A 104,715-nucleotide genomic window follows, 5' to 3' on the forward strand; every position below is an offset into this window, starting at 1 on the left:
GACACGAAGGCCTCCTGGTTGATGAAGCGGTTCCTAGACAGCTCCACTTCACAACCGGAGGCCTTCTCTGTCACACAGGCTCACCGATACGAATCGGGACAACCTCCCTGGACATCACACCTAGAAGGGGCTGCTGTTGGACTGCCACTTCGCCGACTCCGGCCGCGGGCCGAAACGGGCGGCGTAGTCGTCGTGGAGGCGGGCATCCTTGCGGCGCCTGATGGCGTCGACCAAGGTGGGGTCCAGATCGTGCTGGACCAGACGGTGGCGACGCCACACCTTGTTCAGCGCCAGCGACATCAGGACGGCCCAGATGTAGATGGGCGCCGTCATCTCCAGGTGGACGTAGAGAGACGCGGGCAGCAACCACAGCGGAGCGAGCACCAGCAGCGGCGGGATGGCCATGCGAATCATGTGCCTGCGGACCGCACCTTCGCCCGCGAGGTCCTCGGCGACCCAGTTGCGCATCGACGCCGGCAGGCGCCGCCCGTAGGAATAGGCGACGTACTGCCATGGCGTGGGTCGTTCGGCGGTCATGGTGACTCCCATCGTTGGGTTCGAGCGTCGAGCGCGCCGGCCGCCAATGCGGCGGCGTTGATTCGCGTCAGGACGCGGTGGAGTTCTTCGAGTTCGGGGAGGTCGACCCCGAGACGGTCGACGACGGCAGGCGGGATCTCCAGGGCCTTCGCCCTCAGGGCGGTGCCTGCCGGTGTCAGTTCGACGTCGGTGGCCCGCTCATCGGTGGCGCTCTTCGTGCGGCTCAGCAGGCCGAGCGCCTCGAGGCGCTTGAGCATGGGCGACAAGGTGGCCGAATCCAGTTGCAGCGCCGTGGCTATTTGCTTGACCGACAGCGCGGAGGCGTCGTGCGTCGCCGACTTCTGGTGGTCCCAGAGCGCCAGCATGACGAGGTACTGGGGGTGGGTCAGGCCAAGCGGTTCCAGGAGCGGCCGGTAGACCGCGAGCACGGCCCGATTGGTGACGGCCAACGCAAAGCACACCTGGCGTTCGAGCGCCAAGGGGTCGGTGTCGGCGACGGCCGAAGGGGTCATGCTTGAATCGTACGCTAATAGTTAGGGCACGAACTATGTGACGTCAGGCACTGCGCCCGGCGGGTTCGGCGAGGGCCGATCCGGTCCGGTCGAGGTGCGCCAAGGCCACGCGAAGACGCTGCCTGCCGCGCGACACCCGCGACATCACGGTGCCAATCGGGACGTCGAGCAGCGCGGCAGTCTCCGCGTAGGTGTACCCCGCCACCCCGGCGTAGTACATCACCATCCGCGTACCTTCCGGCAGGTTCGCCAGAGCCGCACGGACGTCGTTGTCCGACAACGACTCCAGCACCTCGTCCTCGGGCGACGGCCGTCCCGACGACAGCCGGGCCACTTCTCCGGCCAGTTCGCGGTCGCCGACGCGTTCCACGGCGACCTCGGCCGGGCGACGCTGCCGGTGGCGATGCGTGCTGATCCAGCGGTGGTACTGAATCCGGAACAGCCACGCCTTGAGGTTCGATCCCCGCTCGAACGAGCGAAACCCACGGTAGGCGTGCAGGAGTGTGTCCTGCAGTAGATCCTCGGCGTCGGCGTCGTTGACGGCCAAGCGCCGCGCGCGTCGACTCAGGGCGTCGAGGAGCGGGTCCACGTCGCGGGCGAAGCGCGCGGCCATGTCGACGTCGGATTCGACGGTTGCGGTGGTCATCGACGGGTGTCCCCTCCTGGGGTCTCGCTGAACGTGTCGTCTCAGAATCGAGGCTGAACACGGGATGCGAGCCCTTGGTGCTCCGTAGTCGACGGTGGACTACGGGCGAGGACGCCCGGGGACTAGCTGGCCCACGAGATGGTGCGCAGTTGCCGCCGTGAGGTGATGTCGAGCTTGACGAAGACCTTGCGCAGGTGCCACTCCACGGTGTGGGTGCTGATGAACAACTGCGCGCCGATCTCCTGGTTGGTCATCCCGTCGCCGGCCAGCCGCGCAATCTGCGTCTCCTGCGCCGTCAGCTCGCCGGTGGCGCCCCGATCGGCGCCGGGGGTGCGTTTGCGCACCTTCTCCCCCGTGGCGACCAGCTCGCGACGGGCACGTTCGGCGAAGGCCGCCGCGCCCATCCGGGTGAACTCCTCGTGCGCGGCGTTGAGCTGCTTGCGGGCGTCGACGCGGCGATTCACCCGCCGCAGCCACTCGCCATAGGACAGCCGCGCCCGCGCCCCGTGCAGAGCGGCGCCAGCCCGGTCCAGCCGCTCGACGGCCTCGTCGAACATGGGCTCGGCCGCGTCGCTCGGCTCCAGGAGGGCTCGGGCGGCGGCGGTCACCCCAAGACCCCAGTCCGTCCCACTCCCGGCGGCCCTGCGCTCCAGCAGGACCAGGGCCGACGCACCCGTCGCCGGATCGCCCAGATGTGCTGCCGCTTCGACCAATTCGAAGAGACACCAGGCGAAGACGCCCAAGTCCTCGTAATCGCAGCACTCGCGGGCGGCGGTCAACGCCTCCTCATAACGGCCGAGGCCGTTGAAGAGAACCGCCGATGCAAACCTGGCGACTCCGATCAGCCGGCCCTCTCCCCGCTCGACGCCCTCTGCCGCGGCGGCCGAGATGATCCGCAGGGCGGCATCGGGGTCGCCCCGCCAGACCGCGAGGTTCAGCGAGTGGTACCTCACCGGCGTGTGACCCGTCGCCGCCGTGATCGCGTTGGCCTCCTCGATGAGGGTGTGGGCCATGCCGAATTCACCGGAGAACACGTGCACCCCTGCCCGGTAGACCAGGGCAGGCGCCAGCACGGCCAGCGAGCCGGTGTCGCGGGCGCGCCGCACGGTGTCGGTCGCAATCTGCTGCAGGACCGCGTCGTCCCACAACTCGTGGGCGGCCGACTCCTGGGCGATCGGGAACGGCGGTTGCACGGCCCGTCCATCATCGTTCTCGCCGTGCACCTTCCACAGTTCCAGGGCCGACCGCATGTGGTCCGCGCCGGCACCGGGACCGTCGAGGATGCGGCTGGTCATTCCGCTGAGCAGGAGGTCGACGGGGCGTTGCAACCGTCCGGCGCGCTCGACGGCGGCACGTCCGGCACCGGCCACCGCCGCCAGCAGGCCGGGCTCGCCAAGGCGGCCCGCGTACATGGCTGCGGTCAGCGCCTCGAAGTAGGTGTCGCGCGCCGCGTCGTCGTCGATCCCGTCGAGACCCCTTGCGGCACGCAGTAAGTGGGAGGCGCAGGTCGCCGCGGTCGGCGCACCCGGTTCACCGGAGCGACTGCGAACGAATTCCATCTGCGCGCGCATCCGGGCGATCTGGGCTCGCTGCAGATCTGACAGCGGCCCCAGCTCGGCGATCGCGAGCAACTCGTAGGCAGCCTCGGGCGCCGCCGCCTCGCGCTTGGCCTGCGCGGCGGCGATGGCTCTGGCGCCCCTCAGCACCGGATCAGACGTCAGCACCGCGGCGCGTTCGAGGAACGTGGCCGCCGCGGACATGCCGCCGCGACTCTGAGCCCGTCCCGCCGAGGTCTCCAGGTCGGCAGCCACGGCGTCGTCGGGACCAGACGCGGCGTTCGCCGCGTGCCACGCCCGTCTGTCGGGAGCGGCGTCCGGATCCGTCGCATCGGCCAGCGCCCGGTGGACCTCCCGGCGCTCGGTGAGATCGGCCGCACGATAGGCAGCCGAGCGCATCAGCGGGTGATGGAACCGCATCCGCTTACCAAATTCGATGACACCCGCCGCCTCGGCCGGGGCGAGGGCGTCGACCGGAATGCCCAGTAGCGCCGCCGCGCGGAGGAACAGCGCCGCGTCACCCACCGGCTCGGCGGCCGCGACCAGCAGCAGCCGTCGCGTCGACTCGGGCAACGCCTCGATGCGACGCAGGAATCCGTCCTCGATCTGAGTCGCCGAGGTGCGTCGCACCGTCGACCCGAAGCCGCCGGCCAAGTCGGCGGCGGTCACGTTTCGGGGCACCTCGAGCAACGCGAGCGGAATGCCGCGCGTCTCGGCGACGATGCGATCGCGCACCCGCGCGTCGATCTTGCCGACGACCACCGAGTCGAGCAGCTCCCTGGCCTCGGCGTCGGACAGCCCACCGATCCGCAACTCGGGCTGCCCCTCCAAGACCGGCGCGACGCCGTCGCGTACCGCGAAGATCATCGCGATCGGTTCGGCCATCAACCGGCGGGCCACGAAGCCGAGGGTCTGCACCGACACCTGGTCGAGCCACTGGGCGTCGTCGACGATGCACAGCAGTGGCCGGTCCGCCGCGGCGGCGGCCATCAGGCTCAGTACTGCCAACCCGACCAGGAACCGATCGGGCGCGGGGCCGACGCCTCGTCCGAACGCCACCGACAAGGCCTCGCGTTGCGGCTCCGGGACGTCCTCGACTCGGTCCATCAACGGGGCGCACAGCTGCTGCAGGCCGGCATAGGCCAGCTCCATGTCGGACTCGACACCGGAAACCTGTACCAGCGCAAAGTCGTTGGCCTCGTCGACGACGTAGTCGAGCAGCGCCGACTTGCCGACGCCTGCCTCGCCGCGCAGCACCAGCACCCGGCTCTCGTCGGTTCCGACGCGGGTCAACAGCTCCCGCAAGGCCGCGCACTCCCCGGCGCGCCCGTGAAGAACCTTGGCCATCGTCACCGCGTCTTGTCGAAATGAACCTTCTTGCCCGCCGATCGTAGCGACGGGGCGTGGCGTGGCTAACCCCTGGCCGCCGTTTCGATGATCCAGTGATACGTGCCACCATTCGACGGTGACCGACCTCCCGACCGGCGTGCGCCGCCAGCTCGACGAGTGGGACCTCACCCCGGACGGGCCGCCGATCCAGGGGTCGACCTCGGTGGTGACCGACGTGCGTACCCCCGACGGCATCCCGGCCGTGCTGAAGATCGCGGGCGCCGACGGGTCAGAGCAGGAGCACCTGGCGCTGAGGCGCTGGAACGGGGTGGGTGCGGTCCGCCTGCTACGCGCCGACCCGCACCGCCGGGCCCTGCTGCTGGAGAGGGCGGGCTCGCAGAATCTCGACCTGCTGTGGGACGTCGAAGCCTGCGAGGTGGTGGCCGACTCCTACCGGCGCCTCCACGTGCCGCCACTACCCCAATTGCGTTCGCTGACAACCGAAGTCGAGCGTTGGGTCGAGGAGTTCGAACGGCTGCCGCGCAGCGCACCGGTCCCGCGCCGACTGGTCGAGCAGGCCGTCTCCGCGGGTCGCGACCTCTCCTCGCACCACGACCACACCGTTCTTCTCCACGGCGACCTGCACTACCGGAAGATGCTCAGCGGCGAGCGAGAGCCCTGGTTGGTCATCGGCCCCAAGCCCGTCAACGGGGATCCACACGCCGAGATCGCCCCGATGCTGTGGCATCGGTGGGACGAGCTCGAGGGCAACGTCCGCGCCGGGGTACGCACCCGCTTCTACGCACTCGTCGACGCGGCCGGCTTGGACGAGGCCCGCGCCCGTGCGTGGACGACGATTCGTGTGGTGCACCGCGCGGTGCGGACTCTCGCCGGCGCGGCCGCCAACTCCGAGGCACTGACCAAGTACGTGGCGATCGCGAAGGCCGTCCAGGACTAGACGTCAGAAGTTCTTCGACACGACCCCGTGTAGCTGCGGCCACGGTGGCCTGCGCACCATCGTGGCGCCGACGAGGATCGTCGCCACCAGTCCGACGAGGATGCCGGCGAGCGCGACCCGCGTGTCGTCGTTCGCCGCCGCCCACCGGGGCACGCCATCCTTGACGACGAAGACGCCAACGGGTTTCGCCACGGGGATCACCGTGGCGCCGTCCGGAGTCTGATACGGCTGGCCGAACAGTTCGTCGCCTACGTCCATGGCGTCCTGCCTACCTGGCGTGACGGTTGTCACGCAAGGCCTTTCGCGTAGACCCGTAGCCGGATCAGCCAGGAAGGCCCTGCTCTTCGGGCGGGAGAGCCGCTGGACCGGTGATCTGGGGCGCCACGGACAGCTGCGTCGGCGCGGTGGAGGTCTGGGTCATGGTCACGCCGGTCTCCATGTCACCTGCCATCGATCCGGTACTGGCGGGGCCTTGCAGGACCGCGACCCCTATGGCAGCGGCGGTGACGGCGGCACTTCCTCCGATGACGGCGAACAGCTTCATCTGTGACATCTCCTAGAGTCGGCGAGCAACAGTTCGTTACCCTAGGTAAGCAGGTTCCACGGTCGCGACGATCTCAAACATCTGACCGGAGCGGAAGTGTCGGGCCGGCCTCAGTACAGGGTGTAGCCACCGTCGATGACGACGACCGAGCCCGTCATGAACGACGAGGCGTCCGACGCCATGTACACCACCGTCGGCGCGATCTCCTCCGGCAGCGCGTACCGCTTCATCGGGGCGTCCTCGATCCAGTGCTGCCGGAACTCGGGCTTGTCGACCGGTGCCATCTCGGTCTTGACGTATCCCGGGGCGATGGCGTTGACCCTGATGCCATAGGGCGCCCACTCCGCGGCCAACGACTTGGTCAGTTGGTGCACCGCGGCCTTGGACGCGTTGTAGGACGGCTGCATTTGCGGCCGGTTCACGATCAGCGAGCTGATCGAGCCCACGTTGAGGATGTTGCCGCCGCCGTGATCCTTCATGTGGGCCGCCGCGCGCTGGCTCAGCCGCCACAACGACCTCGTGTTCACGTCGAAGACCAGGTCCCATTCCTCGTCGGTGATCTCCAAGGCCGGCTTGTGGATGGCCAGGCCTGCGTTGTTGAGCAACAGGTCCAGTCCGCCGAGCCGTTCGACGGCGCCCTGGATCGCCGCGTCCGGGCCGTCGTGCGCGGTGACGTCGACCTCGAAGGCCGACACCGTCAGGCCGTCGTCGGCCAAGGCTGCGACGGCCGCGGCGTTGCGGTCCCCGTCGCGCGAGACGAAGACGACGTCGGCGCCTGCCTCGGCCAGTCCGCGCACGAAGGCCAATCCGAGTCCCCGGTTGCCGCCAGTGACCAGCGCGCGCTTGCCGGTCAACGAGAACGCGTCGAGAACGGTCATGTGTTCTTCTCCATCTGTCGGGCGGGTCAGTCGCCGCCGCGGAATCGTCGTGTCGTCAGACCGTTCAGCAATGCGGCCAGGATGAGCACGACGCCGAGGGCGAGCAACTGAAACTGCGTGCCGGTGTTGCCCTCGAAGTACAGGATGATGCCCGCGTTGAGCCACACGACGAGCAGCGTCGCCAGCAACACTCCCGCCAGGCGCCCGACGCCACCGGTGATCGCCACGCCACCGAGGACGGCGATGGTGATCGCGGGCAACGCCAGACCGTTGCCCGCGGTACCCGAATCCGGTCGCGCCGAGGCGAATTCGGCGGTGATGTAGACCGCGACCAGGCCGGACAGCACACCGGCGGTGACGTAGGCCCGCATCCGGGTGCCCGGCACGTCGACCCCGGCCCACCGGGCGGCGACGTCGTTGGTGCCGACGCCGTAGAGCCGGCGCCCGAACGTGCCGCGACCCAGCGCCAGCCACAGCACCACGAGCACCGGAACCAGGAACGTGAAGACCCCCAGCGGCACGTCGGGTACGTAGTCACCGATGATGGGGACGCTCACCGACCCGGTGAGGGTGTACAGGTCCTGGATCTGCGGGCTGTTGATCGGCTTCTGGTCGTTGATCACCAGCGCTATCGACTTGTAGGCGTAGTACGTCGCCAGCGTCGCGATCAGCGCCGGAAACCCGATGCGCGCGACGAGAAACCCGTTGATCGCCCCCAGCAGCCCGCCGACCACCACCGCCAGCAGGACGGCGGCCAGCAGCGGCCAGCCCCACTTGCCGTAGGCGAAGCCGAAGATCATGCCCACCAACGACACCATCGCTCCGACCGACAGGTCGATGCCGCCGCGACCGGACACGATGACGACCAGTTCGGCGAAACCCAACAGCGCCAACGGAACTGCGTCGATCAGGGTTGCCGACATGTAGTCGAAGTCGTAGTCGCCAGAGAGGTACCCGTTGGCGCTGAGGTAGGACAACCACCCGACCACGACGACGATCAGGACGGCCAGCAACACGATGCGCTGCGTCAGCACCGCCTCTAGAAGTCGGTCCGTGCGGCGGCGGGAGGTGGGCTCCTCGGCGACGGGTGCGGGTGTCTCCACGCTCATGGGTCCCTCCTGGCACGCCGGCGGACGAGATCGGTTCCCACCGCGACGACGATGAAGATGCCGACGAACAAGTCGGAGAGCTGCGACGGCCAGCCCAGCTGCGTGACACCGGATTTCACGGTTTGAACCAGCAGGGCACCCAGAACCGTCCCGAGCACCGAGCCGCGACCACCCATGATGGACGTGCCGCCGATGACGACGGCGGCGATCACCGCGAGTTCCTGACCCGAGCCGACCGACTGGTCGAGGTTCGAGGTGCCCTTGGCCAAGGTGAAGATCGACGCCAGACCGACCAGCAGGCCGGTGATCACGTAGGCGACGAGGATGCGCCGCTGCACTCTGATGCCGGCCAGCCGGGCTGCCACCGGGTCCCCGCCGACGCCGAAGAAGTGCCTACCGCCCGGCGTGTGCCGCAGATACCACCAGGCGATCGCCGCCAAGACGACCGTGATGGCGAAGCTGTGTGGGATGGCGAACGTTCGACCGTCGGCGCCGCGGCCGAACCAGGACAGGGTGTTCGGCATGCCCGAGATGGGTTGGGAGTTGAAGATCTGCAACCCGATGAAGAGGAACAGGTTCGCCGTACCGAAGGTGATGATGATGGCGTGCACGCGGCCGTAGGCGATGAGCGCGCCGTTGACCAGGCCCAGCACCGCACCCGTGCCGATGGCCACGACCAGGCACCACCACACCGGTAATCCGTGGTCGCGCATCAGCTTTCCGGTGATCACCGAGCAGACCATGATGGCGCCGCCGACCGAGACGTCGATTCCACCGGTGATGATGATGAAGGTCATGCCGATGCCGATCAGGGCGACCGGCGACATCTCGACGAGCAACGGGACGATCGACCCCGCGCTGAGGAACGCCGGTGTCGCGAAGGCCAGGGCGATCCACAGCACGACGATGACGGCGACCAGCGCGATCTCCGCCGACGTCACCGGTGGGGGCAGCACCCGCCCACGGGTCGTGACGGCCGCCGCGGTCGGATCGGCATGCGGGTCGGTCGAGGTGGTCATGCCGTGGCCGTCCCTTCACGATCGCCGGCAGCCGCGGCCAGCACGTCGACCTGCTTGGCGTCGGGTCCGAACTCCGCGGTGATGGCGCCCGCGCGGATCACCAACAGTCGGTCGGCGATGCGCAGCGCCTCCTGCAGATCGGAGGTGACGACGAGCACGGCGGTGCCGTTGTCGGCGAGATCGGTAATGATGCGGTGAATCTCCTCCTTGGCACCGACGTCGACGCCCTGGGTGGGTTCGGCCAACAGCAGCAGGGTAGGCCGTTCGACGAGTTGCCGTGCCAGCATGACCTTTTGGGCGTTGCCACCGGAGAGGTCGCCAACGTTTTGATTCTCGTCCGACGCGCGCACCGCGAGACGCTTCATCAGGTCCTTGACGGTGGAGCGCTCTCGGCGCCGGTCGACGAACGCCCGGCCCCACGAGAGTCGGCGAAGGTGCCCGATCGACACGTTGAAGGCGATGGACTGAAAGGAGAACATGCCCTCGGTCTTGCGATTGGCGGGCAACAGCGCGATGCCCGCCTCGGCGGCCTCCCGGGGACTGCGGGGCGCCACCGACCGGCCCTCGATCACGATGTCGCCCGCGCTGGCCTTGTCGAGTCCGTAGATGCACGCGGCGATCTCCGCGACACCCGAGCCGACCAGTCCGTAGAGGCCGAGGATCTCCCCAGCCTTCAGCTGCAGGCTGACGTCGCGGAACGAGCCGGTTCGCGCGAGCGCCTTCAGTTCCAGCACCGGTTCGCCCTCGGGGACCGTCCGTGGTCCGGTGTGATCCGAAAGCGCTTCTCCCACCATCAGTTCGGCGATGCGGCGCACCGAGAGGTCTTCGATGGGGTGCGTTCCGATGGTGGCGCCGTCGCGCATCACGGTCACGCGGTCGGCGATCTTGACGATCTCGTCGAGTCGGTGGGAGATGTAGATGATCGCCACGCCGTCGTCGGCGAGGCGGCGGATGATCTGGAACAGCACCTCGATCTCGGCGTCGGTCAGGATCGCCGACGGCTCGTCGAGGATGAGCACCCCGCACTTGCCCGCCAGCGCCTTGGCGATGGACACCTGCTGCTGGGTGGCCACCGAGAGGTTTCCCACCACCGCGGTCGACAGCGCGGCGGGCAACCCGAGTGCCTCGAGTAGGTCGACGACCTTCTCGTTCTGCGCTGCCCAGTCGACCCGGCCGCGGGTGACCATCTCTCGGCCCATGAACACGTTCTCGGCGACGGTGAGTTCGCTGAACAGTTGCGGCTCTTGGTACACCGTGGCGATGCCGAGGGCGATGGCGTCGTTGGTCGAGCCGATGGTCACCGGTTCGCCGTCGTAGGTGACGCTGCCGGCGTCGGGTGCGGTGGCGCCGGCAACGATCTTGATCAGCGTCGACTTCCCCGCGCCGTTCTCGCCCACGAGTGCATGGATCTCCCCGGCACGGACCTCGAAGTCGGCGTGCCGGATCGCCTTGACGGCCCCGTAGCTCTTGACCACCCCGGTGAGGCTCAGTCGCGACGGTCGGGCCATCGACGACTCCCGTGGGCGAGGGTCGACCGCGTCAGTAATCGAACTGACCGACGTTCTGGGTGGTGATCAGCAGCGGCTCACCGAGCACGAGGGTCTTGCTGGCCTCGTTCCACTTGACGTCGCTCATCTCGTCGTTGACCTTGTTGTCGGCCTCGAAGGTCTTGCCGCTGGCCAGTTGTTGTCCTGCCCAGGCGGTCAGGTAACCGAGATTGGCGACGTTCCACAGGATCGAGCCGGACGACGATCCGTCGGCGAGGTAGGGCGCCATCGACTTCGGCGTGCCGATGCCGACGGAGTAGACCTGTCCGATCTTGCCGGCGTCCTTGACGGCTTGCGCGACGCCGACGGCCGAGGTGGTGCACTGACCAAGCAGACCCTTGAGGTCGGGGTGGGCGCTCATCAGGTCGGTCGCCATCTGCGTGCCCTTGGCCTGATCCTCGCCCGAGTACACGACGTCGACCAGTTCGGCTTCGGGGTACTTGGCCGACACGTAGGCCTTCTCGGCGGCGATCCAGGAGTTCAGGTTCTCGGCCGTCTCGCCGCAGGACACGATGGCCCACTTGCCCTTTCCGCCCATCGCGGTCATCAGCGTCTCGGCGGTCTTGTTGCCGATGCCCTCGGCGGTGGCCTGGTTGACGAAGGCCTCGCGCACCGAGTTGGGCGCGTCGGTGTCGGCGGTCATCACCTTGATGCCGGCGTCCTGCGCCTGCTTCATCAGCGGTGCCATCGAGTCCGGGTCATTCGGCGCGACGACGAGGACGTCGACCTTCTGCTGGATGAAGGACCGGACGATCTGCGCCTGCGCGGCGGCGTCGGCCGAGGTGGGCCCCTGGTAGAGCCAGTCGACATTGCCCAGGTCGGCCGCCGCCTTCTTGGCGCCGGTGTCCATGGCCTCGAAGTACGGCGATCCCTGCAGCTTCGGAACGAAGGCGATCTTGACCTTCTCGCCGGAGGCAGCCTGCGACGAGCCACCGCTGCCGGTCGACGGTGCGGGCTCGTCGTTCTTCTTCGTACAGCCACCGGTGACCATGGCGACGGCCAAGGCCACGCTGATCACTCCGACGAAACGCTGGGAAATCGGCATCGACTCATCCTTTGGCCAGAGCTGGGAAACCTCGCCCGAGACCTACCCGGGCAGTTGGACACCCGGCGCCTGCGTTTCATATATCGAACTCAGCGTCGAGTGATGAAACACACAGTAGGCAGCCCGTTGTGGCGTTGTCAACAACCGTCGCGGCGTTCTCTCACCCATCGATTCGTGGTCTTCCGCAGTGCCACATCACTTATGGTGAGTCGATGGCGGAGCAAGCACGTGTGCCCGCACTGCGTCGTGCGGCCCTCGTCCTTCGACGCCTGAGCGACTCGGACCGGCCCATGACACTCGCCGAGCTAACTCAGCAGACCGGTCTTCCCAAGAGCAGCGTGATGGGCATCTGCCACGCGATGACCGACGAGGGCCTGCTCGCTCGCGGCGTCGACGGCACCTACGCACTTGGCTCGCGTCTCTACGAACTTGCCTCCGCGTCGCGGGCGCACGGCCTGGCAATCGGCGAGATCGGTTTCAGCTACCCGGTGGGCGAGAGTTTCTTCGTCGCCGAGATGGACGCCCTCCATGCCGAGGCCGAGCGACTCGGGGCACGGCTGCACGTGCAGGAGGCCAAGGAGAACCGCCGCACCCAGTCGCGGCAAATCGAGGACTTCGTCGCAGCCGGGGTCGACTTGATCCTCGTCGAGCCGGTCGCGACCGACGGGCTCGAAGATGCGTGCGCCAAGGCTCGCGCTGCTCGCATCCCCGTGGTGGCGATCGGATCGGCGCTCAGCGGTGCGGACGCCGTGGTCGCGACGGACAACACGAAGGCCGGCTTCCTGGCCGGCTCGGCCTTGGTGGCCGCGCTCGGCGGGCAAGGGCGCGTCGCGGTGGTCGGCGGCATCCCGATCACGGCCAACTCCGATCGCATCGCGGGCTTCCTCGCCGCGATCGGCCCGCACCCGCACGTCGAGGTGGTCGCGACCAGCCACGGCGAACTCGACGCGAAGTCCGGTCGCCGCGCCGCGGCGGAGATCCTCACCGCCAACGCGGCCGTCGACGGCTTCTTCGCCGCGAACGATCAGATCGCCATTGGCATTTCGCGCGTGCTGCGCAGCCGCAAGCTCGCCGTCCCCATCGTCGGCGTCGACGGTGCCAGGAACGCCGTCGAGGAGATTCGCTCCGGCGGTCCCATCGTCGCGACGGCGACGCAGGATCCGGCGGCACTGGTCCGCGCGGCGATGGACATCGGCATCGTCCTGCACGGCGGCGGACACGTGCCGCGTCCGTCGAGATATCTCACGCCCACGCTGATCGACGCACGCAACGCCGCGGACTACCAGCCATGGGGATAGGCGATTCCCGCACCCCGGCGGTACACCGCGGCGCCCGCATCCTCGACGCCGTGTCCTCCGGCGCAGCCACCACCCCGGCGGCACTCATGGGGTTGCTGGGGCTGCCCAAGAGCTCGATCGCCGACCTGCTCACCACCCTGGAGGACGTCGGGTTCCTGACTCGGCGGCCCGACGGCACGCTGCACACCGGTTCGCGACTGGCGGAGCTCTCCGATCCCGAGTCCTTGGTGCACAGGCTCTTTCGCGCCTGCGCGACGCCCGAACTCGACGGGCACACCCTGTCGCTGGTCCGGCTGTTCGGGGACCAGATCCTGGTCGTCGACGTCCATCCCGGCACGCTGCCGCTGCCTTTGACGCCGCGGCCGGGACAGCGTGCCGACGCCGCCGAATGCGCCGGCGCGGCGGCGATCCTGTCGGCCCTGACCGTCGCCGACGCGGCCGAGTCCGTCGCGACCGCAGCGGAGCACCTGGGGCTCACCGCCGACGCAGTCGCGCGCTGTCTGGCGCTGCGGCACCGGCGGCAACGCAAGATCTACGAGTCGCGATCGTCGTCGGTCGGCCGCCAACTCGCCTGTGCCGTTCCGAACACCCGCTACGCCCTGACGCTGCACGTGCCAGACCGGTGGCCCGAGCCCGCGATCGCCAAGGCCGCACGCGCGCTGAGCGCCGCCGTCCGGGACTACTGATCCAACCCGCAGTCCAACGGCGGAGTCGGCGTCGACCCGGTGACCACGCGAGCCACCACCCATAGGAACAACGCGGCCCCCATGGCACCGGGGTCGGGCTCGCCCTTGGCGCGCTCCCCGAGGTAACTGGCGCGACCCATACGGGCCCGCAGGTCGGCGGTTCGGCGGGCACCGTCGGCCGCCGCGTCGGCGGCTGCGACGAAATCCTCGGTGCGGGTGAGTGTCTCGACCGCGGGCGCGAGCGCGTCGACCATGGTGCGATCGCCGACCTGGGCCTCGCCGACCCGGGTGACGGCGGCCAATCCTGCCGCCAGTCCGGTGGCCCATCGCCCAGCGGACCCAGGATCGTCCGCCACCGCCACGGCCGCCTCGGTGAACAGCAGGCCGAGCAGGGGTCCCGACGTCCCGCCGACCTCGTCGAGGAACACCGAGCCCAGCACCGTCAGCGGGGACTCCGCATCCGGCCCGGCGGCGGTCGACGTGCGCTCGACGGCAATCCGCACTCCCCCGCGCAGGTTGTCACCGAAGTCGCCGTCGCCGCTGTGCTGGTCGAGCCGCGTCAGCACGTCGTAGGCCTTCTCGACCGCGTCGGCGAAGCCCGTCACGACGGCTCGCTCGAGTTCGGTTGCCGCAGAACCGTTCGCGCTCATCCTCGGGCTCCTTCCGACGAGGTGGTGCGGTTGGGGAATGCCGGGGTGAACGCCGGCGCATCCCACAGCGACGTCAGCTCGGCGTCGACTCTGGCGACGGTCACCGAGAAGCCGCGCATGTCCAGGGCCGGCACCAAAGTTCCGACCAGGCTGCCCGTCACCCGGCCACCTCGGGCTTCCACCGCCGTGGCCGCGTATTCGAAGATCAGGTTGAGCTCGAGCAGCGTCGCCGAGCCCAGCCCGTTGACGATCAGGATCGCGTCGGTGCCCGTGGGCAACGCGTCGAGCACCTGATCGGTCATACGCCGCACCAGCTCCGGAGTGGACGGACGAGGCACCGACTCCACGGCGCGCTCACCGTGGATGCCGACCCCGTACTCCAGCTCACCGGGCGCGATCGTGAACGCGGGCGATCCGTCGTGCATCGTGGTCTGCGCCCTGGAAGCCACGGCGATGCTCCTGGTGGCCGCTGCCACCCGCGCGCCGAGATCGCTCAACTCGTCGAGGTCGGCGCCGTCGTCGGCCGCGGCGCCCAGGATCTTCTCGACCACGACGGTACCCGCGGTGCCGCGCCGTCCGGTGGCGGTGTCCGCGCTTTCCGTGGCCAGGTCGTCGTCGACGAGGACGCGCCGCACCTCGATTCCGTCGAGCCGCAGGCGCTCGGCGGCGATGCCGAAATTGATGCGGTCCCCGGTGTAGTTCTTCACGACGTGCACGACGCCGCCGTCTCCGGCCGCGTGTCGGCTGGCTTCGAGGACCTGCCGATTGTGGGGCGAGGCAAACACCTTGCCCGGTGCGACCGCGTCGAGCATCCCCTCGCCAAGGAAGCCGCCGTGCAACGGCTCGTGTCCCGACCCGCCGCCGGAGACGAGCCCGACGGCGCGGCGGGCGTGGCGATGCCGGGCCGTCAGGAAGGTCGGCGATTCGTGGAGTTCGACGAATGCGGCGTTGGCGCGGGCGAACCCGCGCAGCGCCGGCGGAACCGGGTCACCGTCGTCGGGGTGGAAGTGACCCGTTGGCGCTGGCGTCTCCGCTGACATCGCAGTCCGTTCTCCTTCTCCCCCGGCGTCGGTCGACCGACGTCCAGTGTGCGCCTCGGCGGTCCGCATCCGACGCTCGCAGCGTCGTGACGCACAATCGAGCGATGCAACAGGTGGCCGTCGGTGGGGCCATCAGGACGTTGCTCGTCGACTCCGACCCCGGTCGGCTGCGTCTGCGGAGCGCCGCCACGGTCACGCTGGCCCTGATCCTGGCCCTGTCGGCGTCCTACGGTTTCATCACCGTCGCCGGTCAGCCCCTCACGGTGGCCATGCTCGGCACCGTCGTGGCAATGCAGTCCGCGGCCTCGGTCAAGGACCGGCAGCAACACAGCCGCGTCGTCACCACCGTTCTGCTGTTCTTTCCGGCGCTGGCCGCGGTGTCACTGGCCGCAGTGCTGTCCCACTTCGGCAAGGTGGCCGACGTCGGCTTCATCGCCGTGCTCTTCTGCGCGGTGTGGGTCCGGCGATTCGGGCCCCGCGGCAACGCCCTGGGGATGGTCGCGTTCATCTGCTACTTCTTCGCATTGTTCCTACGCGCCACCCCAAGCCAAATCCCCGTGCTCGCCGTCGCGATCGTCATCGGATTGGGCGCCACCCTGCTGGTGCGCACCCTGATCCTTCCCGACCGGCCTGCGGTGGAGGTACGCCGGTTGGTCCGCGCGTTGCGGACGGCGTCCACGGCGGTGCTGGACGTCGCCATCAACTGCGACGAGTTCGACCTGGCCGTGCTGCGACGGCGACTGGATCGCCTTGGCGAGACCGCGCTCATGATCGACGACTGGCTCGACCGCCACGACGCGGCCCGATCGCTGAACATCACCAGTGACGACCTCGCGCTGCGGGTGTTCGACGCCCAGGTCGCCATGGAGCAGCTCGCCAGCATGCTGTGGTCATTGGGACCGGTCACCACGTGGCCGCGGGGTCTGCGGGACGCGGTGGCCGCCGTGCGCGTCTGCCTCGAGCACCATCCGACCGACGACGAACTGAGGGTCGCCCGCAAATGTGCGGCCGCCGCGTCGGATCGGGCCGACCTGAGTGAGACCGAGGGCCTGGCGACGGTCCTGGCCTTCCGGGCCATGCAGGCGCACTTGGCGATCCACCACATCACCACCAATGCTCTGGCCGCGTCGGACGAGGCCGAGCCCTTGCCGGAGTCGACGGCCGAGGAAGACACCGCGACGGACGGCCTCGATCCCAGCACCAAGGCGGCGATCCAGGTGGCGGTGGCCACCAGCACGGCCACGATTCTGGGTGACATGATCTCCCCGGACCGGTGGTACTGGGCAGTGTTGACCGCGTTCCTGGTCTTTACCGGCGTCTCGACGCGCGGAGAGATCCTGACCCGCGTCGGGCATCGCATCGTGGGCACCATCGCCGGCGTCGTGGCAGGGGTTCTGCTGGCGACCCTGGTGGGGCACCACCCGCTGGTGCAGATGATCCTGCTGGTGGCGTGCGTGTTCTGCGCCTTCTATCTGGTGACCGTCGCGTACGCGTGGTTGACGTTCTTCGTCACCGTGCTGCTGGCGATGCTGTACGGCCTGCTCGGCGACTTCAGCATCGAGGTGCTCGAGGTGCGCATCGCCGAGACGGCGGTCGGCGGCGTGGTCGGCATCGCGTCGGCCTACTTCATCTTCTCCACCGGCACCCGCGCCACGTTCGTGGCGAAGGTCGACGAGTACTTGCAGCACTTGACCGATCTCGTCGACGCGGCCATCGAGTCCACGGTGACCCCGGGCGGTCAGACCGACTTGGTGGCCGAGACGCGTCGGCTCGACAACGCCCTGCAGGCGGTCGTGACGGCAGGCAAACCTCTGCAGATGGGACCCGCAGTGCGTAGCCGCCGCGGCGTGCAGCGCCTACTGCGCGGCCTGCAGGTCGCCAACCGGTCGGCGCACGCCCTGGCCAGGGCCGGGGTGAACGCGGCTCGCGCCGACGTGGACACCGCTCCGCCCGAGCCGACGGCGGCCGCGCTGCGCGACGCCGCGACCCACGTCGGCGGCACCATCGAGGCCGTCAAGAAGGTCGTCGACGGGGACGCGGTCGACCCACCGGAGAAGACGCCCAACTCGGTGATCCTGAGCGTCGCCGGCACGTCGGACATACCGCCAGGTCCGGTGCGGGCGGCCATCCGCGCGTTGAGCAACCTCGACCGCGCGCTGCTCGAGGTGACCGCACGGGTGTGAGGGAAACGTCCGTCCCCGCGTCGCGACGTTTGGTTGACTCACGCCATGCGATCGAGGCGACGCACGGCGTGGACGACGGTGTTGGTGGTGGCGGCGATGTCGGTGCTGCCCATGGCTCCGGCTCGAGCCGATGCACCGGACTGGTCGGGGTTGGACGCACGCTTGTTCGCCGACGCAATTCCCCCGCACGGGACCACCATTGCGTCGGTGCCCCTGGATCCCGCGCTGTCGCTGACCGGCGCTGGCCCCGCCTTCCGCGTGCTGTACTCCTCCGTCGACCAGCACGATCAACCCGCCGTCAGCACCGGGGCAGTGTTCTTGCCGCCGGGCCCGGCACCGCAGGGCGGATTCCCGGTCATCGCGTGGGCGCACGGAACCGTGGGCCTCGGCGACGACTGCACTCCCTCGGCGTTGCCGCGCACGGCACGTGACGACGAGTACCTGTCCCATTGGCTGCACGAGGGCTATGCCGTCGTCGCCAGCGACTACGCCGGCCTGGGCACCCCCGGGCTGATGAGCTATCTCAACAGCGTGACCACCGCCCACGGCGTCATCGACTCCGTGATCGCCGCCCACGACATGGGTCTGCCGCTCTCACCCGAATGGGCCATCGTCGGCCAGTCCCAGGGCGGCGCCGCGGCCATCAGCAGTGCCCGTTGGGCCACCGAGTTCAGCCAGGGCACCGGGCTGGACTATCGCGGTGTGGTGGCCACCGGCACCCCTGCCAACATCGACCAGCTCGTCTACCAGACCGGCCCGAACGTCGAACTGCCCGACTTGGGTCCGATCGCCAACGCCTACACCGCCTACATCTTGGCCGCGCTGCGCGAAGCCCGACCCGACCTCGACGTCGACCGCGTGCTCAGCCCCGCGGGTCTCGACGCTGCCCACCGCGCCGAGACAGTGTGCACGCTCGCACTGTCGGAGGAACTGACGGACCTGACACCTGCGGCCTTCCTCACCGCGCCGTTGAGTTCGATTCCCGGCATGGCCGACGCTCTGTATGCGTTCATGGGCACCCCGTCCACGGGGTTCGACCGCCCCATCTTCCTCGGCGTCGGTCTACTGGACCGCGACGTGCCTCCCGAGTCGACCCTGGGGTTCTACCGCCAACTTGTCGCCAACAATCAGGACGTCACACTGCACGTGTATCCCGAAGAGGACCACAGCGGCACCGTGCTCGCCTCCCTCGCCGACTCCACGCCGTTTCTACGGAAGGCGTTCGCGGCCAACTGAGGCGGCGCCGGAACGGCTGATCAGGGCGGATCCTGCGGCGACGATCGTGGCACCGAGGAACATCCCACCGACGACGTCGCCAAAGAGATGTGCGCGGACGTACAGCGCCAGGGCGGCGACGAACAGCACGGCGAGTACGACGACGGCCGCCCACGTCGTCCTCACACGTCGCGACCGTCCTACGGAGGCGCACACCGCAATCGTGCCGAGCAACGTCGCGGCGCCGGTGACGTGGCCCGACGGGTACGAGTGGGCGAATTCGGCGACCCTCGCCATGTCGAACGGCGAGCCCTCGCCCAGCTTGGCGAGGTTGTCGGGTGACCGCGTCACCACCGCCTTGAGTATCTGTTCGACGATCGCGCCGATGCCGACCGCCCCGATCACGACGACGGCCCGCAACGGGGATCGCGCCCGCCACGCCAGCAGCGTTCCGCTCACCACCCCGGCGATCGCCACGTGAAATGGCTTGCCGATGAAGTTGAACGTATGTCCGGCCAGTTCGCGCAGTCCTCGGCTCCCCCGGTGCGCGTCGACCCAGTTCCACACCCACGTGTCGAGATCGGTCAGCCATACTGAGTTGATTTGCAGCGCCAGCACCATCAGGACGCTGAGGTGACCCGCGGAGAGCATCATCCTTCCGGCCGGGCCCCCACGTCGAAGGGCGGCCGCAAACAGAACTGCGGCCGCGACGACTAGTGCGGTCTCGACGATGACGTTGATGGCGATCATTGTGCACGACGCCATGACGGGGCTTCGACACGAGAAAGGCCCCCCATTTCTGGGGGGCCTTTCCCGCGGTTTCCGGTGGAGCTGCCGGGAATCGAACCCGTAGATTCTGGCATAAATAGTGCTGTTTACCAGCGCTTTTGCCTTGCACGGTCGACCTCACGCGACCTGGTCCGACCTCGAAAAACCTAACCCCTGGTTGAAAAATTCAACGCGCCAGCCAGGCAGCGGAAGGCCTTACGTTGGTTCCGTGAGAACTGTCGAGACCATCGACCAGGAGCTGCGGTTGCTGGCCGCGGTGTGGACGACCATTCGTGAGGAGGGCGGCGGTCTTCCCGGCACAAAACAAGTCGACGAGCTACTTGACGAGCGGTCAGCGATCACCAGGGCGTCGGCGGGATCGGAGAGGGTCGAAGCTCTGGAAGGTCGCCACTGATCCGGACGGCGGCAGGCCCCGCCAGGACGGTGCAGTGCTTGGCAAGCGCGGGCCCGTACGTGGTGTGATCGCATTCTCGGCAGTGCCAGGTGGTGTGCCCTCCCCCGCCGTGACCCATGCAGGCGACGTGCCCGACGAGGACGCGCTGCGAGCCGAAGCGATGCCCGTTGCCGCAGTGCGTCGGCGGTTCGGTGATCCACCTGCCGCGCCAAGGGATCAGGTCGCCGACAGCCATGGTTCGAGACTAAGCCGTATTGGAGACGAAACCGCCCCCACTCAGAGAGTGAGGGCGGTGCAGAAGTGGTCCCGATTGGATCAGGCAGATACAGGCATGCTGGTGACCAGCGTCTTAATCTTCACGTCTCCAATGGAGACTGGTTCCGGCCAGCCGTGTGTCTGTGCACCCAGTTCGTGTGCCGCAGCGCGGACTGTGCCCACGACCTTCGGTACTACCTGTTCAATCGGCTCGTCGCTCTCGGCCGACATGGCCAAATTCAGAATTCGGCTCTTACGCGAGTAGGTGTAGACGACCTGTCCGTCGTGGCAGTCATCGAGCGCTTCAGCGAAGTCGCTGACAAACGACGGCTCGATCGAGGTGTCGCTGGACACCTCGAGAGTCATCTCCACCCAATAGGTAGACGTCATCATGATCCCCACTCTAGACATGTTGTTGACTCGATCATCCGGATGTTGTTCTCAAGAACACCCGACACGCAGGGCCACAATATAACGCGGCCCTCGTGTTCTTCTGTGCAACCGCAGAGAACGTAGGCGTACTCACCCTTGCGGTGATCAAACGTCCAACCTGCATTTTCGAGGCGTTTTAAGAACTTGTCGGAGTCCGGGGAACAGTTGCCGACACCGGTCCACCCCGCCATTCTGCAACCGTAATGGGTCCCCCTCGTTCTCTCGGCGCAACTCAGCAGGTGTGTCCTACTGCACATCAGATAGCCACAGTATCGTCCCGGCAAACACCACACCCCTCACGAGTGCCCAATCGACTGGTCAAGGGGTGGCTCGACTGGCGGGGCGCAGCTAACGCCGGAGACGTCCGATGTAGTCGCGGAAGTGCATCGCGGCGAAGTCCACGAACGTCGGGCCGCCCGGCCACGCCTCGTCGAACTCATACCTGATGTGCGGGCCCGTCCCGGCGAACAGGAACTCGAGGCCGAGCGTGGCGGCCTTCGCCGCGGCGGCTGGCCCGGTGAGCGACTCGACCGGCTGGCCCGTGGGGATCAGCCCACCCATCGACTGAAGCAGAAGAGGCAGTGCGAACCCGATGACACCCACGGGTCCGCCCGCGAGTGACGCCAACGCGCCCGGGATGCTGATGCCGGCCTTCGCCGCGACCGCGGGGACGGTCTGCACCATCCGGATGGTCACCTGGACGATGTCGGTGAACGCGAAGCGCGACACCTCGGCGTAGACGTCGTCCATGATGTCGCCGACCATCCCGCCGGGGATTTGGGCGTACATGTCCTTCTCATGGGTGAGCCACGCGTGGCGGTAGTCCTTCGGGTCGCCCATGGCGAAGTCCGCGATGCCGTCGCCCCACGGAGCTGGGCGCCCGTAGAACCCGCCACCGACGGGGCGGGTGGGGTCACCGAACGATGCTGACGCAACGTAGTTCTCGGGGAAGTTCTCCAACACCCATTGCTTGAATAGCGCCGCCAGGACGGCTCCGGCGGAGTAGCCCTGGATGATGATCTTCACGCCGGGGTTGACCGCGCGCCGGGCCAGGAACTCGTTCTGTGCGGCGACGAGACCGGCTTGGATGCCGGACCACATCGACGGGTCCCCGATCCCGCCGGACGCGCCGACGGGGATGCCGCCCATGGTGGCGGCCCACGGGGTGTTGATTTCCTCGACGAGCCCACCGAGGCGCTGGCACACCCGCGACACGGGGTCCAGGCCGACGATGCCGCCGGTGCCGCGGAAGCAGAACGCGGGGATCCTCGGCTCCCACGGCTTCGGCGGCGCAGGTGGGGCCAGCAGCTGCATCTGCGTCTTGATCGCCCAGTCGAAGACACCAGTGGTGTTGACGTCCGGGGCGGCCCGCTTGCCCTTCAGGACGTCCGCGTGGACGTTGATCCCGTACTGGGTCAGCGCGGCCCCGAACGCCTCGGTGTAGGTGGTGGACCGATCGGTGCCGATCGCCTTGCCGTACGAGTTTCCGGCGAGCTTCTGCTTCGCCTTGGGAATGAGGGGGTCAGTGTCTCCGGGTCGGGACGCGGGTGCCCAGGCCATTGCCGTTTCCTTCCAACAGGATTGATGCGACGGCCAGGAAGATCCCCAGCACGACGCCTGCGCCTACGCCGATCACGACGTAGGCGATGGTCATGGCTTCAGCGCTGCCGCGGTCATGGGGCCGACGATGCCGTCGGAGACGAGCCCGGAGCGGCGCTGGAACTCCGCGACGGCCGCCTTGGTCAACGGCCCGTACACGCCGTCGGGTGCGAGGTGTCCGCCGTAGGAGGCGTAGGCGTCGCGGAGTCGGCGTTGCACCGCGCGGACCCGGTCGGGGTCGTTGCGCGGGTTGCCTTGGTAGAGCATCCAATCGGCGTACCGATCCGGGCTGGTGCCAGGGACACCGACCGGCGGGGGTGGTGCGATGACGACCGGGGTGGTGTTGGTGAGCAGCGCGGCAATCCGGGCGATGAACACGTTCTTCGGGAAGTTGACGCCCGGGTCGGTGTGGCCGCCGCCCCAGGCGCCGAAGTCGACGTGCCCGCAGATGCCGTTCAAGCCCCACGGTGGGCGGGGGCCGTCACCGATCCACACGTTCGGGATCGGTCGGCCGGCTGCGATTGACTTGCTGATCCAGTAGGCGACGACTCGGGCCCCGTTGGTGAGGGCGGCGTCCTCGTTGAGGTAGCCGTCGTCGGTGGGGTCGAGCCACTGATCGCGCGACCAGCCGGCGAAGCTGTTAGAGAAGCAGAAGTGGTAGGCGTACTTGTTCGCCCCCACGGCAGCCCAGGGGGCATCCGAGTCGGCGACGGCAGTGACGATGTCCTGGCCGTCCCCCACCTTGTTGTACGCCACCTCATGGGCGTCGCAGTACTTCACCAAGTCCAAAGCGCGGGAACGGGATTCGCTGGTGTGGATACCGATCCACATGGGTGACGGGAGCCCGCGGGGCCGGTAGCTGTTCGGGATGATCAGCGTCTGCGTCGTCGGGTCGGCGAGGGACACGCGCGGTGTCGGCGGGATGACGGGCGGTGCTTGCGTCGGTGCGACCGGCGGCGGGGCGGCGGCCGGGGCTACCGCGGCGTACGCGTACCCCTTCCACCGATCAGTGTTGGCGATTAGGCCGGCGCACTGCTCCATCGTGATCCAGTAGCCGTACGGGGCGAACCCGCTGTCAGCGATCCACAGTGCACGGCCACCACGGCCGTCGTAGTTGTCGTCGTAGCCCATGGCGGCGACGTAGTGGTAGATCGTGCGAGACCCGTACCCGGACGGTGACTTCGAACCCATGATCGCCCGCGGCGGGTTCGACGGCGGCGACACCCAGTTGCACACCACACCCCACCCGGCGTCGATGCTCGAGCGGGTGTTCCGCCAGAACGTCTCCACCTGATCGGCAGTCGGTGGGTCATTCGGGATCATCACCGTCGAGTACTTCGCGTCGGGGACGCGGCGGTCGAGGTCCTTCTCGATCATCCCGACGTTGCCGGTTCCATCAGTGGTGGTGCCGATCGCCCGAATCAGATCCGTCTCCGACACGTGCATTCGGCTGGAGAGCACGTTCTGCGCCGCGGCCGGTCCGCAGTCGTACCCGCGCTCCTGCCCCACGATGCCGCGGTCATACGGAAGGACACGCTGAGTCACACGGCGAAAGTAGGAGCGGGGGGTGCAGTAGCCGACGTCTAAATCCAAGGCCCTTCTGCGACATCTCATGGGCGTCGCTATATTGACGTCCCTATAGCGGGGGAAATGTTGGACCGGTTGGGGGGCCGCGCTCGATGACAATCTTGGATCGGTACAAAAGGTATTCGCGCCGGCGGTATAGGAACGCGGACGCCGACCACAAACGTCTCGACGTTCAGGGCCTGCGAATGGTCGCTGTGCTGACAGTCTTCGCGAACCACCTCTGGGGGTGGCCCAGCGGCGGATTCGTCGGCGTCGATGTCTTCTTTGTCATCTCCGGCTTCCTTATCACCGGCAACCTGCTGCGGACCGCTGACACCACCGGGACGGTCTCATTCACGAGGTTCTACTGGAACCGGGCCCGCAGGATCGTGCCGGCCGCAACCGTCGTCCTCGTTGTCACGTTCCTCGCGGCCACGTTGCTGTTCCTGCCCTTCCGGTCCCGGCAGGTCGGCATCGACGCGCTGTTCGCGTTCGTCTTCGCCGCGAACTGGCATTTCGCCGCCCAGGGCACCGACTACTTCAACACCGTCGCAGACACGGTCTCCCCCATCCAGCACTACTGGTCGCTGTCGATCGAGGAGCAGTTCTACCTCGTCTGGCCGGCGCTCATCTTCATCATCAGTGTTCTGGTCATCCGCAAGGGTTGGACGCATACCCATCGGATGCAGCTGGCTGGCGGCGTCATGGGTGTCATCGTCGCCGCGTCTCTGGCGTGGGCCCTGTACGAGACGACGACGGCGCCGACGTGGGCGTACTTCAACACCTTCGCCCGGGTGTGGGAGCTAGGGGTCGGCGCACTACTCGCTACTGCCATCGGGCTGCTGACCCGTATCCCCCGAGCGCTACGCCCGGTGCTGTCGTGGGGCGGACTCCTGCTGATAGCGGCCAGCATGTTCCTCATCGGTGACACCTCGAGCGGTTTCCCCGCCCCGTGGGCCCTGCTGCCCGTCGCCGGAGCCTCCCTGGTGATCGCCGCCGGCGTCGGCGGCGAGCCACGCTTCCAAGGATTCCTACGCAACCCGGTCAGCTGCTACATCGGCGACATTTCCTACTCGCTGTACCTGGTTCACTGGCCGGTTATCGTGCTGCTCGGCGCGATCATGGACGACAGCTGGTACTTCTACTTCGCCGCCGTCACCCTCTCGTCCGCGCTCGCGATCGGGTCCTATCACTTCGTCGAAAATCCTCTGCGACACGCTGACTCGGACAAGGCCCGGACCATCTGGCATGACCTGAAGCGTCGCCGCTTCCATCCCCAGCGCAGCACCGGATACGCAGCGATCGGAGCCCTGACCCTGCTGGTGGTCGCGTCCGTGGCGTACATGGAACGGCCAGAGGCCTACCGCCACGCCATCCCGCCACGCGTCGCTGCCGCGTCACCCGCCGGGCTCAATCAGTCGGCGCAGGGAGTGCCGCTCGGGCCTCTCGCCTCCGCGTTGCAAACCCAGATCGTCGCGGCACTGCAGGCCGACGACTGGCCGGCCCTCAACCCGACCATCGAGTCGATCATCAACGACCAGGCTGTCTCAGATCCGGGCATTCCCGGGTGCAGCGGGACGGTGCTGCAGTCCGATTGCACATGGGGTTCGCCTACGGCGGCCACACGCATCGTCGTGGTGGGCAACTCGGTGGCCGCGTACTACGTGCAGCCACTCCGCGAGATCGCGCTAGCGTCCAACGGCCAGCTTCAGGTTCACACCGAAGCGATGCCCGGGTGCAACTTTCTGAACGACCTCATCACCACCGACGACGAGTCGTACATGAACGCTTGCCCAGGCCGGAAGCAGCAAGCAATCGACTACATCAACCGCACCAAGCCCGACGTGGTCATCATCTCGAACAACTACGTGAACAAGCAGCGCGTGGGCAGCGATCGCGAGATGACGCCGGGCGAATGGTCCAAGTCGATGAGTCTCATCGTCGAGCAGATCCGTCCGAGCACCAAAAAGATCGTGTTCCTATCACCTCCGCCAGGCGACGTCCTCATCACCGACTGCTACGGAAAGCGCGGCAACACACCAGCCGACTGCATCGGCAAGGTGACCCCCACGTGGAACGACATGGCCGACGCCGAACAGCAGCTCGCCAGCACGCTCGGCGGAGTGTGGATCGACTCCCGACCGTGGTTCTGCAGCAGCGAACGACTGTGCCCAAGCTTCGTGGAGACGACACCGACCAAGTTGGACCGCTCGCACATTCTGCCGGCCTACGGGCTGAAGATCTCGCCGGTGATGGGTGAGTCATTTCGGGCGGCCGGCGTCTTTTGACCGTCGATGAGGCGGGTGTGGCCGTGAGCTGTAACCTGATGCGCCAAGGGGGATTCATCATGCGCCTGTGGGCTGCTCTTCTGGCAATTGTCTTGCTCCTTGCCGCGTGCAGCAAGGAGCCGCCACCCTACGAGTCGAAATACACGGCGCCAGAGACCAGCGGACCGTCTGGTATCAGTGTGGCGATCATCGGCGACTCGTACACCAGCGGCTCCTCCCTGGGCGGGAAAGGTCCACAGGGGTGGCCTGATCTCGCCGCGAAAACGTTACGTGCGCAAGGCGTCGATGTTCAGACCACGGTGGGCGCGGAGGGCGGATCGGGGTACCGGCACCCGGGCAACTCAAAGGGCGGAGTGTTCGACGACCAAGTGAAGAAGGTCGTGCATCCGGATGACAAACTGGTGGTGGTCTTTGGGTCGCGCAACGACAGCGACGTGGCGCCACCCGAGTTGACGGAGTCGGTACAAAGCACCTTGGCCGACGTGAAGGCTGGCGCCCCCTCGGCCAAGGTGTTGGTCATCGGACCGGCATGGGTGGATGGTTCGCCGACGCCGCAGGTATTGCAGGTCCGCGACATCGTGAGAGACCAGGCCGCTGCCATCGGGGCGACGTTCTACGACCCGATTGCTCAGGGTTGGTTCGTCGGCCAGCCCCAACTGATCGGCAAGGACGGCATTCACCCCACCGACGACGGACACGCCTACATGGCCGAGAAGATCGCGCCGCTCATTGCAGCGCAGCTCCAGCCAGCGCCTAGCTAAGCAGCGACGAACGTCAGGTCGTCGAATGTCACGCCGCTGGCCGACGCGGTGCCACCGATTCCGTGACGGGTGGCGGTGTTGAATTGAGAGGTCGTGATCGCCGTCAGGCCGGGCACGTCGACCCCGTTCTTCCTGATGGTGATGGTGTCGCCGTTCAGCACCCAACTGATGGTGTCGCCCGACGCCCACGCCCCGCCAGTGCCAGTGGCCACGACCGAGCTCGCATTGGCCACGACCTGCTGCAACACAATCTGACTTGAAACCACCTGCAGGCGAAGCAGGTTCGTTTGGTTCACCAGACGCAGCGGGATTGACACCCCGGTCAGCGTGCCCCCCAGCTTCACCGAACCGGTGCCGTTCGGAGTACCCGCGTCGGGGGCTAAGTAGGCGGTGCCAGACGTCGTCGTGATCGACGCGACCCCACCCGAGGCGGCGCCAGTTATCGAGCCGAATGCCGTGTACGCCTTGCCGTTCTCCGTTGCGGTCAACGGCCCGTCGGTGGCGAAGTGGTCGACGAATCCAAGGTTGGCGGAGATGGTGTAGCCGACCGCATTGGAGGTGACCGACTTGACGAGGATCGGGTTGGACGGCAAGAACCTGGCCGTGAATGTGTAGGCGCCGGTCGCAAGCGACGAAGTGGTCTGAGTGGCGACCCCCGACGCAACCGTTTGCGTCCCGATGAGCACGTTGTTGGCGTAGAACGCAACCTTTCCGGCGCGCTGAACAGACTGCGTCGCGGTCAATGTCACGGTCGCACCGACGTTCGCAGAAGACGACGGCGATACGGACAACGTGAGGTCGGTGGAAGAGCGCCCACCCACCGCGGCGGCGACCATCTCATCGATCCGCGGCCGATCAAGAGAGGCGTAGAACGCCTTCGCTAGTTTCTGCGCGCCCAGCACCGACGGGTGGACGTTGTCCGCGCTGTTCTTGTCCGGCGCGGTGACCACACCAAGCACGTCGTTGAACCGCCGCCCGGCCACGCGCGCAGCCTGCTTGACCGCTTCGTTGAGGACGGCAAGCGAGGTCCCGGAGACGGTGCCGTCGTCCTCCGGTCCGCACACCTCGACGATCGGAACGTCGGCGAGCTGCGCGAGGGCGTCGCGTGCCGCTGCGAATACCTGAGAGCTGGTCGCGGTGCTGTCGTTGCGTGACCCTGCGACGAGGACGATGTGCGGGGACGCGGCCAAGATGTCGGCGATCCGGGCCCCGAATACGGACTTCCCGCCGCCGTCAGTTGTCCATCCTGTGCCGCCGATGGCGAGGTTGATGACCGAGTCGCAGCCCAGGAGCTTGGCGACGTGGTTGGGGAACGTCTCGAACTGCGAACAACCGTTCGTGGCCGGGTCGGTCGTCGAGTTCGCGTTGGCGCCCTTGCCGTACGAGTCGGCGAGGATGAGCAGCCGCTTGCGGACGTCTAAAGCAGGGCGAGTGCAGGTTTCGCCCGCCGGCACCACGACGCCGCCGAAGCTGGCGGTGTTTACCGTCTCGATTCGGATCGACCTGGCCTTGGCGGTGGGGAACGTCAGACGTACGTAGTGGACGGTGTTGGCGGTCGTGGTGAACCACTGCAGCGGCAGCGTCAACCAGCGGCCGTTGACGGTGATGCGAAGCCCCATCGTCACGCCAGCGGAGTTGGTCTTCACGGCGATGTCGACCTTGTCGCACCCCGCAGACGTCACGAACTCCGGCACCAACGCGTACGTGGCGCCGACCGCCGACGGCTGCACAGCGGCAACCAATCCGGCGCCTGGCGAGGACACGTCTAGGCAGCCGTCGTAGCGGAAGTGTGTGTCGCCGTTGTAGTCCGGGGTTGGTGTGACGGCAGTCCCGCCAGTGATGGCACCGGTCGTCGCCACCGTCACCGTCGGAGTGTCGTCTGCGGCGGGTGCTGCGAATACCGAATCCCACCACGGCTGACCAGACTTGACCGACAGCGCAGCCGCGGCCGCCACTGCCGCGTCAGCTGCCGCCTGGGCGGCTGACACTGGCTTGTTCGCGTCTGCCGTGTTGTTGACGTTGCCCAACCCGACATCGGCTTTCGTGGAAGCGGTCCCCGCCCCGATGGCTTCGCGCACCGCTGCGCCATCAGAGCCCAATACGGAGACGATTTCGTCGCGAACTGCGGTGGGTAGCCGTTCGCCGGGGTCTTCGGTCGAGTCGATCGACACCAGATACTTGGCCACGGGTCAGTCCTCGCCGTCGTCGTCGGGCACGGTGTACAGGCCGGAACCCGGCGGTTCCTCGACGATCCCGCCGCCGCCACTGGCACCGACGGGTGTGTAGGGGACGGCCGCGTGAGGTCTGCGGACGTCCACCATGGCGGCGAAGTTAGCGACGCAGCGTGCAGCCCCCGTCAGCGAACCGCCCGGGCGAACGCGTCGAACGACGCCGAGCTGTTCTCGTCGTCGAAGCCCTCCGGCACCACCACAGCCGGCCGCTCACCTTTGACCGGGTCAGGTTGATCGGGCTTGTACAGCGACGACGTGAATTCGTCGCGCTGCAACCGATCCTGCTGCGGTTCATCGCTGGAGAACGAGTCCAACGCCGCCTGCTCCGCAACGTCCAAGATCGAGTGCATCGACGGCAACCCCATGGGGTTGCCAACGCCCTTGTCCAGCAACAGCGCGCGCACAGGACGCCAATGCCTCCCGGCGAGCACCGCCAGGGCGACGACCGCGCCGTACGGGCGGGCCGTCCCCCACGTCGCCAAGACGCGGCCCACCCGGAACACGCTGTCCGGCGGCAGCTCACCGTCCACCATGCCCGTCAGGATCCGCTCGAGCTCCCCGTCGTCGAGGTGCTGCTGGACGAACCGGTTCGAGTGATACGACCGCTGTTCCGGTGTGGCCTTCGGGTTGTTGCCCATCGCCAGGTCGCCCAGCGCGTCCGGGCCCGGCCTGCGCATCCGCACCTCCCCGACGCCGCCCACCATCATCACCGTGAACCCGCGATTCTGGTCGCAGTCCCCCAGCAGATCGTCATACCCGGGTGGCGGTTCCCACAGTGGCATTGGTCAGCCCATCGCGACGTAGTCCAGCGCGGGGCTGAACCGGCGCGGCCCAAGCAGGTCCTTCGCGCCGTTCTCGGCGATCCACAGCGACCGGAAGCCGTTGCCCATCAGATAGTCACCGTCACCGGAACGCACCCATGGGGTGCCGCGCTGCTCACCGTTCACGTACATCGTGTGAACGTTGCCGGTGAAGACTAGGCGCGCGACGTCACCGGCCTGGAAGGTGCCGCAGTCGCGACGCTGGTTGCCCGGCGACCCGTTCACCACTGTGCTGATCCACAGGTGACCGCCGGCGGCCTGGATGCCGCAGCCGTTGTTGGCGTTGTCATCTCGGCCGCGGCCCATGACCTGCGTGTGGTACCCGCCGAGGCTGGTGAGGCTGGCCGAGTCGCCCTGAGTGGCGAAGCGGCACTCCACGAATCCGTCGTCGGTGGAGTTCTTCGCTTTGTTGTACCGGTAGCAGCTGGTGCGGAGCGACCAGAACCCGCCGAGTTGGCCGTCGGGCACGCTGACGCGGGCGCGGCCGTCCTCGACGCCGATCTTGTAGTCCGTCGCGGGGCCGTGATCGGTCCAGTCGGGGCCTAGCGTGTTGAGCGTGTCGATCGGGTAGCCGTCGGCGTCCACTCGGGTGAAGTCGTCGCGCTTCCCGCCGCTGGATGACCAGATGAGCGTGTTGCCCCTGTACCGGTTGAGGATTGGGACCGAGCCGCGGTAGCGGCCGACGATCGGGACGGATCCGCGGAACCGTTCGGGCATCAGGCGGTCACGTTGTAGACGACGTTCGGGTCCTTGACCGCGATGGCGGCGAATTGCGCGGCGGTGCCGTACCACTCGGTCCACTCGATCGCGTTGCCGTCGTTGTCGACTGCGGTGACGACACCTGTCCCGCACTTCGGTGGGGTGACGGCGTCAGCGGCAAGCTTCGACGTGGTGACGGATTCCGCGCCCAAGGCGAGGGTGTCGACAGCGCCGGCGTCGAGCTGCTCGCTGCCGACAGCGGCCAGTGCGATCTTCGACATCGTGACCGCGTCCTCGGCCAGCTTCGCCGTGCTGATCGACCCATTCGTCACGGTCGACGGCGCGACCTCCGCGATCTCCTCCCGCACCTCGGGCGCGAAACGCTCACCGGGATCTGCATTCAGATCGATGAAGATGCTAAACGGGCCGGCCACGACAGCAGGCTAGCCAGACGGGGTGCCGCTAGAACTGCTGCAGGCCGGGGACCACGATGCTCGCGGCGATCGAATGGCCGAAGAAGATCGGGATCTCCGACGGGGTGAACCGGCGGTCAAACGACGGGAACGGCGGATTGGCCAGGAACGCTATGGCCATCGTGGACGCCAACCCCGGGATGTCCACCAGCTCGGTCATCCCAACCGGTGGCGCCTGGTTGATCGACGCCTGCGTCGGCGAATGGTTGAAGTACGACACCGCCAGCAGGAACTGACCCTGCCGCTCCACACTCGGCGCGACCTGCTCCTCCACCAGTTGGAACCGAGACAGGTTCGACCCGATGAACCAATTCGACCCGTTGCCACCGTCATACGGGTCCGTCCCCCGCAGCGCGAGCAGCACCCCGATGGCCTCCGCGGGAAACGCGTTGTTGGTGAACTGGTACTGGGCCGGTTCGGTCAGGGGGTCGGTGACGGTGCGCGCCCAGATCCGCATGTGCACGTCGCCCAACCCAAAGAGGCCTTCGTTGCGTTGGTGCGCCAGCGCCCACCCGCCTTCGTAGGGGTTGATGTCCTCGCATAGTCCCCACTGGTTCGCCGTGATGGCCAACAGGACGTCGCCGGCCTCCAACCCTGCGGGCGTCGCCAACGTCGTCGTGGCACCCGATGGCCCGTTCAAACCGTTGTTCCAGGACACGTCCTGGGACACATTGCCCGGGCCGCCCACGATCGATGGAATTACCCGTGGCGGTGGGGTGGTCACTGACGGGAGCGCGAACAGGTCGAGTCGGGTGTCACCGGAGGTGAACTTTGCCTCCGTGCCGGTGTCGCCGCCGTCGATGTTCCCCGACTCCCAGAACTCCGAGACGAACCGCACCTCTACCCGCGCGGTGATCGTCTCCCCTGGCGGCACCAGGAACATCCCGGTCTGCTGCGGCATCAGTGGCATCGTCTGCGAGTTCTGTCGCAGCTCCGCCACCGCGTATGCCGACGAGATCGCCAGCAGGCCGCCCTTGCCGATGTCCGCGCCGGTCCCGAAGCGCGACACATCCACCATTTGGATGGTGCCGGCGCCGACCTTCACGCCGTGACTGGTTCGCAGATACGCTCGCGAGCGGGTTTGCAACGCCACCTGAGCCCCACCACGGGTCACCATGCCGTACACCCACTGCGGCACAGGCGAATCGTTCTCCCAGTCCGCGACGACGGTCTGCACCAGGTCGTTCTTCGCCCGACCGTCCGACGCGTCGTACGACTTCGCGACCGACGGCGTGGACGCGGTCTTGACACCGCGCAGCTGCATCCACGGTTGCGGGCCCACCGCATCCCCGACGACGCGGAAGTGCTCCTGAAATGTCACCTCGTCACACCCCCGCTGCCGGTGTCGCGAACGCCAACAGGCGTGTCCACCGCGCCTGCGCTTCCCACCGCGGCTCGAACTCCGACGCCGTCGTCCACACCCCCGGGGTTTGGACGGCCGCGAGGTACCGGAAGTGCAGCGAGTCACCCGGGTCGATGACGCCGACGTCGACCCACGACTGTGCGCTGTCGGTGTCGAAGAACAGACGGGCATACTGCAGGTCCGCGGCGGCCGCCGACGGCCGGTCCACCTGCATCCGACCACCCATTGTGTTCTGGATGACCGACGGGAAGTCGGCCTGCGGGCTGGTGCCCTTCGCGAACGACCACGCGTCGTGGATGACGACGGTGTTGGGTGACTGCACCACCACCGACCGCGGGGCTCGCAGCACCTGCACGATGATGGCTTGCGGGTCGCGGGTGTTGTTGAACCACGTCAGATCGCCGTCGATCATCGTGACCGGGTCGGGGGCGCGCTGAATTTCGCCGTCCTTGGTGGACTCGAGGAACGCTTCTGCGACGATCCGTGGGTACCAGTGCCGCGCCATGCCGAGACCGTTGACAGTGGCCAGCATGTTTTCTGAGGTGCAGATTTTGACGGTCATCCGGCCACCAACGTCCCCTGTGCGGGGAACGCCCACAGCATGATTCGTGTGAACGGGGACTGCACCTTGTGGAGGGGTTTGTTCTTGTTCGCGTTGTCGGAGAACGGTGGTGGGGTCCAGACGTACTCGCGGTACCAGACGTTGAGCTTCTCCCCCGGGGCGATTGGGCCGACCCATTCGTCTTGGGCGTTTCCGTCCATCCACGCGTACTGCACGCCCGGGTTGGGTTCGGCGACGGTGTTGGTGCCCAGGTCGATCGCGCTGCCGGTCTGTGAGTTGTAGATGCCGGTGGTGATCGGCAACTCGGGGGTGACGTCGTCCTCGTCGATGGTGTAGGTCCATCGGTCGCGGAATTGAATCGCGTTCGGATTGCTGGTGATCCACGCCTTCGACGCCCGAATGACGCGGATCATGACCATCGTGGGCAGCGGCGTTTCGTTGCGCCACCCCACCTTCTGGTCCTTCAGCATCCGCCCCGGCAACGCGGTCTCCGGGAACAGGGTCTGCGCGGTGTCCCCGGTGCCCAACGTCTTCACGTCCGCCACCACCCGTGGCACCGCGAACGGTTGAATGACCAGCAGGCCCGCGCTGTCGACGCCGATGTTCTCGTCGACGCAGACGTTGGGCTCCGTCCAGTCCTGCACCGCCATGCCGCGGAGCCTACGTTTCTGGCATGTCGTCGATAGGCAAGCCGCGGGCCAGCGCCGCACTCACAGTCATGGTCTCCCATCCGGCGGCCGACCGGACGACGACCACGTCACCCATCGAGGCGGTGTCGTGGGGGATCACGATCTGGCCGGCGGTCATCACCTGAAGCTGCGACACCACCGCGCCGCCGGAGTCGAATCCGTTGACGATTGACGCCGCGGCGTTGAATGGGCTGTCGACGATTTCCCACATGGCCGAGCACATTTCGGCGCGGGTTCGGAGGGGCCAGAAGTCCACGGTGGTGGTCATGTCTGCGCTGGGCACGGGGGTCTCCTAGATGTTCTTGTCGGCGAAGTTAAAGGACTGCACCATCGGCGCGAGTGTCTGCGTGGTGAACCAGAAGTTGAAGACGATGGTGCCGGCCATGTTGGCCATGCCGCCGAACCGGTGGTTGGCGTCCATGGGGTAGACGGCGCCGATGTCTTCCCACTCCATGCCCACAGTCAGGCCGTTGCGGAGCGGGACGAATCGGCGCTGCGCAGCGATGACCAGCAGGTCGAAGCGGTCGCCGTCGGCCATGCCGATGTCTCGACGAGCGATCTCGGTCCAGACGTTGTTGAGCTTGTAGCCAAGCATCAGCAGATTCCGCTCGACCTGCAGCTCGACCCGGTCGGTGAACGCCTCGTTTCCCTGCGCGATCAGGGTGTGTCGGGCGTTGTAGGTGCCCGAGCCGCCGGAGCCGTTGGGCACCCCGTTGAGGGTGGAGCTGACGGTCTGGCTGTTGGTGAACGTCGGATTGACGTGCCGGTCGGTCCAGGTTTGAGTGAACGGCCCACCGAGCGCGGTCTGGCCGGCCACGCCGGTGCCGTTGGAGAGGTAGTCGCCGCCGCCGGCGCCCTCGGTGGTGCGGACGTAGTCGGGGCCGAGGTTCTTCTCGACGCTGTAGTCGCCGTCGAAACTGTCGTTGAAGAAGTAGCCGGTGTCGCCGGCGTTGAGCCGCGCCTCCAGCTCGGCGGCCTTGGCGTTGGCGTTGTCCGCGACGTACTGCGCGTTGGCAGTCGCCACGTCTTTCTGCACCTGAACGCCGGTGGCGGAACTGAGGCTGTTGGTCTTCCCGCCTGACACCGCCTGTGCAACTTGGGAGTCGGTGACGAACCCGCGGACCGACGCCAGGTCGATGACTTCCGCCGGGGTGGTCCCGACGTCCAACTGGGCGCCCGGCTTGATCAGCACGGGGCGGCCGTCGACCTCGGTGAGAACGTGCTCACCGATACGCACTGACTGCTTCGTTTCGAGCTGCTTGATCCGCTGCTCGAACTCGCGGATCTTCTCCGCCCCGGTGGCGGCCGGCGGTTTGATGATGCGGCGCGCGGTCATCGAATCGACCCCCGGTCACGCAACTCCACCAGCTCCGGCAGATCGTCGTCAACCGCCGACAAGGTGACGGCGACCTGGCTGCCGCTGCCGCCACCACCGGAGCTCACCTCGACCTGCGAGACCTCCATCAGGAACGTCATGTCGTACGCCGTGACGGTCAGACGGGCAGACGGGATCAGCTGCTCGATCGTCAGTGGGGCGTCCGGATGCAGCACCGCGCCTTGGGGCATCGCGATGGTGTCGCGCATCGACCCGGCGTACCGGGCGTACTGCTTGACTGCCTTGTCGGTGTTGGACACCCCGAACATGTCGTCGATCGTCACGGTCTGCTGCAACGCCAACCCGCCCATCGGGACGATCGCGCGGGCGAGGTTGTCGGCGCCGCGGAGCAAGATGTCGTTGAAGCTGTTGGTGCCGTCGCAGGTGAGCGTCATCCCCGACCCGCCCATGAAGTCGTCTTCACCGAGCGCGGCGATCGGCGCCCGGTCCCACGGCCCCAAAATGGGGACACCGTTAACGACAGCCCAGTACAGGCCCAGATCGACGAGCTGATTGATCACCGCATCCGTCTGCGTCTCATCAGCTTTCGACGAGAAGTCGAACCGGTCCCCCAGCGGATCGTTCCGCACAATCGGCTTCGTGTTCAGCCCGTGGTGGTCGATCAGCTGCACGTAATGCTCCCCCGCGACGACCGCCGGGTCCGTCGCGTCCCACCGCTTCGTCAACCGCGTGCGGGTGCGGGACGCCAACGCCGACAAGTCCATCGCGGTGACGTTCACCTGCTCCCGCCCGATCGACCGCGACGTCACCGGCCCCGTCCACAACAAGTCGTGGCCCTGGTCGTCGAACACGTCCACCCAGTGAATCCACGGGCGGATGTCGTCCGGGCGGATCCCATCGTTGATGACCCGCAACTCGCACCGCGACGTCTCCCGCAGCTCCCGCGTCCACGTCAACGACATCTGATTCGACGGCAACCACTGGTCCAGCTGCACACCACGATTGGTGCGCAACGTGACGATCTGCGTGTCGGAGACGATCACGGTTCGCGGTCCGCCATCGACATGCTGACGGTGAACTCAGCGGTGGACGCGCATTGCACGATGAAGTCCCAGCACGTCTGCCGGTCCAGCACCGCGGGCCGCCACGGCGCACCGTTCGGGGTGCCGACGATGCCCATCGGTTTGCGCCACATCTCGTCGTACCAGCACTTGTACCGGCCGGTGATGCCGTCGAGGTGGAGCTCCGCGCCGGCGGGCAACCCCGACACCTGCAGGGGCCACCGGTTGTCCTCGCAGCGGATGTCGCTGTTGCAGACCCTCCAGAACGCCTGCAACGTCAGGGGTGCGGCGCCAGTGTTCTTGATCTTCAGCGTCACCGCGGTCTCCCGGCCGCGGAACGCGTACTCCATCGTCGGCATCCGGAAGCTGTACTTGTCGATCGCGTTGACCGGCAGGCAGCCACCGCACACCGGTGGCGCCGTCACGACCCGCTCGACTGTCTCCGGTTGGCAATCCGCCGAGAACATCACCGGCATGTCAAGGCACGTCTCGGGTTTCGCGCAGTCCGCGGCGTGAATCCAGTTGATCGGCTGGCGCGTGATCTGATCCCACTGCACGTTCACGTCGACCTGCGGCATGTAGGCGTACGGCGACAGGATCACCATCTCCCACGACACGACGAACACGTTGCCGTGGTTGTGCTGCCCGCCGCCGGTGGTGTACCTCGAGGTGACGTCCGGCGCGCGGGTCAGCACGATGTTGTGCGCTTCCCTCACCAGACTGTCGGGGTCTGCCGCCGATCGGGCCGGGGACGCCGTCAGGTACCGCAGTCGAGTGTCGTTGGTGCGGGACGTCTTACGCAGGAGCCCTGTTAGCCACTGCTTGCCGTACTCCACGCCCGCGTTGGAGCACGCCACCAGCAGCGCCTCGAATGACACCGTCCGCGACGCGTCGCGCGACGGGCCCGCGACCGCGCCCGCCCCGGTGGCTTGGCTGATGCTGCGTTCCACCGGGGTGGAGTCCAGGCCGTCGATCTTCGTGACCATGACGCCGCCGAACTCCGCCGATTCGGGGATCTCCGCGACGTACCAGGGGGCAAGCTCCGGCCGGTACTCGGCGTCGCGCAACCACTCTCGCTGCCCGTCCCAGGAGTCGTCGTACGGCACGACGCCGCGGCACGGCACGCACGTCGCGGCGGACCCCCAGCACTGGTCGTGGACGAAGATGCCTGGTCCGAAGAGTCGGGCGCCCGGCGCTGGCGTCCACAGCCCCGGCGAGACTTCCACCTGACCCTCGACCGGGGCGCCGAGCCCCGGGTAATCGAAGCCCTCAAGGGGTGCGCACGCCTCGAAGTCGGTCAGGAACAGCCCTGGCGACTCCGGGGCCTCGACGACCGCACCCACATTGAAGCCCAAGGCACCCGCGTCGGGGCCAACCGGATCCGCGGGGACCGCACCCCACTGGTCGTCGACCGTGAGGGCGTAGCTGCCGTCGGAGGTGTCGAAGAAACCCGCATCCGAGGTGGGGGTTTCGGCGCCAAGGTGCGCGACGACGCGGGCACTGTTGGCGAACTCCACCTCGTTCAACGCCAGGTATCCGCGGTAGGCCATCAGCTACCTCCCAGCAGCGAGAGCAGCTCGTTCGCCGCATCCTCCGGGGCATGCTGCCCGTGGAAATGCTGGTCGCCGACCTGCACGATCCGGGCGCCGCCCGCCGCACCGCTCTCCAGCGCCGACGCGAGCCGGTCGAGGCGGCCCGGCAGCTCGTCGAACGACACCGTGTTCGACGGCGACAGAACACGCTCCGGCTTGATCGTCGCCTTCGTCATCAACCCGACGCCCTGCGCGACGCCGCCCTGGTCGAACGCCAGACCGCCGAACAGTCCACCGAAGATGCCGCCCAGCCCGCCACCGAAGATGTTCGTGATGGTGTCGAGGAACCCGGTGAACGGGGAGGTCAACGATTCCATCAGGCCGCCACCGAAGATGGTGGTCAGCAGGTGCGGGAAGAACGACTGCAGCCCCTCGCTGATGCCGTCGATGAGGACGGGCACCAGCGCGTTGGCGAAGTTGACGAACAGGTCCCCGCCGATGTCGACGAGTGCGGTGCCGAGGCTGCTGATCGCCGCGCCGACGATGCCGCCGGCCGGGCCGCCACCCGCACCGGCGATCGCACCCGACGCCGCGGTGCCGGCGGCCTGGACCAGCGCGTTGCCGATGGCCTTGCCGATCGGCACGATCACCTTCTCGATGATGAACTTGATGATCCCCTCGATCACCTTCTTCAGGATGCGGATCCGCTCGTCGGCCGCTTCCTGCTCCGACGTGCTGGAGCGGTCGACGAGTCCGGAGGTGTCGTTGATCAGCCGTCCGGTGGCGTCGAATTTCTGGAAGTCGCCGCGGAATTGGCGCACCGAGTCCGACATTTCGTCGAGGGTGTCGCGGACCTCGATGTCGACGCCGATCATCTTGAGCAACACCTTGACGAGCAGGTTGACGATCGCGCCGATGATCGGGATCTGGGAGACGCCGAAGAAGTCGGCGCCGACGGTGTCGTTGCCGATGACGCCGCCACCGGTGGCGAAGCCCTGTACTTGCCCGGCGGCGAGCGCCCTGCGGAACTGGTACACCCCGGCCTGGCCGCCCATGCGCGCGACGTCCGCGGTGGTGAAGACGTGCTCGCCCGGCATGAGCCACGCGGGCACTGAATCCTTGCCCGGAGTTCCGCCAGTGATGCCACCGCCGTCGGCGAACAGCTGCGGCAGGGGCAACACGAACTGCCCGCCACCGGAGGCCAGGTTGCCTGCGGGCGCGCCAGTGCTGGCGGGGATTGCGGACTTCACCGCGTTGGCGATGATCGGGCCCGCGGTCTGCCCGAGCTGTGTGCCGATCTGCGAGGTGAACGAGTCGCCGAGACCCTTGATGCCGTCGGCGACCGCGTTCTGCACGACCGGCTTCAGGACGTCCTCGCCGAGCCGGTTCTTGATCTGGTCGAACACCGCCAACGTCTGGTCGAACTGTGCCTTCATCTGCGTCTGCAGATCCGTCATGGTGCGGTCGATGAGGGTGCCGGTGTCGGAGAACATCCGGCCCTTCGCGTCGAACGACGGGGCGTTCGGGTCGTCCTCCACCGCGCCTTCACCGCCGCGGCGGGTGTAGTCCGGGACGTTGAATCCGAACGCGGACGCGGCGGCCAGAGGGTTTCGTTCCTTCAGCAGCCCCTCAAGGGTGGTGCCCGGTCCGGTGGGAGTGCCGGTCTTGAAGTCGGTGCCGGACAGGATGGCGTCGACGAGGGATCCGGCGACGTCGCTTCCCGCGGCGGCGACACCTTGGGTGGCTGCGTCCACGACGGACTTACCGCCGTAGTTGGTGGCACCGCCGGGGCCCGCGGGCCCGCCCAGCAGCCCGCCAGGACCGCCAGGGCCCCCGGTGACGGGTTGGCCGGGCCAGTTGGTGACGAACACCGACTGCACACCGCCCGCGCCGATGCTGGCGCCCGGCGCCATGCCCGCGATACCGCCGGGGACAGCTCCGTCGACCATCCGGTAGAACTGCTTCGTCAACCCGGCGCCGAACGCGCCGTCGCCGTTGAGACCGGCCGCCGCGGCGGCCGCGTCGGAACCCCAGTTGAAGTTGGTGCCCTCGGGCAGCGTGGCCTGCGTGTGCCCGGCGTTCATGCCAATGTTCAGCGCGCCAGGGATGTTCGCGCCGGTCGTGTTGACCTGGAAGCCACGGCTGAGCAGGAACTGCTCGAGGTTTCCGGTGCTGACGGTGCGCCCCGCGGTGGGCTGGCCGTTGAGTCGGTTGACCAGATCCTCCACCGCCGACGAGCAGTCGGCCAACCCCTTGCTCAGGTCGCCTGGCCCGTTGGTGTACACACCGGCTGGGATACCAGCGAGGATCGCGGCGTCGATGCCGCCGGGCGCACCGGGCCCGGCGAGGCCGCCGTTGGCGATCGTCGGCGCACCAGGCACCTTGCCCTTCAGCAGCTTCTCGCTGAACGTCTGCAACGCCGACACCAGCGGGGTGTTCGTCGAGTCCAGGGTGCCGGTGAAGCCACCGCCGGTGAGCACCTGGTTCACCAGGCCGGCGATCGATGCATCGTCCAGGCCGCCCTTCTTCTTGTTGCGGGCGTTGACGATGGCCTTCACGACGGAGTCGTTGGCGTCCAAGCCGAGCCCGGTGACGTCGGAGACGGTGCCCGACTTGGCGAACGTCGACAGGGCCGCGGCGTACTTCCCGAGGTCCGGTATCCCCGCCGCTCCCGCGATGCCGCCGGGCCCGCCGGCGCCGAAGTACTGCGACGGGTCGGCTCCGATGATCGTTTCGGCGTCGAAACCCAACGCCTCCAACGCACCTCGCGCGGCACCGTAGGCGGGGTCGCCGCGACGCTTAAGCGGTGTCCCGAACGGACCCATCTGCGTACCGGTCGCGGTGGTCTTGGTGCCGTCGGCGATGGAGCTGACGGCCTGTGCCGTGTCCACCAGGGGGCTGCTGCCACCCTTCCCGGCCAACAGGTCCCGAATCTGGAGCAGCACGCCGATCTGTGAGGTGTCGTCGGGCGGCCCCGGTGGGGCGCCGGTGCCGAGGTGCACACCGCCGTCGGCGTACCCCTGCCGCGACAGGCCGGCGCGGAACCTCGAGTTGATGGCGTAGATGCCGGGTGCGCCGCCCAACGCGCGCACCGCCTCCGGGATGAGGATGCCTTCGCCGCCGGACAGCGGATACAGAACGTTGTCGACGCCGGGTGAGTAGCCGGGGATGACACCGCCGGCGGCGCGGCCACCCCCGACCGTGGGTGCGGTCCCGCCGGGTGTCGCCGCGACTCGGATGGGTGTGCGGAGCTGGTCGAGGCTGATCGGCTGACCGTTGAGCGTGTACTGGACAACGATGTTCGCCGACCCGGGGATGTTCGCGATGGCCTTCTTAAGGCGGTCGACGTTGTTGGAGATTTCGTCGCTGTTGTCCTTGATGACCACCTGACCGCCCGGCAGGTTCTCGATCGCGAGACCGAGCTCCTTGACGTTCTTCAGGACCGCCGGGGTGGGGTCGTTGATCTGGAAGTCGCCCGACGCGGTCACCGACGTGGCGTCCGGGCCCAGCTTCCGCACTTTGTCCAAGGTGTCGCGCGCGCGGCCGATGCGATCGTTCAGGTCGGCGGCGGTCGTCTGCCCGGATTCGATGAGCGCCTGGCGGGCGTACTGGCTGGCCTGCGAATCGTTGCCTAGGTCGACCTGCTGCTCGAGATTCGACTTGGGGACGAACGGGGTGGTCTTGCCGGTGAGCGGGTCTGTGTAGGAGTTGGTGCGCGCGTTGAAGTCCCGGAGCGCGGTCTTCTTGTCCTGCTCGATCTGCGCTGTGGTGCGCGGGTTGATGAAGTTGCCGACGCCGACGGGAAGGGAGTCGGGTCCGTCGAGGATCTTCTGGACGTTGGCGGCGTCGTCCTTCACCTTGCCTTCGCGTTGCAGACGGTCGGCGATCACCGCGGCGGTGAGTCCGGTGATGGCGCCGATGAGCGCTCCGACGGGGCCTCCGACCGCGAATCCTGCGATCGCGCCGCCGCCGGCGGACTGGGCCGCGTTGCTCCAGCTGAGGCCGTTCTGCCCGGCGTCGGATGCGCCGTCGATGCCGAGGGCGAGACCGCCGATGATGCCGGCCTTCTTCAGTGCGCCGAGCTTGCCGCTCAGCCCACCGAGCCCGGTGTTGACCTTGCCGATGTCCCCGAGCAGCGACGCGAACGGTGACAGCGTCCTGAAGGCCAGGAACCCGGTGACGACTGCGCCGATCGCGCCGCCGCCGTTGCCGCCCAGGGCGTTCAAAGCGCTGAGGATGTTGCCGATGATCGGGAGGATGATGTCGCCCCAGTGCTGGAAGCCTTGGACGACGTCCCCGGCAACCGTGACGGCGTTCTTCAGGACGGGCAGCCACTCGTCGAGCTTCGCCTGGCCCTCTTCGAAAAACTTCTTGAGCTTCGCCTGGCCCTCGTCACTGGAGGTGAGCGCCCGCAACGCACCGGTGGCATCCCGCAACCACTTCAGGAACCCACCGTCGCCGCCGGCCGCGCCGGTGATGTCGGTGATGATCTTCCCGATGTTGAGCAGCGACTCACCGAAGTTCCCGGCGGCTTTGAACCCTTCGTCGATCCACTTGGCGAGGCGGCCGTCTTTGTCGGCGGCGGTGATGAACGTGTCGAAGCGGGTGGCCAGCCGTCCGACGCCGTCCGCGAGGCGCGGCAGGAAGCTAGTGCCAGTGGTGGCGAGTGTCCCGAACCCGTGCACCAACGGTTCGATGGCTTTGTTCGCCCGGGTCTGAGCTTCGGCGGTGTTGCCGAAGATGCGGTCGATGAACGAGCCGGTGCTGTCGCTGCCCCCTACCCGGAGCAGTTCCTTGATGGCGCCGTTCTGCGCGTCGGCTACCTTCCCCATCCCCGCTTCGACACGGGGAAGCTGCTTAGTGGCGAAGTCGTCGAATTCCTTCGCGACGCCGCCGAGTAGCCGTTGGGAAGTGTTCTTCCGCAGGTCCTTCAGGGGCCCGTTGTTGAGTGTGGCGATCGACTTCGCCAGGTCGACGGCGGCCGGCGCCATGTCCTTCAGGAGCTCTTGGGCCTTCTCGAGGTCCTTCGGGTCTCCGGTCTTCATGGCTTCCGACAGCGCGGAGACAGCGTCCGTCATGCCGTGGAGGCCGACGATGCTGGTGGCGACGGATGCGCCGATGCCCGCGAAGATGCCGGGGACGACGAGCCCGGCTTGGCCGAGCTGCTGGACGGCTCCGACGAGGTTGACGACAGCGGTGGTCGCGGCGGGCAGCGCGGACGCTCCGAGCGCGATCGCGTTCAGTCCTACCGGGCCGGTGAGGAAGCCGCCCAGTCCCCCGCCACCGCCGAACCCTCCACCACGGCCACCTCCGCCTCCACCACCGCCGCCGCGGGGTGGTGGCCCGCCGATGGGTGCCGCAGCGTTGGCTGCGCGGGCGGCGGTGTTCGCCGCCAGCGCCGCGGTCTGCTTGTCCAACGCCTTCGTGATGTTGTTGATCGATCGGACCGACAACGTAGAGCTCGCGGCGGTTTTCGCTGCCGCCTTCTCCTGCTCCCGGCCGACCTTCTCGACCGCCTCCGCCAGGCCGCGGTTCGCCACCACCTGTTTGGTCGCCGACTGCTCGCCTGCGCGGCCCGTCTCCGCCAGCTTGCGTTGCAGGGTGTCGAGGTCGTGGTTCAGCTTCTTCAGCGTGGGTTCGATGGCCTTGTGGACGGACGCCAAAACCTCAGCTGGGAGCCCCAACCCGTCGATTGTCAGATCGAGCTTGATCGATCCGACGGGGGTGGTCACCGCGTCAAGCTAGCGATGCGGGGTGCTGTTACTTGCCCTTGCCGGAGGTGACGGCGGCCAGCGCTTCGGCGTCCTTGAGGGCTCGGTCGCCACCGATTTCGGCAATCCGGGAGAGCAGGTCGTTCCACACGCCGGAGTCGGCGAACTCGGTGTCGTCGGGGTCCGACATGCGCTCGAGGACGCGTTCGATGCTCTTCTGGGAGAGGTGGTTCTGGACGAACTTGTTGGTCAGCTTCATGACGAACTCGTCGCTGCAGGTTCCCTGCGCTTGGTAGAGCGCAGTGAGTGCGTTGCTGGCGGGGACGCGAAATGCGAGGAGGTCGCCCTTGTAGTCGAGTTCGTCGTAGGCCCAGTCGGTTTCGTGGGTCCATTTGTCGTCGTCGGGGATGGTGTCGACGGCGGTGACGACTTCGGCGTCGATGGTGTCCTCTGCGTCTGAGGGCGCGGCGGGTTCCGGGTCGGCGGGCTCGGCGGCGGCCGGCTCCTCCTCCACGGTGACGGTGTCGATGGTGGGTTCGTCGGTGGGGACGTCAGGAACGGGTGCGGTGCTGCTGGTGGAGCCTTCCGAGGCGTAAACGGTCATGCCGTGCAGCGTCCCGCAGGGGTGTGCAATCAGCGTTCGCGCTCAGCCACCCGGATGCCGGCGTTGCGGAGGAACGGGCGCGCCCTGGTGCCGGGGTGGTTGACCCTGGTGGCGAAGACGGTGCGGCCACCGATGTTGAACCGCAACGCCTTCGCACTGCGCGGCCGGATGATGTGCGGGCGCGACCCTTCGTGGACTGCGGCGGCGTAGCGGGCGTCGTCGCCGACGCTGCCGGACACGGTCCGGGGACCGACGGTGCGGATGTCGCCTTCCTTCACCCGGCGCCCCAGGTTGCCCGTCCGCACCGGGACGTCCTGCCGCGCCTGGTTCGCGATGCGACGCTGCAGCGACGCCATCCGCCGGCGCGCGAAGCCCGCGACCTGCCGGTCGAACTCCGGCTGGTTCAGCTCGACGCGGTACTTAGCTCCCACCGTCGACCCTGCTGGCCCACAGCGCCTTCAGCGCCTCCCGGCCGGGGGTCTCACCGTCGTCGCCCACGGGGACTTCGACGTCCTGGTCGCGGAGGAACTGCAGCCACTCCTCAGTGGTGGCGTTCCCCGCCGGCGGCTCCACCTCGGCGACCGGTTCCGGGTCGTCATCCAGGCTGCCATCCACCACGATGACGAACCCACCGGCCACCAGCCGGCGAATGTGGTCGGTCACCGTCACGGTGCGGCGGACGCCGCGCGCCAGCTCCACACTCGGGGACAGGCTGCCTTCGATCGTCACGCGTGCCATTGGTTGCTCCTCAGAATTGGACGTACGCCATGCCGGTCCACGCGATGACGCCACCTTGGGGTCCGAACGGAGCCACTGTGTCAGTGGCCACTGCACGCGTCTTGGACCGCAGACGGGCGGCCACCGCGCACAACGCCTTCTCGATGCGCCAGGAGTCGTCAAGGCTGATCTCCGCCTCGGTGGCGAGGGTGTCCCAGTCGGGGTCGGCCTCCATCGTGGTGTAACGGCCGACCCCGATTTCGACGGCCAGCGCGCGGCGGATGTCGGCGTGACCGCACGCGGCGTCACCCACGTACGCGGCGGGGAAATCGGTGTCGCGGGAACGAAACCGGTGCGCCACCCGCACCCACAGCAGCGGGTCGCAATCCGACTGCGGACCCGGCATCAGCGATGCAGGGAGATCGCCGTCGCCTGCGAAGAATCGCACCAGGGTGGACCCACCACCATCCGGGGGGCACGGGCTGGCAGGGTCGAACACCTCCCGCATCGCGGTCAGGAACGCGTCGACCACGTCGGAGGCATCGTCGTGGCACGGATTCGACTGCATCACACCACCACGGGCGCGGCGGCCAGCCGGTGCGGGTTGACCGCGGCCAACCACATATCCACTTCAGCGAGCCCGGTGTAGCCGGCGGCGAGGATCTTCGACGGGTCGAACACGTGCGTCACGCCGCGCTGCGTCGTGGACACCACGCTGCGCGGTAACCGGCACTTCTTGACGTCATCGCACGCCACGATGAATTCCTTCGCCAACAGCCCGGTGAGCTCCTCGACACCACTCGGGACGGGAGTCCCCCGCCCGTACGTGACGGACCATGTTCTCGACTCGCCCAAGGGACGGCCGAGATCCTGCCCTGGCCAGGATGTTCCGAGGCGGTACAGGGCGTCGCCCTCGAGGCGGTACTCGCTGGCGGACAGGATGATGCCATCGACCGTGACGTCCGTGACGGTGGCGACGGGGCCGGGTAGGTGGACCACGCGGGGCCCGCCAACGGTGCAGGACCCCACACACCCACATGACCAGTTGAACCAGTGACCGTCCGTGCGGGTGAGGACGTAGGCCGTGGACGGGGCGAACGGCGGCGCGGGGCACGGCCGGACCGTGGTGTCACACACCCCGAACTGGCGGCCTGACAGCGCCCACAACACCGACACGGCCATGTCCTCGGCGCTGTTGCGCCGGCGCGCCGCTAGGTCGTACGCCGCCTGCTCATCCGTGGTGGGCGTGTCGGGCAGGATCGGCAACGGCGGCAAGCATTCCTGTGCCACCGGCCAGTCGCATCCCATGGGCCAGACGGTAACCAGCGGGGGTGCCGACGACGAAGCCGCCGCGAGGATCACCCGCGGCGGCTCCGACGCGTTGAACTAGACCGGGGTGACGGCCGCGGTGCCACCCGTCAGCCCGGTGCTGTCGCTCGTCAGAGCGGGCAGCGACGGGTCCAGCTTCACCGTGAGGTTTCCGGCGGTGCCGGTCACCTCGACCTGGCCGGGCACCACGTTCGGCAGCGCCTCGATCGCGGTCTTTACCGCGGCGGGCAGCGCGGTGTGCGCGATGTTCGCCGTGGGCTCCGCGCCGACCTTCAGCTTGTAGTTGCCCGTGCCGCTCACGACCACGGTGTACACCGTGGGGTCGCAGATCGGCTGCGCCGGTGCCACATCGGCGGCCTGCGCCCCGAAGTACGCCAAGCTGGGGCCGCCAGTGAAGATCGACTGCACCGCCAGCGCGCACGCACCGTTCGTCGGCTCCGGGGGCGGGACGGGAGTGCGGAAGAACGTCAGGTGCTCCTTCTTCGACGTCGGCGCCAACAGGCGGCCCGGCGTCAGCGAGGAGTCGATCGCCGCCACGTTGTACGGGCCGCGACCCCAGTGCAGCATCGGCATCGTGATGCCGGTGAGGCTGAAGTTGCCGACCGCAGCCTCAACGGTCAGTGCGCCGGCCTGCCACTCGGTGACACCGGCAAGGATGTACCCGTGAGTCACACCAGATCCGGTGATCGAGAAGATCGAGTCGGTGGGCTCGTCGCAGTCGTCGTCGGAGCGCCCGCCGGTCCAGATCTCGAGTGCGACACCGTAGTCGGCGATGACGTCGGCGTTGTCGCGGAAGCCGATAGCCTTGTCGTCGTAGTCGAGGACCTTCTCGTACCCGACGAACATGGAGTACAGGTCGGGGTCGACACCGCACAGCTGGAGTTCGGTGTTGTACCACTTGCGTTCCGGTGGGGTGCTGTCGGAGAAGCACACCTTGCCGGCGGCGTTGGTCTGCTCGAGCTCCTCGCGGGCCTTCATGTTGGGGTCGAAGTTCGCGCGGATGAAACCATCGGTGACGATCCGGTTCGCGGGCCCCTCGAGGGGCTTGCCGCAGCGGTCGACCTTGGTCGCACGGATTGCGACGCCCTTGACGATCGGGATAGCGCCCATGTGCTGGTGGTCCTCCTGCTATCGGGCGCGTCGCGCCTGGTCTGCCTCCGAGGCAACGCCGACAGTAGGAGGGCGGGGTGAAGGGTCAGCGGCGCCGAATGTCGTCGAGCTTGTCCTGGTAGGACTCGATGCGGCCGGGCCCGACGCCCTTGGATCGGACTAGCTCGATCAGCTCTTGCACAAGGTCGATCAGCATGCCGCGGATGATGTAGAGCTCGTCGCGGCGCTTCAGGACCCGATCGTGTTCGCGTTCCCGGTCTTCGGACGCGCGGCCCATGAACGACTGCCACGCGGTCATCGCGTCGGCACTGCCCTTGGACTTCGTCGACCCGCGGGTGTTGAGCCACGTGAGGAACGCGATCAGGCTGGTGATGAACCCGCCACCCCCGACGAGGGCCACCGCCCATTCCGCGGTCATGGGCTGTCCGTGTGAACGAGGGTGCGGATGGCCTTGCGGATGTCCCACAGTCGGAAGGAACACCAGAAGGAGAACCCGATCTGAAACCACGTCCCCTGCCCGGTCGGCGGCCGGTGGTAGTAGAAGCAGACGGCGATGACGTTGATCGCGATGATCGTCTGCAGGATGACCAGGCCGATGAATTCCAGGCTGAGCGAGTCGTGAAGCCTCGTCGCGTGGTCCTTGTTGGCGTCGATCATGTACAGCGCCACCAGGATCGCGACGCTCGCACCGCCCTGGCAGACGATGAACAGCCAGTCTCCCCAGTCGGGGGTGATGCTGGTGACTGATACGGTGGCTTGCCGGTCGAAGGCTTGGGTGACGGAGCTGATGAACGAGCAGGCGAGCAGCACCCGGTAGAGGGGGAAGCTGCCGGACTCGACGACCCGGGTGTGGCTGAGGGCTGCCCTCAGCGCGGCGAATCGTGGCATCAGCGGTTCCGCAGCCACGGCCACGCCCATCCGCTCTCCGCGCGCCAGGACGTCCAGGCGAAGCGGGAACGGTTCAGGAACGCCACCGCGAAGATGCCGTACACCACCGCCGGTGGGATGCCGTACAGCGATGCGGCGCGCCACGATTCGATGAGGAACGACACCATGAAGCTGGCCAGCACCACCGACGTGATGACGGTCGTGACGGTGACGGCGAGGTGTTTGCACTTCGCGGCCAGCACCATCGTGGACACACCGAGGGTGACGAACATCAGGCCCCATGACTGTGGGGCGCCGGGAACGTCGAGGGCGGTGCGGTAGATGGTGTTCGTCGACCAGACCGCCTGCCCCCACACGAATGTGAAAATGCCGTACAGGGTGGGCAGCAGGGAGATGAGGACGGTGGACGCGCGAACGTAATCGACGTGTCGGGTGTACTCCGCGAGGAGCCGGCCGGCGAGCTCGTCGCGCTCCTCCGGCGTCATGGCCCTGTCGGTGCCTGCACGGCCTTCGCTGCGGCGGTGGACAGTCCGAACATCTGCGCGGTCGCGGCCAGGATGAGTGGCCACTGTTCTGCGTTGACCCAGCCGTACCAGGTGAGTAACCCACCCGCCGCGACCAGTAGCGGGTAGAGCAGCTTGCGGACCGTCGAGGTGGCGAACAGCGCGGCGAACAGCAGCGTCACACTGGCCAAACCGAGCTGTGTCCACAGTGCGGCCTCTTCTTTCGACAAGTACGCCAACGCCAGAAGTAGTGCGACGAGGCCGGTGACTCCGCGGTACAGGGGTTCACGCCACTCTGGGCGGATACCGAAGCGGGTCACGTTGGTGTTGGTGGTCACGATGCGTTCTCCTTGGCGTCGTTGATGGCCTTGACCACGGCGGCCCGGTTGGGCAGCTCGCGGGTGTCGATGCCCTTGGACGCGGCGTAGGCGTCGAGCTCCGGGCGGCGCCAGTCAGCTTCGGGTTCACCGTCGGGCCAAGCCTTCTCGGCGGGCGGGTCGAGGGGCTGCGCGTCGGCGGGGTACGCGCTGTCGGGGAGTTCCGGCAGCTTTTCGCCGGTACCGTCGCCAACCAGCTCGGTGGAGGTGGTGCCGTCAGCGGGCGCCTTTGTGCCGTGGTTCTCGGTGCCGGTGCCGGCCGACTCGCTCTGGGGCAGTGAGTTGCTTGGCGGAGTGTCCGCATCGTCGTCGACCGCGTCGTCCAGCAGCCCGGCTGCGCGGGCCACGTCCTCCGGCACGACGTACGCCTGGCGCGGCCGCGTCACCTTCCGCACCTGCTGGCCGCCGGCCTGAAGCAACGCGTTCAGACCATCGACACGCTTCTCACGGTCGACGAACTCCACAGTGGCGACGCCACCCTCGACGAAAACCTCGACACCTTGCGGCATGACAGTTGCTCCCTTACCTGGTTCTAACCTGTGACTTCGACTGCGCCCAGCGCAGATTCGTAACCGATGACCACGGACCGCTCGGCGATCGCGGCGTACTTTCCGGTCTCCGTCCGTAGCGCGTCTTGCACCATCGGGTCGGTGCGCCACCCGAACACCGGTGACGTCGCGACTAACGTGTCCCCCAGCCCCTGGACGTAGCCGCCGCCGAACACCCACGCGTGGCCTAGCGGGGTCTTCAGCCCGGTGCCGCTGCGGACGATCAGGTTGGCTTGCGCCGCGCTGGCAGCCCACATCGCCGACGCGTGAATGACACCGAGCGTGCTGGTTTCGGCGAGGATCCCCTCAAGCTGCGCGACGGCGCCGACGATGTCCGCCGACGTGTCCGCCGTTCCCGTGTCCGTCAGCAGACGTGCAGAGAGCTGACGCTCCACCGCGGTCTGCTCCTGCAGACGGAGGATCTGCTGTGCGCGGGCCCGCACCTCCGTCCGACTCAATGCGGTCGAGTCGCAGGAGTCGTACGCCCACACCGTCATTGCCTCGAAAGACGCGGGGAACTCTGGGCGCTCCCCATCTTTCAGGTCGTTCACGCCGAGGTCGTCCTCGGAGGCGCACCAGTCGGCGCCCCACACCCCGAACGACGACTCGCCGCCGTAGTTGAACACCCGCACGTCGACACCGCCGGCTAGCCACCGCGGCGGTCCGTCCTGCGGTTGCCAGCTGGTGGCGCCGTACAGGCCAACCGGGGCCGGGTTGACCAGCGGCGCATCGAATGTGACCGGGGACAGCATGGAGGTCATGTGGTGCCTTTCGACGGGGAGGTGGGCGGCGTCAACGCCTCGGAGTGGTTGTTCACGCCGCCCACCAGTCCAATTGGGACCAGCCCGACTTAGGTGATCGGCACACCGGCACCCGGCTGGGTGCCGCCCGTCAGAGAGTTGATGGCGACCTGCAGGTCACCGAGCTCCGCCGGGTAGTTGACACTCACCGCGGTGCCGGGCAGCGGGCCACCCGTCACGGTGATGTCGCCCGCCGCGGTGACGCCATCGTCGATGCCGGTCAGCTTCGTGTCGACGTTGCCCGTCGAGTCGTTGTAGGCCACGCTCGCCGACACCCCGGACGCGCCGGAGAACTTGAACGTCACGCCGCCGCCCGTGGGAGTGCCGGGGAAGTTGAACGACTTCGTGACCTTCGCGTTGTACGGGCCCGAGCAATCGATCTGCTCGCGGGCGCCGACCGCACCGTTGATGCACAACGGGATCCGAATCAGATGCGACGGGCCGCAACGCTTCCCGACCTGGAACTCGTCCTCGACGAATCCCTCCATCTGACGGTTCTTCTGCACCATGTCCATTGGGAACGACGCCCCCAGGGTGAGGACGTTCTGCAAGGACCGCCAGAACGTGCCCGCCGGGTACAGGACAACGTCGACGCTGCCCGGCCACCACGACGTGTCCTCATGGCCCGGCTGCCCCGCACCGAGGGACTGCCAACGGCCCTCGTACTGCAGGTAGATGCCGCGAGCAGCGAGCCACGCGTCGACCTGCGCGTCGGTGACGTTCAGGACGTCGAGTCCGTCTCGGCCGGCCAGGTCCGCCTTCAGCACGTCACGGAACCAGATGGGTGCGATGCCCTCGATGACTGGCTTGCGGGACTTGATCTGCAGGTTCCGCGCCCTGATGTGCAGACCGTTGAGGATTCCGGTGGTGGCGCCCAGCACCGCGTCGTTGGGGACGACCTTCGCGGTCGACGACTGCGCCAGCACCTTCAGCAGAGACTTCGCCGACACACGGTACTGGTGCTCGACCATGAACTCGTCGAGGAACTTCTTGATCAGTTCCGGCCATGCCCGCTTCTGCAGGATGCCGGACTTGACCGCCCAGCCGATCGCCTCAAGGCGGTACTCGACCATGTCGGGCGGGCAGGGGATTTCGACGAAGTTCTTGATCGCGGTGGGCTCACCCTGGCCGTCAACCGCTTCGAGTTGCGGCTCGGTGAAGTGGAACCCGGTCTGCAAAGCGGAGAAGTCGGGTTCTGCGGGGAAGATGACGCCGCCCCGCTTGATCGCCAGCTCGGGGAACGACAGCAACCCGACGGCTGCGGGGGTTTCACAGAAGTCGTACAGCTGCTCCGACGGGGCGCACCAACCGCCGGCGGCGACGAGCGCCTGCGCCGACACCGCTCCGTGGCCGGGGATTTCGGAACCGAGGCGGTCCAGTTCGGCGTAGAACTCGTCAGCATTCTCGAACACCTTGCCCTGGGGGCGTTCCATCCGCGCCAGCACGGTGCGGGCGTCGGGGTTGAGGCCGGTGAACTGGCCCTGCGACGAGATGCCCGCGGCGATGACCGCGGTGTCGACCAATCCGTGGTGGTCGGCGAAGTTCGGCGCGGAGGCGGTCAATGCCCACCGCTTGCTGTCCGACTTCGCCTGGTCCGGAGTAGGCAGGTCGTTATTGGCGACTGCGCTCGCGAAGGGCCGGGACTCGGCGGCGGCGGTGACGACCTGGGGCTCGGCCGCGGCTTCCTGTGTGACCTGTTCGGCCTCCGCGACCACGTCAGAGGTGGGCTCCGGGGCGGGGGTCGGCTCCGGCTCGGGCTGCGCCTCGGCCTTCGGCTCCGGCTTCTTCTCCGGTTCCGGCGCAGGCTTCGGGGCGGTCGCGGCCTTCGCGGCGGCCAGCGCAGCATCGAGACGAGCTGCGCGGTCCTGATCCTGGGTCGTGACCTCGGCGATCTTCGAGTCGGCCTCGAGATACGCCTTATTCAGCGATTCGAGCTCTTCGACGTCAGCTGCCTCGAACTCTTCGCCGTTGTCGGCGCGGGCCTGGAAGACGTTGATGGCGGCGCGGAGTTTCCCGGCGTAGGCGTCGAGCTCGGCGCCCGTCTCGGGAAGTGCTTCGAGGAACTGGAATTTCTTCACAGTCGTGGCTCCTGATTCGTGACATAGAACGATCGGTTGCGTGGTTCTCGGTCGATCGCTCCCCGGCACATAGCCCTCGGCAGGAACTCTCTGCGGCGGGACAGTAGATACGGGGTGTGCAACCCCCGGCCAGTCCGGTGTTACGCGCCGCCGCTGGTGATTTCGCGGATGGTCGACCCCCCGTGCAGGCGGGCCTCCTTCTTCGCCTCGAGCGGCGTCAGGAACAGGCCGGGTGCCTTCGACCCGTCGGGGTAGGTGACCTCGTAGCCGAGCACCTCAGCGCCGCTTGCGGTCCGACCGCCGGCGCGCCGGTTCTTCGAGCAACCGCACGCCATGTCAGTGCTTCCCGGGGTTCTGGCCGAGGTACTCGCGATGCAGGTTGCTGCACAATCCCTTGATCTCGCGGTCCGGCAATGGTTTCCCATCCTCGGCGATCTTGGTGTTGATCGATCGGACGCAACGATCGAAGTCACCCGGCGTGCCCCAGCGGATCTTGGCCCCACCGATTCCGCCTGGCCCCCAGTACTTCTTGAATTGGGCGGGCATCGTCGACATTCCGGCGACGAGGGAGTTGATGGCCAACAGCTCCTCGATGCGCTCAGCTGGCGTGATCGGCTCCGGTGGGTCGCCGACCGAGGCGCGCGCAGCGGTCAACGCACTGTCGCGACGGGTGGCGAGCTCCGCCTTGCGTTGCGACTCGGCCAACTCCTCCGCCACGATCGCCCGGACATCGTCTACCACCAGCACGCGGGCGGCTCCGAATCGGCGGACCGGGCCGAGCGACGCGACCAACGCCATCTCCCGACCGTCAGGACCGGTCATCGCGCTGTAGATCGGGAACCCGGGACTGTTCACGGCGTGAGCCGCGATCATGTCCAGCGGGGCGCCGGGGCAGTCCCGCCAGTCCCCAGACAGTTGCGCGGTCATGCCCTGCTGGAACACCTCTGGGTCGACACCGGGCGCGGGGACACCGGAGAACCAGATGCCGAACTGATCTTCTCCGACGCGGACGAGGCCGAAGGCGGTGGTGACGTCGTCGTAGTGCGCGCGGGCCGCGCCCGCGGTCATCCCGCGGTCGGTCGACGCGTGCCCGCCCTGCACGGTCAACCGTCCGACGGACAGCTGTCGGCCATCCGCGGTCTGAACTTGGCTGGTGTGAAAGTTGCGGTATCCGTTGCGGTTGCGGGGCGTGACGTCCCGTCCACCGCGGATGACGTGCCCCCACTCGGCGAGGTGCCCGTAGATGCGTCCGGTCTCGTTGTTCATCGACGGGGCGGTCGGACGGGTGAGCTTGGGATCGGAGAACAGGTGCGGGTCGTATGTGCGTAGCCGCGGCTCGGCGGGGGCGGACGCGGCGACGAGTGATTGCACAGCGGCGGCGAAGTCGGGTTCCGGCTCGTCGACCACCTCCGACGCCAACACCTGCACGTCCGAAGGGCTCCTGCTCATGTCGTTCTCCTCGCTGACTACAGCTGCCACGCGGCCGATACCGTCCTGGTCGTCGCGGGCCCGAATGTTCCCGGCCCGACGTCGGCGCTCAATTTCCTCTGCCTGGGTGCGGCCGTCGCGGTTGATCGCCACGGAGTCGCGGCCGTCGAGGCGCTCGGTGTGGCGGTCCACCTCGTCCGGGATCTGCTCGTCGGCGGCGAGAACGCCGACGCGGCAACGGCAGTTGATCCACTCCGCCGGTGACGCGCTCATGTCCCCGGGGCGGTCCATCTGTTCACCGCCGATGGTGAACTTCCCTTCAAGCGGCACGCGTTGGCCGTCAGCGGCCCAGTGGGTGGGGCGGGTTCTGCCGTCGAGGGTGGCGATCCACACCTTCTGCAGCTCTTCGCCGAACTCAGCGTTCTGCTGCTCCGCCGCGGTGAGAACAGCGGCGTTCAGGATGCCACCGGCTTGGTACCCCTCGACGCGGGACAGTTCACGCATGTCGCTGCCGGATGGGTCGAGGGTGAGGGCGACTTCGTCGCGCACGTCGGACAGCGCCTCGGTGGCCGACGGGATGGGCTCGACGTTGGCGGTGTTGCGCTGCTCCGCGTTGCGGACCGCGGCGGCAATCTTCATCGTGACGGCACCGGGAACGCCGGCCGCACGCGTGCGTTGCGCGTCGACCGCTTCGTCGCGGCGGGCCGCCAACTGCGGGTTGTGCTCGACCCGGTCGAACGCAGCCTCGAGCTGGCTCTCTGTCATGGCGACGGCCGCCAGGATTGTGCGGACCACAACGGGATCGTCCATGGCGGACAGGCGGACCCCGATCGTTGAGGTCCGGTCGAGGCGATCTGTCGGCAGTTCGGGGAGCGGAATGCCCAGCGCGTCGAGCGCCTCCACGAATGCGGCGGTCCACAGCAGTGCCACGCCGGCGGCGATGACCGTCTCGGTTGTGGCGGACCACTGGTCGACGGCCTGCTGTTGCTGCGCCGCTTCTGGATCCGGCGGCAGGGCGGCCGCGGTCAGCGACGGGAGCGCCGCGGGGCGCACCGTCGGCAGCCACCGCCGCAACGCTTCGGCGTACAGGTCGGAGAGAGCAGCTTCAGCTTCGAGGGTGCGGGACAACGCCGCGGGGTCAGGCCACATCAGCAGACCTCGTCGCGGAGCGCTGTCACGGCAGCGAGCGCGTCAGCGAAGCTGGCGTTGTCCGCGACGACGGTGATGCGACGGTGCCCTTCGTAGTAGCTCGCCGTTGCTTGGCCCTCGCGCGCACGGACGATGCCCGGCCGCACCTTGTCGATCTCCGCCATCAGCCGACCTCCCCCTGGACGACGTGGGCGGTCAGTCGGCGGCGGGCCTCGGCCGCGACGAACGACCTCACCTGGTCGGCGTCGAAGCTGTGCTTCTCGGCCAGCCCGTCGAGTCCTGAGTCGTAACCCGCGATCAGCCGGCCGACTTCAGCCGCAGCGACGGGCGGCATGTACCGGTAGTAGTCCTGCGGCTCAACGTCACGGAGTCGGGCCTTCTGTTCCCCGTCCCCCGTCCGGACGCGCTTCTTGCCGGCCAACTCCATGGCGCGCGTCAGGTAGGAATCGGCGGCGATGGCCACTCCGTCGGCGAACGCCGCCGTCACCGGCTTTCGGCTGGCGTCCTTCTCGGTGTCGGGTTCATCGCCGGGGTCGACCAACTCATCGTCATGGTTGGCGCCATTGCGATCGCCGCCCACGGGTAGCGCTGCCGGCTCGGGGAAGTCGATGGCCTGCACTGACTTGTCCAGCAGCGGCAACGCCGCCCTCACCACCGCGACGAACTCTGATGGCGACGCCTGCGCGATCTTGTCCAACGCCAGCTGCTGCAGACCTTCGATGCTGGTGAGGTCGTAGCCGTCGTCCTCCGGCAGACCAAGGTGCTTCAGCAGTGCCGCATTACGCAACGCACCAACGGCGTTCGCGTCCTTCGCCTCGTCCGTCTTGTCCGGGTCCGCAGTCAGATCAGAGGCGTCGACCACCAACACGTACTTGGTCGGGTCGATCTTCGCCTTCACCAGCAGCGGGCGGACGGCGTTGCGGTACCACGCCTGCAGCACTGTCTTCATCACCGGCTTGACGTGCATGTTCACGTCCTGGTCGGACAGCAGGTGACCGTTCCAGTGGTTGACGTCGCCCAGGCCGAGAAGCTGGTCGGGTTCCATGTCGATGCCCCGCGCGAAACGGAGGACCGCGGCGTCGCGCTTCTTGATCTCCACCTCGGAGACGTCCTTGCCGAACGTCACGTGCTTGATCTTGTCGACATGCTCGGCGGGTGCGCCGATCACGATCGGGCTAATCGATACTTGCGACGCCGGATCCCGCAACCCGATCTCGTTGGCGTCCACGATCAGTCGCTGCAGCGTCTTGCTCGCCGACTGCGGCTGCGCGGTATCTTCGCCTCCCGGTTTGTTCGCTGACACGGGGGCCTGGGCGGAGGGAAGGCTGGCTTCCGTCGGGATGATGAGGAGGCCGTTGTTGGCCAGACGCGACTTGTCGGCGTTCTCGATCTTCGCCGTGGTGCGCACGATTTCACGCAACGGCGACAGGTTTGATCGGACGGGCGAGTCGGCTTCGGTTGGCATGTTCGCGTGGGCATTCCACACCCGGAACATCCCGTCACCCTTGGCGGCGTCGAACTCATGCTCCCCGCCCTCGGGTAGCACGATCGTGATGCCGTCACGGTTCTTCTGCGACGCCTTCATCTGCTTGCGCGACACCGCTAGCCAACGCTCGCCCTCATCGGTCTGCAGGATCGCGTTCCAGTACTCGCCTGGCACACCGAGGATCTGCACACTGCGTTCGATCAGCTCGGCCTGGCCGAGCGGGCCGCCCGCGATCGACGCGACGATCGCCGCGACCTTCCGCCCCTCCGTGTTGTCGTCGGCGATACCACCGGTGGGCTGACCGGTGTCCGGGTCGATCTCGGAGGCGACGACCTTCACCCGTGAGCACGACCTGGCCCGCCAACGGATGTAGCAGCCGAGCTCACCGACGAGGTCGAACAGTTCCCACGCCTCGTCCTGCCACGTCTCCCGTTGTCCGCCGGTGACCTTGAAGATGTCGGCAGCTTTCAGAACCGGTGCGCTGGCCGCGACGAGCGCGTTCGGAGCGTCCGACACGGAAGCGGTGAGCGAGCCCCTACGGCGTCGGACGATGCGAACGGTAGGGGCGGCCACGCCGGTGAAAGTAGCCGTCAGGGGTGTTCAGACGGGGGCCAGTCGTCCTCATCGACGGGTGGTTCATCGCCGAAGATGTAGTGGCACGCCCAGCGATAGAACTCTGCATGGCCCGCGGGATCGTCGTCGCACAGACGGAGCCAGCCGCGCAGCTCATACAGTTTGTTGCTGTCCTCACGCATCTGATCGGCGCGCGCACGCTCCGTCTCGAGATCGCGCAGAGCCGCCATCGCCGTGATCTGCGACTTGATTGGCTCGGGAAGCGAAGCCATCGCTCAGTCGCCGACGTTGACGAAGTCGCGGCGGGCGCAGGTGGTGTCGTCGCAGTGATGCTCGAAGTCCTGCCGATGGTTGAACGACACGTCGTCCCCCGAGTCGTAGCAGCTGTAGTAGTGGCCCGGGTAGTCAGTGCAGTGCGCCTTGTACGGCCCGGGATCTCCGCACGTGCCCGGTCGGATCTTGCTCATGATTCAACGATCTCCACATCTTCGTCGGTGGAGAACCGGGCCATCAGGCCGACGATCATCGACACGGCCAGCAGGATCCCGACGTATTGGGCGACGGGCTTGTGCGCGAACCACATCGGCACCCACACCGTCCCGGCCGCCACCCACATGCTGACGCACCACGGGCAGCCGGTGAAATACTCAACCGTTGACCACCGGCCGCGTTCCACCTCGGACCGGTTGGTGTCGCGGGCGCGGCGGGCGATGGCGATGCGCATGGGGTCGAGGATGGTGTCAGCGTTGATGAGCCGGACGATCCGCATGACCGCCAACGCGTAGACCACCAGGACCAGGATGGCTTGGCCGAGACAGTCATTCATGATCTGGCGGGCTCCTTCACTGAATTTCCGGGGTCACAACTAACGACATCGCTGGGTACGTCGTTGCCGTACATCAGTTTCCGAGCACGGGCTTTGTTCTCCCGGCGGCACTGGCGGCAATGATCCCGGCCGCCGTGGGAGTACACGTTGTACTTCGTCTTCGGGTGCCGACACTTCGGGAACGTCGTCAACCGCCCCGACGTGCTCTCCGCGACCAACTGATCCAACTGCACCTGCAGGCGCGCCATCTCCGTCCGGACACGCCGCAGCTCCGCCCGCGTCGCCATATGATCCACCCACTCCGAACGGGCCTGATCCGACGCCACCTGATCGGCCCGCAGAATGCACTCGCACAGCTGCGTCACCGGATCCGCTCGGATCGACCTCACCAGCCGCAACGAACACCGCAACCGGTCGGCGATGTCCTGCGCCGTCACCCCCGCGGCCGTCAACCCCGCCACCAACCACGCGCGGTCCGGCCCGGCCAATTCCGTCATCGCCCGCCCGGCCTTGGGTGTGGACATCACCGCCGACACCAGATGAGAGTCGAAGTCCCGCTTCAGCAGCGCGAGGATCGGGGCGAGCTCGTTGCGGGTCTCCACCGACAGCGGCGGCAACCACCCCGACGACGGCGGGGGCCCGTCACCGTCATCAGCCCTCGCGGCGGCCGTCACGCAGCGTCACCCACCACGTTGTGCTGATACGTGATGACCTGCACCACATCGTCATCCGACTCCACGCGTAACGCCGGGAAGCACGGGCAGAACGCGTTCATCACGTGCTCGATGCTGTCGTCGACCGGGCCGATGTGAATCTGGTCGACCGCGACCACCGGACCCTCAGGTGCTGCCACCGCCGCAGGATAAACACGCAACCACCGACAGCGCCCCGTCGCGACCATTACGGTGGCTCCATGCCAGCGAGCGACGACAGCGAAGTGCCAGCGTGGATACGCTATTCGACGTGGACGCTGGGCGCTGCCCTGATCGTGGCAGCAGCTGTTGTCATGTTGGTGTCCGGTGGCGTCGGCGGGCCCGCGGCTTTACTCGTAGCGGGCGTTCTATTGATGCTTGTGGGACCCATATCTCATCGGTTGACATCTTTCGAATTGGGTCCTGACAGTGCAAAAGCTGCCTTCGACAGTGTGGCCCGAGCTGACGTAGAGGTAACCGAAGGAAAAGTGACTCCCATAGTCAAGCTGGTGGCGAACGCCATGGCCGAGGATGCCATCGGTTACGAGGACAGCGTGCTTCGGGAGGGTTCTCTCGAATTGGAGTCTGGCGGTCAAGTCGTACTAGCGCCCCCTGCGGAAGAGCGATTTCGGCAGCTCAGCCGCGACGACCAGTTGAAGGTCCTCGCGGACATGACATCAATGAAGAAGTCTCCCGACAACAAACTCGGAAAACGAGTAGCGGGAAACGTCCGGTTCTATAGGCGAGAAATCACCGACGATCTCCGAATGCTCTACCGGAAAGTGGATAAGACAAGCCCGGATGCACCCCAAGACTTCGCGATCCTGGACTTCATTCGTCCTGAGGACCCGCTCTGGGAACTGACCGACCTCGCCCTATGACGCGCCCTACGTCAGGTTGTGGCGGTCGCCGGAACGACCCACGCTGGGCCAAGGAAGCCGCGGAGCGCGGCCTCGCCCTCAATGGCCGCAGCGCGCGCCTGCTCGGCCTCGGCGCGGCTCGACATGCCCACGACGCCGCTGCCGATATCCGGATACAGGTCAGGCGGGAGTGTGATGCACCACGACATGCGGCCCGGCTGATCGTCGAAGTACACCGCGACTCCATCCTCGTTGTGGCGACGACACAGCGGGTGGATCGTCAGCCGGTCGACGTAGACACCGTTCTCCCAGTGCGGCGGTGTGCATCCCACACAGGCCCACGGATTCTGTTCTGCCATCACGCGTCCTTCTGTCAGGTTCCGTCGTTGCACGCCCGGCACACCAGATCTGGTACTTCCCAGTGCTGAGATGCCCACGTGTCGACCGATCCGCACCGCGGGCACGGGTCGCCATCCTTGGGGTCGCCTCCGTCTTCACCGAGCATGTTCCCTCCCATGCCGGTGCTCATGACGCCCGCCGATGCACCATCGTGAAGGCGGTTGCGTCACTCGGGCGCACCGCGACCCAATGCGAGTTCTGACACTCGACTCGATCGGCGACGGCTCCGGATACTGATAGCTCTGCGACTCCACCCGCGCACGGTAAGACCGCCAACCGACGCATGACCGACCCAGCGGGATGGCCTTGCTGCCATGTATCAAGGGGTGGTCGAGAACCCCTACGGCCAGTGACGCCTTCCCGTGGACTATGTAAGAAAGTATGTATGATGCGGGTATGGAAGAGGTCCGCCCAACCCGCGCGGTAGTGCGAGTGCTGAAGGAGTTTGTCGACGAGCTCGGCGAACCCCAGTACGGGTACAAGCTGATGCAGAGCACCGGCTTCAGCTCCGCGAAGACCTACCAGATCCTCGCGCGACTCACAGGCGCCGGATGGCTCACCCGACACGACGACCCTGGCGCCACACCAGAATCCGGTGGACCACCCCGCATCACCTACACCATGCGTCCCCAAGCGGTGCCCCGCGCACGCACGCTCATCCAAGAGGCCCAGGAAGAGTTCTCGCCGGCGCCCAAGCGCCGCCGCGTTCGCAATCCGCTTCAGGCATTCGGGTGGACCTCATGAACATCGACTTCTGGACCCTCTGCCTTGTGGTCGGGCTTGTCGTCATCGTCGGTACCGTCGGCGCCGCGTTGCTTTGGGCGATCACCAAGGTGCTGAGCAAGATGCTCGAAGATGAGATCAGCGCCCGCCTCGACGACGTTCCCGGGCTCCTGGTCGCCCTCGCCCTTCGCCGACTTCCGCGCGAGCTCCGCGAGTACTACCGACCTGAATGGGAGGGCGACCTCCTCGCCGCGTTCACCGCGCAGAACAAGCGCTACCCGCTGTGGAAGCTGATCAGCTCCTTTGCCTTCGTGGCGCCCCTGTTCGTCTCGGCTCGGGGCATCCGCAGACAGACCAAGCTGGCCCAGAAGCAAGGGGCCGCAGACGAGCGGCTCGAGCGTCTGCGGCATATTCGGGGAATTGGCGTCAACGGTGAATTCCTCTACGACGTTGAGGAGGTAGTCTCCGAATTACGAGGAGACGGCCAAACTATCTATCGATCGGTGAGACGTGTTCCGGCGCCTGACTCCGGTTATGACATCGAACTGGAAACCGAAGAAGGCCGGGAGATTTACCACATCTTCTACACATAGCTGCACCACGAAGAGACTCGATCAACCAACCCGGCGCGACATCCAGTCCGACATGCCCGTCACCGAACCACCGCCCGCCGGCGCCGACGACCCACCCAACTCCTGCGGGCCCGCCATCGACCACTCCCTGCCCACCGAGTGGATCAGCACATCGTGGGCAACGACCAACGCGGCCAACTGGTCCGGCTGATGTTGCCCCGCCTGCCACAACACCGCCGCGTCCTCCAACTTCGGAAAATGCCCCGCCAGGCGGACCGTCCCCACCTCAAGGCCCTGGAGCAGGGCGGCGGATCTCGCCATCGCGTCGCCTCGGCCCCGGCCCGAACCCTTCGGTGGCCATGCCGTCACCCGGATCGGACGCCTCACACCCTCACTCGCCAACGCCTCCCGAACCACCCGCCGGTACGTCTCCCCAGCGGCGAACGACTCCACACTGATCTCCGACGCCCCCACGTCCACCGCCAGACGAACCGCCGCCCGCGCCCACGCATCCGACGTCAACGGCGCAGACACATCCGCGATCACCGCCGTCACACCCTCAGACGTCAACGACGCCGCCACAATCCCGCACGAATCGCCCTGCCCGCTGTCCGCCGGATCCACCCCCACCACCGTCAACACCGACCCAGACGGAGCAGCCGGCAACCGCCACCCCTCCAACCACGACGCCTTCACCAAACCACCCTCCGGCGCCGACGGAACCCCCTGATACAACGCATGCCACGTCCGCTCACCCGACGTCCGCCGCATCGCCGCATAATGCTCCGGCGTAAACCCCAACGCGCTGATCATCGTCACCCCCGGCAACCGGCCCAACGCATCCGGAACACCCGCCTCACTGACCGCCGGGATGTTCGTATGCCGCCACACATCCGGCTCCTGCGCGAGGAGAGAGCCAGTCAAGTCCGCTTCATGCCACCTGGTTTGGATGACGATCACGCTGCCCCCGGGATGCACACGGGGCGCGAGCGTTGAGCGGTACTCGTTCAAGATCCGGTTCCGGTGCGCCTTGGAATCGGCCTCAGCTTGGTCCTTCACTGGATCATCGATCAGCAGACAATCCGCACCGAACCCCGTCACACCCGAATTGATACCCGCGGCGAGTAGCCCGCCCTCATGGCCGTCGACCCGCCACCGACCCACCGCCGTCTTGTCCTGCGCCAACCTGTACCCCAGAAACTCCTGGTGCTCGTTGATGATCTTCCTGGCTTCCCGCGAATGCGTCTGCGCCAAATCATCCCCGTACGCCACCACCACGATCTTCAGATCCGGGTTCTCCATCAACGCCCACACAACATTCCAGATCACCGCCGTCTGCGACTTCCCCGTCCGCGGCGGCGTCGACACCACGTCCCGCTCATCCGGATTCCGAAACGACCGCACCGCCACATCCGACAACAACCGAATCGTCGGCGTCACACGGAACTTCGGATCCAACCGGCGCGCCAACTCCGCCGGCGAACCCGGCCGCCGCAACCTCCGCTGCGCCTGGACATGACGCACCGCTGTCAACAGACGAACGCAATCAGGCACCAACGTAGGGTTTCAGCCGGGGGTGCCGCTGAGGTGGAATCTAGCGCCCGAGTTGAGGCTGCATCGGTCCCGTCGGCACGCGGCCATTCCCAATCCTTACCGGCTGACCCAAACCGCAAGCAATCGAAACACTTCCAACAACGTTCCGCCTGACGCATTCCAGCGCGTCTCGAACCGCTGCCTGCACTTCCACCTGCCCCGCAGCGATTATCAGCATCGGATACACCTCAACCGTCATGTCAGCCGGAATCTTCTCCGGCGCACTCGACACAAACGCAGTCCACCCCACCCGTGAGTTCACCGTGGATTTGGCAGACGGCGGCATAGTCACGGACGTGGACCAGAACTGTTTCTCGCCAGGCCGCGGTCCAACCAGGACAACTGCCGCCGCCACCGTTGGATCTGCCCACCCCTTCACCGTCACCCCATCGCCTGATTCGTTGAAGGCAGTTCCCGTCACCCCCACGTTCTGCGTTTCTAGAGCTGACCCGCCGGCGGCCGTCGAACTCGTCGTCACTGGCTTAGCAGGTTGAATTGGTGGCGAAGGCACGATCGGAGGTTGCTCGCCACTCGGCGACGAAACCTCGGCTGCCGCAGAACTAGAACTGGTTGCGTCCGTGGAGTCGTCGCCACTCGTCGCGACGGTTACGGAGGCTGCAATCAACGCCGCGGCCACAGTGGCGCCAGCGCCGATCCACGCAATCTTTATCGCGTTGGAACCATCCGAACCCTGCTTGCCGGATTGCCCACCGCCAGCTTGCGTGCTGGTGGCAACCTTCGACTCTTCCGGCTGCCCCGTCGCTTCCCCATCGCCCGTCGAGGGCCCCTCCGCCACCGCGCGAGTATAAGAACAAATAGCTGCTTGGGTGGGATTTGCAGCTAGAGCCCGGGGGAAGGGAAGTTCTAGGTCTCGACTGAAACGTCGGCGGCACGGATCACCCGGTACACGGTGTCCCGACCCACGCCGAACGTCGTGGCGATGTCGATCACCGATTCGCCCTGGGCGTGCAGCTTCAGCACCTGCTCCCGCTGACGGTCGGTAAGCGCTGGTGGCCGGCCAATGGGCTGACCGCGCGAACGTCGGGCTTCCCGGGCCGCGGTGCGCCGTTCGCGGCCCAGCTCGAGCTCGAGCTCCGCGAGGGATGCCAGGACACCGGCGATCATCCGGCCGGCCGCCGTCGAGGTGTCGATGCCCTCCCGCAACGAGCGGAGCACGATTCCCCGCTCCCCGAGGTCCCGAATGGTGAGCATCACCTCGGCGGCGTTGCGGCCCAGACGGTCGATACCGACGACGACGATCGTGTCGCCCTCTCGGGCGTAGTCCAGCAGGGCGGCCAGGCCGGGGCGCTGCTCACGTGTCGACGTGCCGGACAGCTTGTCGTCAAACATCTTCTCGGCGCCCGCCTGGGTGAGCGCGTCGTGCTGCTGATCGAGGGACTGGTGGCCTGTCGATACCCGGGCGTAGCCGAGCACCTTGCCGTGTGGTGGCGACGAAGCCGTCTGTTGGTGATTGTGAGCTTGTGCGGCGGTGGCCATGACCCAATTGTAGCAAAAGTATCGCATTATTGAGTAACGCTACTCGAATTGTGCGTCGACTTTTGCGACTCGGCGTCCTGCGGATTCCCCGTCCCGCAGCGTCACTCGACGCCGTGTCGCTGAACTTTAGATTCGCGACATCCACCGCTCTAAGATTCATCTGTGATAACCGTTGTCGCGGAAGCTGCGAGTACCGGAAATACCTTCTCGTCATGGGCAACGCCGATAGGTGTGGTCATTGGAGCAATGATCGGTGCGCTAGTCACCTGGCGTTCGTCGAAAAAATCCGTCTACGACCGTCTCGAAGCGCTGATTGGGATTCGCAAGGACTGGCCAACGTCACTGCCAGGCGTCGACACAGTAGATGACGCAATCGCTCTCACGTTAGCCGAGATACGGAGACGAGAGCCTCGTCCTCTCACAAGCGCGGACGTCAAAGCCTTGGAGAAGCTGTGGGACAAGGCAGTCATGGAGAGGCTGTGGGACGAGAACGCCACGATAGTGCTCGTTGCGGAATGGATGCGTCGGCTTGCCTTCGTGTCGGCGGGCGTAGCGATCGCCATCATGTTCCGGGTTTCTTCTACGCCGTCGGAACCCGAGAGATCGACCGTTATCGGGTTGGCTGTTTTCATGTTGGTCGCCTCCGGGTTACTCGCCCTGTCCCTGCTCGTCGTCCGTCCAGGCGTTCGACGATGGCTCTTGCGGCGGAAGCGCTGACTGCTGTCATAGAGCGCCGTCTTCGTCGGCCATCTGCTCGAGCGCCCGCACCATCCACGACTCCGCCGGCGCATCGTCGGCGCCCTCGGCCTGCCGTTGAACCGCCGTCCACTCCGCCAGCTCCCCCGCCGGCACGCCACCCAGCGCCAGCACCTGGCGGGCGACCTCGACGTGCAGCTCCCACAACGGATCCCCGACGCCCGTGACGGTGCCGAACAGGGTGCGGCACTCCGCGGCCACCTCGGCGTCCAGAGCGGCGGGTTGCAGCTTCCCCGCCGCCAGGTCCTCGGCGACGTCCATCGCCGCCATGACGGCCGACTGCAACGGATCGTCGACCACGGCGGTCGTCACTGCGGCGCCTCGACAGGCAGCGCCACGACCTCCGCGTCGATCACCGCGGCCGGCTTCGGCAGCAGCGCCAGCAGCCGCTCACGCGTCGCCGCGATCACCTCAGTCGGCGACTGGTTGACCGTCACCTCGACCTGCTGCGCCACCGGGATCGCCAACCCCTCGAGCTGAATCTTGCGGCCAACGCCGTCCAGGGCCACCTGCGCCAGCTGCGCGACACCGCGGTGATCGCCCTTCGCCTGCGCCGCGTCGAGGCTGTCGAGGACCCGGTCGATGATCACGGCCAGGGTGTCGCCGGCCGCGCGGCGCATGAGGGCGAGCTCATCGGGTGGGTTGCGCTCGAGCCACTTTCGGACGGCGGCGCGGGCGGATCGGGGGGTGCGGAATCCTTCGGCTTCGGCGATCTCGGGCCAGCTGCGTCCGCGTAGGCGGAGTTTCCAGGCGCGCTCGGTGCGGGCTTGGCTGCTTTGGCGGTCCATGACGGGTGGCATTGGGGTGGATTCTGTGACGGGGGGGTGCAGCTAGGGCTGTGGCTGGGTGGTGTCGGTGGGTGCTTTTTCGGGGCGGTCCCAGCCCATTTGTGCGCGTATGGCGGCGATTCCGCGTTTGGCGGGGCCTGTGTGGTCTTGGTGGTCGCAGGGTGTGGCGTGTCCGGGTCGGTAGCCGTGGTCGTCGCAGAGGTGGCATGCGTGGATGGCGATGTTGCGGAGTTCGGCGCGTGTGGGTCCGATGGGCGGCAGGGGTGTGTCGAGGTCGGTGACGGGTTCGTCGCGTCCTGGGCGGGGTTCGCCGGTGCGGTCAGGCATGGGGGTCATTTGGGGGTTGGTGGGTGCAGCGGGTGGCGGGTTCGGTGACGAGTCCGTCGTCGTCGAGGGTCCAGCCTTCGGTGTCGCAGCAGGTGCAGTTGGCGATGGCGTGGGCGCGTGCTTGGGCTTGGCGGGTGGCGGTGTGGGTGGCGGCGGCGTCTCGGTCGGGTTGGCGTCGAACCCATTTGGTGTGGAGGCGTCGGTATCCGCCGCAGGGGCCGCAGTTGGTGTCGGGGTCGCCGTGGGGCATGTGTTTGGGGCAGTACTCGGGGGGTTCGTCGTCTGGGCCGGGTGGGGTGGTCTGGTCGGGGGTGGTGTCGCGCTGCCCCCCAAGGTGACCAACAGCGTTACGTGAGGTTGAAACAGAAACAGAACCAGAAACAGAAACTAGAGGGTCTGGAGAGGGTCTGGAGAGGGTCTCGGTGGGTTGGTGTTTTCCCTGGTCGTCGTGACCCTCTGGAGAGGGTCTGGAGAGGGTCTCTAGTGGGTCTAATACGGAGGGTTGTTGGAACCCTTCGGAGAGGGTCCTCAGATGGGCGTGTGCGTCGTCCCACGCGCGCTTCAGGTTGTTGCGCAACGCGTTCGCCTTGTCGCTGTTGGAGGTGATGACGGGCAGGGCGATGCGGCCCAGTTCGGTCAGCATGACGGCGGCGAACTTCGGGGAGTCGAACGCCGCCATCATCCGCAGCGCCGCGAGGAGCACGGTGGGTTGCTTCTCCAGTTCGTCGCGGCGCACACGGGACCGGATGAGGCCCTCTCCGGTGGTTTCGTCGATGAACACGTAGCGGCGGCCCTCAAGGCGAGCGAGGGCGTCGCGGAGTTGCTGTTCGGTTGGCTGGGTGTCCCCGTCGCGCATGGCTTTCCGCATCCGGGTGTAGTTGATCGGGAAGACGCCGGCGGTGTTGACGGTGCGCTGCCCGTTGAGGACTTGGAAGAGCAGCTTGTCGAAGATCGGTTGGGCGCAGAAGTCGTCGTCGCTCCACGTCGAGAACAAGTTCTTGGCGTACTCGCGGGTGCTCACGTTGGTGGCCCTTCCATGATGTGTCGTACGGCGCGGATGAAGGGGGCGGGCCCACCGGGGGGTTGGTCCGAGGTCTCGGCGACGTGGTCGACGGCTTGTTCGATGACCTCCGGTGTGGCGAAGGGCAAGTTGTTGTCGATCAGTTCGCCCCAGACCGCGACTGCCGGGCTGTCGGTCGGACGGAAATAGTCCGGCCAGTAGGTGCACGCCCGGTCGAACAGGATGGCCGCCAGGGCGCGGCCGTTGGGTGTGCCACCGACGGCGTGCTCGGCGTACCACTGCTCCCACGTGGGGGCGTCGTCGGTGAGGCTGTTCAGCCCCTCCCAGATGGCGCGGAGCTTCTGGGTCAGCTCGGTGTCGGGAATGTCAGTCATGCCGACCAGTGTCCTGCTGACCGGCCGTTTGGCTGGTGAGGTGCCAGCTTCCGCAACGGCAGGGGTACGCGCGGGTGGGTCGCACGGGTGCGTCCTCGTAACCCCAGTGCTGCACGACGTCATCGGCGTGGGCTTGATCGCGGAACGCCAACTTCGTCGGTGTGGGGCACCGTGCAGGCTGGGCGGCCGGGGTGGTGTGGTCGCGGCGGCGTTGGCGGCGTGAGCGTTTCGCCGGGCGGATGACGCCGTCGTCGTCGGCGACGAGCTCCCCCGTCGCGCGCATGTCGGTGTACTTCGTCTGCAGGCGTGCGTGGATCGCGTCGACGAGCTCCTGGCGGGTCCACCCTTGGGCGGTGAGGAGGCTGTCGGGGTACTGCCCGGCGGCTTTGACAGCGAGCTGGTGCAACTCCTGGTCGACGGTCACAGCAGGGATTCCCGGGTGCCGCGTTCGTGGCCGCCCCAGATGCCCGTGTTGGCGCCGATCTTCTTCGCGTGCGCCAGGCATTCGGTGGTGACGGGGCACCGTTCACACATCGCCAACGCGCGGCGGGGGCTGGCCCACTGGGTCGGGAAGAACACCTCCGGGTCGGGATGGTTGGCGCAGGCGGCGCGCTGCATCCAGTCGCTAGACATGGGCGGCCAGGCGTGCGATCGCGACGACGAGGAGGTTCGCCAGGGTGCCGGCGTGCTCGAGTGTGGTGAGGGTGACGCCGTCCCCACGGTCGGGGTTGGCGAGCCAGGCGCCCATCGCGTCGAGGCGCTCGAGTTGCGTGTGGTCCTCAGAGCAGTTGAACGCGTCGATCAGTGAGTCGAGTCCCTCACCGACCGAGGCGTAATGCTGGTCGCCGCGGGCGATCTCGTTCGGTGGGTAGGTCATCGTTTCCCTCTCGGGCAGTCGGGGTGGTGGCCCATGGTCTTGGTGTGCCAGGTGCAGGCTTCGCACCGTCGGAGGCGGCGGCACTCCTCGACGGTGAACAAGCGGCGCGGCAGATCAGGCATGTACGCCCGGCTGGAGGCCGCGCCAACTACGCTCGATGGAATGGAGAAGCGACTGAGCGACCACGCCGAAGCCCTGTATGCCGAAGCGAACTTCCGCAGCGTCACGGGAGGGCATGAAGGGTTCATCCCCGACCACCTGCTGAGCGAGCTCGAGGACTACGACCCAGAGGTGGTGCAGGAGTTGGTCGACGCTGGGCGATGGGACGACGAAACCGAGGGCTACCGCATCTCCAACACCCTGGTTGTGCAGGAGATTGCCAACAAGATCGCGAACGACCCCACTCCCGGGTAGGCGAGCTTGATCGTTGACTGAACTGGTCACTCGCCACCTACTTCCAGGGGTAGTTCGATGAGGCCGGGCCACTGTTGGGCGGCGGCGTCCTGACAGATCGAGCAGGCACCGCGGATTCGGGGTGTCGTGAACGGGCGTCCGCAGCGGTGGCAGACGAGCCAGACGAGTGGGGTGGTCTCAGTGAGCGCCATCGGACACCTCCGGCTCCGGGAGCGACAACGCCATCAGGCGCACCTCGTCCCGCAGCTTCCGCAACGTGAACACCACGTCGCCGGCGGACATCTGGTCGAAGACATCGGGTTGCGCGACAACGGACTCCGCGAGGTTGTGGATCGCGTCCGCGGCGACGTCGATGCCGGCACGCATCCCTTGGACGTGCGCCTCCATCCACAGGTGACCGACCTGGACGGAGATGGCGGTGGCCGCTTCGTACGCCCTGTCCTGCGCGGCATCCGGGGACGTCATTCGTCGTCCTGAACGTCGCGGTTGACGATGCGCAGCCGCTTGTAGACGCCCTCCACCAGGTTTGCGGAGGGTGCGACGCGTTGGGCGTACTCGATGGCGGCAAGGTCCGCGCCTTGGTGGCGGGCGTGGACGCTGACCACGATGTCGGTGTCGGACTTCGGGTCGATCAGCACGTAGACGTTCATCAGGTCAGTCCTCCAATGACTTTCGCGGCGCCCTCGACGTGGTCCCACAGCGTTTGGCTGCCGCCGTTGCGGTCCGGGTGCGCGTTGGCTTTCGCCTTGCGGTACGTGGTTCGGCCGATCTCTGGGTCGGTGGCGATCTTGTGCGCCCACTCGGCCTGCGCCGCGTCGTTCTCGTTGGGCCACGCGATGCGGGCGAGCACGGCGCACGCCGCCGCCCTGGCATTCATCGAGGGTGTCGCTTCGATTGCCCGCCACCCGGTGTACTGCTGACCGGTCTGCGTGATCCCGTACCGGTCGAGCTTCCGCAGCGCCTCGAGCCCAAGCGCGATGCCACGCAGGTTGTCCTGCCAGCGCGTAAACGTGTCGCAGGGGAACGACAGTTCCGGCTTGCCCTTCGGCTGGATGTTCAGGATGACGCCAGGGTGAGAAGGGACGGCATTCGCGCGCGGCATGCCGTCATTACGGAAGTCCTGCTCGCGCAGAGCCAGCTGCAGGATGCTCGTCGGGTACCAGTTGGACCCGTGGGCGCCCCGTAGGCCGTGCGGTCCCAGGGCGCGGAGCTCCCGGTCGAGGACCTCGAGCGTGGACGTCAGCGACGACTCGAACGGCGCGGGCCGCCGGTCGGTCGTCGAGGCGGTCGGCCACGCGGCGATTGGCCGCAGGGTCATTCCAGGCGGGTAGTCGGTCATCACGCCACCTCGATGAGCTGGCCGTCGCGGCTGCGAAAGCGGACGCACATGTCGGCGTCATTCACCTGCGGGCACCGGCATGGGCAGTGCTCGCAGTCGCCGCAGCACCCCACCAGGTCCCGCGGTTGGTCATCCCGGTCGGTCGTGAACTTGGTGCACCCGCACCAGCACCGGTCCCCGGAGAAGTGGGCGTGCCCGCACAGGCACAGTTCGACGTCAGGCATGGCGGACCGCCTTCGGCTTCGGAGCCGCGCGCAACGACCCGAACGTCGGCGGCACCGTCAACCGCCCACCCTGAGCCACCTGGTTGTACCGCTCCAACATCGTCAACCCGACGAGCTTCGCCAACGACCCCGACGTCGTGTCCCGCTTCATCTGCGCGACGTACTTCACCCGCCGCGGCGGCAGATCAATCAGACCGTCGACCAGGCGGTCCCACTGCACCCGGTCGTCGTCGAACGCGTTGAGCAGCATCGCCATCCCCGACACCAGCGGGGCGTCATAGGCGTCGAACTGCTTGCCCCACGTGTCGTGCAGCACCTGCAGCGTGTCCTTCAGCAGCGGCAGGCCGGGCCCGGACTTCGCGACCTTCTCCAGGGCGCCGATGCAGCGGACGTTGCCGTCCTTCGCCTGCTGCGCGACGGTCAACCCCACCCGGGCGGCCGTCGCCTCCACTGACGCGACGAACGGGTCCGCGGCGGCGCGGCGGGCCCGCCAGTGATCCCACGTGTTGGTGGACTTGCGTTCCCGGTTCAGCTTGTCGAACAGGGCCGCCTCGTCCGCAACGGTCAGCCCGGTGTGCACGTTCGCCACCAACGCCGGTGGGTTGTCGAACATGCACGCCGCCGACCATCGGTGATGGCCGTCCACGATCGCGTACCGCGGGCCGGTGGACTCCTCGCCCCGGTCGGACACCTCCAACACACCCAGAAGGCGAGGTGACCACTGCGCGTGCATCTTTCGGATCCGGGCACGCTCCTCCGGGGTGTCGACGTCCCGCTGATACGACAGGTCGGCGAACATCTCGTCCACCCGGATCGCCGCGATGTACACGTCGAGGTCAAGCGCTGCCTGCGTCATCAGAACGGCACCTCCACCTGGCGGACGTCGAAGGACATCAGCAGGTCACGCGCGGCCCGCAGATACCTGGCGCGCACGCCGCTGTCCTCCGGAACGTCTCTCCAGCGCACGCCGTCGCTGTGGTTCCACTCCAGCGAGCCGTACATGCTGGCGGCCAGATCGTCGGCCAGCTGCTCGCGTGCTTCCTCTTCCGCCGCCGCGCGTTCCCACTGGTCGGCCACCGCACGCAGCTCCTCGGCCCAGGAGTCACGGACCGGGCTCCACGGGTCACGTTGGAACACCTCATCGATGACCTGCGCTGCTTCTCGAGCTCGCTCCCAGAGGGACTGTTCGCCGGCGCTCATCGGATTCGCTCCGTCTTCGCCGACCGAACGAGACCACGGGCCGTCTGGCCGACGTCGCGCGGCCGGTCACCGGTCCAGTAGGTGAACACCACCGGCACCGGGTCGACCGACGCGATGTACGCGCGCGCCGCCCGGACCGCATTGGACCGCGACGGATACGTTTCCGACGTCAGAAGGTTGGCGCCGTTGCCGCCGCGGACGGTGCACCAGAAGTCGCCCTGCTCGTTCTCACGCTGATTGACCAAATGGGGTCGCTTCACTGGTCTTCCTCCACTCGGATGTCCACGCCTGCTGTCTCCCCGATTTCGGCCAGGCGCTTGTAGCCGCACAGGCTCACGACCTGCGAATCGTCGGTGATGATCACGCCGGTGATGGCGTCCAAGATCGCGCGTTCCAACTTGTCCAGATCGGGCCTCTTGACCGCGGCCGGCGTCTTGGTCTTCGGTGTCGACTTCGGTCGCGGGAGAACGAAGTTCAGCTCCACCGTCACCGCGCCGTCGATCAGCGGACGGCCGGCCATCGCGTTGTGCGCCGCAAGCGCGACGCGCTCACGCCACGGCCCCACCGCTTTCGACGACTCGACGAGGATTCCGCGGCCGACGTGACGCTTGGAGCCCTGCGGCGCCGGGGCGCCCGGCACGAAGAACACCACCGCCTCGGTATCGAGCAGCGTTGGCGACGTCACTGCGCACCACCCGCTGCGCGCAACGCCGTGAGCGCCTGAGACACCTGGTTCGTCCTGTACCCGACCGTGCGGGCCTTGCTGCCCTCGGCCGGGCCGACGATCCCCGCGGTGTGCAGGTCGTCGAGCAGGGTGTTAGCCCTCGCGTATCCGATCGCGAGTTTGCGTTGCAGCATCGACGGCGACGCGAACCCCGTCGAGACGACCAGCTCGACCGCCTGCCGAAGCAGCTCGTCCCGGCCGCCGGCGGGCTCCTCCGCCGACTCATCGTCGGAAAGCTCCGGGTCGACTCGACCCATCATCACACCGGAGCCGTCCCGCAACGCCTCCGCGACAGCCGAGACAGCCTGCCCCAGCGGACCCTTGGGGTCGTCCACCGTGACGGTCACACCGTCGGCCTTCATGTCAGCCAGCGTGTCCCGCAATCGATCGGTCGCGTCATTCAACACCGGTTCGATCGACGGTTGCGCGCTCGACTCTCCCGGCATCGGGCGGATCGGGAACGCCGCGCCCAGCCACGTGTCGCCGATCTGCACCACCTGAACCCACGACAGGTCCGACCGGAAGAACATCATGGGCGACTTCCGGCGCTTCGCCACCGCCACCAACGGCGCCAGGACGCTCGGACCCCACTGCGTCAACGGGGAATCGACGACGTCTTCGGCGGTGGACAGACCCGACATGACCTTCCGCGCCATGGCCACTGGGAACTTGCCCTCATGGTGGGCGCGGAATTGAAACTCGGTGTCGGACTCGAACAGCGCGGGCGTCTCCGACAGCGTCACCGTCCAACCCGGGTGGTCGCCCGGTTCCGCGTCCTCCGGTGGCGGGGCCGTCACCATGTCGATGTCGACGGTGTGGTCTTTGCCCTTCTGCGCCAGGCTCTTGCAGATGGCGAGGACCGTCTTCGTGGACTCGACGGGCCACACGGATGGAACGACGTTGCCGTCGACCGGAATCCACGTGTGCCCGATGACGAACCGGTTGGTGGACGTCGCCGTCATCAGGTCACGGTCACCCGGTTCGTCACCGAACGGGCCGCGCTGAGTCGCGATGTGGACTCCCCCGACGATGTCATCGGCGGTCTGCAACGCATCAGTGAGCGTTTCGATCAGCCTCGAGGTGGCGATGGTGATGGTCACTTGGCGGCGTCCTCGTTGAACAGCTCGATGAGCTTCTGCGCCTGCTCGAGCGTGAGGTCTTTATCCGCCGTGACCGTCGCACCGGTGGCGGCCTGGACGTAGGCGAACCAGCTCTCGTCGTCGCCGTACCGTTCGGCGTCGCGAATCTGCTTGAGCTGCGCGAGCTCCGTCTTGCCGGCCAGCACCACATCGGCGGACGGCGGCGGACCGGCTTCGACAGCCGGGGCGTCACCCATCTCCCCATCGATGTAGTCCGGCTGCACGTCCACCAGGGGTCCCACGTCGGTACGAACCGTCCCATCCAGGACAGTCGCCGAGGTGAACTCCGCTGACAGCGGCAACCACTTGGCGAGCTGCTTCACCAGCGTCTTCTTCGCCATGGCATTCCAGTCCGTCACCCACGGACCGTTCCGGCCGGCCTTCGACCGCGCGCGGATCGCCTCCACCTCGGTGTAGGTCATCACGACGAACGGGGTGCCGCCGTCCTTCAGCTGCGCCGCCGCGTACACGTAGATCGGCTTCCCACGCTCCCCGGCCGCCGGTTCGTGCTGCAGGTCGCGCCGCAACCCCAGCGTGTACTTGAAGGTGTCGTTCTCGTAGACCACCTCAGCCCAGATGTCCACCAGCTGACCGGAATTGCGGGCCAGCTTGATCAGCCCGCGGTACCCGGGGATGAACGTGCACACCGTGCCGTATGGCACTAGGTACGCCTCGCCCGTCGGCCCGGGCTCGAGGCCCAGCTGCGAGGACGTCATCAACGCGCCGAGGAACGACTCCGGGGTGCACCGCGCCAGTGCCGGCGTCTGCCGCAGCACCGTGGTGGCGATCCGCGCCATTCGCTCCGGGTTCATGTGCTTCGGCAACGCCCGCCCGATCTCCGGCTTCATCTGCTCGATGAGCTGCGCCAGGGTGGGCTTGTCGTTGGTCTTCGCGACTGCTGCGGTCATGCTTGGTAGATCCCTTCGAGTTCGTTGATCAATTCGTCTGCCTGCGCGCGGATCTGCGCTTGCTCCCCGTCGCGCAACACCCAGCCCGGCAGGCTGATCGTCACGACGCCGTCGCTGTATCCCGGCCACCGACCGGACTCCTGCATCTCGGCGTACATCCGGATCGCCTGCCGGTTCCGTCGCCGGCCCTCCGCGATCGCGTCGTCGTCGTACTGCACGACCGTCACGACGAACGGCGCCACCTTCTCCTGCACCACGAACCGGAACGCTGGATTGGCCGCCCGGCCCGTCGCGACCGCCAGGTCGATGTACCAAGCCGCCTGCATGAAGTAGCCGAGCGTGAAGAACTTCCGTTCCAACTCAGCCGGATTCGCTGTGGTCGAGGTCTTGTAGTCGTCGATGTCCCCGTCGGGTTCGATCCAGTCGCAGCGGCCCCGCAGCTGCACACCCGTCTCCGCATCGGTGGCGTACATGCTCACCTCTGCCTCACCGTCAGCGAACAACGGACCAGCCGACGGATGCTGCAACACCCGCTGCGCCATCTCCTCAGCCGCGGTGGCGTCATCGACATGGATCGGCACCAACCCGGCCGCGCGGGCGTCGGCGTCCGCCGCCTTCCACCCCGCCGTCGCGCGAGGGCTGTCCGCGACCGTGCCGTCCTTCTTCAGCCCATGCACGGCGGGGTTCAGGACGGAGAACTCCGCGCCCTTCCCCAACACGATCCGGTGTGCAACGTGCCCGAAGTCCCATTCCCGCTTCGGCTTGCGCGGGTTGTCCATGTACTCCCGGAACTTCGCCGGGCACGACGGCGGGAGTAGCAGCTTCGCCCCCGACACTGACAGGCTCGAACGGTCGGCGTGGTACTCGTCGTCGGCGAGGTTGTAGACCACACCGTCCGGGCGCGCGGTCACCGCTGATCCTCCGCGTCGGCCGCCGACATACCGTCAGCGGTGCGCACATCCATCGCGGTCACCAGGCGGTCACGCTCACTCATGCCGCGAACCTCCAGCCGCCACTCGTCGAGATCACTCACAGCAGCACCCCGTTTCGGGCGGCCCGCTCCTCAGCCCACCGCACCTGCTGGGCGAACCGGGGCCCCTCGCCCTTCGGCCACCCGAAGCCGGGAAAGTGGTAGCTGATGGAGCGCGGCGAACGACCCACCGTCCGGGCTGCTTCCGCGTAGGAGCAGCCGTCCTCCAGAAGCTCACGCGCGGTGCGGAGCTCGTCCTCGGTCAACGGCTTGAGCAGACCGCGGGCCGACTCCCCTGCTCGCGCGCGGATCCGCGTCACGGTCCGAATCGTCACGCCCTCTACCGCGGCGATCTCCCGCGCTGTCCGCCCCGCCCGCGTCAGCGCCGCAACCCGGGCGCGCCGCTCCAGCACGTCCTCCCGCAGGGTGCTGGTGGTCATCGGTCCAACCACATGATGACGGCGCCCACCAGGAGCAACTCCGCCGCGAGGTAGCCCACGAACTGGGCCGCAGACATCACGCGGGCACCGCCGTCAGACCGCCGGCCACGGCAGCTTCGGCAGCAGCCGCAAGAGCCCGGACGTCGTCAATGCTGTTGAAGAACAAGCAGAAGTCCATCGCGTCCCCGTCGGGATACACCTGGAGCCGTCCGCCTTCGCGGACCACCACTTCGGGTGGGCCTCCCTGAGTCCGGGCTCCCAGCTGGATACTGCAGTGGATAGAATCGTTGCCGCTCACCGTGTGATCTCCTTGTTTCATCGGTGGGATGGGCCGTCGCCCCGGGCATGGGGCGACGCCCAACTACTTCTGGGGCTCGTTCACCGCGTGGACCATCGAGCGCGCGATGTCCAAAACCCAGCCGCCGCAGGCCTCGACACCTGCCAGCCCAAGACGGCGGCTCAACTCGTCGGCAGCGGCGAATTCTTGAGCTGCGCTCAGCACGATGGGTGACTCGGCGGGAGCCAGGGGGGAAGGGACTCCCGCCGAGTCGTCAACCGCGGCCGGGGGAACCGCGGAAGTAGGGTGCCCGGCGGAGGGCGCCGACTGCTTGACGCTCACCCCCGCCGAGCAATCCGCAGACCTTGCGCTGGCTGCGGACAATCTGGGACGCACCACCACGTCGGTCAAAGCGCCAACTGCGCCAAACCCTGCACGCGCCGAACCGAAGCCGGAACGCACTGACTTGCACGCCAACTCGACCGCCGGCAACAGATCACACATCGTCGCGGCTCGTCTCCGCCATGTCCGCGGCATCGTTGATATCCGCGTCGCGGTGGCAGCGATCGATGATCCCGCCGTGCACGGTGTTGACGGCGTACAAGCGCCAACTCAACGTGGCACCCACGATCAGCGCCGCGACGATGAGCGCGACGAACACGACGACGTCGACAGTGATCACGACTCACCCCGCAGTTCAGCGACTTCCGCCTCGAGTTCCTGGACGCGCGTCAACGCCTCGTCCCGCTCATCGCACATCGAGTCGAGGCGGCGCGCGTACTGGTTGCGGGACTCCTGCGCGTCGTCCCGCTCCGTGTGGTAGTCGTTCATCAGACCCGTCAGGCCCGCGATGTTCGCGCCGAGGTTCTTGAACTGGTACATCACGTTGTCGAGTTCGGCCTTCGCACCATCGGTTTCGGCGCGGGCCTGCGCGAGCTCCGCAGCGAGCCGGTCACGCTCCGCGGTGACCGCATCGATCACAACCAGCGCGCCGGCCATCGTCGTCGGCACCGTCGATCCGACGATCTCCGCGCGCATCACGCTTCACCACCGATGTCGGCGAGCAAGCGCTGCAACCCCTTCGGAGTCACGCGCGGCTGCGGCGGATCCAGGACCAATTCACCCGTCTTCGGGTGGTAGTGCGACTGCGGCAGCACCGACATGTAGCCGGACTCGATCGCGGACTGCAGAACCCGGTACCGGCCGTCGCCCATCGCGCGCCGCACCCACCCCCGCCGATTCAGCTCCGCGAACAAGCGCCGCTCGCCGGTCTTCACCCCGGCCCGCGTCAACGACTGCGCCGCGTCGCGCACCGACAGGTCACCCTCAGCGTCCAGCAGCTTGTCTGCCACCTCCGCCTTCGGCTCCAGCACAGCGACGCGCGCCGACAGTTCCTCCACCCGCTTCGCCGTGATGGCCAAGGCCTGGTGGACGATCTCGTCTTCGGTCAGTGCGGGGACAGTGGAGTAAGCGCCGGTGTCGCGAATAGACGGCCACACCTCATGGGTGAGAAACCGGCGGAACCGGCGGGCTTCTGGCTTCCGAGAGTCGAGGACCAAGTCGGTCGCGCCGCCCTCGGTCACGACCACCATGCGGCGTATCTGGCCGCCGGACCTGATATCGGCGGTAGCGACATCAGCTTCGTCGAGCCTTTGCACAGCGTCGCTGACGTTCTTGATCTCCAGCGCCCGGCAGATGTCAGCGGCGACCGCGCAACGCACGCCGTCAATTTCGACGGTGCGGATGTCGATCGTGTCGAAGGTGAACAGCTCAATCTCAGTGCTCATGCTGACCTCTCGAGGCGCCGGCGGGAACGTTCGGACAGTCCGTCGAGGAAGCTGACGGTCGCAACCGCCTCCGGTTCCGCGGACTCCACGACCGGCGCCTGGGTCGCGGGGCGGTGCTTCGCGATGAGCGCCTCGACGTCGGCCTCGGTCATGCGCCAGGTCTTGCCGACCCGATAGCCGGACAGCTCTCCGCGGTTCAACCGACGGGTGAGCCAGCGGACCGAGTCGCTCCACTCAGGTGGGAGGACCGCATCCGCCACCTCCTGAAGGGCAAATGTGCGCGGCGTCATGCGGGAACACTCTCGCCTCGGGTGGCGTGTGGCATTTCGGCCACGAAGAGAGAACCCGGAGGGGCGTTAAGCGCCCTCTCGATCTTGCGGGCCGTCTGCGGCGAGCAGGTCTCGCGCTGACCCGAGCGGAGGTGACCGACGATGGCCTTGCTGACGTCCGCCTTGCGGCCGAGCGACACGTTGGTTTCGTCTCTGAACTCCATGTAGGAGCGGAACGCTTCACGACTGATGAGTCGCACCCAGAGCCTCCGTTCACTCGACGATGTGCGTATCCGAATGCTACTTGCCACGTGTGTCATGTGGCAAGTGTATCCAGCGACGGATACAGCGGCAAGATCCTTTCTTGCCGCGGACGTGCAGCTAACGGAAGTACATCCACGTAATTTGTATCCGCGGCGGATACAGTGATGCTTGCCGCGTATCCGTCCCGGGAGTCAGCATTCGTAGCCATGAGCCGTAAACATCCGCTCGCTGTTCGCCTTCGTGCAGCGCAGGACGCCGCCGATCCGCGGCCCTCGAACCGGAAGATCGCCGAGGCCATCGGCGTCTCTCCGCCCACGGTCGATCGGCTCATGAACGGTGAGGTCGACACCAAGCTCGAGAACCTCGACGCTGTTGCAGACTTTCTCAAGGTGCCGCGGAGCGAAGCACGCGAGCTGGCGGCGCTTCCGCCAGGCGAAGGCGATCCGTATACCGGCCCCGAGGAGTCCCGCCAGCTGACCCGCAAGCAACGTGCCGCACTGGACGAACTGATTCGTAGCTTCGTCGCGACCCCGCGCATCGCCAGCGCTGATAACCCGGTCACCGACATCGCAACCAAGCGTGGAACGCAGCATCGCCCCCCCGCTTCCAAAGCGGCCCGGGACACCGAACCATCTGAGGGCCGCCGCCGTCGCAAAGCCCAGGACGACGCAGCCGAAGAAACACAGGACTAGATCACGTGAGTCCTCGTCGCGAGCGCCAGCCGCCTCCTGTCACTGCGTTCCTCGCGCAAACACTTGGCGGATACGACGCCGCTGCGCAGTTCCCCGAAGACTTGCTCTACCGCGACAAAATTGCGAGCACTCTTGGGCCGCCGATCCGCGGATGGATTCCGGAATTGGTCTTCCGCTACGCCATCTTTCAACCTTTGGAGTTGAACGTCGACTGGGCCATCATGCTGTACGCGCGCCCAGTGGGCGACAGCAGCAAAGAGGCCCGCCGGCGAGTTGAGCGTATAGACATATGCGATTCCGAAGTGCACACTCATCGGTTTCGAATGAGCGACGATCCGGACGATGACCAGGGACAACGCAAGAAACTCATCTCGCTATACGCTGGTGACGAGGCTACAGTTAGCCGACAGTACGACCTTCAGATGTCATATCTGAGCCGAGAATGGGAACAGCGGATGCGGAGGTGGCTAGATGGTTGACGCTCATACCATCGCGACATTCGCTTTTGCGCAAATGCGGCGCGACCCCGGTTTCGGGCCTCGCTTTCCATGGGTCCGGAACACAGTTGTCTGCGTCGAGTCGGACTTGGTCGACGACGTGTTGGTCGGGCAGTTCGCCCACTATTTCCCTGAGGGTGGCACGGTGGCGTGCTATTACCCGCAGGACCAGAGATTTATGTTCATTCAGGTGGGCGCCCCGCAGAGTCCCGGCACCGCACGCGGGGCGCCGCACCCGGACACACTTCACGCTCATGACAAACAGCGCAAACTAACAATGGGCATGGTCATCGATTCGATATATCGAGACCGCGACGGTGACTACGCCCACCTTCCTCGATTTACGTCCGCTCAAATTGGCGAGGCGTCGACTGTCGAGGTCGAGAAGACGCTCTTGTTCACCTAGTACTACACCGATGTAATTACTGGTCAGGGCCTGATCTTGTCGGTGCACTCCCCTACTGTCCGTCTCATGGGGAGATACGACCCGTGGAGGGATCTGGGCCAGCGTGCCTACCTGAGCGTTGAGTTCGTCGACATGCCCACGGGGCGCCGCGGCGTCATCTGCGGCAACGTCATCATGATCGACCGCGACCAGTTGCAGGTCGAACGTCGGTCGACCGTCGCGCATGAGCTCGTACACGACGAACGCCGCGTGTATCCGACTGAGCCGGCGTTGCGCATCCGTGAAGAGACACTCGTTGAGCGCACCGCGGCTCGTCGGCTCATCGAACTGCCCGACCTCGTCGATGCGCTGCGCGCCTGCTCATCGAGGCACGCCAGCGACGTCGCCGATCATCTATGGGTGGACCGGCCGATGCTCGAGGCCCGCATGGAATCACTCGACCCAGTCGAGGTCGCTGAACTCGAACACCACCTGGAGGACCAATGGCTCTGGATTCCCTGACCCACTTGGACGCCGCGATGCTCGACCTCGAGCATCAGTGGTGGCCGACCGCCGGCCAGAAGGAGAACGCGATCCGCGATCAGCTCGGGATGACTCCAACGCGGTACTACCAGCGGCTGACCCGCCTCACGGACACCGAAGCGGCACTGGCGCACGACCCCGTGCTGGTGAACCGACTCCGCCGGCTGCGATCGCGCCCCTAGGGCGGCGGGGGCAAAGGCGGCGCTCCGGGGGCGAATGGGTTGACGGCCGGGCAGAGATGGTCGATCGCGGTGTACACGATGAGATCAGCCTGGTCCCGCTCCAACGATGGCGCCGCTTCCCAGATCATGCGAGACACCACCTGCGGCGTCCGACCAACATCAGGTAGCTGTTCGGCGCCAGCAGCCGACACGACTCCTTGCCCGCCGCCAACAGGCCATCCGGGCCGTTGCGCGACTGGACGCGATCGCCAAGCGCAGCCAGATACGACGCGTTGTCAGCAGTCGCCGGAGCCGCAGTGGCGATCCCCGCCCCGACCAGCGCCGTCGCGGCCGCAACGAGCGACCAAGTGAATCTCCCCATGGTTGCCAGAGTCTAGTCAGCAACCTCCAAGATCAGGCCCAGTCAGTCATCATCGTCGGCGAGCATCGCGGCGATCGCGTCCGCGTTGCCCTGACCGCTGGAACGATCGAGGTGCCCGTAGACCCCGACGGTCGTCAGGATGGATTCGTGGCCGAGGTGCGCCTGCACCGCGGGTAGCGGCCGACCGGCTTGGATGAGCCATGACGCGCAGGTGTGCCTCAGGTCGTGGATCCGCGGCCGCGGCGCATCCGGGATCGGGTCGCCGTGCTCGTCAACGGCTGGCCAGGCACGGGCCACCGCGGGATTCCACACGTTGGCCCGAAAGTTCGGTGCGCGGACCGGGCGGCCGGCGCCGCGCCGATTCTCACTGGGCCCGCCGCTCCCCTGCCCCGGGTTGGTGAACAGCCACTCGCGGGTGTAGTCCAGCTTGTCGAGCACGCCAGTCGAGACGTTGATGGTGCGGACACTCTTCTTCGTCTTTGGCGGCCCGATCCGGTACGGGCCGCGTTTCCACGCCTTGGTGATGCGGACGGTGTTTCGAGTTCGGTCGATGTCCCCCGGCCTGAGGGCGGTGGCCTCCGACCACCGGGCGCCCGACGCGACGAGGAACTCGACCAGCGGCCGCCACCCCTCCGGGATCTCGGCGAGCAGAGCTCGGTACTGGTCCCTCTCGAGGAAGACCATCTCCGCAGGTTCGTCGGTCGGCAGGCCAGTGTTGGCTGCCGGGTTCGACTCGATGTGCTTCTTCCCGACGGCGGCCGCCAGCGCTGCGGACAGGAACCCGTGCTTGTTGGCGATCGTTTTGGCGGCGGCGCCCTTGATGGTGTGGGTGTGCTGCACCCACTTCGCGATGTCCTCCCGCGCCAACGCGGCGAGCGGAATCGTCCCGAACGCGTCGCGGAAGTCGGTTCGGATGTACCCGCGGTAGTCGTCGCTGGTGCGCTTGTCCACGCCGGAGAGGTGGTCGACGTAGTGGGTGAGCCACTGCTCGACGGTCAGCGACTGCCGGGGTCGGCGCTCGATGCGGGCTATCTCTTCGGCGCGCGTCGCGCCCACCTGTTCGACGAGATCCTTGAACCGCAGGGCGACGGAGTGGTCGTCGAAGGTGAGGCACCGCTGCTTGCCGTCCTGGCGGAAGAACACCCGTGTGCAGGTGGTGCCGTCCTTGCGGGAGTCGACGCGGAAGGATGCCATAGGTCGATCATATGTGCGAAACGTTGAAAAAAAGTGTTGAAAACAGAAGAGACCCCCCAAGTTGGGGGGCCTCACCTGCGGTTTCTGGTGGAGCTGCCGGGAATCGAACCCGGGTCCTACGGCATTCCCTCGAGGCTTCTCCGTGCGCAGTCCGCTATGTCTCTACTTGGATCTCTCGTTCACGCGGACGAGACGAGATGACGATCCCAGTCGCTGTTTGGTGTCCCCGTACGTCCCGCGACCGGACGTATGGGTTTGTCCCTCTAGATGACGCCAGGGTCCGGGTCGAGGGCACTCCCGGTCTGACGGACTAGCTATCGCTTAGGCAGCGAGGGCGTAGTCGCGCTGATTGGAATCGGCGCTTAATTGGTTGCATCGACGCTTACGGTGGTCTCTTGCCTGCACCGGCACGCTTCCCTTGATTCGATGCGCGAAGTCGAAACCGTTCAGCCCCTCGCACCCCCGCCGAACTTCGGCAGGACGTTCATCGTACCGTCTTCAGCACGATTGCCCAGCGATTAATTCCCGGGTGTTCAGCCGCCGGTCGCGGCCTTGAGATGGGCCACGGAGGCCGCCTTGAGGTGGGTCAGGTCCGACGCCACCGTCGCATAGGTGAAGCCCTCGGCCAGTCGGCGAGCCGCCACCGCCCCCTCAGCGGTGTGGATCCCCACCGCGATGCCCGCGGCCGCGGCAGCCTCCCGAACCCGGGTCACCGCGGCCTCGAACTCGTCGGCCACCGCGGGATCTTGCGGATGCGCTCCGCCCACGGCGAGCCGCAGATCCGACGGACCCACGTACACCCCGTCCAAACCGGGCACCGCACAGATCTTCTCGACGTTCGCCAATCCCTCGGGCGTCTCGATCATCGCCAGCACGACGGTGTCCCTGTCGGCGTCGGCCGGGATCGGCCCGATCCGCAATTGCGAGCGCATCGGCCCGTACGAGCGGATCCCGGTAGGCGGGTAGGTGGCCGCGGCGACTGCCGCTGCCGCGCCCGCGGCGTCGTTGACCAACGGCACGATCACCCCTGCCGCGCCGGCGTCCAACGCTCGTCCAATGGGAGTGGCGTCGTTCGCCTCGACCCGCACCAGACCCACCGGTCCGCCCGCGGCGTCGATCGCCGTCAGTCCCGACAGCATTCCCGAGTAGCCGATCAGACCGTGTTGCAGATCCAAGGCGATGTAGTCCCACCCGACATAGGCGAGCCATTCGGTGGCGACCGGGCAGTCCAGCACCGACCAGTAGCCCAGGATGCGTTCCCGGTTGCGCAGCCGGGCGGCGAATTCACGCGCGCTCATGTGTGAAGTACCTTTCGATTAGCGGTTGTAGTTCGGCATCGGGCCACGAAGGGCGGCGCCGACGTCGTCGCAGCTCTCCACCACGTCGGGTTCCAGCGGCCCCTTGGCCACGGCCGCGATGTTGGCCTGCAGGTGCTCGACCTTGGAGCCGCCTAGCAGCACCGGACCGGCGGAGGGCTTGGACACCAACCAGCGCAGGGCCAGCTCGGTGAGCGGGATGCCGGCCTTGTCGGCGATCAGCGACAGCTGTTCGACGGCCTCGAAGATCGCAGTGTTCCAATACCTTTGCTTGTACATCGCCGCCAGGCGAGAGTCGCCGAAGCGGCCGTCGGTGGGCGCGGCGTCGAAGGAGTGCCGTCCGGTCAGCAGCCCGCCACCCAAGGGGTTGTACACCATCGTCACCAGGCCGGTGACGGCGGCGAACTCCGCGTACTCCTCTTCGATGCGCCGGGCCAGCAGGTTGTAGAGCTGTTGGGCGACAACGGGTCTGGCGATACCGATGCCGTCGGCGAGGTGGTTGACCTCCGCAATCTGCCACGCGGCGTAGTTCGACACCCCGAAGGCGCCGATCTTGCCCTCGGCGATCAGAACTGCGACGGTGCCCAGCGTCTCCGTCAGCGGTGCGGCACGGTCGGGTTGATGCAGGTACAGCAGCTCGACGTGGTCGACGCCGAGTCGAGCCAGACTGCCCTCAACGCTGGCCCGCAGTCCGGCGGCCGACAACGGCGAATGCTCACCGGCATCGGGGTGCGGCATCCCGGCCTTGGTGGCCAACGTGACTCGATCGCGCCGACCCTGCAGCAAGCGTGCCAGCATGCGCTCCGATTCACCGCCGGCGTACCCGTTCGCAGTGTCGACGTGGGTGATCCCGGCCTCCAGCGCGGCATCCAGCATCGCGGCCGCGGTGGCGTCGTCCACGGTGTCGCCGAAGGTCATGGTCCCCAGCACCAGCGAGGTCAGGTCGAGTTCGGTCACGATGCCACTCCTTGGGCGACGACGTTGCGCGGTTTGATTCCCACCATGGTGGTCGGGTCGAGCGCAGCAGCGCGCAACGCCCGCGTGTAGGGCTCGCGGGGCCGTGCCAGCACCTGCTCGGTGGGGCCGCGCTCGACGATCTTGCCGCCGCGCATCACGACGATGGTGTCGCTGATCTCGCGGACGACGCCGAGGTTGTGGGAGATGAAGAGGTACGCCAGGCCGGTGTCCCGCTTGATCTCTCGGAGCAGGTCGAGCACTTGCGCCTGGACCGACACGTCGAGCGCGCTGGTGGCCTCGTCGCACACCAGCAGGTCGGGGCCGCTGGCCAGTGCCCGCGCGATGCCGATGCGCTGGCGCTGACCGCCGGAGAACTCGGCGGGCTTGCGGCGCAGCGCCGTCGTCGGCAACCCGACCCGGTCGATCAGCTCGGCGGCCTTGGCGTCGCGGGCACTTCGGTTCCGGATCCCCTGCAACCGTAGCGGCTCCCCCACGATGTCGACGGCGTTCAGATGCGGGTCCAATGAGCCGTAGGGGTCTTGGAAGACCATCTGGATTCGGGAGCGGTACGGCCGCAGGGCCTTCTCCGACATTCGCGAGACGTCGACGCCGTCGAACCTGATGGCCCCCGAGGTGGGGGTCAGCAATCGGACGATGGCCTTCGCCAGAGTCGACTTGCCGCAACCGGATTCGCCGACGACCGCGAGGGTCGACCCGGCGTCGACGGAGAAGCTCACCGCGTCCAGGGCGCGGAACACGCCGGTGGCGACCGGGTACTCCACGACGAGATCCTGCACGTCGAGCAAGGGGGTGGTCATGCCGAAACTCCCGTCTGGGCGGGCTCGAGACGCGGCACCGCGTCGAGCAACCTCTTGGTGTACGCGTCGCGCGGGGTCCGCAACAGATCCTCGGGATCGCCGCCCTCGACGAAGCGACCGCTCTTCATCACGAAGATGCGATCCGACATCAGCCGGGCGACGCCGAGATCGTGGGTGATGAGCAGCATTCCCACGCCGGTGCGTTCCTGCAGTTCGAGTAGCAGGTCCAGGATCGAGGCCTGGACGGTGACGTCGAGGGCGCTGGTGGGTTCGTCGGCGACGATCAGCTCGGGGCCCGCCGCGAGCGCGGCGGCAATGAGCACACGTTGCAGCATGCCACCCGACAGCTGGTGAGGGTACTTCGCCAACTGGCTCTTGGGGTTGGTGATCTTGACCTGCTCGAGTAGATCGACGGCACGGTCGTTCTGCTTGGCGCGGCCGCGTACACCGCTGTGGCGGATGGCATCTCGAAGCTGGGCCCCGATGGTGTGCACCGGGCTCAGCGCGGTCATCGGGTCCTGCGGGATCAGCGCGATGTGCTTGCCGCGGACCTTGGCCAGCGCCTTGGGTTTGCCAAGGATGTCGCAGCCTTGGAACGTCGCCGCGCCGGAGAGCACGGCCAAGTCGTCGGGCAACAGTCCCAGCACACCCATCGCCGTCGTCGACTTACCGGAACCCGATTCGCCGATGATGGTGACGGTCTCACCGGCGTCGATGTGGAAGGACACCCCGTCGACGGCACGGACGACCCCGTTGGCGGTGATGAGTTCGACTTGCAGTTCCTCGACGCTCAACAGGCCGTCCATGTCAGATCTCCCTCTTGCGCAGCGCGAGTCGGCTCAGCAGACCAGGCTTGGAGCGGCCGCTGCGGTCGCGAAGTCCGTCCCCGAGCAAATTGACCCCGACGACGAGCAGGGCGATCACCAACCCGGGCAGCGTGACGAGCCACCACGAGGTGGTCACGTAGTCCTGCCCGTCGGAGATGATGCGGCCCCACGTGGCGAACGGGCGTTGCGGTCCGGCGCCGAGATAACTCAGCGCGCTCTCCAGCAGCACCGCCTGGGCGAGCAGCAACAGAATCACCAGGGACACCTGCTTGACGATGTTGGGGATCACGTGGCGCAGCAGGATCGCCGTGTGACCGAGACCCAGTACGTGAGCGGCTGCGACGTAGGGCTTTTCGCGCTCCACCAGGGTTAGCGACCGGGTGAGCCGGGCGATCTCGGGCCACTGGGCGATCGCGATCACGAAGGTGATGACGGGGATCGACGGGCCGAAGAGCGCCACCACGAGCAGCAGCATCATCAGCAGCGGCAGCGACAGCTGGGCCTCCAGCAGTCGACTGACGATGGTGTCGGCCCATCCCCCGCGGTAGCCGGCGACGGCCCCCAGCGTCAGTCCGATCATGCCCGACACGACGACGGCGAGCACGCCGATGGCCAGGGACACCTGGCCGCCGAACAGCACGCGCGCCAGTAGGTCCCGGCCCAGCTGGTCGGTTCCGAACAGGTGACCGTCGGTCAGCGGCGGCAGCCGACGAGCGGCCAGATTGGTGGTGTCGGGCGAGGGCAGCGGGAGCACCCTGGCCAAGGCGACCGGGGCGATGACGATCAGCGCCGCGATGCTGCCCACCCAGATCTTGATTCGACTGTCGCGGGCACGCCTGGTGGCGCCGGCAGTCGCGACGTCACGGGGAGTGACGGCCGACGGGCGCGGTTGGTCGGGTGCTTCGATGACGGTGGTCACTTGGAGGTTCCCTTCCCGAGCCGGACCCGGGGATCCAGAAGCGGATAACAGAGGTCGACGAGCAGCTGGACGACGACTGCCAAGACCGCGGTGACCAGGACCGTGGCTTGGATGAGCGGGTAGTCACGGGTCTCGAGGGCACGGACGACGAGCGATCCGACACCGGGCCAGGCGAAGACGACCTCGACGACGACCACGCCGTTGAGCATCGAGGCGAACCGGGTGCCCAGCGCGGTCAGCACCGGGATTGCCGAGTTGCGCATCGAATAGCGCCAGATGAGTTCGCGTTCGGAGACTCCGCGGGAGCGGCCGACGGTGACGTAGGGCGAGGCGAATGCCCCGACCATCTCGCGGCGCACCATGCGGGAGATCAGGGCGATCTGCAAGACGGCGATGGTCACCGTCGGGAGCACGAGACTCGACCACGTGGTGAAGCCGGCGGCCGGGAACACCGGAACGAGCACCGCGAAGAGGGTGATCAGCATGAGGCCGGTCCAAAAGTCGGGCATCGACTGTCCTGCGATGGTGACCGCGTTGGCGGCGAGTTCGCGGCGGGTGTCGGCCCGGCGCGCCATCCACACCCCCAACGGCACGGCGACCAGCGTGGTCAACACGATGGCGGCGACCGACAGCGTGATCGTGTACGGCAGGCGGTCGAGCACGACGTCGAAGGCGGGCGCCTGAAATGAATACGAGGTGCCCAGGTCGAGGTGCAGCAGCCCCTGCAGGTAGCGCAAGTACTGGATGAAGACCGACTGGTCGAGGCCCATGTCGACGCGGATGCGGGCCAGGTCCTCGGTGCTTGCCAACGGGCCTGCCATGGCGTAGGCGGGGTCGCCGGGGGCCAGTCGGATGAGGACGAACACCGTCGTCAACGTGAGGAAGACCGTGAGCACGCTCTGGCCCAGTCTCTTGAGCACGTAGCGCGGCATCGGGCCGAGGATGCCCACCACTGTCCGGCGCGTGGCGGGAGTGCCGGCCGGCGCGACCGGCGGCGGCGGTGCGAGCTGTTGAGTCATCGGCGACCTTTCCAACGATGCGGCGCTGCCGAGGGGCGCGGTGACGGCCCAGGGCTGCAGCCCGTGTTGTTACTCAGCTCACAATGGCACTCCTGCGCGATTTGCGCAAGAACCAATTTCATTCTTGCGCGTTGTACGCATTCAGGCTTAGAGTCGTGCTGTGTCAGCCGTCACATGGAGCGTCGCTCTCGACCACGCGCGGACCGCCCACAAACCACTGCCAGGAGGTCGATGGTGACCAATCCCATTCTCAGCCAGCCCTTTTCACGGCGCTCTCTTCTTCGCTCCAGTCTCCTTCTCGGCGCCGGGCTGGCCGTCGGTTCGGCCGCAGCCTGCGCGACGCCCACCGGCCGACCCGGCCCGACGACGGTGAGTCTCGCGCTGAACCGGTCGTTGGTCACCCTCGACAACAAGCTGCTGCAGTACGACGCCGCGCTCACCGTGCAGCGCGCCGTCCGACAAGCCCTCACCGAGATCGACCAGAACCTCAAGCCCCGACTCGTCTTGGCTGATGCCTTCGAATTGCGCACGCCCACCCAGTGGTACGTGCATCTGCGACCAGGCATCCGCTACTCGGACGGCTCACCGGTGCGCGTCGAGGACGTCGCGACCGCACTGAAGATGTACAGCCAAGTCAGTGGGTCGTTCGTCGGCACGTTCTTTCCGGAATGGCCGACGGTCGAGAAGATCGACGACGCCAGCTTCACCCTGAACACCACGCGCCCGATCCCGGTCTTGGACTACCTGATGTCCAACATCCTCATCACCCCCGCGGCGGCGAATCGACCCGAAGACCTCCAAGGCGGCGTCGGCACCGGACCCTACGTCGTCACCCAGTCCGACCGCGGTTCGGGCACGTACACCCTCGCACGTAATGAGAAGTATTGGGCCGCAGCGCCGCTGGTCGAATCGGTACGGGTGCGGTTCATGCCCGACGAATCCAGTCGCGTGGTCGCGTTGCGCAGCGGGGAGGTCGACGTCATCGACTCCATCACCCCGGACGCCACCGATCAGATCGCCGGACTGTCCGGCGTCGCGATCGACCGCGCCGACGGCGTCCGGCTCAACCAGCTCTTCTACAACTTCCGCAAACCGCCGACGAGCCCAATGGCCGACGCCAAGGTGCGCCGCGCCCTCACCTACGCCATCGACGGCACGTCACTGGTCGACAACGTCATGCAGAAGTCGGCGACGGCCTCGCGAGGGGTGATTCCGCTGAGCCTCGACGGCGCGATCGAAACCGGGGAATACGTCTACGACCCCGACCGTGCCAAGTACGAACTGAACGCACTGGGGCTGCGCAACCTCAAGATCAAGATCATCTGGGAGAGTGGCGAATTCGCCGCCGACACCGACATCATGGAGTCGGTGGTGCAGATGATGTCGGCGGTGGGGGTTCAGGCGACCCTGCAGCAATTCGAGCCCGGCGGCGACATCGCCCAGTGGCGCCAGGGCAAGGCCGGCGACTGGGACGTCCTCGGCAACGGGTATCCCAGCCCAACTGGCTTGGCACTGACCATCATGCAGGGCATGTACGCGGGCACCGCGGAGAAGGAGGCCACCCGCGACACCTATCACGGCTATCTCTTCCCCGACATCACCGCCGTCATCACCCGGGCGTCGGAGGACGCCGATCCCGCCCGACGCGCCGCGCTGCTCGCGCAAGCCCAGCGCATGATTTGGGACACCTGCCCGATGATGTGGTCCTTCGTGCCGAAGGCGGTGCTGGGCCGCCGGACCCGGATCGACGGAATGGCGTTGCGCCCCACGAACTCCTACGACCTCGCCGCAATCTCCCTGAAGGGCTGAGACCATGAGTCCCCACCCCACCCCCACCACCGTCACCCCCGCCGACGGCGTGGTGCGCACCTCCGCCGAGCGAGGTCGCCGCGACGCCATCCTGACCCCACCGCAAGTGCAAAACCATGCCGCCAACCTCGCCGTCCTGCCCGACGGGTCACTAGGATGCGTGTGGTTCGCGGGCACCCAGGAGGGCGTCCCCGACATCAGCGTGTGGTTCTCCCGACGGGAGCCCGGCGCCTCGGCGTGGTCGGATCCGGTTCAGCTCTCCGACGACCCCACCCGGTCGGAGCAGAATCCCGTTCTCCACGTTCACCCGTCGGGACGCGTCTGGCTGCTCTGGACCTCTCAGCACGCAGGCAACCAGGACACCGCCCGCGTGCTGCGCCGCATCTCCGACGACGGCGGACGCACCTGGGGCGCGACGGACACCGTGCTCTCGGAGACCGCCGAGGGCGGCGTCTTCGTGCGTCAACCACTGGTCACCCTGCCCAGCGGACGACTGCTGCTGCCGATCTTTCACTGCGTGCGCGTGCCGGGCCGACGCTGGGTGGGCGATCGCGACTACAGCAGCGTGATGGTCTCCGACGACACCGGGCTGACCTGGCGGGAGGTTCGGGTGCCCGAGAGCACCGGGTGTGTCCACATGAACATCGGGCGCCTTGGCGACGGCACCCTCGTCGCGTTGTACCGCAGCCGCTGGGCCGACCACGTCTACCGCAGCACGTCCGACGACGACGGGGACACGTGGACCCCACCGATTCCCACCGAACTCCCGAACAACAACTCCTCGATCCAATTCGTGGTGCTGCCAGACGACCGAATGGCGTTGGTATTCAACGAGTCCAGCGCCGCTGATGCCACGGCCCGCCGCACCTCGCTCTACGACGAGATCGACGACGACGGCCTTGCCGACGGGCCCGCCGCCGACTTCGAGTCCACCGAGCCGTCCGACGGCGACGAGCGCCGCGCGTTCTGGGGCGCGCCGCGCGCACCGATGACATTGGCCGTCTCCGACGACGGCGGCGTCACCTGGCCCGTGCGACGCAACATCGAGGTTGGCGACGGCTACTGCCTGTCCAACAACTCTCGGGACGGCTTGAACCGGGAGTTCTCCTACCCGTCGATCACCGCGACCGCGGGCACGCTGCACGTCGCCTTCACCCGATTCCGCCAGGCGATCGAGTACGTGGAACTGACCGACGAGTGGATCGCGTCGGGCCCGTCATGAAGGCCGACGACACCACGACGGCCGTGGTGACGGGCGCGAGTTCGGGGATCGGCGCCGTCGTCGTGGCGCGGCTGCTGGCCGACGGCTGGCGCGTCGTCGGAATCAGCCGCCGCGCACCCGACGTCGAGCACGACGCGTTCACCTGGCTGCAGGCCGACCTCGACGACTTCACGGGGCTCGACCGACGGGTGCGCGAGCTCGGCGCCGTCGACGCCGTCGTCCATGCCGCGGGGCTGCAGCACTCGGCACCACTGGGCGAGCTGGATGTCGACCACGGGCTCCGAATGTGGCGAGTGCACGTCGGCGCGGCCGAAGTCCTCGTCAACGCACTCGCGCCCCGACTACGCGACGGAGCACGCGTGGTCCTGCTCGGCAGCCGCACCATGACCGGCGCCGCGGGCAAGAGCCAGTACGTCGCCACCAAGGCCGCCCTGACCGGCATGGCGCGGTCCTGGGCGGCCGAGCTGGTCGACCGACGGATCACCGTCAACGTCGTCGCACCCGGGCCGACCGACACCCCGATGCTTGCCGACCCCGGGCGGGCGCGCACGCCGCCGAAGGTGCCACCGCTGGGACGGTTCATCGCACCCGACGAGGTCGCCGGCCTCGTCGCCTTCCTGCTGGGGCCCGACGCGCGCAACATCACGGGCCAGGCCATCGTCCAGTGCGCCGGAGCGTCGCTGTGACTCATCTGCGCGAAACGCGCACTATTGCTATCCTTGGTTGCGCGGTTCACGCAAAACGTTGGGACGGGGAATCACATGACGAGTGACGTGGCATGTCGTCGTCCCGTCGCCATCCTCGCCGACGACCTCTCGGGCGCCGCCGAAGCCGCCAGCGCCTTCCTCGGGCGACTGTCCGCACCAGCTCTGCATCTCGGACCAGCTGACGTCCGCTTCGACGGCGTCACGGTCGTCGACCTGAACACCCGGGCCTTGGCGACGACGCACGCGCAGAACGCGCTCCGCAGCGCACTCGAGGCCATCCCGTCCGACGCACTCGTCCTCGCGAAGGTCGACTCGCTGTTACGAGGTCACGTCGGTCCGTGGGCCGAGGTACTCGCCGAGCGGGGCCCGGTCGTCGTCGCCGCGGCGTTGCCCGCGCTGGGCCGCACGGTGCGGGCCGGCGTCCTGCACGTCGAGGGCGTGCCCCTGCACCAAACCCGAGCCTGGCACGCCGAACTCTCCTCGCCCCCAGCCTCGTTCGCCGACCTGTTCGCCGACCACCCGACGGTCACGACGAGCCCGACCGCCAATTTGGCCGACAGCCTCCGACAGGCGGCCGCCGGCGGGCGGATAGCCGTATGCGACGTCGCCACGGACGCCGACCTCGACCTCGTCCTGGCAGCGAGCCGGTCGATTCCAGGCGTCCAGTTGATGGGCACGTCGGCTCTGGCGGCCGCCGTGGCACGAACGCTGCCCACGGGCACCGACGGCGTCGCACCACGACGCGAATCACCGCTCTTGCTCACCGTCGTCGGCACCGCCGAACCCGTTGCCGTCCAACAGGTGACCGAACTGGTGAGGACGGGCACCCGGCATCTCGCCCTCGACGCCGACGACCTGCTCGACGGCCTCGCCGATCCCGGCGACCTCGCTCGGGCCCTCGAGGACGGTTCGGTAGTCCTCACCGTCGCCAGCGCCGTGCGACCGGACCGAACCGACGCCGTGTCGGTCGCCTTGGCCCGATTCGTCGCGGCCGGTCAGAGCCGGCGAAGACCCGATCTGATGCTCACCGGCGGCGCCACCGCCCGCGCCGTCGTCGACGCGATCGGACTCACCACGCTGCACCCGGTGGATCAGGTCCACCATGGCGCCGTCGTCTCCGTCGCGTCCGACGGACGCACCGTGGTCACCAGACCGGGAAGCTTCGGAGACCTGTTCAGCCTCACCGACATTGCTCGCCATCTCGCCGAGCCACTCACCGTCCGCACCCAACCGAAGGCACTGACATGACACTCCTGACACGAACCACTCCCCTACCCGTCGTCGCGGTGACCATGGGTGACGGCGCGGGCATCGGACCGGAGGTCATCGTCCGCGCCCTTCTCGACGAGACGGCCATGGGCTTCTGCGCGCCGGTCGTCATCGGCGACGCCGCTCGGTTGACTCAGGCGGCGGACGTCCTCGGCCTCGACGCCGACGTCGTCCGCGTCGACGGCGTCGCCGCCGCCGAGCAGGCACCGGGTCGGATCAACGTGATCGACCTCGACCTGCTGCCCGCCGACCTGCCGTGGGGTCAGCTCTCGGCCGTCGCCGGTCATGCCGCCTACGAATACCTCCGTGTGGCAGCCGAACTCGCGGTCCGCGGTGACGTCCAGGCGATCTGCACCGCGCCCCTGAACAAGGAAGCCCTGCACGCCGCGGGGCACGTGTTCCCGGGACACACCGAGCTGCTGGCACACTTCACGGGCATCGACGAGGTGTCGATGATGCTGTCGACGCCCAAGATGAAGGTCATCCACGTGACGACCCACATCGGGCTGATCGACGCGGTGGCGCGGATCGAACCAGGCCTGGTCGAGCGCACCATCCGCCGCGGCCACGAGGCGCTGGTGCGTTCCGGGGTGCCCCAGCCCAAGATCGGCGTCTGCGGAATCAACCCGCACGCCGGCGAGAACGGATTGTTCGGCTACGGCGAGGAAGAGGAGAAGATCATGCCCGCAGTCGAACTCCTGGTGGCCGAGGGAATGGACATCCACGGCCCGCTGCCCGCCGACACCGCGTTCTTCCTCGCCGGGCGCGGTGACTACGACCTGATCGTGGCCATGTACCACGACCAGGGCCACGGGCCGGTGAAGGTGATGGGGCTCGAGTCGGGGGTGAACATCACCGTCGGCCTGCCGGTGATCCGAACTTCCGTCGACCACGGCACCGCTTTCGACATAGCCGGCAAGGGAATCGCCGAGGCCGGTAGCATGGTGGAGGCGCTGCGGCAGGCAGCTGAAATGGCAAGCACCACAATGAGTGTCGAATAGGAAGCGGCGACATGGCGGTACGTGGGTCACAGGCGCGTCGCGCCGAGATCGTTCATCTCGCGCGGTCGAGCGGCCTGGCCAGCGTCGAAGAGCTCTCGGTTCAGTTCGGGGTGACGGCCTCCACCATCCGCCGCGACCTCGGACAGTTGACGTCGGAGGGCCTCATCGCCCGAACCTACGGCGGCGCCATCGCGCTGGACCCCCAGCCGGAATCCTCCCTGCGCCAACGTGCCCTGGAGGGTTACCAGGCCAAGCACGACATCGCCCGGTGGGCCGCGACGCAGGTGCAACCCGGTGAGACCGTGCTGCTCGATGCCGGCACCACCGTTGGCGCGATGGGCGAATACCTGTGCGACGTCGCGGGCTTGACCGTCGTGACCGCTGGTCTGACCGCACTGGAAGCGCTCGCCGACGCCGACGACGTCCGCGTCGAGTGCATCGGGGGAACGCTGCGCCATCTCAGCCAGGGTTTCGTCGGCCCCATCGCCGAAGCCAGTTTGCAGCGGCTGACCTTCGACCGTGCGTTCCTCGGGGCCGACGCCGTCAACGCCGAGCTGGGCATCTGCGAGGCCGAGCTCGAACAGACCCGGCTCAAGGAGATGATGATCGAGCGGGCTGGCACCGTCTACGTCCTGGCACATGCGAACAAGCTGGGCGGTCGGCCGTTCCACGCGTGGGCTCCAATTCCACCGGGGACGACGTTGATCACCGACGACTCCGCGACCGACGCGCAGACCGGGCCCTTCACCGCGGCGGGCCTGTCCGTGGTCCGCGCCCCCCGGTCCTAGACGCCCGCGGGCGTTCAACCGCCGGCGAACCGCCCGACCAACGTCATCACGACGGCGCCGAACAGCAACACCGGGCCGCAAATCTCGACGACCGTCAAACCCGTGCTGACGACTGCGAGCACGCCAAGCGGTATCGACACGATCAGCAGCATCGCCCGCGCGGCGAGGGTCCGCTGGGCACGAAGCACCGACCGCCACGTCCGGCTCGGCACCACTTGGCTGAGCCATGCCGCGTACACCGCCAACGCCAGGGTGCACACGCCGACGGCGATGCGGTGACCCACATCCGGGGTGGTGCCCTGACCCACCGCGGGAATGCTGATGACGATCACCCATCCCAACAGCAGCACACCTACGGTGGCCAAGCGGAGCAGGCGGGCCAAGGCGATGCCGATGTTGCGGCGGGCCAGGTCGCCGAGCTCCGGATCGAGCCGGGCGGCACCCATGAACCCGCTCAGTGCCGCCGACCACTTGCTGCGGGCGAGGCGGTTGACGCCGATGTTGTGAACGGCCGACGCGTTGGCCGGATCCAGGTGCAGCGCTTGCTCGTACGCCTGCGTCGACTCGTCGGTTCGACCGAGCCGGGCCAGTATCTGGCCGCGTAGGACGTGGCTGTCGGCGCTGGCGGGGTTCAGCCGTAGCGCTTCGCCGATCACCACGAGGGCGTCGTGGGGACGGCCGACCTTGGTTAGCATCTCGGCGTAGACGAAGTGCGCCAGGGGATCGTGCGGCTGGGCGGTGACGCCACGCCACGCCATGTACATCGCCTGCTCCACCCAGCCCGCACCGTCGAGGGCCACGGCATAGATCCGCATGGCGAAGCCGTACTCGGGCGAAATGGTCAGTGCCGCAAAGGCATTCTGAGTGGCGGCGGCATGCTGCCCGGCGAGCACCTGCACCCGGGCCAGATTGGCCAGCAGCACCGCGTCGTCGGGGGACGTGACGAGGGCGTCCCGGAGCACCTGCTCGGCGCGGTCGAGATTTCGGGCGTCGGCGTACGCCGTGGCGAGGGCGACCACGCCGTCGGTGTCCCCGCCAGCGGTCAACGCATCTTCTTGCGGCGCAGGTAGTTCGCCAACTCGTCATAGGTGCCGTCACCGTTGGCGAATTCGACGACGTTGCGCGCGGTGTCGAACCACGGGCCGGCGCTGGGCCGGATCTGCTTGAGCGCCGCGTCGACGTCGTTCATCCGGACCGGACGCACCTCCCCCGCGCGCAGCGAGTCCGCCATCGCGAGTTGCGTCGCCGTGTCGCAGACGTGGGCGATGTCGGCCCCGGAGAAGCCGTCGGTCCGCTTCGCGACCGCAGCGGGGTCGATCCGTTCGACCGGCCGGTCCCTCAGGTTCATCCGCACGATGGCGGCGCGCGCCTCGGCGTCGGGCAGCCCGACGAAGATCATCCGGTCGAAGCGGCCCGGCCTGCGCAGCGCTGGATCCACGTCCCACGGCATGTTCGTCGCCGCCAGTACGTACACGCCGTCGTTGGACGAGGTGGCCGTATCCAATTCGGCGAGAAGCGCATTGACGACGACCCGTAGGCCCGAACTGTTGCTCAGCGCCGCCCGACGCTGGCCAAGTGCGTCGACCTCGTCGAAGAACAGGACGCATGGCGCATTGCGACGGGCGGTGTCGAAGATGCGGTTGAGCGCACGCTCGCTGTCTCCGAGCCAATGCTGCAGGACGTCGGCGATGCCGACGGCATAGAAGTTCGCCCCGAGCTCACCGGCCACGGCCCGGGCCAGGTACGTCTTCCCGCACCCCGGCGGGCCGTACATCAGCAGACCGCCGCGGGCGTTCACCTTGTAGGCGCGCATCAGCTCGGGATTGCGGATGGGACCCAGCAGGGACACCTCGAGCCGCTGCTTGACCACCTGCATGCCCGCGACGTCGGCGAGGGTGACCTCGCTGCGCCGGACCACGTCGACGTCGGCGTCGTCGATTCCGTCGGCGATGTCACCGTCGCCGTCGACGAAGGCGGGACCGATGATGTCGGACACTTCCTCCTCGGCGGCCGACCAGTTGAACTCCGGTGTCGGACGTGGCGCGGCCGCCTCGGGCACGCTCCCCGCGGCCAAACCGGCGGTGCAGCGCTGCAACAGGCTCAGCGCCGCCGCGTTGGTGGCGTCCTGCGCCAATGCCGCGCTGCAATGGGTGAGGGCCTCGGTGAAACTGCCCTTGGCGAGCAACAACTCGACGAGGTGGAGCCGCAGTTCGACGGCGTCGGGAGCCCGTTCGACGGCGGCGGCCAGTTCCCGGATCACGGCGTCGCTGGCCATTCCCCACCCCCTCCGCTCGGCGCACGTCCGATCGTACTGATTGCCCAGGACTACCCCGCGGTGATCAAGCCGACCGCGACGACTGCCAGCACCATTCCGGCCGCCTGCCACCGCGTGATCCTTTCCTTGAGCACCGTCAACGCCAGCAGCACGGTGCCTGCCGGGTACAGCGAGACCAGGACACTGGTCAGCGACAGCATCGAGGCGTGCAGCGCCAGAAGCACCGACACGTTCGCCACGGTGTCGAGCACGCCGGCCGCCAGCGCCAACCTCAACGGCACCCCCGTCGGGGCGCGCAGGCTGCCCGCCGTCGACGCGATCGCGACGACCATCAGACTCGCCGACAGCCGGGCGAACACCAGCGGCCACAGCCCCGCGTCCGGTGGCGACTGGTCGATCAGCACGAAGTTCAATCCGAACGCCAGGCCCGCGCCGAGCGTCAGCCACGCCACCTTCGCCGTGAACCGGTGCGCGGTCGAATCCTCGTCGCGCACTTCCCGGCTCACCAGCACCACCGCGACCAGCGCCAGTCCAATGCCGGTATAGGCGAGCGCGCTGGGCCGCTCCCCCAACGTCACGCCGGCGACGACGGGAACACCGGCGACCAGCACCGCCGTCAGCGGTGACACCAGAGACATCGGGCCTGCGCCGAGCGCCGCGTAGAACCACCACACTCCGAACGCCTGGCTCAGCCCACACAGGGTGCCCCACAGCACCGCCGGGGGCGACACGTGTCCGCCGACCATGGTCGACAACGCCGTGAGCAACACCAGCGCCACCGGGTAGGACACCAGCACCACGCGGAGCGCGTCGACCCGCCGCGACGCCATCCCGCCGACGAAGTCGCTGACGCCGTAGCCGACTCCGGCCAGAAGCGCGAGGGCCGGACCCGTCAGGGGCCCGGTCACATGCCCTTGGAGCGCCTGCCCAGTTCGCGGATCACTTCCCTGTCGGCATCGCGCTTGGCAAGATCCTGGCGCTTGTCGTGGGCTTGCTTACCGCGAGCCAGGGCGAGCTCGACCTTGACCTTGCCGTCGAGGAAGTACAGCGACAGCGGCACCAGCGACAGGTTGCCGTCCCTGATCTTGCCGATCAAATTGTCGATCTGAGTGCGGTGCAGCAGCAGCTTGCGGTTGCGCCGCGGTGAGTGGTTGGTCCACGACCCGTGGTGATACTCCGGGATGTGCAGGTTGCGCAGCCACACCTCGCCGTCGTCGACGGTGGCGAAGGAGTCGGCCAGCGAGGCCTGCCCCTCGCGGAGGCTCTTGACCTCGGTGCCCATCAACGCCACGCCGGCCTCGAACGTCTCCAGGATCGAATAGTTGTGCCGCGCCCTGCGATTGGTCGCGACGACCTGGTTGTTGCGGTGCTTCTTGACCTCCGCGGCCGACTTCTTGGCCATCGCTAGCGCCGGACGTACAGCCGCAGGGTGACGTAGGCCGTGATACCGGACATCGCCAAGCCGAGGAACAACATGATGGGCGCGCTGAAGTAGAGGACGTCCTTGTAGTCGACCTCGGCGATCAGGTTGGCGTCGTAGAACTGCTTGAGGGCCTTCTCGAGGAACAGCGCCCGCACCAGGATCAGCCCCCCGATGGCGATGACCACGCCGATGAGGGCGGCCAGCATCGCCTCGACGAGGAACGGCAGCTGGGTGTACCAGCGACTGGCGCCCACCAAGCGCATGATGCCGATCTCCGTTCTTCGGGTGTACGCGGCCACCTGAACCATGTTGGCAATCAGCAAGATTGCGCCGACGGCCTGGACGAGGGCGATGGCGAACGCCGCCGCACTCAGCCCGTCGAGCACCGCAAAGAGCCGGTCGATGAGGTCCTTCTGGTTGAGCACGTTGAGCACGCCGGGTTGCGTTCTCAGCGAGTCGTCGAAGTCCTTGTGCTGTTCGGGGTCGTCGAGCTTCACCACGAATGATGCGGGAAAGGCGTCCTTGCCCGCAACGTCTTTGTACTGCGGGAACTTCTTGATCGCGTCGTCATAGGCGTCGCTCTGGTTGAGGAACCTGACCGACTTCACGTCGGTGCGGTCCTCGATCTTCTTCCGCACCGCCTTGCAGGGATCCCCGTCGCACGACGGGTCGTTCGCCGAGATGTCGTTGGTCAGGAACACCTGGCTCTCGACGCGGTCCAGATAGATCCCCTTGGAGCTGTCGGCCAAGCGGACGACGAGCAATCCGCCGCCGAACAGTCCGATCGAGATGGCGGTCGTCAAGATCATGGCGACCGTCATGGTGACGTTGCGACGAAGCCCTGTCAGGACTTCGTTGACGAGAAAGCCGAAGCGCACTTACCGATCCATTCCATAGACACCGCGCTGTTCGTCGCGGATCAGTCGTCCCAGCTCGAGCTCGATGACTCGCTGGCGCATCGAGTCGACGATGTGATGGTCGTGGGTCGCCATCAACACCGTGGTCCCGGTGCGGTTGATCCGCTCGAGCAGATCCATGATGTCCTTGCTGGTCTCGGGGTCGAGGTTGCCGGTCGGCTCGTCGGCCAGCAGCACCAGAGGCCGGTTGACGAACGCCCGCGCGATGGCGACGCGCTGCTGCTCACCGCCGGAGAGCTCACTGGGCAGGCGGTTGGCCTTGCCCGACAGTCCGACCATCTCCAACACGTCGGGTACTACCCGGCTGATGACGTCGGAGCGCTTGCCGATCACTTCGAGCGCAAAGGCGACGTTCTCGAACACCGTCTTCTGCTGTAGCAGCCGGAAGTCCTGGAACACACAGCCCAGAACCTGCCGAAGACCGGGGATGTGCCGGCTGGACAGCTTGTTGACGTGGAACTTCGACACCTGGATGTCGCCGTGCGTCGGGGTGTCCTCGGCGAGGAGCAGACGCATGAACGTCGATTTGCCCGATCCGGACGGCCCGATGAGGAAGACGAACTCACCCTTTTCGATCTTGAGCGAGACGTTGTCCAGAGCTGGCCGTGCCGAGGATTTGTACTGTTTGCTCACGTGGTCGAGGGTGATCATCACGGCACGCCAGTGTAGCCGTGCCTCCTCCGGGGGCCGGACTACCCGGGGGCCGGGGGCGGCAGCACGGGCAGCGTGACGCCCGGCATGATCACCGTCGTCGTCGCCGTCGAGGTGCCCGAACGGTTCGGGACGGGCTGCCCCGGCGACGTGATCGGCGTCTGCGTCAGAGTCGTCGGAGGCTGCGGTCCCGGCCCGTCGGGATCGACGACGGTCGTCGCCGTCTCGGGCGTGCTCGTCGTCGGCGTCGCGGCTTCGCTGGTGGTCTCAGTCGGGGTGGTCGTCGTCTCCGTCGTCCTGGTGGTCGTCGGCGTGCTGTAGGTCGTCCTCGGCCGCGTCGTCTCGACATTGGTGCGCGGCACCCAGGTGTACTCCGGGTCGGGTACGTACCCGGGCGGCACGACCTGTTCGGCGGCGGGCGGCGTCGGGGGTGGTGGTGCGTAGGTGGAGTGCAGCCACCACGTGAAGCAGAAGGCGACGATGAGGGCGGCCGTCGACGTCCTGACCCGACCGCCGGGCAGGTAGGCCGGCCACTCGCGTCCCTCGCCCGTCTTGCGGAACGTGAACTTCACTTGCCGTCACCCCCGGCCGCGGGATCTTCGGCGATGGCCGAGGTCGCCGTCGGCGACAGCGCACCGACCGTCGGTGCGGACTCGGCCGGGCTCGCGATGCCCGCGCGCCTCAGCGCGGCGACGACGAGGACGCGCAGCTGCCTGCCGACCTCGAACTGCTTGCCGGGCAGCGTGCGGGCAACCATTCGAAGGTTGACGGTGTCCAGCTCGATGCTCTCGACGCCCATCAGCTGCGGCTTGTCGAGCATCAGCGCCGCCATCTGATGGTCCTTCATCGCGTCGTCGCACACCTTGTGCAGAACGTCGTTGACCTTGTTCAGGTCGGCGCTGGTCGGCACGGGGATGTCGACCACGGCCCGGGCCCAGTCCTTGGACTGGTTGACGGTCTTGACGATCTGACCGTTGGGAATGGTGAACACCTCGCCCTCGCTGGAGCGCAGCTTCGTCACTCGCAGCGTGACGTCCTCGACGGTGCCCTCGGCAGGCAGCGCGATACCCGCGACCGTCAGCGCGACCAGGTCACCGAAGCCGTACTGCTTCTCGGTGATGATGAAGAACCCCGACAGCAGATCCTGGACGACGCGTTGCGCGCCGAAACCCAGGGCGGCGCCCAAGACCGCGGCCGGCGCCACCAACGACCCGACCGGTATCGCGACGATGTCGGTGATCTCCACGATGACCATGACGCACAGCAGCGCGATCGTGACCCAGGAGATGACCGAGGCCACGGCCTGGCGGTGCTTGGTGGTCTCCGAGCGCACCAGCGCGTCGCTCTCGCGGAAGTCGGCGTCGATGCGGCGCGTGATCTTGCGCGCCGTCCACTGGACGAACCTGGCCGCGAGGATGGCGGCGAGGATCAGCATCACGATCCGAAGACCGCGGGTGATGATCCATTCGCCGATGTCGCCGCGCCAGAAATCGTGCCAACTGTCGGCCCAACTCAGTGCCAAGAATGTGTTAGTCGTCATCTTTCCTATTGCGCCAACGGATGCCTGCTTCCAGGAACCCGTCGATGTCGCCGTCGAGTACTGCGGCCGGATTCCCAACTTCGAAGTCGTTACGCAAATCCTTGACCATTTGATAGGGGTGCAGGACGTAGGAGCGCATCTGATTGCCCCAGGAACTGCCGCCGTCGTTCTTCAGCGCGTCCATCTCCGCGCGCTCTTCGAGCCGTTTGCGTTCGAGCAGCTTTGCCTGCAGAACGCGCATCGCAGACACCTTGTTCTGCAACTGCGACTTCTCGTTCTGGCAAGTCACGACGATACCGGTGGGAATGTGGGTCAGTCGAACGGCCGAGTCGGTGGTGTTGACCGATTGGCCGCCGGGACCGCTGGAGCGGTAGACGTCGACGCGCACGTCGCCGTCGGGGATGTCGATGTGGTCGGCGGTGTCGACGACGGGGAGCACTTCGACGTCGGCGAAGGAGGTCTGCCGCCTGCTCTGGTTGTCGAAGGGGCTGATGCGCACCAAGCGGTGCGTGCCCTGTTCGACCGAGAGCGTGCCGTAGGCGTACGGCGCGTGCACCGCGAACGTGGCGCTCTTGATGCCGGCCTCTTCGGCGTAGGAGGTGTCGAAGACTTCGACGCCGTAGTCGTGCTTCTCGGCCCAGCGGATGTACATCCGCATCAGCATCTCGGCCCAGTCGGCGGCGTCGACGCCACCGGCACCCGATCTGATGGTCACGACCGCCTCGCGCTCGTCGTACTCCCCCGAGAGCAGGGTGCGAACCTCCATGGCCGCGATGTCCTCGCGCAGCTTGGCCAGCTCGGCGTCGGCGTCTTCGAGGGCTTCGGCGCTGCCGGCGCCCTCTTCTTCGGCCGCCATCTCGTAGAGCACCGGGAGGTCTTCGAGGCGCTGTCGCAACTCTTCGACGCGGCGCAGTTCGCTTTGCGCGTGGGAGAGCTCGCTGGTGACCTTCTGGGCATTGCCTTGGTCGTCCCACAACTTCGGGTCCGACGCCGCGTCCTCCAGCGTCTTGATGCGGTCGCGGAGGCCGTCGACGTCGAGCACGCGCTCCACGGTCGTCAGAGTCGTGTCGAGCGCGGTGATGTCGTCTTGCCGGTCGGGATCCACGGGAGATCAGGTTACCGACCGCCGCCGAACCTCATGCTCGACTCCACCTCGGCGGTCTAGCATCGGCTTGGCACCTGGCTCCATCGGCTTCCTCTTGGAGGGCTAGTACATGCGTCCGTACCACGTGGCGATCGTCGGATCCGGCCCATCTGGTTTCTTTGCCGCCGCCTCGCTGCTGAAGTTCGCGGACTCGACGGTCGATTCCGATCAGTCCAGGGACGTCCGGGTCGACATGTTGGAGATGCTGCCCACGCCGTGGGGTTTGGTGCGCTCCGGCGTTGCCCCCGACCACCCGAAGATCAAGACCATCAGCGCCCAGTTCGAGAAGATCGCCAGCGACCCTCGCTTCCGATTCTTCGGCAACGTCCGGGTGGGTGAGCACATTCACGCCGAGGAGCTGGCCGAACGCTACGACGCGGTGATCTACGCCGTGGGAGCCCAGGCCGATCGTCCGCTGGGCATCCCGGGCGAGGACCTGGCGGGCAGTGTCGCCGCCGTCGACTTCGTCGGGTGGTACAACGCCCACCCGCACTTCGAGGAGATGACGCCGGACCTCTCGACCGGGCGGGCCGTGGTGGTCGGCAACGGAAACGTGGCGCTCGACGTCGCGCGCATCCTGGTCAGCGATCCCGACGCGCTGGCCAACACCGACATAGCCGACCACGCCTTGGAGTCGTTGCATGCCCGTGGGGTCGAAGAGGTGGTGGTGATCGGTCGCCGGGGTCCCCTGCAGGCCACGTTCACCACGCTCGAGTTGCGCGAGCTCGGCGACCTCGAGGCGATGGCCGACGTGGACGTGGTCGTCGACCCGGCGGACTTCGCCGACATCTCCGAGGACGAGCTGGAGGCGGCAGGAAAGACCGTTCGGCAGAACGTCAAGGTGCTCCGGGGGTATGCCGACACTCCCCTGCGAGGGGCCAAGCGGCGCATCGTGTTTCGGTTTCACACCTCACCGGTCGAGATCCGGGGTGACGGGCGGGTGTCCTCGATCGTGCTGGGGCGCAACGAATTGGTCGACGAGGGTGGCCGGTTGGTGGCCAAGGACACCGGCGCACGCGAGGATTTGCCCGCTCAGCTGGTGGTCCGTGCCGTCGGATACCGGGGCGTACCCACGCCGGGCCTGCCGTTCGACGAGCGGTCGGCGACCATTCCGCACACCGACGGCCGCGTCGACGGCACCACCAATTCCTATGTGGTGGGCTGGATCAAGCGCGGTCCGTCGGGCGTGATCGGGAGCAACAAGAAGGATTCGGCGGCCACGGTCGAGACGCTGCTAGCCGACCTCGCAGGCGCCGAATTGGGTGACGCCCCGGAGGACACCGTCGACTGGCTGCTGTCCCGTCAACCTCACCTGGTGACGAACGACCACTGGAAGCTGATCGACGCCCACGAACGCAACGCCGGTGGGCCGCTGGGTCGGCCGCGGGTGAAATTGAGCAACGTGGCGGAGTTCTTGCGGATCGGGCACCCTCAGCCCTGAGGTGAACTCACCGAATCCGCCTCGATGGTGATCACGACGCGGGTCTCGTTCGGGTTGCCGCTGAAGTAGGGATACGGCGTCCCGAGGTACTTCTGAGAGATGTCGTCGATGCTCTCGCGTCCGCCCTCGGTGGTCGTCTTCACCACGCGCCCACGTACGGCGTAGTAGCCGTACACGTTGTCGGGGTCGACGACGTTGACCGCGACCCTGGGGTCACGGGCGATGTTCCGCGCCTTCTGCATGCCGTCGACGATGTTGACGACGATGTTGGTGCCGTCGGTGGTGACCCACGTTTCGGTCAGCTGAGGCGACCCGTCGGGCATGAGGGTGGCGATGAAGCACGGACTGGGCTTGCGGAGAAGGTCGATCAGACCTTCGGGGAGTGGTTGCGGCATGGACTTGTCATATGTCATGTCTCAGGACATGGGTGACAGTTCTGCATCAGGACATTGGTGACGTTTCGGGTGGTCTTGGTGGTGACACTTCTGCACCGAGGCTGCGGGGGTGGCTGTCAATGAACCCATCGATCCCGTGTCCGGCTGGCGATCTCGCAGTGGCCCGATGACGCGCCGCGGGGTGCGGTCTCGACGTTCTGCGCCGAGCACGGCATCTCAAGAAAGTCGTTCTACGCGTTACGTAAGCGCGCGATGGACG

The 104,715-nt window shown here is 67.2% G+C and carries 124 protein-coding genes and 1 other RNA gene; 24 read left to right on the top strand and 101 right to left on the bottom strand.

Annotated elements, in window-relative coordinates:
* Positions 1-120 precede the first annotated feature (120 nt).
* From H7K45_RS27650 to H7K45_RS27665, 4 genes are all read right to left on the bottom strand, one after another.
* Complete coding sequence (locus H7K45_RS27650; RefSeq protein WP_263999356.1) at positions 121-537, bottom strand: DUF5313 domain-containing protein; 417 nt, start codon at positions 535-537, stop codon at positions 121-123.
* Positions 534-1,049: a MarR family winged helix-turn-helix transcriptional regulator gene (locus tag H7K45_RS27655; protein WP_263999357.1), complete on the bottom strand. Its 516-nt coding sequence runs from the start codon at positions 1,047-1,049 to the stop codon at positions 534-536. Before H7K45_RS27655 ends, H7K45_RS27650 begins: the two co-directional genes overlap by 4 nt.
* 43 nt (positions 1,050-1,092) lie before the next feature.
* Positions 1,093-1,695, bottom strand: coding sequence for a sigma-70 family RNA polymerase sigma factor (locus tag H7K45_RS27660; protein WP_263999358.1), 603 nt, complete (start codon positions 1,693-1,695; stop codon positions 1,093-1,095).
* A gap of 122 nt (positions 1,696-1,817) precedes the next feature.
* Entirely contained in the window at positions 1,818-4,598 is a 2,781-nt protein-coding gene (locus tag H7K45_RS27665; RefSeq protein WP_263999359.1) for a helix-turn-helix transcriptional regulator, read from the bottom strand.
* Positions 4,599-4,716: 118 nt separating this feature from the next.
* On the opposite strand from H7K45_RS27665, the gene H7K45_RS27670 reads away from it, so the two are divergent.
* Positions 4,717-5,538 (top strand): aminoglycoside phosphotransferase family protein, encoded by an 822-nt coding sequence (locus H7K45_RS27670; RefSeq protein WP_263999360.1) that lies wholly within the window; start codon positions 4,717-4,719, stop codon positions 5,536-5,538.
* A gap of 3 nt (positions 5,539-5,541) precedes the next feature.
* On the opposite strand, the gene H7K45_RS27675 is transcribed toward H7K45_RS27670, so the two are convergent.
* The 7 genes from H7K45_RS27675 to H7K45_RS27705 all read right to left on the bottom strand — a co-directional run bounded on the left by H7K45_RS27675 (position 5,542) and on the right by H7K45_RS27705 (position 11,680).
* Positions 5,542-5,796: a hypothetical protein gene (locus H7K45_RS27675; protein WP_263999361.1), complete on the bottom strand. Its 255-nt coding sequence runs from the start codon at positions 5,794-5,796 to the stop codon at positions 5,542-5,544.
* A 64-nt stretch (positions 5,797-5,860) separates the two neighbouring features.
* Positions 5,861-6,082, bottom strand: coding sequence for a hypothetical protein (locus tag H7K45_RS27680; RefSeq protein ID WP_263999362.1), 222 nt, complete (start codon positions 6,080-6,082; stop codon positions 5,861-5,863).
* Positions 6,083-6,192: 110 nt separating this feature from the next.
* Positions 6,193-6,960, bottom strand: coding sequence for an SDR family NAD(P)-dependent oxidoreductase (locus tag H7K45_RS27685; protein ID WP_263999363.1), 768 nt, complete (start codon positions 6,958-6,960; stop codon positions 6,193-6,195).
* A 26-nt stretch (positions 6,961-6,986) separates the two neighbouring features.
* Positions 6,987-8,069 carry an ABC transporter permease gene (locus H7K45_RS27690; RefSeq protein WP_263999364.1) on the bottom strand — a complete coding sequence of 361 codons (1,083 nt, stop codon included), beginning with the start codon at positions 8,067-8,069 and terminating at the stop codon, positions 6,987-6,989.
* Positions 8,066-9,088 carry an ABC transporter permease gene (locus H7K45_RS27695; RefSeq protein WP_263999365.1) on the bottom strand — a complete coding sequence of 341 codons (1,023 nt, stop codon included), beginning with the start codon at positions 9,086-9,088 and terminating at the stop codon, positions 8,066-8,068. The genes H7K45_RS27690 and H7K45_RS27695 overlap by 4 nt, the downstream gene beginning before the upstream one ends.
* Positions 9,085-10,596, bottom strand: coding sequence for a sugar ABC transporter ATP-binding protein (locus tag H7K45_RS27700; protein WP_263999366.1), 1,512 nt, complete (start codon positions 10,594-10,596; stop codon positions 9,085-9,087). The genes H7K45_RS27695 and H7K45_RS27700 overlap by 4 nt, the downstream gene beginning before the upstream one ends.
* A 31-nt stretch (positions 10,597-10,627) precedes the next feature.
* Positions 10,628-11,680 carry an autoinducer 2 ABC transporter substrate-binding protein gene (locus H7K45_RS27705; RefSeq protein WP_263999367.1) on the bottom strand — a complete coding sequence of 351 codons (1,053 nt, stop codon included), beginning with the start codon at positions 11,678-11,680 and terminating at the stop codon, positions 10,628-10,630.
* 212 nt (positions 11,681-11,892) lie between these two features.
* On the opposite strand from H7K45_RS27705, the gene H7K45_RS27710 reads away from it, so the two are divergent.
* The gene (locus H7K45_RS27710; protein ID WP_263999368.1) at positions 11,893-12,978 is read left to right on the top strand and encodes a substrate-binding domain-containing protein; all 1,086 of its coding nucleotides are present in this window, start codon (positions 11,893-11,895) and stop codon (positions 12,976-12,978) included.
* A complete protein-coding gene (locus tag H7K45_RS27715) occupies positions 12,969-13,664 on the top strand; it encodes a helix-turn-helix domain-containing protein (RefSeq protein WP_263999369.1) in 696 nt (231 codons plus the stop codon). The genes H7K45_RS27710 and H7K45_RS27715 overlap by 10 nt, the downstream gene beginning before the upstream one ends.
* Here H7K45_RS27715 and dhaL read toward each other — a convergent pair.
* Both dhaL and H7K45_RS27725 read right to left on the bottom strand, forming a co-directional pair.
* Positions 13,658-14,314, bottom strand: coding sequence for a dihydroxyacetone kinase subunit DhaL (gene dhaL, locus H7K45_RS27720; RefSeq protein ID WP_263999370.1), 657 nt, complete (start codon positions 14,312-14,314; stop codon positions 13,658-13,660). The two genes, H7K45_RS27715 and dhaL, sit on opposite strands and share 7 nt — an antisense overlap.
* Positions 14,311-15,354: a dihydroxyacetone kinase subunit DhaK gene (locus tag H7K45_RS27725; protein ID WP_263999371.1), complete on the bottom strand. Its 1,044-nt coding sequence runs from the start codon at positions 15,352-15,354 to the stop codon at positions 14,311-14,313. The genes dhaL and H7K45_RS27725 overlap by 4 nt, the downstream gene beginning before the upstream one ends.
* A gap of 104 nt (positions 15,355-15,458) precedes the next feature.
* Between H7K45_RS27725 and H7K45_RS27730 the strand changes: the two genes are divergently transcribed.
* Positions 15,459-17,537 (top strand): FUSC family protein, encoded by a 2,079-nt coding sequence (locus tag H7K45_RS27730; protein WP_263999372.1) that lies wholly within the window; start codon positions 15,459-15,461, stop codon positions 17,535-17,537.
* Positions 17,538-17,633: 96 nt separating this feature from the next.
* The gene (locus tag H7K45_RS27735) at positions 17,634-18,773 is read left to right on the top strand and encodes an alpha/beta hydrolase family protein (RefSeq protein ID WP_263999490.1); all 1,140 of its coding nucleotides are present in this window, start codon (positions 17,634-17,636) and stop codon (positions 18,771-18,773) included.
* Here the strand turns inward: H7K45_RS27735 and H7K45_RS27740 are convergent.
* From H7K45_RS27740 to H7K45_RS31390, 5 genes are all read right to left on the bottom strand, one after another.
* Positions 18,747-19,502 (bottom strand): phosphatase PAP2 family protein, encoded by a 756-nt coding sequence (locus tag H7K45_RS27740; RefSeq protein WP_263999373.1) that lies wholly within the window; start codon positions 19,500-19,502, stop codon positions 18,747-18,749. The two genes, H7K45_RS27735 and H7K45_RS27740, sit on opposite strands and share 27 nt — an antisense overlap.
* 377 nt (positions 19,503-19,879) lie before the next feature.
* A complete protein-coding gene (locus H7K45_RS27745) occupies positions 19,880-20,170 on the bottom strand; it encodes a hypothetical protein (RefSeq protein WP_263999374.1) in 291 nt (96 codons plus the stop codon).
* An 80-nt stretch (positions 20,171-20,250) separates the two neighbouring features.
* On the bottom strand, positions 20,251-20,583 hold the full coding sequence (locus tag H7K45_RS27750) for a hypothetical protein (protein ID WP_263999375.1): 333 nt from the start codon (positions 20,581-20,583) through the stop codon (positions 20,251-20,253).
* A gap of 387 nt (positions 20,584-20,970) precedes the next feature.
* Positions 20,971-22,182: a hypothetical protein gene (locus H7K45_RS27755; protein ID WP_263999376.1), complete on the bottom strand. Its 1,212-nt coding sequence runs from the start codon at positions 22,180-22,182 to the stop codon at positions 20,971-20,973.
* 90 nt (positions 22,183-22,272) lie between these two features.
* Entirely contained in the window at positions 22,273-23,766 is a 1,494-nt protein-coding gene (locus H7K45_RS31390; RefSeq protein WP_308206441.1) for a peptidoglycan-binding protein, read from the bottom strand.
* A 134-nt stretch (positions 23,767-23,900) separates the two neighbouring features.
* On the opposite strand from H7K45_RS31390, the gene H7K45_RS27770 reads away from it, so the two are divergent.
* Positions 23,901-26,075 carry an acyltransferase family protein gene (locus H7K45_RS27770; RefSeq protein ID WP_263999377.1) on the top strand — a complete coding sequence of 725 codons (2,175 nt, stop codon included), beginning with the start codon at positions 23,901-23,903 and terminating at the stop codon, positions 26,073-26,075.
* Positions 26,076-26,098: 23 nt separating this feature from the next.
* Positions 26,099-26,836, top strand: coding sequence for an SGNH/GDSL hydrolase family protein (locus H7K45_RS27775; protein ID WP_263999378.1), 738 nt, complete (start codon positions 26,099-26,101; stop codon positions 26,834-26,836).
* Here the strand turns inward: H7K45_RS27775 and H7K45_RS27780 are convergent.
* The 35 genes from H7K45_RS27780 to H7K45_RS27950 all read right to left on the bottom strand — a co-directional run bounded on the left by H7K45_RS27780 (position 26,833) and on the right by H7K45_RS27950 (position 58,583).
* Positions 26,833-29,022, bottom strand: a complete 2,190-nt coding sequence (locus H7K45_RS27780; protein ID WP_263999379.1) for a GDSL-type esterase/lipase family protein — start codon at positions 29,020-29,022, stop codon at positions 26,833-26,835. The genes H7K45_RS27775 and H7K45_RS27780 overlap by 4 nt on opposite strands.
* A 3-nt stretch (positions 29,023-29,025) precedes the next feature.
* The gene (locus H7K45_RS27785; protein ID WP_263999380.1) at positions 29,026-29,157 is read right to left on the bottom strand and encodes a hypothetical protein; all 132 of its coding nucleotides are present in this window, start codon (positions 29,155-29,157) and stop codon (positions 29,026-29,028) included.
* Positions 29,158-29,192: 35 nt separating this feature from the next.
* Positions 29,193-29,849, bottom strand: a complete 657-nt coding sequence (locus H7K45_RS27790; RefSeq protein WP_263999381.1) for a DUF7240 domain-containing protein — start codon at positions 29,847-29,849, stop codon at positions 29,193-29,195.
* Positions 29,850-29,852: 3 nt separating this feature from the next.
* A complete protein-coding gene (locus H7K45_RS27795) occupies positions 29,853-30,605 on the bottom strand; it encodes a hypothetical protein (RefSeq protein ID WP_263999382.1) in 753 nt (250 codons plus the stop codon).
* Positions 30,605-31,021 (bottom strand): phage upper tail fiber protein, encoded by a 417-nt coding sequence (locus H7K45_RS27800; RefSeq protein WP_263999383.1) that lies wholly within the window; start codon positions 31,019-31,021, stop codon positions 30,605-30,607. The genes H7K45_RS27795 and H7K45_RS27800 overlap by 1 nt, the downstream gene beginning before the upstream one ends.
* 28 nt (positions 31,022-31,049) lie before the next feature.
* Entirely contained in the window at positions 31,050-32,381 is a 1,332-nt protein-coding gene (locus H7K45_RS27805; RefSeq protein ID WP_263999384.1) for a DUF7172 family protein, read from the bottom strand.
* Between the two features lie 4 nt (positions 32,382-32,385).
* Complete coding sequence (locus H7K45_RS27810) at positions 32,386-32,985, bottom strand: DUF7172 family protein (RefSeq protein ID WP_263999385.1); 600 nt, start codon at positions 32,983-32,985, stop codon at positions 32,386-32,388.
* Positions 32,982-33,635, bottom strand: a complete 654-nt coding sequence (locus tag H7K45_RS27815; RefSeq protein ID WP_263999386.1) for a DUF7172 family protein — start codon at positions 33,633-33,635, stop codon at positions 32,982-32,984. Before H7K45_RS27815 ends, H7K45_RS27810 begins: the two co-directional genes overlap by 4 nt.
* Before the next feature lie 10 nt (positions 33,636-33,645).
* Entirely contained in the window at positions 33,646-33,957 is a 312-nt protein-coding gene (locus H7K45_RS27820; RefSeq protein WP_263999387.1) for a hypothetical protein, read from the bottom strand.
* A 9-nt stretch (positions 33,958-33,966) separates the two neighbouring features.
* Positions 33,967-35,010 (bottom strand): hypothetical protein, encoded by a 1,044-nt coding sequence (locus H7K45_RS27825; RefSeq protein ID WP_263999388.1) that lies wholly within the window; start codon positions 35,008-35,010, stop codon positions 33,967-33,969.
* On the bottom strand, positions 35,007-36,053 hold the full coding sequence (locus H7K45_RS27830) for a hypothetical protein (RefSeq protein ID WP_263999389.1): 1,047 nt from the start codon (positions 36,051-36,053) through the stop codon (positions 35,007-35,009). Before H7K45_RS27830 ends, H7K45_RS27825 begins: the two co-directional genes overlap by 4 nt.
* Positions 36,050-37,621 (bottom strand): hypothetical protein, encoded by a 1,572-nt coding sequence (locus H7K45_RS27835; protein WP_263999390.1) that lies wholly within the window; start codon positions 37,619-37,621, stop codon positions 36,050-36,052. The genes H7K45_RS27830 and H7K45_RS27835 overlap by 4 nt, the downstream gene beginning before the upstream one ends.
* A complete protein-coding gene (locus H7K45_RS27840) occupies positions 37,621-43,335 on the bottom strand; it encodes a hypothetical protein (protein WP_263999391.1) in 5,715 nt (1,904 codons plus the stop codon). The genes H7K45_RS27835 and H7K45_RS27840 overlap by 1 nt, the downstream gene beginning before the upstream one ends.
* Before the next feature lie 28 nt (positions 43,336-43,363).
* Positions 43,364-43,918, bottom strand: coding sequence for a hypothetical protein (locus H7K45_RS27845; protein ID WP_263999392.1), 555 nt, complete (start codon positions 43,916-43,918; stop codon positions 43,364-43,366).
* 29 nt (positions 43,919-43,947) lie between these two features.
* Complete coding sequence (locus H7K45_RS27850; RefSeq protein ID WP_263999393.1) at positions 43,948-44,349, bottom strand: hypothetical protein; 402 nt, start codon at positions 44,347-44,349, stop codon at positions 43,948-43,950.
* Positions 44,339-44,656: a hypothetical protein gene (locus tag H7K45_RS27855; protein WP_263999394.1), complete on the bottom strand. Its 318-nt coding sequence runs from the start codon at positions 44,654-44,656 to the stop codon at positions 44,339-44,341. The genes H7K45_RS27850 and H7K45_RS27855 overlap by 11 nt, the downstream gene beginning before the upstream one ends.
* A gap of 10 nt (positions 44,657-44,666) precedes the next feature.
* On the bottom strand, positions 44,667-45,203 hold the full coding sequence (locus tag H7K45_RS27860) for a hypothetical protein (protein ID WP_263999395.1): 537 nt from the start codon (positions 45,201-45,203) through the stop codon (positions 44,667-44,669).
* The gene (locus H7K45_RS27865) at positions 45,203-45,943 is read right to left on the bottom strand and encodes a hypothetical protein (RefSeq protein ID WP_263999396.1); all 741 of its coding nucleotides are present in this window, start codon (positions 45,941-45,943) and stop codon (positions 45,203-45,205) included. Before H7K45_RS27865 ends, H7K45_RS27860 begins: the two co-directional genes overlap by 1 nt.
* Positions 45,944-46,021: 78 nt before the next feature.
* Entirely contained in the window at positions 46,022-47,074 is a 1,053-nt protein-coding gene (locus H7K45_RS27870; protein WP_263999397.1) for a hypothetical protein, read from the bottom strand.
* A gap of 85 nt (positions 47,075-47,159) precedes the next feature.
* Complete coding sequence (locus tag H7K45_RS27875; RefSeq protein ID WP_263999398.1) at positions 47,160-47,492, bottom strand: hypothetical protein; 333 nt, start codon at positions 47,490-47,492, stop codon at positions 47,160-47,162.
* The gene (locus H7K45_RS27880) at positions 47,489-47,980 is read right to left on the bottom strand and encodes a hypothetical protein (protein ID WP_263999399.1); all 492 of its coding nucleotides are present in this window, start codon (positions 47,978-47,980) and stop codon (positions 47,489-47,491) included. The genes H7K45_RS27875 and H7K45_RS27880 overlap by 4 nt, the downstream gene beginning before the upstream one ends.
* Positions 47,962-48,447 carry a hypothetical protein gene (locus H7K45_RS27885; protein WP_263999400.1) on the bottom strand — a complete coding sequence of 162 codons (486 nt, stop codon included), beginning with the start codon at positions 48,445-48,447 and terminating at the stop codon, positions 47,962-47,964. The genes H7K45_RS27880 and H7K45_RS27885 overlap by 19 nt, the downstream gene beginning before the upstream one ends.
* Positions 48,444-48,803 carry a phage holin gene (locus tag H7K45_RS27890; protein ID WP_263999402.1) on the bottom strand — a complete coding sequence of 120 codons (360 nt, stop codon included), beginning with the start codon at positions 48,801-48,803 and terminating at the stop codon, positions 48,444-48,446. The genes H7K45_RS27885 and H7K45_RS27890 overlap by 4 nt, the downstream gene beginning before the upstream one ends.
* Positions 48,800-49,351 (bottom strand): hypothetical protein, encoded by a 552-nt coding sequence (locus H7K45_RS27895; protein WP_263999404.1) that lies wholly within the window; start codon positions 49,349-49,351, stop codon positions 48,800-48,802. The genes H7K45_RS27890 and H7K45_RS27895 overlap by 4 nt, the downstream gene beginning before the upstream one ends.
* Positions 49,352-49,374: 23 nt before the next feature.
* Positions 49,375-50,151, bottom strand: coding sequence for a hypothetical protein (locus H7K45_RS27900; RefSeq protein WP_263999405.1), 777 nt, complete (start codon positions 50,149-50,151; stop codon positions 49,375-49,377).
* 89 nt (positions 50,152-50,240) lie between these two features.
* Positions 50,241-52,268 carry a major capsid protein gene (locus tag H7K45_RS27905; protein WP_263999406.1) on the bottom strand — a complete coding sequence of 676 codons (2,028 nt, stop codon included), beginning with the start codon at positions 52,266-52,268 and terminating at the stop codon, positions 50,241-50,243.
* Positions 52,269-52,408: 140 nt separating this feature from the next.
* Positions 52,409-52,693, bottom strand: coding sequence for a DUF7196 family protein (locus H7K45_RS31785; protein ID WP_443677457.1), 285 nt, complete (start codon positions 52,691-52,693; stop codon positions 52,409-52,411).
* Positions 52,605-54,845, bottom strand: coding sequence for a phage minor head protein (locus tag H7K45_RS27915; protein ID WP_263999408.1), 2,241 nt, complete (start codon positions 54,843-54,845; stop codon positions 52,605-52,607). The genes H7K45_RS31785 and H7K45_RS27915 overlap by 89 nt, the downstream gene beginning before the upstream one ends.
* Entirely contained in the window at positions 54,845-55,009 is a 165-nt protein-coding gene (locus tag H7K45_RS27920; RefSeq protein WP_263999409.1) for a hypothetical protein, read from the bottom strand. The genes H7K45_RS27915 and H7K45_RS27920 overlap by 1 nt, the downstream gene beginning before the upstream one ends.
* The gene (locus H7K45_RS27925) at positions 55,009-56,904 is read right to left on the bottom strand and encodes a hypothetical protein (RefSeq protein WP_263999410.1); all 1,896 of its coding nucleotides are present in this window, start codon (positions 56,902-56,904) and stop codon (positions 55,009-55,011) included. The genes H7K45_RS27920 and H7K45_RS27925 overlap by 1 nt, the downstream gene beginning before the upstream one ends.
* A gap of 17 nt (positions 56,905-56,921) precedes the next feature.
* A complete protein-coding gene (locus tag H7K45_RS27930) occupies positions 56,922-57,176 on the bottom strand; it encodes a hypothetical protein (RefSeq protein WP_263999411.1) in 255 nt (84 codons plus the stop codon).
* Between the two features lie 3 nt (positions 57,177-57,179).
* Positions 57,180-57,371, bottom strand: coding sequence for a hypothetical protein (locus H7K45_RS27935; protein ID WP_263999412.1), 192 nt, complete (start codon positions 57,369-57,371; stop codon positions 57,180-57,182).
* On the bottom strand, positions 57,368-57,730 hold the full coding sequence (locus tag H7K45_RS27940) for a DUF1360 domain-containing protein (RefSeq protein WP_263999413.1): 363 nt from the start codon (positions 57,728-57,730) through the stop codon (positions 57,368-57,370). Before H7K45_RS27940 ends, H7K45_RS27935 begins: the two co-directional genes overlap by 4 nt.
* Positions 57,727-58,404, bottom strand: a complete 678-nt coding sequence (locus tag H7K45_RS27945) for a hypothetical protein (protein ID WP_263999414.1) — start codon at positions 58,402-58,404, stop codon at positions 57,727-57,729. Before H7K45_RS27945 ends, H7K45_RS27940 begins: the two co-directional genes overlap by 4 nt.
* A complete protein-coding gene (locus H7K45_RS27950; RefSeq protein WP_263999415.1) occupies positions 58,401-58,583 on the bottom strand; it encodes a hypothetical protein in 183 nt (60 codons plus the stop codon). Before H7K45_RS27950 ends, H7K45_RS27945 begins: the two co-directional genes overlap by 4 nt.
* A 60-nt stretch (positions 58,584-58,643) precedes the next feature.
* On the opposite strand from H7K45_RS27950, the gene H7K45_RS27955 reads away from it, so the two are divergent.
* The gene (locus tag H7K45_RS27955; RefSeq protein WP_263999416.1) at positions 58,644-59,303 is read left to right on the top strand and encodes a hypothetical protein; all 660 of its coding nucleotides are present in this window, start codon (positions 58,644-58,646) and stop codon (positions 59,301-59,303) included.
* 11 nt (positions 59,304-59,314) lie between these two features.
* Here the strand turns inward: H7K45_RS27955 and H7K45_RS27960 are convergent, their stop codons facing one another.
* Positions 59,315-59,641: a hypothetical protein gene (locus tag H7K45_RS27960; protein ID WP_263999418.1), complete on the bottom strand. Its 327-nt coding sequence runs from the start codon at positions 59,639-59,641 to the stop codon at positions 59,315-59,317.
* Between the two features lie 472 nt (positions 59,642-60,113).
* Between H7K45_RS27960 and H7K45_RS27965 the strand changes: the two genes are divergently transcribed.
* Together H7K45_RS27965 and H7K45_RS27970 are read left to right on the top strand one after the other, a co-directional pair.
* Entirely contained in the window at positions 60,114-60,425 is a 312-nt protein-coding gene (locus H7K45_RS27965) for a helix-turn-helix domain-containing protein (RefSeq protein WP_263999420.1), read from the top strand.
* Positions 60,422-60,997 (top strand): hypothetical protein, encoded by a 576-nt coding sequence (locus H7K45_RS27970; RefSeq protein WP_263999422.1) that lies wholly within the window; start codon positions 60,422-60,424, stop codon positions 60,995-60,997. The genes H7K45_RS27965 and H7K45_RS27970 overlap by 4 nt, the downstream gene beginning before the upstream one ends.
* Positions 60,998-61,018: 21 nt before the next feature.
* Here the strand turns inward: H7K45_RS27970 and H7K45_RS27975 are convergent, their stop codons facing one another.
* The gene (locus H7K45_RS27975) at positions 61,019-62,473 is read right to left on the bottom strand and encodes a terminase large subunit domain-containing protein (RefSeq protein ID WP_372512674.1); all 1,455 of its coding nucleotides are present in this window, start codon (positions 62,471-62,473) and stop codon (positions 61,019-61,021) included.
* 960 nt (positions 62,474-63,433) lie between these two features.
* Entirely contained in the window at positions 63,434-64,066 is a 633-nt protein-coding gene (locus H7K45_RS27980) for a recombinase family protein (RefSeq protein WP_263999424.1), read from the bottom strand.
* Positions 64,067-64,228: 162 nt separating this feature from the next.
* Between H7K45_RS27980 and H7K45_RS27985 the strand changes: the two genes are divergently transcribed.
* Positions 64,229-64,783, top strand: a complete 555-nt coding sequence (locus H7K45_RS27985; RefSeq protein ID WP_263999426.1) for a hypothetical protein — start codon at positions 64,229-64,231, stop codon at positions 64,781-64,783.
* 6 nt (positions 64,784-64,789) lie between these two features.
* Here H7K45_RS27985 and H7K45_RS27990 read toward each other — a convergent pair whose 3' ends face one another.
* From H7K45_RS27990 to H7K45_RS28020, 7 genes are all read right to left on the bottom strand, one after another.
* Positions 64,790-65,134: a flagellar hook-length control protein gene (locus H7K45_RS27990; protein WP_263999427.1), complete on the bottom strand. Its 345-nt coding sequence runs from the start codon at positions 65,132-65,134 to the stop codon at positions 64,790-64,792.
* On the bottom strand, positions 65,131-65,622 hold the full coding sequence (locus H7K45_RS27995; RefSeq protein ID WP_263999429.1) for a hypothetical protein: 492 nt from the start codon (positions 65,620-65,622) through the stop codon (positions 65,131-65,133). The genes H7K45_RS27990 and H7K45_RS27995 overlap by 4 nt, the downstream gene beginning before the upstream one ends.
* A gap of 307 nt (positions 65,623-65,929) precedes the next feature.
* Positions 65,930-66,958 carry a hypothetical protein gene (locus tag H7K45_RS28000; RefSeq protein WP_263999431.1) on the bottom strand — a complete coding sequence of 343 codons (1,029 nt, stop codon included), beginning with the start codon at positions 66,956-66,958 and terminating at the stop codon, positions 65,930-65,932.
* Positions 66,955-67,332, bottom strand: coding sequence for a PIN domain-containing protein (locus H7K45_RS28005; RefSeq protein WP_263999432.1), 378 nt, complete (start codon positions 67,330-67,332; stop codon positions 66,955-66,957). Before H7K45_RS28005 ends, H7K45_RS28000 begins: the two co-directional genes overlap by 4 nt.
* A complete protein-coding gene (locus tag H7K45_RS28010; protein ID WP_263999433.1) occupies positions 67,325-67,756 on the bottom strand; it encodes a hypothetical protein in 432 nt (143 codons plus the stop codon). The genes H7K45_RS28005 and H7K45_RS28010 overlap by 8 nt, the downstream gene beginning before the upstream one ends.
* The gene (locus tag H7K45_RS28015; protein ID WP_263999434.1) at positions 67,753-67,965 is read right to left on the bottom strand and encodes a WhiB family transcriptional regulator; all 213 of its coding nucleotides are present in this window, start codon (positions 67,963-67,965) and stop codon (positions 67,753-67,755) included. Before H7K45_RS28015 ends, H7K45_RS28010 begins: the two co-directional genes overlap by 4 nt.
* Positions 67,958-68,209: a hypothetical protein gene (locus H7K45_RS28020; protein WP_263999435.1), complete on the bottom strand. Its 252-nt coding sequence runs from the start codon at positions 68,207-68,209 to the stop codon at positions 67,958-67,960. Before H7K45_RS28020 ends, H7K45_RS28015 begins: the two co-directional genes overlap by 8 nt.
* Before the next feature lie 162 nt (positions 68,210-68,371).
* On the opposite strand from H7K45_RS28020, the gene H7K45_RS28025 reads away from it, so the two are divergent.
* A complete protein-coding gene (locus H7K45_RS28025) occupies positions 68,372-68,623 on the top strand; it encodes a hypothetical protein (RefSeq protein WP_263999436.1) in 252 nt (83 codons plus the stop codon).
* 177 nt (positions 68,624-68,800) lie between these two features.
* Here the strand turns inward: H7K45_RS28025 and H7K45_RS28030 are convergent, their stop codons facing one another.
* The 19 genes from H7K45_RS28030 to H7K45_RS28120 all read right to left on the bottom strand — a co-directional run bounded on the left by H7K45_RS28030 (position 68,801) and on the right by H7K45_RS28120 (position 78,160).
* Positions 68,801-69,088 carry a hypothetical protein gene (locus tag H7K45_RS28030; protein ID WP_263999437.1) on the bottom strand — a complete coding sequence of 96 codons (288 nt, stop codon included), beginning with the start codon at positions 69,086-69,088 and terminating at the stop codon, positions 68,801-68,803.
* Entirely contained in the window at positions 69,085-69,273 is a 189-nt protein-coding gene (locus H7K45_RS28035) for a hypothetical protein (protein WP_263999438.1), read from the bottom strand. Before H7K45_RS28035 ends, H7K45_RS28030 begins: the two co-directional genes overlap by 4 nt.
* Positions 69,273-69,962 carry a molecular chaperone DnaJ gene (locus H7K45_RS28040; RefSeq protein ID WP_263999439.1) on the bottom strand — a complete coding sequence of 230 codons (690 nt, stop codon included), beginning with the start codon at positions 69,960-69,962 and terminating at the stop codon, positions 69,273-69,275. Before H7K45_RS28040 ends, H7K45_RS28035 begins: the two co-directional genes overlap by 1 nt.
* Positions 69,962-70,186, bottom strand: a complete 225-nt coding sequence (locus H7K45_RS28045) for a hypothetical protein (RefSeq protein WP_263999441.1) — start codon at positions 70,184-70,186, stop codon at positions 69,962-69,964. The genes H7K45_RS28040 and H7K45_RS28045 overlap by 1 nt, the downstream gene beginning before the upstream one ends.
* Positions 70,179-71,042, bottom strand: a complete 864-nt coding sequence (locus H7K45_RS28050) for a DUF6551 family protein (RefSeq protein ID WP_263999442.1) — start codon at positions 71,040-71,042, stop codon at positions 70,179-70,181. Before H7K45_RS28050 ends, H7K45_RS28045 begins: the two co-directional genes overlap by 8 nt.
* Positions 71,042-71,386 carry a hypothetical protein gene (locus H7K45_RS28055; RefSeq protein ID WP_263999443.1) on the bottom strand — a complete coding sequence of 115 codons (345 nt, stop codon included), beginning with the start codon at positions 71,384-71,386 and terminating at the stop codon, positions 71,042-71,044. The genes H7K45_RS28050 and H7K45_RS28055 overlap by 1 nt, the downstream gene beginning before the upstream one ends.
* Entirely contained in the window at positions 71,383-71,646 is a 264-nt protein-coding gene (locus tag H7K45_RS28060; protein WP_263999444.1) for a YegP family protein, read from the bottom strand. Before H7K45_RS28060 ends, H7K45_RS28055 begins: the two co-directional genes overlap by 4 nt.
* Entirely contained in the window at positions 71,643-72,071 is a 429-nt protein-coding gene (locus tag H7K45_RS28065; protein ID WP_263999445.1) for a RusA family crossover junction endodeoxyribonuclease, read from the bottom strand. The genes H7K45_RS28060 and H7K45_RS28065 overlap by 4 nt, the downstream gene beginning before the upstream one ends.
* Entirely contained in the window at positions 72,068-73,210 is a 1,143-nt protein-coding gene (locus tag H7K45_RS28070; RefSeq protein ID WP_263999446.1) for a DNA translocase FtsK, read from the bottom strand. The genes H7K45_RS28065 and H7K45_RS28070 overlap by 4 nt, the downstream gene beginning before the upstream one ends.
* Positions 73,207-74,157, bottom strand: coding sequence for a recombinase RecT (locus tag H7K45_RS28075; protein WP_263999447.1), 951 nt, complete (start codon positions 74,155-74,157; stop codon positions 73,207-73,209). Before H7K45_RS28075 ends, H7K45_RS28070 begins: the two co-directional genes overlap by 4 nt.
* Positions 74,154-75,068: a PD-(D/E)XK nuclease-like domain-containing protein gene (locus H7K45_RS28080; RefSeq protein WP_263999449.1), complete on the bottom strand. Its 915-nt coding sequence runs from the start codon at positions 75,066-75,068 to the stop codon at positions 74,154-74,156. The genes H7K45_RS28075 and H7K45_RS28080 overlap by 4 nt, the downstream gene beginning before the upstream one ends.
* On the bottom strand, positions 75,065-75,190 hold the full coding sequence (locus H7K45_RS28085) for a hypothetical protein (RefSeq protein WP_263999450.1): 126 nt from the start codon (positions 75,188-75,190) through the stop codon (positions 75,065-75,067). The genes H7K45_RS28080 and H7K45_RS28085 overlap by 4 nt, the downstream gene beginning before the upstream one ends.
* Complete coding sequence (locus H7K45_RS28090) at positions 75,187-75,567, bottom strand: helix-turn-helix domain-containing protein (protein WP_263999451.1); 381 nt, start codon at positions 75,565-75,567, stop codon at positions 75,187-75,189. Before H7K45_RS28090 ends, H7K45_RS28085 begins: the two co-directional genes overlap by 4 nt.
* Before the next feature lie 76 nt (positions 75,568-75,643).
* Positions 75,644-75,796 (bottom strand): hypothetical protein, encoded by a 153-nt coding sequence (locus tag H7K45_RS28095; protein ID WP_263999452.1) that lies wholly within the window; start codon positions 75,794-75,796, stop codon positions 75,644-75,646.
* A gap of 544 nt (positions 75,797-76,340) precedes the next feature.
* Positions 76,341-76,505, bottom strand: a complete 165-nt coding sequence (locus H7K45_RS28100) for a hypothetical protein (protein WP_263999453.1) — start codon at positions 76,503-76,505, stop codon at positions 76,341-76,343.
* 17 nt (positions 76,506-76,522) lie between these two features.
* A complete protein-coding gene (locus H7K45_RS28105; protein WP_263999454.1) occupies positions 76,523-76,882 on the bottom strand; it encodes a hypothetical protein in 360 nt (119 codons plus the stop codon).
* Entirely contained in the window at positions 76,882-77,631 is a 750-nt protein-coding gene (locus tag H7K45_RS28110) for a phage antirepressor KilAC domain-containing protein (protein WP_263999455.1), read from the bottom strand. The genes H7K45_RS28105 and H7K45_RS28110 overlap by 1 nt, the downstream gene beginning before the upstream one ends.
* Complete coding sequence (locus tag H7K45_RS28115; RefSeq protein WP_263999456.1) at positions 77,628-77,921, bottom strand: helix-turn-helix domain-containing protein; 294 nt, start codon at positions 77,919-77,921, stop codon at positions 77,628-77,630. Before H7K45_RS28115 ends, H7K45_RS28110 begins: the two co-directional genes overlap by 4 nt.
* Positions 77,918-78,160 carry a hypothetical protein gene (locus tag H7K45_RS28120; RefSeq protein WP_263999458.1) on the bottom strand — a complete coding sequence of 81 codons (243 nt, stop codon included), beginning with the start codon at positions 78,158-78,160 and terminating at the stop codon, positions 77,918-77,920. Before H7K45_RS28120 ends, H7K45_RS28115 begins: the two co-directional genes overlap by 4 nt.
* A gap of 210 nt (positions 78,161-78,370) precedes the next feature.
* Between H7K45_RS28120 and H7K45_RS28125 the strand changes: the two genes are divergently transcribed.
* The 5 genes from H7K45_RS28125 (at position 78,371) to H7K45_RS28145 (ending at position 80,463) form a co-directional block, all read left to right on the top strand.
* Complete coding sequence (locus tag H7K45_RS28125) at positions 78,371-78,856, top strand: helix-turn-helix domain-containing protein (RefSeq protein ID WP_263999460.1); 486 nt, start codon at positions 78,371-78,373, stop codon at positions 78,854-78,856.
* Positions 78,857-78,861: 5 nt separating this feature from the next.
* Complete coding sequence (locus tag H7K45_RS28130) at positions 78,862-79,335, top strand: hypothetical protein (RefSeq protein WP_263999461.1); 474 nt, start codon at positions 78,862-78,864, stop codon at positions 79,333-79,335.
* Positions 79,328-79,759 (top strand): hypothetical protein, encoded by a 432-nt coding sequence (locus H7K45_RS28135; protein ID WP_263999462.1) that lies wholly within the window; start codon positions 79,328-79,330, stop codon positions 79,757-79,759. Before H7K45_RS28130 ends, H7K45_RS28135 begins: the two co-directional genes overlap by 8 nt.
* A 66-nt stretch (positions 79,760-79,825) precedes the next feature.
* Complete coding sequence (locus H7K45_RS28140) at positions 79,826-80,260, top strand: M78 family metallopeptidase domain-containing protein (protein ID WP_263999463.1); 435 nt, start codon at positions 79,826-79,828, stop codon at positions 80,258-80,260.
* Positions 80,242-80,463 (top strand): DUF3263 domain-containing protein, encoded by a 222-nt coding sequence (locus H7K45_RS28145; RefSeq protein ID WP_263999464.1) that lies wholly within the window; start codon positions 80,242-80,244, stop codon positions 80,461-80,463. The genes H7K45_RS28140 and H7K45_RS28145 overlap by 19 nt, the downstream gene beginning before the upstream one ends.
* A gap of 124 nt (positions 80,464-80,587) precedes the next feature.
* Here H7K45_RS28145 and H7K45_RS28150 read toward each other — a convergent pair whose 3' ends face one another.
* The 9 genes from H7K45_RS28150 to H7K45_RS28190 form a co-directional block, all read right to left on the bottom strand.
* Positions 80,588-80,824: a hypothetical protein gene (locus tag H7K45_RS28150; RefSeq protein WP_263999466.1), complete on the bottom strand. Its 237-nt coding sequence runs from the start codon at positions 80,822-80,824 to the stop codon at positions 80,588-80,590.
* 42 nt (positions 80,825-80,866) lie between these two features.
* Positions 80,867-82,018, bottom strand: coding sequence for a tyrosine-type recombinase/integrase (locus H7K45_RS28155; RefSeq protein WP_263999467.1), 1,152 nt, complete (start codon positions 82,016-82,018; stop codon positions 80,867-80,869).
* A gap of 85 nt (positions 82,019-82,103) precedes the next feature.
* Positions 82,104-82,472, bottom strand: a transfer-messenger RNA (tmRNA) gene (ssrA, locus tag H7K45_RS28160).
* Positions 82,473-82,551: 79 nt separating this feature from the next.
* On the bottom strand, positions 82,552-83,316 hold the full coding sequence (locus H7K45_RS28165) for an HpcH/HpaI aldolase family protein (RefSeq protein ID WP_263999468.1): 765 nt from the start codon (positions 83,314-83,316) through the stop codon (positions 82,552-82,554).
* Between the two features lie 18 nt (positions 83,317-83,334).
* Positions 83,335-84,291 carry an aldo/keto reductase gene (locus H7K45_RS28170; RefSeq protein ID WP_263999469.1) on the bottom strand — a complete coding sequence of 319 codons (957 nt, stop codon included), beginning with the start codon at positions 84,289-84,291 and terminating at the stop codon, positions 83,335-83,337.
* On the bottom strand, positions 84,288-85,109 hold the full coding sequence (locus H7K45_RS28175) for an ATP-binding cassette domain-containing protein (RefSeq protein ID WP_263999470.1): 822 nt from the start codon (positions 85,107-85,109) through the stop codon (positions 84,288-84,290). The genes H7K45_RS28170 and H7K45_RS28175 overlap by 4 nt, the downstream gene beginning before the upstream one ends.
* Complete coding sequence (locus tag H7K45_RS28180) at positions 85,106-85,915, bottom strand: ABC transporter ATP-binding protein (RefSeq protein ID WP_263999471.1); 810 nt, start codon at positions 85,913-85,915, stop codon at positions 85,106-85,108. Before H7K45_RS28180 ends, H7K45_RS28175 begins: the two co-directional genes overlap by 4 nt.
* 1 nt (position 85,916) lies before the next feature.
* Positions 85,917-86,855 carry an ABC transporter permease gene (locus H7K45_RS31615; protein WP_263999472.1) on the bottom strand — a complete coding sequence of 313 codons (939 nt, stop codon included), beginning with the start codon at positions 86,853-86,855 and terminating at the stop codon, positions 85,917-85,919.
* Positions 86,852-87,787 carry an ABC transporter permease gene (locus H7K45_RS28190; RefSeq protein ID WP_308206442.1) on the bottom strand — a complete coding sequence of 312 codons (936 nt, stop codon included), beginning with the start codon at positions 87,785-87,787 and terminating at the stop codon, positions 86,852-86,854. Before H7K45_RS28190 ends, H7K45_RS31615 begins: the two co-directional genes overlap by 4 nt.
* Positions 87,788-88,108: 321 nt before the next feature.
* Between H7K45_RS28190 and H7K45_RS28195 the strand changes: the two genes are divergently transcribed.
* The 6 genes from H7K45_RS28195 to H7K45_RS28220 all read left to right on the top strand — a co-directional run bounded on the left by H7K45_RS28195 (position 88,109) and on the right by H7K45_RS28220 (position 94,670).
* Positions 88,109-89,683, top strand: a complete 1,575-nt coding sequence (locus H7K45_RS28195; protein WP_372512673.1) for an ABC transporter substrate-binding protein — start codon at positions 88,109-88,111, stop codon at positions 89,681-89,683.
* 4 nt (positions 89,684-89,687) lie between these two features.
* Positions 89,688-90,905, top strand: coding sequence for a sialidase family protein (locus H7K45_RS28200; RefSeq protein ID WP_263999475.1), 1,218 nt, complete (start codon positions 89,688-89,690; stop codon positions 90,903-90,905).
* Positions 90,902-91,591, top strand: coding sequence for an SDR family NAD(P)-dependent oxidoreductase (locus H7K45_RS28205; protein WP_263999476.1), 690 nt, complete (start codon positions 90,902-90,904; stop codon positions 91,589-91,591). The genes H7K45_RS28200 and H7K45_RS28205 overlap by 4 nt, the downstream gene beginning before the upstream one ends.
* A gap of 75 nt (positions 91,592-91,666) precedes the next feature.
* Complete coding sequence (locus tag H7K45_RS28210; protein ID WP_263999477.1) at positions 91,667-92,860, top strand: four-carbon acid sugar kinase family protein; 1,194 nt, start codon at positions 91,667-91,669, stop codon at positions 92,858-92,860.
* Entirely contained in the window at positions 92,857-93,882 is a 1,026-nt protein-coding gene (gene pdxA, locus H7K45_RS28215) for a 4-hydroxythreonine-4-phosphate dehydrogenase PdxA (RefSeq protein ID WP_263999478.1), read from the top strand. Before H7K45_RS28210 ends, pdxA begins: the two co-directional genes overlap by 4 nt.
* A gap of 11 nt (positions 93,883-93,893) precedes the next feature.
* On the top strand, positions 93,894-94,670 hold the full coding sequence (locus H7K45_RS28220; RefSeq protein WP_263999479.1) for a DeoR/GlpR family DNA-binding transcription regulator: 777 nt from the start codon (positions 93,894-93,896) through the stop codon (positions 94,668-94,670).
* 14 nt (positions 94,671-94,684) lie between these two features.
* On the opposite strand, the gene H7K45_RS28225 is transcribed toward H7K45_RS28220, so the two are convergent.
* Genes H7K45_RS28225 through prfB form a run of 9 tightly spaced genes read right to left on the bottom strand, consistent with a single transcriptional unit; the run spans position 94,685 to position 102,581 of the window.
* Complete coding sequence (locus H7K45_RS28225) at positions 94,685-95,716, bottom strand: tetratricopeptide repeat protein (protein WP_263999480.1); 1,032 nt, start codon at positions 95,714-95,716, stop codon at positions 94,685-94,687.
* Positions 95,713-96,945 carry an ATP-binding protein gene (locus H7K45_RS28230; RefSeq protein WP_263999481.1) on the bottom strand — a complete coding sequence of 411 codons (1,233 nt, stop codon included), beginning with the start codon at positions 96,943-96,945 and terminating at the stop codon, positions 95,713-95,715. The genes H7K45_RS28225 and H7K45_RS28230 overlap by 4 nt, the downstream gene beginning before the upstream one ends.
* A 50-nt stretch (positions 96,946-96,995) precedes the next feature.
* Positions 96,996-97,841 carry an EamA family transporter gene (locus H7K45_RS28235; protein WP_276070684.1) on the bottom strand — a complete coding sequence of 282 codons (846 nt, stop codon included), beginning with the start codon at positions 97,839-97,841 and terminating at the stop codon, positions 96,996-96,998.
* A gap of 8 nt (positions 97,842-97,849) precedes the next feature.
* Positions 97,850-98,347 (bottom strand): SsrA-binding protein SmpB, encoded by a 498-nt coding sequence (gene smpB / locus H7K45_RS28240; RefSeq protein ID WP_263999483.1) that lies wholly within the window; start codon positions 98,345-98,347, stop codon positions 97,850-97,852.
* A gap of 2 nt (positions 98,348-98,349) precedes the next feature.
* Positions 98,350-99,246, bottom strand: coding sequence for a permease-like cell division protein FtsX (gene ftsX / locus H7K45_RS28245; protein WP_263999484.1), 897 nt, complete (start codon positions 99,244-99,246; stop codon positions 98,350-98,352).
* Complete coding sequence (ftsE, locus tag H7K45_RS28250) at positions 99,247-99,936, bottom strand: cell division ATP-binding protein FtsE (protein WP_263999492.1); 690 nt, start codon at positions 99,934-99,936, stop codon at positions 99,247-99,249.
* A gap of 41 nt (positions 99,937-99,977) precedes the next feature.
* Positions 99,978-100,508: an Rv3103c family proline-rich protein gene (locus H7K45_RS28255; RefSeq protein WP_263999485.1), complete on the bottom strand. Its 531-nt coding sequence runs from the start codon at positions 100,506-100,508 to the stop codon at positions 99,978-99,980.
* On the bottom strand, positions 100,505-101,476 hold the full coding sequence (locus H7K45_RS28260; protein ID WP_263999486.1) for a mechanosensitive ion channel family protein: 972 nt from the start codon (positions 101,474-101,476) through the stop codon (positions 100,505-100,507). The genes H7K45_RS28255 and H7K45_RS28260 overlap by 4 nt, the downstream gene beginning before the upstream one ends.
* A complete protein-coding gene (prfB, locus tag H7K45_RS28265) occupies positions 101,466-102,581 on the bottom strand; it encodes a peptide chain release factor 2 (protein WP_263999487.1) in 1,116 nt (371 codons plus the stop codon). Before prfB ends, H7K45_RS28260 begins: the two co-directional genes overlap by 11 nt.
* Positions 102,582-102,690: 109 nt before the next feature.
* Between prfB and H7K45_RS28270 the strand changes: the two genes are divergently transcribed.
* Positions 102,691-104,061, top strand: coding sequence for an FAD-dependent oxidoreductase (locus H7K45_RS28270; protein ID WP_263999488.1), 1,371 nt, complete (start codon positions 102,691-102,693; stop codon positions 104,059-104,061).
* Here H7K45_RS28270 and H7K45_RS28275 read toward each other — a convergent pair.
* Entirely contained in the window at positions 104,052-104,456 is a 405-nt protein-coding gene (locus H7K45_RS28275; protein ID WP_263999489.1) for a PPOX class F420-dependent oxidoreductase, read from the bottom strand. The two genes, H7K45_RS28270 and H7K45_RS28275, sit on opposite strands and share 10 nt — an antisense overlap.
* Positions 104,457-104,715 lie beyond the last annotated feature (259 nt).

Source organism: Mycobacterium yunnanensis, from assembly GCF_025823185.1.
Lineage (GTDB): Bacteria > Actinomycetota > Actinomycetes > Mycobacteriales > Mycobacteriaceae > Mycobacterium > Mycobacterium yunnanensis.

What these genes read in the sequence shown, in the direction of transcription:
- H7K45_RS27650 (WP_263999356.1), bottom strand. Translation starts at nt 537, where the DNA reads ATGACCGCCGAACGACCCACGCCATGGCAGTACGTCGCCTATTCCTAC.
- H7K45_RS27655 (WP_263999357.1), bottom strand. Translation starts at nt 1,049, where the DNA reads ATGACCCCTTCGGCCGTCGCCGACACCGACCCCTTGGCGCTCGAACGC.
- H7K45_RS27660 (WP_263999358.1), bottom strand. Translation starts at nt 1,695, where the DNA reads ATGACCACCGCAACCGTCGAATCCGACGTCGACATGGCCGCGCGCTTC.
- H7K45_RS27665 (WP_263999359.1), bottom strand. Translation starts at nt 4,598, where the DNA reads ATGGCCAAGGTTCTTCACGGGCGCGCCGGGGAGTGCGCGGCCTTGCGG.
- H7K45_RS27675 (WP_263999361.1), bottom strand. Translation starts at nt 5,796, where the DNA reads ATGGACGTAGGCGACGAACTGTTCGGCCAGCCGTATCAGACTCCGGAC.
- H7K45_RS27680 (WP_263999362.1), bottom strand. Translation starts at nt 6,082, where the DNA reads ATGAAGCTGTTCGCCGTCATCGGAGGAAGTGCCGCCGTCACCGCCGCT.
- H7K45_RS27685 (WP_263999363.1), bottom strand. Translation starts at nt 6,960, where the DNA reads ATGACCGTTCTCGACGCGTTCTCGTTGACCGGCAAGCGCGCGCTGGTC.
- H7K45_RS27690 (WP_263999364.1), bottom strand. Translation starts at nt 8,069, where the DNA reads ATGAGCGTGGAGACACCCGCACCCGTCGCCGAGGAGCCCACCTCCCGC.
- H7K45_RS27695 (WP_263999365.1), bottom strand. Translation starts at nt 9,088, where the DNA reads ATGACCACCTCGACCGACCCGCATGCCGATCCGACCGCGGCGGCCGTC.
- H7K45_RS27700 (WP_263999366.1), bottom strand. Translation starts at nt 10,596, where the DNA reads ATGGCCCGACCGTCGCGACTGAGCCTCACCGGGGTGGTCAAGAGCTAC.
- H7K45_RS27705 (WP_263999367.1), bottom strand. Translation starts at nt 11,680, where the DNA reads ATGCCGATTTCCCAGCGTTTCGTCGGAGTGATCAGCGTGGCCTTGGCC.
- H7K45_RS27710 (WP_263999368.1), top strand. Translation starts at nt 11,893, where the DNA reads ATGGCGGAGCAAGCACGTGTGCCCGCACTGCGTCGTGCGGCCCTCGTC.
- H7K45_RS27715 (WP_263999369.1), top strand. Translation starts at nt 12,969, where the DNA reads ATGGGGATAGGCGATTCCCGCACCCCGGCGGTACACCGCGGCGCCCGC.
- dhaL (WP_263999370.1), bottom strand. Translation starts at nt 14,314, where the DNA reads ATGAGCGCGAACGGTTCTGCGGCAACCGAACTCGAGCGAGCCGTCGTG.
- H7K45_RS27725 (WP_263999371.1), bottom strand. Translation starts at nt 15,354, where the DNA reads ATGTCAGCGGAGACGCCAGCGCCAACGGGTCACTTCCACCCCGACGAC.
- H7K45_RS27730 (WP_263999372.1), top strand. Translation starts at nt 15,459, where the DNA reads ATGCAACAGGTGGCCGTCGGTGGGGCCATCAGGACGTTGCTCGTCGAC.
- H7K45_RS27735 (WP_263999490.1), top strand. Translation starts at nt 17,634, where the DNA reads ATGTCGGTGCTGCCCATGGCTCCGGCTCGAGCCGATGCACCGGACTGG.
- H7K45_RS27740 (WP_263999373.1), bottom strand. Translation starts at nt 19,502, where the DNA reads ATGATCGCCATCAACGTCATCGTCGAGACCGCACTAGTCGTCGCGGCC.
- H7K45_RS27745 (WP_263999374.1), bottom strand. Translation starts at nt 20,170, where the DNA reads ATGGCTGTCGGCGACCTGATCCCTTGGCGCGGCAGGTGGATCACCGAA.
- H7K45_RS27750 (WP_263999375.1), bottom strand. Translation starts at nt 20,583, where the DNA reads ATGATGACGTCTACCTATTGGGTGGAGATGACTCTCGAGGTGTCCAGC.
- H7K45_RS27755 (WP_263999376.1), bottom strand. Translation starts at nt 22,182, where the DNA reads ATGGCCTGGGCACCCGCGTCCCGACCCGGAGACACTGACCCCCTCATT.
- H7K45_RS27770 (WP_263999377.1), top strand. Translation starts at nt 23,901, where the DNA reads ATGACAATCTTGGATCGGTACAAAAGGTATTCGCGCCGGCGGTATAGG.
- H7K45_RS27785 (WP_263999380.1), bottom strand. Translation starts at nt 29,157, where the DNA reads ATGGTGGACGTCCGCAGACCTCACGCGGCCGTCCCCTACACACCCGTC.
- H7K45_RS27790 (WP_263999381.1), bottom strand. Translation starts at nt 29,849, where the DNA reads ATGCCACTGTGGGAACCGCCACCCGGGTATGACGATCTGCTGGGGGAC.
- H7K45_RS27795 (WP_263999382.1), bottom strand. Translation starts at nt 30,605, where the DNA reads ATGCCCGAACGGTTCCGCGGATCCGTCCCGATCGTCGGCCGCTACCGC.
- H7K45_RS27810 (WP_263999385.1), bottom strand. Translation starts at nt 32,985, where the DNA reads ATGACCGTCAAAATCTGCACCTCAGAAAACATGCTGGCCACTGTCAAC.
- H7K45_RS27815 (WP_263999386.1), bottom strand. Translation starts at nt 33,635, where the DNA reads ATGGCGGTGCAGGACTGGACGGAGCCCAACGTCTGCGTCGACGAGAAC.
- H7K45_RS27825 (WP_263999388.1), bottom strand. Translation starts at nt 35,010, where the DNA reads ATGACCGCGCGCCGCATCATCAAACCGCCGGCCGCCACCGGGGCGGAG.
- H7K45_RS27835 (WP_263999390.1), bottom strand. Translation starts at nt 37,621, where the DNA reads ATGGCCTACCGCGGATACCTGGCGTTGAACGAGGTGGAGTTCGCCAAC.
- H7K45_RS27845 (WP_263999392.1), bottom strand. Translation starts at nt 43,918, where the DNA reads ATGACCGTTTACGCCTCGGAAGGCTCCACCAGCAGCACCGCACCCGTT.
- H7K45_RS27855 (WP_263999394.1), bottom strand. Translation starts at nt 44,656, where the DNA reads ATGGCACGCGTGACGATCGAAGGCAGCCTGTCCCCGAGTGTGGAGCTG.
- H7K45_RS27860 (WP_263999395.1), bottom strand. Translation starts at nt 45,203, where the DNA reads ATGCAGTCGAATCCGTGCCACGACGATGCCTCCGACGTGGTCGACGCG.
- H7K45_RS27865 (WP_263999396.1), bottom strand. Translation starts at nt 45,943, where the DNA reads ATGGGATGCGACTGGCCGGTGGCACAGGAATGCTTGCCGCCGTTGCCG.
- H7K45_RS27870 (WP_263999397.1), bottom strand. Translation starts at nt 47,074, where the DNA reads ATGGGCGCTATCCCGATCGTCAAGGGCGTCGCAATCCGTGCGACCAAG.
- H7K45_RS27875 (WP_263999398.1), bottom strand. Translation starts at nt 47,492, where the DNA reads ATGACCGCGGAATGGGCGGTGGCCCTCGTCGGGGGTGGCGGGTTCATC.
- H7K45_RS27885 (WP_263999400.1), bottom strand. Translation starts at nt 48,447, where the DNA reads ATGACGCCGGAGGAGCGCGACGAGCTCGCCGGCCGGCTCCTCGCGGAG.
- H7K45_RS27895 (WP_263999404.1), bottom strand. Translation starts at nt 49,351, where the DNA reads ATGCCGCAAGGTGTCGAGGTTTTCGTCGAGGGTGGCGTCGCCACTGTG.
- H7K45_RS27900 (WP_263999405.1), bottom strand. Translation starts at nt 50,151, where the DNA reads ATGACCTCCATGCTGTCCCCGGTCACATTCGATGCGCCGCTGGTCAAC.
- H7K45_RS31785 (WP_443677457.1), bottom strand. Translation starts at nt 52,693, where the DNA reads ATGGGAAACCATTGCCGGACCGCGAGATCAAGGGATTGTGCAGCAACC.
- H7K45_RS27915 (WP_263999408.1), bottom strand. Translation starts at nt 54,845, where the DNA reads ATGTGGCCTGACCCCGCGGCGTTGTCCCGCACCCTCGAAGCTGAAGCT.
- H7K45_RS27920 (WP_263999409.1), bottom strand. Translation starts at nt 55,009, where the DNA reads ATGGCGGAGATCGACAAGGTGCGGCCGGGCATCGTCCGTGCGCGCGAG.
- H7K45_RS27930 (WP_263999411.1), bottom strand. Translation starts at nt 57,176, where the DNA reads ATGGCTTCGCTTCCCGAGCCAATCAAGTCGCAGATCACGGCGATGGCG.
- H7K45_RS27935 (WP_263999412.1), bottom strand. Translation starts at nt 57,371, where the DNA reads ATGAGCAAGATCCGACCGGGCACGTGCGGAGATCCCGGGCCGTACAAG.
- H7K45_RS27940 (WP_263999413.1), bottom strand. Translation starts at nt 57,730, where the DNA reads ATGAATGACTGTCTCGGCCAAGCCATCCTGGTCCTGGTGGTCTACGCG.
- H7K45_RS27955 (WP_263999416.1), top strand. Translation starts at nt 58,644, where the DNA reads ATGCCAGCGAGCGACGACAGCGAAGTGCCAGCGTGGATACGCTATTCG.
- H7K45_RS27960 (WP_263999418.1), bottom strand. Translation starts at nt 59,641, where the DNA reads ATGGCAGAACAGAATCCGTGGGCCTGTGTGGGATGCACACCGCCGCAC.
- H7K45_RS27970 (WP_263999422.1), top strand. Translation starts at nt 60,422, where the DNA reads ATGAACATCGACTTCTGGACCCTCTGCCTTGTGGTCGGGCTTGTCGTC.
- H7K45_RS27980 (WP_263999424.1), bottom strand. Translation starts at nt 64,066, where the DNA reads ATGGCCACCGCCGCACAAGCTCACAATCACCAACAGACGGCTTCGTCG.
- H7K45_RS27995 (WP_263999429.1), bottom strand. Translation starts at nt 65,622, where the DNA reads ATGCCACCCGTCATGGACCGCCAAAGCAGCCAAGCCCGCACCGAGCGC.
- H7K45_RS28005 (WP_263999432.1), bottom strand. Translation starts at nt 67,332, where the DNA reads ATGACTGACATTCCCGACACCGAGCTGACCCAGAAGCTCCGCGCCATC.
- H7K45_RS28015 (WP_263999434.1), bottom strand. Translation starts at nt 67,965, where the DNA reads ATGTCTAGCGACTGGATGCAGCGCGCCGCCTGCGCCAACCATCCCGAC.
- H7K45_RS28020 (WP_263999435.1), bottom strand. Translation starts at nt 68,209, where the DNA reads ATGACCTACCCACCGAACGAGATCGCCCGCGGCGACCAGCATTACGCC.
- H7K45_RS28025 (WP_263999436.1), top strand. Translation starts at nt 68,372, where the DNA reads ATGGAGAAGCGACTGAGCGACCACGCCGAAGCCCTGTATGCCGAAGCG.
- H7K45_RS28030 (WP_263999437.1), bottom strand. Translation starts at nt 69,088, where the DNA reads ATGACGTCCCCGGATGCCGCGCAGGACAGGGCGTACGAAGCGGCCACC.
- H7K45_RS28035 (WP_263999438.1), bottom strand. Translation starts at nt 69,273, where the DNA reads ATGAACGTCTACGTGCTGATCGACCCGAAGTCCGACACCGACATCGTG.
- H7K45_RS28040 (WP_263999439.1), bottom strand. Translation starts at nt 69,962, where the DNA reads ATGACCGACTACCCGCCTGGAATGACCCTGCGGCCAATCGCCGCGTGG.
- H7K45_RS28045 (WP_263999441.1), bottom strand. Translation starts at nt 70,186, where the DNA reads ATGCCTGACGTCGAACTGTGCCTGTGCGGGCACGCCCACTTCTCCGGG.
- H7K45_RS28050 (WP_263999442.1), bottom strand. Translation starts at nt 71,042, where the DNA reads ATGACGCAGGCAGCGCTTGACCTCGACGTGTACATCGCGGCGATCCGG.
- H7K45_RS28055 (WP_263999443.1), bottom strand. Translation starts at nt 71,386, where the DNA reads ATGAGCGCCGGCGAACAGTCCCTCTGGGAGCGAGCTCGAGAAGCAGCG.
- H7K45_RS28075 (WP_263999447.1), bottom strand. Translation starts at nt 74,157, where the DNA reads ATGACCGCAGCAGTCGCGAAGACCAACGACAAGCCCACCCTGGCGCAG.
- H7K45_RS28090 (WP_263999451.1), bottom strand. Translation starts at nt 75,567, where the DNA reads ATGACCACCAGCACCCTGCGGGAGGACGTGCTGGAGCGGCGCGCCCGG.
- H7K45_RS28105 (WP_263999454.1), bottom strand. Translation starts at nt 76,882, where the DNA reads ATGCGCGCGGAGATCGTCGGATCGACGGTGCCGACGACGATGGCCGGC.
- H7K45_RS28110 (WP_263999455.1), bottom strand. Translation starts at nt 77,631, where the DNA reads ATGAGCACTGAGATTGAGCTGTTCACCTTCGACACGATCGACATCCGC.
- H7K45_RS28115 (WP_263999456.1), bottom strand. Translation starts at nt 77,921, where the DNA reads ATGACGCCGCGCACATTTGCCCTTCAGGAGGTGGCGGATGCGGTCCTC.
- H7K45_RS28125 (WP_263999460.1), top strand. Translation starts at nt 78,371, where the DNA reads ATGAGCCGTAAACATCCGCTCGCTGTTCGCCTTCGTGCAGCGCAGGAC.
- H7K45_RS28135 (WP_263999462.1), top strand. Translation starts at nt 79,328, where the DNA reads ATGGTTGACGCTCATACCATCGCGACATTCGCTTTTGCGCAAATGCGG.
- H7K45_RS28140 (WP_263999463.1), top strand. Translation starts at nt 79,826, where the DNA reads ATGGGGAGATACGACCCGTGGAGGGATCTGGGCCAGCGTGCCTACCTG.
- H7K45_RS28145 (WP_263999464.1), top strand. Translation starts at nt 80,242, where the DNA reads ATGGCTCTGGATTCCCTGACCCACTTGGACGCCGCGATGCTCGACCTC.
- H7K45_RS28150 (WP_263999466.1), bottom strand. Translation starts at nt 80,824, where the DNA reads ATGGGGAGATTCACTTGGTCGCTCGTTGCGGCCGCGACGGCGCTGGTC.
- H7K45_RS28155 (WP_263999467.1), bottom strand. Translation starts at nt 82,018, where the DNA reads ATGGCATCCTTCCGCGTCGACTCCCGCAAGGACGGCACCACCTGCACA.
- H7K45_RS28165 (WP_263999468.1), bottom strand. Translation starts at nt 83,316, where the DNA reads ATGAGCGCGCGTGAATTCGCCGCCCGGCTGCGCAACCGGGAACGCATC.
- H7K45_RS28175 (WP_263999470.1), bottom strand. Translation starts at nt 85,109, where the DNA reads ATGACCACCCCCTTGCTCGACGTGCAGGATCTCGTCGTGGAGTACCCG.
- H7K45_RS28180 (WP_263999471.1), bottom strand. Translation starts at nt 85,915, where the DNA reads ATGGACGGCCTGTTGAGCGTCGAGGAACTGCAAGTCGAACTCATCACC.
- H7K45_RS28190 (WP_308206442.1), bottom strand. Translation starts at nt 87,787, where the DNA reads ATGCCGCGCTACGTGCTCAAGAGACTGGGCCAGAGCGTGCTCACGGTC.
- H7K45_RS28200 (WP_263999475.1), top strand. Translation starts at nt 89,688, where the DNA reads ATGAGTCCCCACCCCACCCCCACCACCGTCACCCCCGCCGACGGCGTG.
- H7K45_RS28205 (WP_263999476.1), top strand. Translation starts at nt 90,902, where the DNA reads ATGAAGGCCGACGACACCACGACGGCCGTGGTGACGGGCGCGAGTTCG.
- H7K45_RS28210 (WP_263999477.1), top strand. Translation starts at nt 91,667, where the DNA reads ATGACGAGTGACGTGGCATGTCGTCGTCCCGTCGCCATCCTCGCCGAC.
- pdxA (WP_263999478.1), top strand. Translation starts at nt 92,857, where the DNA reads ATGACACTCCTGACACGAACCACTCCCCTACCCGTCGTCGCGGTGACC.
- H7K45_RS28220 (WP_263999479.1), top strand. Translation starts at nt 93,894, where the DNA reads ATGGCGGTACGTGGGTCACAGGCGCGTCGCGCCGAGATCGTTCATCTC.
- H7K45_RS28230 (WP_263999481.1), bottom strand. Translation starts at nt 96,945, where the DNA reads ATGGCCAGCGACGCCGTGATCCGGGAACTGGCCGCCGCCGTCGAACGG.
- smpB (WP_263999483.1), bottom strand. Translation starts at nt 98,347, where the DNA reads ATGGCCAAGAAGTCGGCCGCGGAGGTCAAGAAGCACCGCAACAACCAG.
- ftsE (WP_263999492.1), bottom strand. Translation starts at nt 99,936, where the DNA reads ATGATCACCCTCGACCACGTGAGCAAACAGTACAAATCCTCGGCACGG.
- H7K45_RS28260 (WP_263999486.1), bottom strand. Translation starts at nt 101,476, where the DNA reads ATGACGACTAACACATTCTTGGCACTGAGTTGGGCCGACAGTTGGCAC.
- H7K45_RS28270 (WP_263999488.1), top strand. Translation starts at nt 102,691, where the DNA reads ATGCGTCCGTACCACGTGGCGATCGTCGGATCCGGCCCATCTGGTTTC.
- H7K45_RS28275 (WP_263999489.1), bottom strand. Translation starts at nt 104,456, where the DNA reads ATGCCGCAACCACTCCCCGAAGGTCTGATCGACCTTCTCCGCAAGCCC.